General features: G+C 40.6%; 106 protein-coding genes, 1 rRNA gene and 1 pseudogene (1 of these 108 running past the window's edge). 39 read left to right on the plus strand and 69 right to left on the minus strand.

Annotation, left to right across the window (positions count from 1 at the left end; genetic code table 11):
* Positions 1–125 (minus strand): 16S ribosomal RNA (locus FTU34_RS04560); the annotation flags it as partial.
* Between the two features lie 536 nt (positions 126–661).
* Here FTU34_RS04560 and FTU34_RS04565 point away from each other — a divergent pair.
* From FTU34_RS04565 to FTU34_RS04595, 7 genes are all read left to right on the plus strand, one after another.
* On the plus strand, positions 662–1,618 hold the full coding sequence (locus tag FTU34_RS04565) for a VacJ family lipoprotein (RefSeq protein ID WP_180034855.1): 957 nt from the start codon (positions 662–664) through the stop codon (positions 1,616–1,618).
* A gap of 98 nt (positions 1,619–1,716) precedes the next feature.
* Entirely contained in the window at positions 1,717–2,685 is a 969-nt protein-coding gene (gigA, locus tag FTU34_RS04570; RefSeq protein ID WP_078192616.1) for an RsbU family protein phosphatase GigA, read from the plus strand.
* A gap of 112 nt (positions 2,686–2,797) precedes the next feature.
* A complete protein-coding gene (gigB, locus tag FTU34_RS04575) occupies positions 2,798–3,316 on the plus strand; it encodes an anti-anti-sigma factor GigB (RefSeq protein ID WP_180034856.1) in 519 nt (172 codons plus the stop codon).
* Between the two features lie 32 nt (positions 3,317–3,348).
* Positions 3,349–4,173, plus strand: a complete 825-nt coding sequence (locus tag FTU34_RS04580) for a carbon-nitrogen hydrolase family protein (RefSeq protein ID WP_180034857.1) — start codon at positions 3,349–3,351, stop codon at positions 4,171–4,173.
* A 95-nt stretch (positions 4,174–4,268) separates the two neighbouring features.
* Positions 4,269–4,694 carry an organic hydroperoxide resistance protein gene (locus FTU34_RS04585; protein ID WP_180034858.1) on the plus strand — a complete coding sequence of 142 codons (426 nt, stop codon included), beginning with the start codon at positions 4,269–4,271 and terminating at the stop codon, positions 4,692–4,694.
* 201 nt (positions 4,695–4,895) lie between these two features.
* Entirely contained in the window at positions 4,896–5,288 is a 393-nt protein-coding gene (locus FTU34_RS04590; RefSeq protein WP_180034859.1) for a DUF4951 domain-containing protein, read from the plus strand.
* Positions 5,289–5,460: 172 nt separating this feature from the next.
* On the plus strand, positions 5,461–5,811 hold the full coding sequence (locus tag FTU34_RS04595; protein WP_180007244.1) for a hypothetical protein: 351 nt from the start codon (positions 5,461–5,463) through the stop codon (positions 5,809–5,811).
* Positions 5,812–5,867: 56 nt separating this feature from the next.
* Here the strand turns inward: FTU34_RS04595 and gspE are convergent, their stop codons facing one another.
* Positions 5,868–7,355: a type II secretion system ATPase GspE gene (gene gspE / locus FTU34_RS04600; RefSeq protein WP_180034860.1), complete on the minus strand. Its 1,488-nt coding sequence runs from the start codon at positions 7,353–7,355 to the stop codon at positions 5,868–5,870.
* Between the two features lie 100 nt (positions 7,356–7,455).
* Here gspE and FTU34_RS04605 point away from each other — a divergent pair, with 100 nt between their 5' ends.
* Positions 7,456–8,277, plus strand: coding sequence for a hypothetical protein (locus FTU34_RS04605; protein WP_111884712.1), 822 nt, complete (start codon positions 7,456–7,458; stop codon positions 8,275–8,277).
* Positions 8,278–8,286: 9 nt separating this feature from the next.
* A complete protein-coding gene (locus tag FTU34_RS04610; protein ID WP_180007243.1) occupies positions 8,287–9,210 on the plus strand; it encodes a mechanosensitive ion channel family protein in 924 nt (307 codons plus the stop codon).
* A 121-nt stretch (positions 9,211–9,331) separates the two neighbouring features.
* On the opposite strand, the gene FTU34_RS04615 is transcribed toward FTU34_RS04610, so the two are convergent.
* Positions 9,332–12,118 carry a DUF2339 domain-containing protein gene (locus tag FTU34_RS04615; RefSeq protein ID WP_180035024.1) on the minus strand — a complete coding sequence of 929 codons (2,787 nt, stop codon included), beginning with the start codon at positions 12,116–12,118 and terminating at the stop codon, positions 9,332–9,334.
* 163 nt (positions 12,119–12,281) lie between these two features.
* On the opposite strand from FTU34_RS04615, the gene polA reads away from it, so the two are divergent.
* A complete protein-coding gene (gene polA / locus FTU34_RS04620; RefSeq protein ID WP_180034861.1) occupies positions 12,282–15,047 on the plus strand; it encodes a DNA polymerase I in 2,766 nt (921 codons plus the stop codon).
* A 161-nt stretch (positions 15,048–15,208) separates the two neighbouring features.
* Here polA and FTU34_RS04625 read toward each other — a convergent pair whose 3' ends face one another.
* From FTU34_RS04625 to ppx, 5 genes are read right to left on the minus strand one after another with little or no spacing between them, the layout of a single operon-like run.
* Complete coding sequence (locus tag FTU34_RS04625) at positions 15,209–15,772, minus strand: YggT family protein (protein ID WP_078189567.1); 564 nt, start codon at positions 15,770–15,772, stop codon at positions 15,209–15,211.
* 27 nt (positions 15,773–15,799) lie between these two features.
* Positions 15,800–16,630 carry a pyrroline-5-carboxylate reductase gene (gene proC / locus FTU34_RS04630; RefSeq protein ID WP_078192626.1) on the minus strand — a complete coding sequence of 277 codons (831 nt, stop codon included), beginning with the start codon at positions 16,628–16,630 and terminating at the stop codon, positions 15,800–15,802.
* Positions 16,627–18,003: a tRNA lysidine(34) synthetase TilS gene (gene tilS / locus FTU34_RS04635; protein WP_180034862.1), complete on the minus strand. Its 1,377-nt coding sequence runs from the start codon at positions 18,001–18,003 to the stop codon at positions 16,627–16,629. The genes proC and tilS overlap by 4 nt, the downstream gene beginning before the upstream one ends.
* Complete coding sequence (locus FTU34_RS04640) at positions 17,940–18,764, minus strand: acetyl-CoA carboxylase carboxyltransferase subunit alpha (protein WP_078189570.1); 825 nt, start codon at positions 18,762–18,764, stop codon at positions 17,940–17,942. The genes tilS and FTU34_RS04640 overlap by 64 nt, the downstream gene beginning before the upstream one ends.
* 33 nt (positions 18,765–18,797) lie before the next feature.
* Positions 18,798–20,318, minus strand: a complete 1,521-nt coding sequence (gene ppx / locus FTU34_RS04645; protein WP_168378483.1) for an exopolyphosphatase — start codon at positions 20,316–20,318, stop codon at positions 18,798–18,800.
* Positions 20,319–20,584: 266 nt separating this feature from the next.
* Here ppx and trxA point away from each other — a divergent pair, with 266 nt between their 5' ends.
* The 3 genes from trxA to FTU34_RS04660 all read left to right on the plus strand — a co-directional run bounded on the left by trxA (position 20,585) and on the right by FTU34_RS04660 (position 23,161).
* Positions 20,585–20,911 (plus strand): thioredoxin, encoded by a 327-nt coding sequence (trxA, locus tag FTU34_RS04650; RefSeq protein WP_078192629.1) that lies wholly within the window; start codon positions 20,585–20,587, stop codon positions 20,909–20,911.
* A gap of 323 nt (positions 20,912–21,234) precedes the next feature.
* Entirely contained in the window at positions 21,235–22,503 is a 1,269-nt protein-coding gene (gene rho, locus FTU34_RS04655; RefSeq protein ID WP_067731074.1) for a transcription termination factor Rho, read from the plus strand.
* 412 nt (positions 22,504–22,915) lie between these two features.
* On the plus strand, positions 22,916–23,161 hold the full coding sequence (locus FTU34_RS04660) for a hypothetical protein (protein ID WP_078192631.1): 246 nt from the start codon (positions 22,916–22,918) through the stop codon (positions 23,159–23,161).
* Between the two features lie 285 nt (positions 23,162–23,446).
* Here FTU34_RS04660 and FTU34_RS04665 read toward each other — a convergent pair whose 3' ends face one another.
* From FTU34_RS04665 to pheS, 3 genes are all read right to left on the minus strand, one after another.
* Positions 23,447–23,743: an integration host factor subunit alpha gene (locus FTU34_RS04665; protein ID WP_004783565.1), complete on the minus strand. Its 297-nt coding sequence runs from the start codon at positions 23,741–23,743 to the stop codon at positions 23,447–23,449.
* Positions 23,740–26,136, minus strand: coding sequence for a phenylalanine--tRNA ligase subunit beta (gene pheT, locus FTU34_RS04670; RefSeq protein WP_373686477.1), 2,397 nt, complete (start codon positions 26,134–26,136; stop codon positions 23,740–23,742). The genes FTU34_RS04665 and pheT overlap by 4 nt, the downstream gene beginning before the upstream one ends.
* A 115-nt stretch (positions 26,137–26,251) precedes the next feature.
* A complete protein-coding gene (pheS, locus tag FTU34_RS04675; RefSeq protein ID WP_180024390.1) occupies positions 26,252–27,232 on the minus strand; it encodes a phenylalanine--tRNA ligase subunit alpha in 981 nt (326 codons plus the stop codon).
* A 159-nt stretch (positions 27,233–27,391) separates the two neighbouring features.
* Here pheS and FTU34_RS04680 point away from each other — a divergent pair, with 159 nt between their 5' ends.
* Positions 27,392–28,420 (plus strand): hypothetical protein, encoded by a 1,029-nt coding sequence (locus tag FTU34_RS04680; RefSeq protein ID WP_180034864.1) that lies wholly within the window; start codon positions 27,392–27,394, stop codon positions 28,418–28,420.
* 84 nt (positions 28,421–28,504) lie between these two features.
* On the opposite strand, the gene FTU34_RS04685 is transcribed toward FTU34_RS04680, so the two are convergent.
* The 3 genes and pseudogenes from FTU34_RS04685 to FTU34_RS04695 form a co-directional block, all read right to left on the minus strand.
* A complete protein-coding gene (locus tag FTU34_RS04685; RefSeq protein ID WP_111884721.1) occupies positions 28,505–28,717 on the minus strand; it encodes a hypothetical protein in 213 nt (70 codons plus the stop codon).
* A 110-nt stretch (positions 28,718–28,827) separates the two neighbouring features.
* On the minus strand, positions 28,828–29,379 hold the full coding sequence (locus FTU34_RS04690) for an adenylate kinase (RefSeq protein ID WP_180034865.1): 552 nt from the start codon (positions 29,377–29,379) through the stop codon (positions 28,828–28,830).
* Between the two features lie 70 nt (positions 29,380–29,449).
* Positions 29,450–29,830 (minus strand): annotated as a pseudogene (locus tag FTU34_RS04695) (hypothetical protein).
* A gap of 257 nt (positions 29,831–30,087) precedes the next feature.
* On the opposite strand from FTU34_RS04695, the gene FTU34_RS04700 reads away from it, so the two are divergent.
* The gene (locus tag FTU34_RS04700; protein ID WP_180034866.1) at positions 30,088–31,053 is read left to right on the plus strand and encodes a hypothetical protein; all 966 of its coding nucleotides are present in this window, start codon (positions 30,088–30,090) and stop codon (positions 31,051–31,053) included.
* 67 nt (positions 31,054–31,120) lie between these two features.
* Here the strand turns inward: FTU34_RS04700 and rplT are convergent, their stop codons facing one another.
* Positions 31,121–31,480, minus strand: coding sequence for a 50S ribosomal protein L20 (gene rplT / locus FTU34_RS04705; RefSeq protein WP_004647525.1), 360 nt, complete (start codon positions 31,478–31,480; stop codon positions 31,121–31,123).
* Positions 31,481–31,491: 11 nt separating this feature from the next.
* Positions 31,492–31,686 carry a 50S ribosomal protein L35 gene (gene rpmI / locus FTU34_RS04710; protein WP_065994397.1) on the minus strand — a complete coding sequence of 65 codons (195 nt, stop codon included), beginning with the start codon at positions 31,684–31,686 and terminating at the stop codon, positions 31,492–31,494.
* A gap of 223 nt (positions 31,687–31,909) precedes the next feature.
* Here rpmI and FTU34_RS04715 point away from each other — a divergent pair, with 223 nt between their 5' ends.
* The 5 genes from FTU34_RS04715 to FTU34_RS04735 all read left to right on the plus strand — a co-directional run bounded on the left by FTU34_RS04715 (position 31,910) and on the right by FTU34_RS04735 (position 35,421).
* A complete protein-coding gene (locus FTU34_RS04715) occupies positions 31,910–33,172 on the plus strand; it encodes an MFS transporter (protein ID WP_180035025.1) in 1,263 nt (420 codons plus the stop codon).
* Positions 33,173–33,274: 102 nt separating this feature from the next.
* Positions 33,275–33,634, plus strand: a complete 360-nt coding sequence (locus FTU34_RS04720; protein WP_111884725.1) for a TonB family protein — start codon at positions 33,275–33,277, stop codon at positions 33,632–33,634.
* 246 nt (positions 33,635–33,880) lie between these two features.
* Positions 33,881–34,615: a TonB family protein gene (locus tag FTU34_RS04725; RefSeq protein ID WP_180034867.1), complete on the plus strand. Its 735-nt coding sequence runs from the start codon at positions 33,881–33,883 to the stop codon at positions 34,613–34,615.
* Positions 34,616–34,675: 60 nt separating this feature from the next.
* Positions 34,676–35,185 carry an energy transducer TonB gene (locus FTU34_RS04730; protein WP_180034868.1) on the plus strand — a complete coding sequence of 170 codons (510 nt, stop codon included), beginning with the start codon at positions 34,676–34,678 and terminating at the stop codon, positions 35,183–35,185.
* A gap of 8 nt (positions 35,186–35,193) precedes the next feature.
* A complete protein-coding gene (locus tag FTU34_RS04735) occupies positions 35,194–35,421 on the plus strand; it encodes a hypothetical protein (protein ID WP_180034869.1) in 228 nt (75 codons plus the stop codon).
* Here the strand turns inward: FTU34_RS04735 and FTU34_RS04740 are convergent.
* Both FTU34_RS04740 and FTU34_RS04745 read right to left on the minus strand, forming a co-directional pair.
* On the minus strand, positions 35,409–35,837 hold the full coding sequence (locus FTU34_RS04740; RefSeq protein WP_180034870.1) for a YqaA family protein: 429 nt from the start codon (positions 35,835–35,837) through the stop codon (positions 35,409–35,411). The two genes, FTU34_RS04735 and FTU34_RS04740, sit on opposite strands and share 13 nt — an antisense overlap.
* A 12-nt stretch (positions 35,838–35,849) precedes the next feature.
* Positions 35,850–36,134 carry a hypothetical protein gene (locus FTU34_RS04745; protein ID WP_078192639.1) on the minus strand — a complete coding sequence of 95 codons (285 nt, stop codon included), beginning with the start codon at positions 36,132–36,134 and terminating at the stop codon, positions 35,850–35,852.
* Between the two features lie 211 nt (positions 36,135–36,345).
* Here FTU34_RS04745 and FTU34_RS04750 point away from each other — a divergent pair, with 211 nt between their 5' ends.
* The gene (locus FTU34_RS04750) at positions 36,346–36,729 is read left to right on the plus strand and encodes an energy transducer TonB (RefSeq protein ID WP_180034871.1); all 384 of its coding nucleotides are present in this window, start codon (positions 36,346–36,348) and stop codon (positions 36,727–36,729) included.
* A gap of 30 nt (positions 36,730–36,759) precedes the next feature.
* On the opposite strand, the gene FTU34_RS04755 is transcribed toward FTU34_RS04750, so the two are convergent.
* Positions 36,760–37,377, minus strand: a complete 618-nt coding sequence (locus tag FTU34_RS04755) for a glutathione S-transferase N-terminal domain-containing protein (RefSeq protein WP_078192641.1) — start codon at positions 37,375–37,377, stop codon at positions 36,760–36,762.
* A gap of 315 nt (positions 37,378–37,692) precedes the next feature.
* On the opposite strand from FTU34_RS04755, the gene FTU34_RS04760 reads away from it, so the two are divergent.
* The gene (locus FTU34_RS04760) at positions 37,693–38,154 is read left to right on the plus strand and encodes an Hsp20 family protein (protein WP_078192642.1); all 462 of its coding nucleotides are present in this window, start codon (positions 37,693–37,695) and stop codon (positions 38,152–38,154) included.
* Between the two features lie 710 nt (positions 38,155–38,864).
* On the opposite strand, the gene infC is transcribed toward FTU34_RS04760, so the two are convergent.
* Both infC and thrS read right to left on the minus strand, forming a co-directional pair.
* Positions 38,865–39,413, minus strand: coding sequence for a translation initiation factor IF-3 (infC, locus tag FTU34_RS04765; RefSeq protein ID WP_078192643.1), 549 nt, complete (start codon positions 39,411–39,413; stop codon positions 38,865–38,867).
* A gap of 5 nt (positions 39,414–39,418) precedes the next feature.
* Positions 39,419–41,341 carry a threonine--tRNA ligase gene (gene thrS / locus FTU34_RS04770; protein ID WP_078189589.1) on the minus strand — a complete coding sequence of 641 codons (1,923 nt, stop codon included), beginning with the start codon at positions 41,339–41,341 and terminating at the stop codon, positions 39,419–39,421.
* Between the two features lie 319 nt (positions 41,342–41,660).
* Between thrS and FTU34_RS04775 the strand changes: the two genes are divergently transcribed.
* Entirely contained in the window at positions 41,661–43,280 is a 1,620-nt protein-coding gene (locus FTU34_RS04775; RefSeq protein WP_180034872.1) for a glutamate synthase-related protein, read from the plus strand.
* 64 nt (positions 43,281–43,344) lie between these two features.
* On the opposite strand, the gene FTU34_RS04780 is transcribed toward FTU34_RS04775, so the two are convergent.
* Both FTU34_RS04780 and FTU34_RS04785 read right to left on the minus strand, forming a co-directional pair.
* Positions 43,345–44,496, minus strand: coding sequence for an alanine racemase (locus tag FTU34_RS04780; protein ID WP_180034873.1), 1,152 nt, complete (start codon positions 44,494–44,496; stop codon positions 43,345–43,347).
* Positions 44,497–44,552: 56 nt separating this feature from the next.
* Positions 44,553–45,833, minus strand: a complete 1,281-nt coding sequence (locus FTU34_RS04785) for a D-arabinono-1,4-lactone oxidase (RefSeq protein ID WP_180035026.1) — start codon at positions 45,831–45,833, stop codon at positions 44,553–44,555.
* A gap of 535 nt (positions 45,834–46,368) precedes the next feature.
* Here FTU34_RS04785 and FTU34_RS04790 point away from each other — a divergent pair.
* Positions 46,369–48,009 carry an acyl-CoA synthetase gene (locus tag FTU34_RS04790; RefSeq protein ID WP_180034874.1) on the plus strand — a complete coding sequence of 547 codons (1,641 nt, stop codon included), beginning with the start codon at positions 46,369–46,371 and terminating at the stop codon, positions 48,007–48,009.
* A gap of 176 nt (positions 48,010–48,185) precedes the next feature.
* Here FTU34_RS04790 and yjgA read toward each other — a convergent pair whose 3' ends face one another.
* The 9 genes from yjgA to mazG all read right to left on the minus strand — a co-directional run bounded on the left by yjgA (position 48,186) and on the right by mazG (position 54,859).
* Positions 48,186–48,719 carry a ribosome biogenesis factor YjgA gene (yjgA, locus tag FTU34_RS04795; protein ID WP_180034875.1) on the minus strand — a complete coding sequence of 178 codons (534 nt, stop codon included), beginning with the start codon at positions 48,717–48,719 and terminating at the stop codon, positions 48,186–48,188.
* 2 nt (positions 48,720–48,721) lie between these two features.
* On the minus strand, positions 48,722–48,991 hold the full coding sequence (locus FTU34_RS04800) for an HPr family phosphocarrier protein (RefSeq protein ID WP_067763492.1): 270 nt from the start codon (positions 48,989–48,991) through the stop codon (positions 48,722–48,724).
* Positions 48,988–49,839 (minus strand): RNase adapter RapZ, encoded by an 852-nt coding sequence (gene rapZ, locus FTU34_RS04805; protein ID WP_180011688.1) that lies wholly within the window; start codon positions 49,837–49,839, stop codon positions 48,988–48,990. The genes FTU34_RS04800 and rapZ overlap by 4 nt, the downstream gene beginning before the upstream one ends.
* 22 nt (positions 49,840–49,861) lie before the next feature.
* The gene (panC, locus tag FTU34_RS04810) at positions 49,862–50,710 is read right to left on the minus strand and encodes a pantoate--beta-alanine ligase (protein ID WP_078192648.1); all 849 of its coding nucleotides are present in this window, start codon (positions 50,708–50,710) and stop codon (positions 49,862–49,864) included.
* 3 nt (positions 50,711–50,713) lie between these two features.
* Positions 50,714–51,523, minus strand: coding sequence for a 3-methyl-2-oxobutanoate hydroxymethyltransferase (panB, locus tag FTU34_RS04815; RefSeq protein ID WP_180034876.1), 810 nt, complete (start codon positions 51,521–51,523; stop codon positions 50,714–50,716).
* Between the two features lie 46 nt (positions 51,524–51,569).
* Entirely contained in the window at positions 51,570–52,055 is a 486-nt protein-coding gene (gene folK, locus FTU34_RS04820; RefSeq protein WP_078192650.1) for a 2-amino-4-hydroxy-6-hydroxymethyldihydropteridine diphosphokinase, read from the minus strand.
* Positions 52,052–53,521, minus strand: coding sequence for a polynucleotide adenylyltransferase PcnB (gene pcnB, locus FTU34_RS04825; protein WP_180034877.1), 1,470 nt, complete (start codon positions 53,519–53,521; stop codon positions 52,052–52,054). Before pcnB ends, folK begins: the two co-directional genes overlap by 4 nt.
* A 134-nt stretch (positions 53,522–53,655) precedes the next feature.
* Positions 53,656–54,087, minus strand: coding sequence for a ComEA family DNA-binding protein (locus tag FTU34_RS04830; protein WP_180034878.1), 432 nt, complete (start codon positions 54,085–54,087; stop codon positions 53,656–53,658).
* Positions 54,065–54,859 carry a nucleoside triphosphate pyrophosphohydrolase gene (gene mazG / locus FTU34_RS04835; protein ID WP_180034879.1) on the minus strand — a complete coding sequence of 265 codons (795 nt, stop codon included), beginning with the start codon at positions 54,857–54,859 and terminating at the stop codon, positions 54,065–54,067. The genes FTU34_RS04830 and mazG overlap by 23 nt, the downstream gene beginning before the upstream one ends.
* A 104-nt stretch (positions 54,860–54,963) precedes the next feature.
* On the opposite strand from mazG, the gene FTU34_RS04840 reads away from it, so the two are divergent.
* Both FTU34_RS04840 and FTU34_RS04845 read left to right on the plus strand, forming a co-directional pair.
* Entirely contained in the window at positions 54,964–55,740 is a 777-nt protein-coding gene (locus tag FTU34_RS04840; RefSeq protein ID WP_180034880.1) for an SDR family oxidoreductase, read from the plus strand.
* A 165-nt stretch (positions 55,741–55,905) separates the two neighbouring features.
* Positions 55,906–56,325 (plus strand): hypothetical protein, encoded by a 420-nt coding sequence (locus tag FTU34_RS04845; protein ID WP_078192655.1) that lies wholly within the window; start codon positions 55,906–55,908, stop codon positions 56,323–56,325.
* 85 nt (positions 56,326–56,410) lie between these two features.
* Here FTU34_RS04845 and FTU34_RS04850 read toward each other — a convergent pair whose 3' ends face one another.
* Positions 56,411–57,052: a 4'-phosphopantetheinyl transferase superfamily protein gene (locus FTU34_RS04850; RefSeq protein WP_180034881.1), complete on the minus strand. Its 642-nt coding sequence runs from the start codon at positions 57,050–57,052 to the stop codon at positions 56,411–56,413.
* Positions 57,053–57,329: 277 nt separating this feature from the next.
* Between FTU34_RS04850 and FTU34_RS04855 the strand changes: the two genes are divergently transcribed.
* Entirely contained in the window at positions 57,330–57,899 is a 570-nt protein-coding gene (locus tag FTU34_RS04855; RefSeq protein ID WP_168378459.1) for a hypothetical protein, read from the plus strand.
* Between the two features lie 77 nt (positions 57,900–57,976).
* On the opposite strand, the gene der is transcribed toward FTU34_RS04855, so the two are convergent.
* From der to FTU34_RS04965, 22 genes are all read right to left on the minus strand, one after another.
* On the minus strand, positions 57,977–59,386 hold the full coding sequence (gene der / locus FTU34_RS04860) for a ribosome biogenesis GTPase Der (RefSeq protein WP_078192658.1): 1,410 nt from the start codon (positions 59,384–59,386) through the stop codon (positions 57,977–57,979).
* Between the two features lie 173 nt (positions 59,387–59,559).
* Complete coding sequence (gene bamB, locus FTU34_RS04865) at positions 59,560–60,705, minus strand: outer membrane protein assembly factor BamB (RefSeq protein WP_078189607.1); 1,146 nt, start codon at positions 60,703–60,705, stop codon at positions 59,560–59,562.
* The gene (locus tag FTU34_RS04870; protein WP_078189608.1) at positions 60,702–61,400 is read right to left on the minus strand and encodes a tetratricopeptide repeat protein; all 699 of its coding nucleotides are present in this window, start codon (positions 61,398–61,400) and stop codon (positions 60,702–60,704) included. The genes bamB and FTU34_RS04870 overlap by 4 nt, the downstream gene beginning before the upstream one ends.
* 30 nt (positions 61,401–61,430) lie before the next feature.
* On the minus strand, positions 61,431–62,726 hold the full coding sequence (hisS, locus tag FTU34_RS04875) for a histidine--tRNA ligase (RefSeq protein WP_078189609.1): 1,296 nt from the start codon (positions 62,724–62,726) through the stop codon (positions 61,431–61,433).
* Between the two features lie 3 nt (positions 62,727–62,729).
* The gene (ispG, locus tag FTU34_RS04880) at positions 62,730–63,851 is read right to left on the minus strand and encodes a flavodoxin-dependent (E)-4-hydroxy-3-methylbut-2-enyl-diphosphate synthase (protein WP_180034882.1); all 1,122 of its coding nucleotides are present in this window, start codon (positions 63,849–63,851) and stop codon (positions 62,730–62,732) included.
* 23 nt (positions 63,852–63,874) lie between these two features.
* Positions 63,875–64,669, minus strand: coding sequence for a RodZ domain-containing protein (locus FTU34_RS04885; RefSeq protein ID WP_078192662.1), 795 nt, complete (start codon positions 64,667–64,669; stop codon positions 63,875–63,877).
* Positions 64,660–65,463, minus strand: coding sequence for a type IV pilus biogenesis/stability protein PilW (gene pilW, locus FTU34_RS04890; protein ID WP_078189612.1), 804 nt, complete (start codon positions 65,461–65,463; stop codon positions 64,660–64,662). Before pilW ends, FTU34_RS04885 begins: the two co-directional genes overlap by 10 nt.
* A gap of 15 nt (positions 65,464–65,478) precedes the next feature.
* Entirely contained in the window at positions 65,479–66,714 is a 1,236-nt protein-coding gene (gene rlmN, locus FTU34_RS04895) for a 23S rRNA (adenine(2503)-C(2))-methyltransferase RlmN (protein WP_180034883.1), read from the minus strand.
* A 123-nt stretch (positions 66,715–66,837) separates the two neighbouring features.
* On the minus strand, positions 66,838–67,269 hold the full coding sequence (gene ndk / locus FTU34_RS04900) for a nucleoside-diphosphate kinase (protein ID WP_078189614.1): 432 nt from the start codon (positions 67,267–67,269) through the stop codon (positions 66,838–66,840).
* Between the two features lie 109 nt (positions 67,270–67,378).
* Complete coding sequence (gene iscX / locus FTU34_RS04905) at positions 67,379–67,579, minus strand: Fe-S cluster assembly protein IscX (protein WP_078189615.1); 201 nt, start codon at positions 67,577–67,579, stop codon at positions 67,379–67,381.
* Positions 67,580–67,700: 121 nt separating this feature from the next.
* Entirely contained in the window at positions 67,701–68,252 is a 552-nt protein-coding gene (locus FTU34_RS04910) for a phosphatase PAP2 family protein (RefSeq protein ID WP_180034884.1), read from the minus strand.
* A gap of 192 nt (positions 68,253–68,444) precedes the next feature.
* Positions 68,445–69,722, minus strand: coding sequence for a glycosyltransferase family 4 protein (locus tag FTU34_RS04915; protein WP_373686478.1), 1,278 nt, complete (start codon positions 69,720–69,722; stop codon positions 68,445–68,447).
* Between the two features lie 119 nt (positions 69,723–69,841).
* The gene (locus FTU34_RS04920) at positions 69,842–70,141 is read right to left on the minus strand and encodes an ATP-binding protein (protein WP_180034886.1); all 300 of its coding nucleotides are present in this window, start codon (positions 70,139–70,141) and stop codon (positions 69,842–69,844) included.
* A gap of 649 nt (positions 70,142–70,790) precedes the next feature.
* Positions 70,791–71,201 (minus strand): hypothetical protein, encoded by a 411-nt coding sequence (locus FTU34_RS04925; protein WP_180007213.1) that lies wholly within the window; start codon positions 71,199–71,201, stop codon positions 70,791–70,793.
* A 13-nt stretch (positions 71,202–71,214) separates the two neighbouring features.
* Complete coding sequence (locus FTU34_RS04930; protein WP_180034887.1) at positions 71,215–73,524, minus strand: fimbria/pilus outer membrane usher protein; 2,310 nt, start codon at positions 73,522–73,524, stop codon at positions 71,215–71,217.
* Positions 73,525–73,529: 5 nt separating this feature from the next.
* On the minus strand, positions 73,530–74,258 hold the full coding sequence (locus FTU34_RS04935) for a molecular chaperone (protein ID WP_180034888.1): 729 nt from the start codon (positions 74,256–74,258) through the stop codon (positions 73,530–73,532).
* 91 nt (positions 74,259–74,349) lie between these two features.
* Complete coding sequence (locus FTU34_RS04940) at positions 74,350–74,850, minus strand: hypothetical protein (protein ID WP_180034889.1); 501 nt, start codon at positions 74,848–74,850, stop codon at positions 74,350–74,352.
* A gap of 834 nt (positions 74,851–75,684) precedes the next feature.
* A complete protein-coding gene (locus FTU34_RS04945; RefSeq protein ID WP_257226224.1) occupies positions 75,685–76,509 on the minus strand; it encodes a hypothetical protein in 825 nt (274 codons plus the stop codon).
* A gap of 321 nt (positions 76,510–76,830) precedes the next feature.
* A complete protein-coding gene (locus FTU34_RS04950; RefSeq protein WP_180034891.1) occupies positions 76,831–77,217 on the minus strand; it encodes a hypothetical protein in 387 nt (128 codons plus the stop codon).
* 675 nt (positions 77,218–77,892) lie between these two features.
* On the minus strand, positions 77,893–78,909 hold the full coding sequence (ilvC, locus tag FTU34_RS04955; RefSeq protein ID WP_078192867.1) for a ketol-acid reductoisomerase: 1,017 nt from the start codon (positions 78,907–78,909) through the stop codon (positions 77,893–77,895).
* Positions 78,910–79,018: 109 nt separating this feature from the next.
* Complete coding sequence (ilvN, locus tag FTU34_RS04960) at positions 79,019–79,510, minus strand: acetolactate synthase small subunit (protein ID WP_078189625.1); 492 nt, start codon at positions 79,508–79,510, stop codon at positions 79,019–79,021.
* Positions 79,507–81,234, minus strand: a complete 1,728-nt coding sequence (locus FTU34_RS04965) for an acetolactate synthase 3 large subunit (RefSeq protein ID WP_078192673.1) — start codon at positions 81,232–81,234, stop codon at positions 79,507–79,509. The genes ilvN and FTU34_RS04965 overlap by 4 nt, the downstream gene beginning before the upstream one ends.
* Positions 81,235–81,928: 694 nt before the next feature.
* Here FTU34_RS04965 and FTU34_RS04970 point away from each other — a divergent pair.
* From FTU34_RS04970 to FTU34_RS05000, 7 genes are all read left to right on the plus strand, one after another.
* Positions 81,929–82,270 (plus strand): DUF4124 domain-containing protein, encoded by a 342-nt coding sequence (locus FTU34_RS04970; protein ID WP_257226226.1) that lies wholly within the window; start codon positions 81,929–81,931, stop codon positions 82,268–82,270.
* Between the two features lie 127 nt (positions 82,271–82,397).
* Positions 82,398–85,019, plus strand: coding sequence for a leucine--tRNA ligase (gene leuS, locus FTU34_RS04975; protein WP_180034892.1), 2,622 nt, complete (start codon positions 82,398–82,400; stop codon positions 85,017–85,019).
* Between the two features lie 201 nt (positions 85,020–85,220).
* Complete coding sequence (gene lptE / locus FTU34_RS04980; protein ID WP_078192675.1) at positions 85,221–85,754, plus strand: LPS assembly lipoprotein LptE; 534 nt, start codon at positions 85,221–85,223, stop codon at positions 85,752–85,754.
* 9 nt (positions 85,755–85,763) lie between these two features.
* Positions 85,764–86,747, plus strand: a complete 984-nt coding sequence (holA, locus tag FTU34_RS04985; protein ID WP_180034893.1) for a DNA polymerase III subunit delta — start codon at positions 85,764–85,766, stop codon at positions 86,745–86,747.
* A gap of 136 nt (positions 86,748–86,883) precedes the next feature.
* Positions 86,884–88,236 carry a MacA family efflux pump subunit gene (locus FTU34_RS04990; protein ID WP_180034894.1) on the plus strand — a complete coding sequence of 451 codons (1,353 nt, stop codon included), beginning with the start codon at positions 86,884–86,886 and terminating at the stop codon, positions 88,234–88,236.
* 2 nt (positions 88,237–88,238) lie between these two features.
* On the plus strand, positions 88,239–90,218 hold the full coding sequence (locus FTU34_RS04995) for a MacB family efflux pump subunit (RefSeq protein ID WP_180034895.1): 1,980 nt from the start codon (positions 88,239–88,241) through the stop codon (positions 90,216–90,218).
* A gap of 10 nt (positions 90,219–90,228) precedes the next feature.
* Positions 90,229–91,632, plus strand: coding sequence for an efflux transporter outer membrane subunit (locus FTU34_RS05000; protein WP_180034896.1), 1,404 nt, complete (start codon positions 90,229–90,231; stop codon positions 91,630–91,632).
* Between the two features lie 71 nt (positions 91,633–91,703).
* Here FTU34_RS05000 and FTU34_RS05005 read toward each other — a convergent pair whose 3' ends face one another.
* The 6 genes from FTU34_RS05005 to FTU34_RS05030 all read right to left on the minus strand — a co-directional run bounded on the left by FTU34_RS05005 (position 91,704) and on the right by FTU34_RS05030 (position 101,798).
* Positions 91,704–92,795 (minus strand): DUF6708 domain-containing protein, encoded by a 1,092-nt coding sequence (locus tag FTU34_RS05005; RefSeq protein ID WP_180034897.1) that lies wholly within the window; start codon positions 92,793–92,795, stop codon positions 91,704–91,706.
* A gap of 1 nt (position 92,796) precedes the next feature.
* Complete coding sequence (locus FTU34_RS05010; RefSeq protein ID WP_180034898.1) at positions 92,797–95,568, minus strand: T6SS effector BTH_I2691 family protein; 2,772 nt, start codon at positions 95,566–95,568, stop codon at positions 92,797–92,799.
* A gap of 3 nt (positions 95,569–95,571) precedes the next feature.
* Positions 95,572–96,237, minus strand: coding sequence for a hypothetical protein (locus tag FTU34_RS05015; protein WP_180034899.1), 666 nt, complete (start codon positions 96,235–96,237; stop codon positions 95,572–95,574).
* Complete coding sequence (locus FTU34_RS05020) at positions 96,234–98,861, minus strand: type VI secretion system Vgr family protein (RefSeq protein ID WP_180034900.1); 2,628 nt, start codon at positions 98,859–98,861, stop codon at positions 96,234–96,236. Before FTU34_RS05020 ends, FTU34_RS05015 begins: the two co-directional genes overlap by 4 nt.
* Positions 98,862–99,097: 236 nt before the next feature.
* Positions 99,098–100,912 carry a tetratricopeptide repeat protein gene (locus FTU34_RS05025; RefSeq protein WP_180034901.1) on the minus strand — a complete coding sequence of 605 codons (1,815 nt, stop codon included), beginning with the start codon at positions 100,910–100,912 and terminating at the stop codon, positions 99,098–99,100.
* 115 nt (positions 100,913–101,027) lie between these two features.
* A complete protein-coding gene (locus FTU34_RS05030; RefSeq protein WP_078192686.1) occupies positions 101,028–101,798 on the minus strand; it encodes a ThiF family adenylyltransferase in 771 nt (256 codons plus the stop codon).
* A gap of 199 nt (positions 101,799–101,997) precedes the next feature.
* Between FTU34_RS05030 and FTU34_RS05035 the strand changes: the two genes are divergently transcribed.
* Entirely contained in the window at positions 101,998–102,438 is a 441-nt protein-coding gene (locus FTU34_RS05035) for a GNAT family N-acetyltransferase (RefSeq protein ID WP_180034902.1), read from the plus strand.
* A gap of 57 nt (positions 102,439–102,495) precedes the next feature.
* Here the strand turns inward: FTU34_RS05035 and orn are convergent, their stop codons facing one another.
* Positions 102,496–103,053 (minus strand): oligoribonuclease, encoded by a 558-nt coding sequence (orn, locus tag FTU34_RS05040; protein ID WP_067763591.1) that lies wholly within the window; start codon positions 103,051–103,053, stop codon positions 102,496–102,498.
* Between the two features lie 125 nt (positions 103,054–103,178).
* Here orn and rsgA point away from each other — a divergent pair, with 125 nt between their 5' ends.
* The 4 genes from rsgA to secB all read left to right on the plus strand — a co-directional run bounded on the left by rsgA (position 103,179) and on the right by secB (position 105,509).
* A complete protein-coding gene (gene rsgA / locus FTU34_RS05045; RefSeq protein ID WP_180034903.1) occupies positions 103,179–104,237 on the plus strand; it encodes a ribosome small subunit-dependent GTPase A in 1,059 nt (352 codons plus the stop codon).
* A 93-nt stretch (positions 104,238–104,330) separates the two neighbouring features.
* Positions 104,331–104,738: a rhodanese-like domain-containing protein gene (locus FTU34_RS05050; RefSeq protein WP_078189639.1), complete on the plus strand. Its 408-nt coding sequence runs from the start codon at positions 104,331–104,333 to the stop codon at positions 104,736–104,738.
* 20 nt (positions 104,739–104,758) lie between these two features.
* Entirely contained in the window at positions 104,759–105,013 is a 255-nt protein-coding gene (gene grxC / locus FTU34_RS05055) for a glutaredoxin 3 (protein ID WP_078189640.1), read from the plus strand.
* Positions 105,014–105,053: 40 nt separating this feature from the next.
* Positions 105,054–105,509, plus strand: coding sequence for a protein-export chaperone SecB (secB, locus tag FTU34_RS05060; protein WP_078189641.1), 456 nt, complete (start codon positions 105,054–105,056; stop codon positions 105,507–105,509).
* A gap of 161 nt (positions 105,510–105,670) precedes the next feature.
* Here the strand turns inward: secB and FTU34_RS05065 are convergent, their stop codons facing one another.
* From FTU34_RS05065 to FTU34_RS05095, 7 genes are all read right to left on the minus strand, one after another.
* Positions 105,671–106,477 carry an enoyl-ACP reductase gene (locus FTU34_RS05065; RefSeq protein WP_078189642.1) on the minus strand — a complete coding sequence of 269 codons (807 nt, stop codon included), beginning with the start codon at positions 106,475–106,477 and terminating at the stop codon, positions 105,671–105,673.
* A gap of 151 nt (positions 106,478–106,628) precedes the next feature.
* Positions 106,629–107,450, minus strand: a complete 822-nt coding sequence (locus tag FTU34_RS05070; protein ID WP_180034904.1) for a TatD family hydrolase — start codon at positions 107,448–107,450, stop codon at positions 106,629–106,631.
* An 8-nt stretch (positions 107,451–107,458) separates the two neighbouring features.
* Complete coding sequence (locus FTU34_RS05075; protein ID WP_180034905.1) at positions 107,459–108,415, minus strand: RsiV family protein; 957 nt, start codon at positions 108,413–108,415, stop codon at positions 107,459–107,461.
* A gap of 74 nt (positions 108,416–108,489) precedes the next feature.
* Entirely contained in the window at positions 108,490–109,317 is an 828-nt protein-coding gene (locus tag FTU34_RS05080) for a hypothetical protein (protein WP_180034906.1), read from the minus strand.
* A 106-nt stretch (positions 109,318–109,423) separates the two neighbouring features.
* Complete coding sequence (locus tag FTU34_RS05085) at positions 109,424–111,016, minus strand: peptide chain release factor 3 (protein ID WP_078192693.1); 1,593 nt, start codon at positions 111,014–111,016, stop codon at positions 109,424–109,426.
* A gap of 240 nt (positions 111,017–111,256) precedes the next feature.
* Positions 111,257–113,323, minus strand: a complete 2,067-nt coding sequence (locus tag FTU34_RS05090) for an EAL domain-containing protein (RefSeq protein ID WP_180034907.1) — start codon at positions 113,321–113,323, stop codon at positions 111,257–111,259.
* Positions 113,324–113,760: 437 nt separating this feature from the next.
* Positions 113,761–115,343, minus strand: the 3' portion of a protein-coding gene (locus tag FTU34_RS05095) for a carboxy terminal-processing peptidase (protein WP_180034908.1). The gene runs 628 nt beyond the window's last position; only the last 1,583 of its 2,211 coding nucleotides appear in the window; its start codon lies beyond the right edge, outside the window — the gene reads right to left on this strand; its stop codon occupies positions 113,761–113,763.

Below are 115,343 nucleotides of genomic sequence, written 5' to 3' on the forward strand. Positions count from 1 at the left end.
TTCCTAAGCATTACTCACCCGTCCGCCGCTAGAAATCGGTAGCAAGCTACCTATTCCCGCTCGACTTGCATGTGTTAAGCCTGCCGCCAGCGTTCAATCTGAGCCATGATCAAACTCTTCAGTTTAAAATCAATAGTACATATAGTGTACCAATCTTGGCTCATCAATTACTGACAAAAATTTGCTCAAATAAACTTCGAGTAATTTCTACCATCAATCAATGAAAATAATTTCGATCGATCAATCAGTAAAAATCCACACAAGTTGTTCTTCATAATCTCTTAATGATCTTCTTGTTGGTTCGTCACCAGCAAGCTAGGTCGGCTATATTACTCTTTATTTCTAAAGAGTCAACTGGTAATTCAAATTATTTTTAAACTTAAAAAATAAAACCCAACTTAATCAATTCAACCAAGTCATTGTTTTATCAGAAGTTTTAATCTTCATCACCGCCGATGGATGTGCATTCTACAGCATTTCACATCCGTTGCAACACCTTTTTTTAAATAATTATTTTGAGCGCACATTTTTCACTCAAATTACATTTTTTCATTCATATTTTGATCAAATTTGGTTTAATAGTAATAAATCAGGATTATTTGAACGTTTTTACTTATTATACGGCAAACATTTTGCCGCGCTAAAAGCGTCAGGACTATATATGCGCCAAACTTCTTTTTTATATGCAGGATTATTGTCACTTGTCGTAACAACACCTGTATTTGCAAATGACGAGGCTTCAGCACCTGTTGCTCAAGACTCAGAAGCTGCCAATAAATCAAAAACGCAACAACTTGCGCATGCTGCGATGGTCAAGTCATCTGAAGTTGCAAAAAAATTATCTGTAAATGCCAATGCAGCACAATCAGAAGAAGATAAAGACCCTTTCCAACCGATCAACCGGAAAGTTTACGCATTTAATGATTATTTAGATGTCCATATTGCCCGCCCTGCTGCTGTGCAATATGTAGCAAAAACCCCTAAGGATATTCGTGAATCTTATCGTTTATTCCGTAAAAATTTGGGCGAACCTTGGAATGCATTTAACCAACTCATTCAAGGACGACCGACACGTGCCGCAAAAAGTCTGGGGCGTTTTACTGTTAATACACTGACAACTTTAGGCTTTGCTGACCCTGCAAGCCGTCTAGGTCTAGAAACAGAAGATGAAAACTTTGGCGCGACTTTAGGTTATTACGGTATTCCTTCTGGTCCTTATATTGTTCTACCAGTGCTTGGTCCAAGCACATTGCGCCAAACGGTGGGGCTTGCTGTAGATAGTCAAGGACGTCTACAGAAATATATGCTTGATGGTCATGATGTGGCGTATTGGTCTGAGCAAACTTTACGTGGAATCGATACTCGCGCTCAATTACTGGATATCGAAGGTGTATTGCAAGGCGATAAATACGCTCAAATTCGTGATATTTATTTGCAACGCCTGAACTATTCTATTGCTGAGAAAAAAGGTATTGCTGAAGAAAACTTATTTATTGATGAAGAAGATGACGATATTGATGAATCTGAAGATAATTCAACAGACGTTTCATCTGATGATTCTACCGATTTCATTGATGATAGCAGTTCAGATGATACCGACACGGTAACAACTGAATAAATAAAATTTTTCAATTGGCTGGTGTGGTTTTTCCCTCCAGCCATCATTAGCTTGCTATAGTACACTTATTGTCTATCGAAGGATTCATCTAATTCTTTATGTATTTCATTCAACCTACTCGTGATATTCCATATTTAGATCAGGTACTTGATGCGCTTCCTAGCGTACAAATGATTAACATTGAAGATCTAGACTTGTATGATCCAACGATCATTGCAATTGCTGATGTTGCCGACTTTTTAAATCACCAATGGACACTTCCTACCATTGTGCTCGCTTTTGAGCATGAAGGTGCTGCACTGGCTCAAGCTTGGCAACAAGGCGCTTTAGCAGGATGGGTTTGGGATCATATTCCAACCAACCTTCAAGTGGCACTCACTAAAATTGACGCACAATACAAACGCAATCAAGATAGTCGTGACCTGCCTTCTGCTGCAGATTTGCAAAAACGTTTACTGCCCAACCCGATTGAACTCCACAACTATAAAATTGAAACATTCTTCCAGCCTTCAGCCTATTTATCCGGTGATTGGTACGATTACTGGAAAATCAGCGATAAAGAAATCATGTTTTATCTTGCAGATGTATCTGGTCATGGGGTGACGAGTAGTTTACTGACCTCTTGGATGGCTGCTTTCCACGGTCGTTCAAAAACCCCGAGAGAACTCATCAAAAAGCTCAATGGCATGTTGGTTCAAGAAAATATTGAAAAGCACATTACCATGATTGCGGGGATACTCAATCTCGATACGCATGTCTTGAAATGGTCTAGCGCAGGGCATTATCCGCCGGCCATTTTATTTGAACCTGGTCTTCCCGCACGAATTTTAAATACCAGCAGCTTCCCACTCGGCTTAACTGAAGACCTAGAAGTGGAAGAGTTTGAATTTACCTTAAATCGTTATTCGCGCTTTGTAATTTGCTCGGATGGCGCACTTGAACCTTTTGACGGTGGATTGAATGAACAGCTAGGTCAATTGGTTTATCACTTGCAAAATCAATCATTTCAAGCACCAGACCATGTTGCTGACGATATTGCCATCCTAAGTTTACGTCGAATCAATTAATCACGAAATCAATTACTTAAACCGAATACGACTTTCTGATCATACTCGGCTACTTGAGTAAGCTGTGCCCCTATGGGATAATTTACTATCCTTCTCTGCAAATGGCATTTATATGTCAACAGGTCATGTTGAATATGCAAGCTTGAACGGAACGCATATTTTTAAGCTTATTGGCGAAGTGCGTGCCCAATCTTGTATTAGTCTAGACAAGTTATTAAACAAAATTGAACAGCAACAAAATGTCGCCGGTGCAATCGTTGATTTAACCCAAACGACATTTATCGATAGTACTGTCCTTGGCATTTTGGCGAAACTGGGTTTGAAGCTCAAACAAGTTCACCATATCCAAGCGGTAATGTTGTCTACAAACTCTGATATCACAACGCTTGCCAATAGCATGGGTTTAGGTCAGGTGTTTGTTATTTTGAATTATTGTGGTGATCCAAGTGTATGCACTCGCGCACTTATGGAAGAACACATTACCCATAGCAATATGCTGAATACGGTTTTAGATGCACACAAAACGCTGATGAAACTAAATGATAGCAACCAAAATATGTTTGAGCCTTTGGTCAAACAACTGCAAAAAGAGCAGGACAATCTAGAGCAACCCAAGCAGCAAAATGTCTAATTTAGGTTAATCACAGCAGAGACCCTCTTCGCATGACTTTACTTTCCGTTGCACAAATGAATTCTCAAAATGACATTGAAGATAACTTCAAAGTGATCGAGTCATTGATGCAACAAAGTCAGGCTCAAGGTGCGAGTCTCATTGTATTTCCTGAAAATTTTGTCTGCTTTGCCGCAGGTAAACAGCGCGAAACCGCGGCGCAATTTGAAAGTATTCAGCAGCGACTAGAACAACTCGCACATCGTTATCAACTTTGGATTGTTGCGGGCACACTCCCATGCCCTTATCGTCCAGATGGTTCAATCATTCAAGATGGCCGTGTCCGTACTGTCAGCCTGTGTATCAGCCCTGAACGTACCGAAGCACGTTATGACAAAATTCATTTATTTGATGTGCAAGTTGGTGACGCTGTCGGTGGCTATCAAGAATCAAAATTCTTTGAACCTGGTACTGAAACCGTAGTTGCAACAACACCTTTTGGCAATATTGGCCTGATGGTGTGCTACGACTTGCGCTTTCCTGAACTGGCTTTGAAACTTCGTAGCCAAGATGCAAACATTTTAACGGCGCCTGCAGCTTTTACTTATACCACGGGTGAAATGCACTGGCAGTTGTTACTGCAAGCTCGTGCCATGGATAGCCAATGTGCTGTACTGGGTGCTGCACAACAAGGTTGGCATGGTGAAAAGCGTCAAACTTGGGGGCATGCTGGAGCAAGCAACAGCCGCGGTCAAATTTTAGCAATCACCGCAGAAGAAGGCGCTCAACTACTCACAGTTCCTTTCGACTTAGACGAGCAGCAACAGATTCGCGCATCAATGCCACTGATGCAGCACCGTGTTTTGGTTCAATATTGATTTTCACTCTGTATAAAATTACAAAAAAACTGAATATTATTTAAACAAAATCCCCCACGATATGATTTTAAACCATCATCTGAGGGATTAGAAAAATGACTTTAGAAAAAGCAGTTTATACAGCCCATGCAAAAGCCACTGGTGGTCGTGATGGTCGTGCAACGACATCCGATGGTCATTTAGATGTTCAATTGGCTGTGCCGAAAATTATGGGGGGTACAGGTAATGGTACGAATCCTGAACAACTCTTCGCCGCTGGTTATTCAGCCTGTTTTTTAGGTGCAATGAAATTTGTGTCTAACCGAGATAAAATTTTGATTACCCCTACTGCCTACGTCGAGGGTGATGTTGGTATCGGCCCTATTCCAACAGGATTTGGTATCGAAGTGACGCTTAATATTCATCTTGAGGGTATGGATGCAAGCGAGGCACAGAAATTGGTCGATGCTGCACATATTGTGTGCCCCTATTCAAATGCGACCCGAAACAATATTAATGTTACTTTAAATGTTTTGACTTAAATCCATTTGTACCTATCTATACAAAGCACTGTTTTAATTCTTATAAAATAGTGCTTTGAGCTTTTTTACTTCTACACATCTACAGCTGAGCTCAAAATAAAATCTTATCCATTTCCAATACATTTAAATATTCATATTCAGCTACCAAAACCTTGCTAAAATATATAACGATTCTTATTTACATTCATTTGTTGATCTATGATGCTTAAACCTCTCCTTATCAGTACATTGCTAATCAGCGCATCTACACTAAGTTTTGCCGAATTAACGCTGTCTGAAAAAGTCCGCCCTCAAATTAAATCCCTGGTCAATCCAGATATTCAACGTCTTGCGCTACCGCCAACACCGAACAACATGTCTTTACCTGCTTATGGCCAAGGCATCATTGGTTGGGGTACAGGCCCAGAAGGTGCAGCAGCGCGCTTAGCCAATATCAGTAAAGCCGACGTTGAAAAGCTTAAAACTCAAGATGTCACTTTAGAGATGGTTCAAACTTGGCAAAAGTTTTATGAAAATGAAACGCAGCGCAATGCAGGTAACCCAACCGCGCCCATTCGTGCTGAATTGATGAAGAAAGTTGTCAGTTTGTGGTAAGTGAAAGACCGTACAGCCCATATTTTTTGGGCTGTTTTTGTTCAAATTAAAATAAAAAATTATGAGACATTCGATAGAAAGAATAGTGAATAAAATTTAAAAAATGTTTAATATTCAAACTATAATTAACTATACATCCATAAAAAATTAAAATCATTTTCAGGACTTTACAATGAAAACATACTTTTCGATGCTTTTTCTAAGCTTGGCCTTAGCCGCATGTAGCCAAACACCTGCGCCTGATTTTTCAGGGGAATGGAAACAAACACCTGACACGGAGAGCCTACGCAAACTTTCCATTAGCAAACAAGGCGATGACTACCAAATTAAAGACGAATTTTGGCTCGATAAAAATAATACTGAGCGCACTTCTAGTGCTTCATCCGGTATGGCCGAAGTGAATAATGATGTTTTGAAATATAAAGAGAGCAATAGCATTGAAATGAAACTCAGTGATGCAACTCACCTCACTCTGACAGATAAAGCATACGATGCTGTTATTCATTTTGAAAAGATTAACTAAAGCAAAGCCCCGAGTCCTTGCACAGGCTTCGGGGCTTTTTTTATAATTCACACCGACTATTCAGCCGCTTCATTGGTTACACGTAAAACCTCTTCTATCGTGGTTTTACCTGCCAAAACTTTACGCAATCCATCATCACGAATTGAACCCGCATTTGCACGTACATGATTTTCTAACTCAAACTCAGCAGCATTACCATGGATGAGGCGACGTGTTTGCTCATCAATCGGGACGATTTCATAAATTGCGGTACGCCCTGTAAATCCAGTATGCGAGCATTGTTCGCAGCCTTTAGGTTGTGGCAATTTTAATTCGGTCGAGGCATCGAGATGCTTAAATAAGTCTTTTTCAAAATCATCGGCATCATGCCAAGTCGCACAATTACGGCACAAGGTTCGAACCAAACGCTGTGCCACAACACCGATCAGTGAGCTTGAAAGTAGAAAGGGTTCAATCCCCATGTCTTTAAGACGGGTCACAGCACCAATTGCTGTATTGGTATGCAGCGTTGAAAGTACCAAGTGGCCTGTTAATGACGCTTGTACTGCAATTTCAGCAGTTTCTAAATCACGAATCTCCCCGACCATCACCACATCTGGATCTTGGCGGAGCATGGCTTTTAATGCACGAGCAAAGGTCATATCCACTTTGGTATTGACCTGTGTCTGCCCGATCCCTTCAAGTTGATACTCAATTGGATCTTCCGCAGTCAAAATATTTTTTGAACCATCATTTAGATCAGACAATGCCGCATATAAGGTTGTGGTTTTACCCGAACCCGTTGGTCCCGTAACCAAAATAATGCCATGCGGACGATGTACCAGTTGTTTCAATCGATCATAGTCATGCTGCATCAACCCCAAATGGGTCATATTTAAACGCCCAGCTTGTTTATCGAGTAAACGCATCACTACACGCTCACCATACGAAGACGGTAAGGTTGATACACGAACATCGACTTCACGGCCCGCCAAACGCAGTGAAATACGACCATCTTGTGGAATTCGCTTTTCCGCAATATCGAGTTTTGCCATGACTTTGATCCGTGACACCAACAATGGAGCAAGCTCGCGACGTGGCTGCACAATTTCACGTAACTGACCATCGACACGTAAGCGGACAGACAGCTTTTTTTCAAAAGATTCGATATGAATATCGGAGGCTCCAACACGAATTGCTTCCGACAATAAGGCATTGATTAAGCGTACAATCGGTGCATCATCCTCCTGATCCATCAAATCTTCAGCTTCTGGCACAGAGTCTGCAAGGCTGAGTAAATCAGGATGATCTTCCAGACCCGCTGCAACTTGTTGAGACTCACCGGTGTCTCCGGCAAAGCTTGCACTGAGTAATTGATTAAACTCTTGCTCACTACATAATTGATATTGTGCAGGATGCCCTAAATAGCGACGTGCTTCCTGTAAAGCCAACAGTGGCGTGCTGTCACGACGTACAATAAAAGCTTGATCACCCTCATATCGAAGCAATACGCCATGACGTTTGGCAAAACTATATGGTATTTGTAATTGTTTAAGTACTTGCATCACGCATTATAATGATGAAAAAAGTTGTTTTGAGTGTACTCTAAGCATCTGACAGCGTGAAGTCTGTTTTTAGGATTTATCAGGACAAGGGATATACGCATTGCCATTAGAAAATGATTTGACTGAAAAGGAATCCCCAAAACGTAAATGGTGGGGGGAATATCAATTTGAACTGAATCACCCGCGCAGTTGGCAGTTTGGGTCTTTATTGTTCCGTGTGACGCGCGGCATGCAAGAGTGGCGTATGGAATACCATCGCCCAACCTTTCAGTTTGACTATGAGCAACAATGGCATCCGATACAAGACCCTGAATTTGGTTTTCCACAGCCCATTAAAATGGAACGCTATATGTTCCGCCAAACACATGACAAAATTCAAATCATGCCACGTTTGGCAGATCGGTCTGTGGTGATTAAACCGGTCGATCCGATTTATATTCCAGCCGGACAGCGCGGAACGCTATATATCAGCACACCGCTTTGGATTGCTGGTTTTGTCGAAGGTCTTAGAGAACCCTTGTTTGATATACCTGTTATTCTACCAAAAGATACCTGGTTTGGTCCGAATCATCGAATGGGCGAAATTTGCTATGCCACAGCAGTTGATGGTCGTACAGAACTCAAACAACTCAAACCTCGCGCTTTTCGTGCAGTAACTCCTATTGAGTTTCATAACGTGAGTAATCAACAGATTCGTTTTGACCGTATGAATGTCCCTGTACCGGCTTTGCCATTATTTTATAGTGAAAGTACGGGACGTTTATGGACTTCACAAATTCGGGTCGTCCATGAAGGTCATGACAAACCGCCGCGGGTCAAAATTGAAAACCGTACACCACCACAAGCGGGTGACGTTGTTTATCTACATCCGCCACGCGAGTCAGCCAATGTGCTGTTCAATATGTTTGATTCATTTTTCTAAGGGCGAGCCATGGCAGATTTAAATATTTCGACAGAAATCACCAGCAGCCTAAAAGGAATGGTCGCCAATCTCAATACCGATCGGCTGACAGAATTATTGGTGGCTGTTTTATTGGCAGTCATCGGCTTTCTGATTGCCCGTTTTATCTCAAACACCTTTATCCGCACTGTAGGTATGCGTTTCAATGCTCATCAGCAGTTGGTTTGGCGTCGCGGGATTTTCTATTTCATCTTTTTAATCTTTGTGATGGCAAGTTTAAAAGAAGCCGGCTTTAAACTCAGCGTCTTCTTGGGTGCAGCGGGTATTTTAACGGTCGCACTGGGTTTTGCCTCGCAAACGTCCGCATCCAACCTGATCAGCGGGATGTTCTTGATCGGTGAAGGTTCTTTTGAAGTTGGTGATACCATTCAATTGACACTGATTCGTGGGCATACCATTGAAGGTGAAGTGATCTCGATTGATTTACTGTCGGTCAAATTACTCACGCAAGACAATGTCTATGTCCGTTTGCCGAATGAACAACTGATTCGGGCACCTGTACATAACTTGTCTAAGTTTCCAATACGGCGCATTCCAATTACCCTTGCGATTAACTTTCATGAAGACATCATCAAAGTCCGTGAAGTTTTATTAGATGCCGTTAGTAAATATCCATTGGTCTTGGCCGATCCTAAACCTGCCGTGACCGTCACTGCCTTTCGAGAATCTTCCATTGAGCTGCTTTTTGCCATTTGGTGCCAAAGAGAGAATTTCCTGAAAGTTCGCGATGAGATGCAAGAACGGATTCGAAATGCCTTTGTAGAAAATAAAATTGAAATCCCTGTCCCGAAAATGGGTTTTGTTGACCACCCACTTTCTACACAAGCAAGCGATGCTAACGTCGATCAATATGCCAATGCGCAAGAAATTCAACGAGAACCTCAACTCAAATAATGGTCTATCGACTTGATATGAAAGGCCCTGCATATCTTCAAATGTGCAGGTTTTTTTTATCATGTACTTTTATAGCCATCGACCTGTACAGCTTAGTGATCTCGTACCTTTAAGAACTTCATCATGGCTCAATCTTGTCATTCGGCATGGGGGCAATATAGGCAATCAAAAGCATGGCAAAACCTGCCGCCATAAATGAAATCACTCGCATGAGTGTGCCGACATGAGATAAATCCAGCAAGACCAATTTCAACGTCACCAAGACCAAAATACTGCCGCCGAGCAGCCAAACTGAACGTAATTGACGCTGAGTGGCAAAGCGCATACTCACTAAAGCCAATAACACCCACAGCACGGTAAAACTTAGTTGAACGGTCGCATCACTCCAAATATCTAAACTGTTATAAGGCGTATCCAGATACATATGTAAGGCACGGAGCACAACATAACTACTTAACCAAAGTAGCCCTAGGACACTCAACACGGCAGCCAAGCTACGATCTAAACCAGCTTTTAACTGTTGATTCAACATCCATAAAAAAGCCGCTAACAACAGCAAACTCACAGCATCAAAAGGATTCAGTATCGGCAAGATATATCCCACAAAGGCCTGCTGACTAAATAATTGCGAACTGATGATCCAACTTAAAGCCAAAAACAAACTGCTACGCGCTTGCCAAAACATTTTCCAGACCGGTTGCTGCGCTTGCCAATAACACCATGCACAAAATATCAGCGGCAAAATTACCACACTGATATACGGCATACTGGGTATCAGCGTCAGACTGGTCCACGCCAAGCTACTCAAAATTCCGAGACTGACCCATTCTTTTTCTTCACGCACACCGAGTAATGGTCGTAGCCAAAGCAGCGTCAAGCTCAGCCCAGCGAATGCAAAATAAATCTGCTCCATCGTTGAATGCCAAATTAACTGACCGTTCTCACTCACTGAAATAACTTGGTACAGCCCCATCACATAAACAGGCACTAGACCGGTCCACTTAATGATGGACCAACTCCACGAAGCTTTTCGTTTTAACAAGCCTTCATTCACCAACAGATAGGCCACACTGACAATCAATAGACTCAAGGCCAATTGATGACTACTCTGCAGCCAATCTAAGAGCAACATGATGAACATAGTAGTTGCTGAGAGCATTTGCACACATTGAAAGGCAATACTCGAACTTGAAAGCTGTTTATGAAATGCAGGAACAGCGTGCGTCACGATAATGGCCGCCAAATAGCTCAAACACACGCCCCAATACATCTGTGCAGGGAAATGTGGCAGTTGAACCAAATAATACAGACTTGAACAACCCGCCATCACCAAGAGCGCCATGCCTAAATAACGGCTGATATTGGACTGCTTGTATAAGGCATATATAAATATCAACGCACCTTCTACTGCCCAACCGACCACACTCCACTGCTCTTTCAATACTATCGGTGGAATCAGTGCCAAGAAAATTAAGGTCAAACTCAAATAACTTTGTGCAATCAGTGGGATCACAGCACTACGTTTACTGATGCTATACAGTGCGGCAAAAAGTGCTGCAAATAGCAAGCTATACCCCGCCTGCCATACGGTTTCCTCAAAATACATCAAATACAATGCCAGATAAGCAAGCACTGGCGAAGCAAATATCAGTGCAATATCCAAGGCAGGTTTGAGTTGAAAGTGCGCAAGATCCTGTTTCGCCAATAACTGGCTAAAACGAAAACCGAGCCAAATAAAAATCGCAGCGTGGGCTAAAACCAGCACGCTCATCATCTGACGTTCGGTGGTGTATCCGTGGTAAAAGGCATATCCACCACCCATAATCACCGTCATCAAAAATGCAATTTGATTCAGATATTTCCATGGTCTTACAGTACTCATGACCGCAACAGCAATATTAATCACAAGATAATAGGCGATGAATTCCGTTGCTGTTGCATCACGAACAGGTAAGGTAAATGGCGCAAGATAGGCAATCAGCATTGCCATGATTGCCAGTTCTACCGACTGTTGTTTCAAACTGAGCCAAATCGTCAATGCCATAAGTGCAGCATACAGTAGACAAGCTATGCCAAAGCCCGGAATCACGGCATTGTAACAGGCAAAAAATAAAGTCAAAAACAGTGCTGCAAGACCTAGACCTTCAAGCGCCAAGGCAAAACTGCGGTTTTTGGTTTGCAGCCAAAAACCCAGTCCGACAACACCAGCACTGATCAAACTCACGATCAGCAGTTTCATGGCCAAGCTTAGTTGCCAATGCTCTGTGGCAAATCTAAGTAAGAGCACCACGCCAATCACCAAGACCAGTACCGCCACTTTTAACACGGGATTGCCTTGGAAAAGCCATTGCTGAATTTGACTAGATAGATTAGGCGCAGACTTGGATGGTGTATTAGAAGGCGTTGAATTGAATGATGCCTGATGTCTAGCTGTACCAACTGCCGTCGCGGGATGCACAGATGGTGTATCGTTAGAATCAAAATTTTCAGGACGGTCTATTGTCGACGCTGATATTGAAGTAGCCGTTTGGCTGGATTGCGAATGAAGCACCTGTCCTTGCAATAGATGCAGTTGACGTTCTAATCGTTTCAGCCAACGCAGAAAAAAATAGACCCACAGGCTAATCCCAATCGCAACCAAGTATCCCAGTTCTGTTAACACTCCAACGACCGTTAATAACGATGCAATATATAACGGAACCTTTGATGCCACTTGAAATGATTGTTTTGATGAGCTCAGTGCATCAGCGCCGTGCTGTAAATCATCGACATAATTCATCACACTGAGCATAAAACCAATGCCGCTGATATAACTCAGGATACGGAGGTCTAAGTACCATGCCCCGATCCCCACCATAATCAGCGACATCAACCAAATCATCTTGATTTCATTATTCTGTTTCAGCATACCTGCTTCGTCATTTTCCTGAATGTTTTGATGATACATGAGCCCGACGGATGGATTAAAACTATTCATCAGTGATTCGGTAAGTTACATATACAATCTAGACTCAGCGTACGGGCAAAAAATCACGTACAATAAAACCGTTTTTAGGATTAGGAAATTATCAATGCCACCATTTGTCTTGGTCGATGGCTCATACTTTTTATTTCGTGCTTACCATGCACTGCCACCATTAACCACTTCAACCGGTTTGCATACCAATGCAATCCGAGGTGCCATTTCTGCCATCCAAAAATTAATGCGTCGTATCCAACCGACGCACATGGCCGTTATTTTCGATACACCTGAACCAACCTTCCGTCATGAATTGTCCCCAATTTATAAGGGTGACCGTCCAAGCATGCCTGAAGAATTATCACAACAAATTCCATATCTTCATGCGTTAATTCGTGCTCTAGGGATTCCACTACATATGTTGCCAGGCGCTGAAGCCGATGACATTATCGGAACTTTAGCCAAACGCGCTGAAGCAGCCGGTCATCAAGTTTTGATCTCCACTGGTGACAAAGACATGGCACAGCTCGTTACTGAGCGTGTCACTTTAGAAGACAGCTTCAAAGACAAACCGATGGACGTTCAAGGCGTTTTTGAAAAATTTGGGGTGTGGCCGAATCAAATCATTGACTACCTCACGCTGATGGGCGATGCCTCTGACGGCATCCGTGGTGTACCCGGTGTTGGCGCAAAAACAGCAGCGAAACTTTTAACCGAGTACGGCTCGATTGGCGGCATTTTAGAAAATGTCGACAGCATTAAAGGTAAAGTCGGTCAAAACATTAAAGACAATGTTGAAGGAATTGCTCTTGACCACCAACTGGCGAGTATTGTTTGTGACCTCGACATGGGCCTTAAATACGAAGATTTGAAACTTGCCGATCCAAATATTCCAGCACTGCGTGATTTATATACGGAACTAGAATTCCGTAACCAACTGCAGTCATTAGATCATCCGAACAACCCCAATGGCGCAACTTACAAACAAGCAGCCAAAGCCATCAACACCACGGCGACTGTAGCCAATGCACCTGAAGTTGAAGATCAAGCGGACAAAACTAGTGTTGATGATTTACTCGGTGAAGCTCGTTATCACACAGTATTGACCCAAGAAGATTGGGATGTGTTATTCAAGCGTCTAAGTACTGAAAAGCGTTTTGCCTTTGATACCGAAACCACTAGCCTTGACTACCGCGTGGCGCAGATTGTAGGTTTCTCGGTGGCTTTAGATGCACATGATGCCTATTACGTGCCGCTTGCGCATGATTATGAAGGTGCGCCGCAACAACTTGATCGTGACACAATTCTGAATCAACTCAAACCTTTACTTGAAGATAATGACGTACAAAAAATTGGTCATCATCTCAAATATGATGCACATGTCTTAGAAAATCATGGCATTCATTTGGCAGGTTGGTATTTCGATACCATGTTGGCCTCTTATGTCCTTAACTCTGTGGCTACACGTCATGGGATGGATGACGTCGCACGTTTGTATTTAAGTCATCTCACAACGACGTTCGAACAAGTGGCTGGCAAAGGTGCAAAACAAAAGACCTTTAACCAAATTGAGCTTGAAACTGCAGCTCATTATGCCGCAGAAGATGCCCATGTGACCTATCGTCTATATGAAGTACTCGATAAGAAGTTACAAGCTCACCCGGAGCTGATCAATATTTTGCACGATATTGAAATGCCTGTTGCCCGTGTTCTAACCTCTATGGAAGAAAACGGCATTGAACTAGATATGAACTTCCTCGACCAACTTGGTGTGGAATTTGCCAATACCATTCAAAATTTAGAAACCGAAATTACCGATCTTGCGGGTCAAAGCTTCAATGTCAGCTCACCAAAACAAGTGGGTGAGATTCTGTTTGATAAATTAGGTTTAAAAGGCGGTAAGAAAACTTCTACAGGTCAGTACAGTACCAGTGAAAGTGTGTTAGAAAAAATCGATCATCCGATTACTGATTTAATTTTGGAATATCGTGGTCTTTCTAAACTGAAAAGCACCTATACCGACGGTCTATTAAAGCAAGTGAATGATGACACACATCGTGTGCATACCAGTTACCACCAAGCTTTAACGGCTACAGGTCGTTTGTCATCTACCGATCCAAACTTACAGAACATTCCTGTCCGTGAAGATATTGGACGTCAAATCCGTAAAGCTTTTATTGCACCTGAAGGTCGCATTTTATTGGCAGCCGATTATTCGCAAATCGAATTACGTTTAATGGCGCATTTCTCGCAAGATCATGCCTTGGTCGATGCTTTCAATCATGGGCAAGATGTACATAAACGTACTGCAGCAGAAGTTTTGGGCATTCCACTCGATGAAGTGACCAGCAACCAACGTCGTCAAGCCAAAGCGGTGAACTTCGGTCTGCTCTACGGCATGTCAGAATTCGGTTTGACCCGTCAACTGGGTTTCACTCGAGAAGAGTCGCGTAACTATATTGGTAAATACTTCCAACGCTACCCTGGTGTTTTAGAATATATGGAACGTACTCGCCAAGTCGCACGTGAACAAGGTTTTGTGGAAACTATTTTAGGTCGTCGGCTGTATACACCGGACATTATGGCGAGCAACAAAATGGTGAAACAAGGCGCTGAACGTGCAGCGATTAATGCGCCGCTACAAGGTTCTGCGGCGGATATCATTAAACTGGCCATGATTGCAGTCGATAAAATCTTACCGAAAGATCAAGCCAAAATGTTACTGCAAGTACACGATGAATTGGTATTTGAAGTTGATGCTGCAATTGCCGATGAACTCTCTGCCCAACTGACTGAAGTGATGCAATCTGTGTTGAAAATTTCCGTTCCACTGATTGTGGAAGTCGGTCAAGGTAATAACTGGGACGAAGCACACTAATTCATTCACGTTCATTCACACCTTTCTCCTTCTAGGAGGAAGGTTGGGATAGAGGTGAGATGTTTCTTAGTTAGTAAAAATATCTTGTTTTACACCTCATATTAAATCCACAAAAAAGGACGCCTCGGCGTCCTTTTTAATTTAACTCATCTTAGCTCAGATTAAAGACCAGTCAATAATGCAATTGCGACTTGCTTCATAATGGTTTCCGCAACCAACAATGCCAAAATCGCAAAAATTGGTGACAAGTCAATCATCCCCATATTTGGAAGAATACGGCGGAATGGCGCAAGTAGCGGTTCTGCCAATTCTTGAACCACTTCAATATAAGGCGAACGTGACTGACTAAACATCACGACCCAACTCAAAATAATCGATGCAAAAATTAAGTAACGACAGAAACGGATTAAATCCTGAATCATGGTCACAAAGGTCATAATAATCAGATGGAATGGACTATTCACCGCCACGCCAGACAAATACATCAAACCAAACATTTTTAACAAATACAGAATCACCACCAACACCAATGCTGCGGTATTCACTCGACCTTTGGCCAAAGTAGGGAAAATTCGGCTAAAGATATCGACAATTTTTGTTGCTTTTGCTGTTGCCAAAACCACAGGGTTATATGGACTCACGGCAGCAAGCTGCATTAAAAAACGGAAAAATACGAGCAAAATTGCAACGTTAATAATGATTCCAAAAATTTGAGCAGAGCCCATACTTGAACTTTCCTAAATCAAATCGAATTATTTGGTGCTTTCGCTTAACTCTTGTGCCAACTCTTGGCTACGCTTTTGCGCTGCGGCTAAAGCGGCCTGAATATTTTGTGAAATTTGAGCATGATCAAATACTTCAATCGCAGCTTGTGTTGTACCGTTTGGAGAGGTTACATTTTTACGCAACTCCGCAGGACTGTTGGCACTGGTAATCGCCATTTGTGCAGCGCCCAATGCAGTTTGCAAGGTTAGCGCTGTAGCTACCTTTTCATCCAAGCCCATGTTTTTACCTGCACGGATCATACTTTCCATCATATAGAAAAAGTATGCAGGACCTGAGCCAGAAACTGCTGTTACCGCATCAATTTGCGCTTCTGAGTTTACCCAAAGTGTTAAACCCGTTGAAGCCAAAACTTGACTTGCAAGATCACGATCTTCAGCTGAAACCGCTTCACCTGCATATAAGCCATGCGCACCGGTTTGAACTAAAGCCGGTGTATTTGGCATGACACGAACAATACGCTCTGTGCCTAATAATTTTGAAATCGTTGCAATTTCTGCACCTGCAACAATTGAAATCACTAACTTCCCTTCTAGCAACCCTTGTAATGGTGCCAAAACTTTTGCTAACACCTGAGGTTTAACGGCAAAAAGAACAATGTCAGCTTCTCGAATTGCTGCAACATTATCATCGGTCACATGCAAATCTTTTTCAGCCAAAAGCTCACGTACTTTTTCTACGGGATCTGAAACTGTAATACGTGTAGTCGGGACACCACGTGCAATCAGGCCACCAATTAAAGCCTGTGCCATGTTGCCGCCACCAATGAAACTGATATTACAATTTAAAATTGCGCTCATGATTGAAGATCCGATATTGCAGATTTAGCGTTAAGAGATAATGTCGGTTGCCAGCCAGCTTGAGTACAAAATTCAGACTGCGCCAACCAAAAGCCCTGAGGCGTAAAGACGCCTAGCATAACATTATCTCGGCTTAATATTTGAATAGTATGACGCTGCCATGGAAAAATTTGCGCCTGCTGAATGGCTTTTTTCAAAGGCCAACTTCCGACACGACCATATAAATGAATTTTTTCGCCGCCAAGGCGTGGGCGTATCTGCAGTTGCTGCCCCAATAATTCAGGTGATAAGCCAACCTCTGAGGGTTGAATCACGAAATGTCCTGCAGGCAACTTGAGGCACTGACCTGCAACACAAGTTACAACCTCAACCTCTTGAATGGGTTCAGTTGGCAGATACTCCGCTTTGGCAATCCGATGAAGTTGCTGTTGAAAGCGCAGATAATAAAATCCATTCCAGTGTAATGCCGCTTGCGAGTCTTCGCGTGAGCCAATCACTTCTGAAACTAAACGCTGTACCATTTCAAAACTTGGACGATATTGCCCCTCACCTTTCATCCAGTGCGATAACAACTGACGCTGACGTGCCTGACTGAGCTGTTGTAAAGCAGCCAAAGATAACATTTGCGATGAACCACAGGCCGCTAAATCTTGCTGCAACACCTCATATAAAATTTCATCAGCATCTTGCATCAAGTAACTGGTTCGACTCAGAGCTTGCTGCATTTTAGGAAATCGATCGCTGAGTAACGGCCACAAAATCTCACGACTCCACGCGCGGTCATAGTCGGTATCAAAATTGGTGAGATCTTGAATATTTTGCACATGCAGCTGTGCTGCCCATTGGCAAATTTGCTCACGTGAAAGATCCAATAGCGGACGCCATAATGTAAAATCTTCACGTACATCGAATTTTTTCATGGCAGCAAGGCCATGGACACCGGCACCTGAAAGTAGCCGCAATATCAGTGTCTCGGCTTGATCTTGCTGATGATGCGCGAGTACTAATATTTCATCTGCTTGTAAATGTTGGGCAAAGGCTTGATAGCGGGCTGAGCGGGCTTGGTTTTCAAGGTTACCTTGCGCAACCTGGACTTTCTGTATAATGAATGGGAGATTTAACGCTGCACACTGAGCGTGTACAAACTCGCCCCAAGCATGACTACAGGCTTGTAGTTGGTGATCAATATAAATCACCCGTATTTTTTCAGGGCACAAAAACGACATAAGATGCAGCAGCAACATGGAATCCATGCCACCACTACATCCTATTAAAAATCGGCTTTGTTCAGGCAGCGCCTGAATTTGACTTAAGCAGTCAGCCCTAAATTGTCGCTGCCAAACTTCATTAAACGCTGATAACGCGCTTCGCATCGTTCGTTTGCATCCATTGGTTGCAGTTCTTCTAAAGCTTGCTTCAAGACCACTTTCAAATCCTGCATGACTTTTTCAGGGTTTAAATGTGCGCCCTCCGCTTCGTCCACCACGTATTCCACAATGCCCATCTTCTGCAATTTATCTGCCGTCAATGCCAATGCTTCACTTGCTTGTTCTGCTTTTTCTGCAGTTTTCCACAAAATAGATGCACAGCCTTCAGGTGAAATTACTGAATAAATACTGTGAGATAGCATAATCACACGGTCAGCTACGCCAATACCCAGCGCACCACCCGAACCACCTTCACCCAATACCGTTGCCACTACAGGCACTTTGAGTGAAGAAAGCTGAGCTAAGCTGGTTGCAATCGCTTCAGCCTGACCACGTTCTTCTGCACCCACACCTGGGTAGGCACCCATGGTATCAATAAAGGTAAAGACAGGCAGATTAAAACGCTCCGCCATATCCAATAAACGCTGCGCTTTACGATAACCTTCTGGGTTACTCATACCAAAATTATGCTGTAATTTTTCACGTGTACTACGACCACGGTGCTGACCTACGATCATCACAGGCTGACCATCTAAACGAGCCAAACCACCAATCATCGCCCCGTCATCACCAAATAGGCGGTCACCGTGCAAAGCATCGAACTCTGTAAAAATTTCGCCAACATAATCCAAAAACTGCGGACGTTCAGGATGACGTGCGATCTGAACCGTAGTCCAGGCTTTAGATTGAGCTGCTTTATTTTTCATAGGTCGATCATTATCCCTAACTTAACTGGTCTGTTAATTGATAAATTGTTCCGACTGGATATTCAGTTCAATATCCCAATGCTTAAATTGCACCTGCTCATCATGCAAGTCTGCAACCAACAAAGGCCACTGTTTGGCATCACCAGAAACACTAAGTTGCCATTGTTGCGCATTGTCCACGCTTAATTCAATGGCAGGAAGCATCTCATCGCTGCGACTATGATTTAATAAAACTGCTAAACGAAGCAATAGACATAAGTAAACAAGTTTGTTACCACCGACTTTCATCACATCAACACGTGCATCACTGCGTAACTTACGACGATGATGCGCCACTAAATGCGACAAATGGTTTTGATCAATTTGTGAGAAACCCGGAATATCCGAATGTTGCAGTAAATAAGCACCATGACGATGGTAACCACTATGACTGATCGCTAAGCCAATTTCATGCAAATACGCTGCACGACGCAGTAAATCACTGTCATCACTGGTCAAATTCAGTGCGGTCGCCACACCATTAAACAGTTGTTGAGCGGTATTTACCACACGTTCAGCTTGTTTCATATCTGCGTTGTAGCGACCCATCAACGCATGTACAGAACGGTCACGAACATCTTCATGTTGGAAACGTCCCAATAGGTCGTACATCACGCCTTCACGTAACGCGCCATCAGAATAAACCAATTTATCGATATTCAGCACATCAAAGACGGCATACAAAATGGCAATGCCGGCTGGCAAAACTGCTCGACGGTCTTCTTTTAGACCATCAAATTCCATTTCATTGACATGCTTATATTTAAGCAATTTATCTTTGAGTTTAAATAAACCGTCACGTGTCAGTTCTTCCTGATCGTTGCTCCAGCCCATATTGACACAAATCTGACGACACGCTTTGATCGTGCCACTTGAACCGACAACAGTATCCCAGCCTGCAGCTTTATAAGTGTTGGCAATGCCTGCGATTTCCTTGCGAGCAGCATTTACCGCTTTATCAAAACTTTTCAGATTAATTTCACCATCAGCAAAAAACGCTTTGGTAAAAGCGACACAGCCCATTTGCACAGATTCTGTATGAATCGGTTCAAACTCTTCACCAATAATCAACTCTGTTGAGCCCCCACCGATATCAATCACAAGGCGGCGACCACTATTTGCCATAGTATGTGAAACCCCTAAATAAATGAGACGGGCTTCTTCACGACCAGCAATGATTTCAATTGGTTTTGGTAAAATTTCAGCGGCTTTTTGAATAAATTCATGACCATTTTTTGCTTGACGCAAGGCATTAGTCGCCACAATACGTAAACGGTTGGCTTGTACAGGATTTAAACGCCCCACAAAACGTGCTAGGCAGGCTAATCCTCGTTGCTGTGCGGCTTCAGTCAAATTTTTATTTTCGTCTAGACCTGCGGCAAGCTGTACTTTTTCTGACATTGATGCAACTTTTTTCACTTCACCATGGTCTACGCGTGCGATAGCCAAGTGGAAGCTGTTCGATCCCATATCGATAGCAGCAAGTAATTCTTCATCAATCAAAAAATCAGACATTATTCAAAAAAACCTGTTCAGAATTGTGCTTAGATTAATTCACATACATGTAATTTAAAAGCCATTTATGAGTAGTTCGGGCGGAACTTATCGATTTTTTATCTGAAGCAATGATAGCCATACACGATCATCGGCATCGTGATCATCCATTAGACAAACTCGCCATTCAGGTCGAAAATTTACATAACCCCCTACATTGTTATAGTTGGCTATGTAATACTTATAAACATAGAGTCAACTTAAAAATTAATTCCGGAGCAAAATCCATGTCTGGCAATATCGTAAATACAACTGATGAAAACTTCCAAGCCGATGTACTAGAGTCTGATACTCCTGTACTTGTAGATTTCTGGGCAGGTTGGTGTGCTCCTTGTAAAGCCATTGCACCTGTACTTGAAGTACTTTCAACTGAGTTTGAAGGCAAAGTTAAAATCGTTAAAGTAGACGTTACTTCTTGCGAACAAACAGCTGTAAACTACAACATCCGTAACATTCCTGCATTATTAATGTTTAAAAACGGCGAAGTTGTAGCAACCCAAGTCGGTGCAGCACCAAAATCTAAATTGACAGCTTTCATCGAAGAAAACATCTAATATTTTTTCGATAAAAACACTCGAAAATACGCTGTTTTACACAGCGTATTTTTTTGGTTGATAAATTGACAAATGCTGTGTTCTCTCTTATATTGTTTACTCAAGAAATTAAGGATCTCAAATCCTGTCATTTTCTTACAACACAACACATAAAATGCCGCTCGGCAACAGAATTGTTTTTCACATCTCTCTTCATATAACGAATCAGATCTCTGAATTGTTTTGTGCGAACCAATTGCTATCGTTTCTTGCATGATCGCGGCACATTTGTTGCTCCCTTTTCCAACCTGTACCTCAGAATTTTAGATTCTATCTGACCACCTATGAACTTAACCGAACTCAAGAAAAAACCGATTGGCGAACTCATCAAGATTGCCGAGTTTATGGGCCTCGAAGGAATGGCTCGTAACCGTAAGCAAGATATTATTTTTGCCATCTTAAAGCGCCACGCAATGAACGGCGAAGAGATTTTTGGTGATGGCGTTCTAGAAATTCTGTCGGACGGCTTTGGTTTCTTACGCTCTGCAGCGGGTTCTTACCTAGCCGGCCCTGACGATATCTATGTGAGCCCATCACAAATCCGTCGCTTCAACCTTCGTACTGGTGACACTATTACAGGTACAATTCGTCCACCTAAAGAAGGCGAACGTTACTTTGCATTATTAAAAGTTAATCAAATTAACTACGACACACCCGAAAACTCACGTAATAAGATTCTTTTCGAAAACTTAACACCTTTATTTCCAACCGAACAATTGGTAATGGAATTAGGTAATGGTACAACAGAAGACTTAACTGCGCGTGTGGTTGACTTGGTTGCTCCGATTGGTAAAGGTCAACGTTCAATTATCGTTGCACCGCCAAAAGCGGGTAAAACCATGTTGTTACAAAACATCGCTCAGTCGATTGTTCGTAACAATCCTGAATGTTTCTTGATTGTCCTTCTAATTGACGAACGTCCTGAAGAAGTAACAGAAATGGAACGTACTGTTCGTGGTGAAGTAGTTGCTTCAACATTCGATGAATCACCAGCTCGTCACGTACAAGTTGCAGAGATGGTAATTGAAAAAGCGAAACGTCTTGTAGAACACAAAAAAGATGTAGTGATTTTGCTTGACTCAATTACTCGTTTAGCCCGTGCTTACAACACCGTGATTCCGTCATCTGGTAAAGTTCTTACTGGGGGTGTGGATGCCCATGCTTTAGAACGTCCAAAACGTTTCTTCGGTGCAGCACGTAATATCGAAGAAGGTGGTTCACTGACAATTATCTCAACTGCCTTGATTGAAACTGGCAGTAAGATGGATGAAGTGATCTACGAAGAATTCAAAGGTACAGGTAACCAAGAAATTACCCTAGACCGTCGTATTGCTGAAAAACGCGTGTTCCCTGCGATGAACATCAAAAAATCAGGTACACGTCGTGAAGAGCGTTTGATGTCTGAAGATAACCTACGTAAAGTTTGGATTTTACGTAAATTGCTTCATACACAAGACGAACTTGCAGCGATGGAATTCTTGCTTGATCGCATGAAAGAAACCAAAACCAATGATGATTTCTTCGATCAAATGAAACGTAAAGCATCCAACTAAGTTGAATGTTTGACTGAAAAGGCCATCTATAACGATGGCCTTTTTATTTGGTTGACTTTAGTTACACAAAGAAACATTTGATAGATCTCCATGTAAACTTATTTTCAAGTTTATGATTATAAAAAATATATGTTAAAAAACCCTATTCTTTTTAGTAGTTTATTTGCTATTTCGCCAATATAAAACTTTCTCTTAATTGTTATTTTCTGTTAAAAAATGGCCGTTTTTCACCTATTTTTAACGGTTTTTTCAAAGTCACTAGTAGCATTTCAAAATACTCAGTGATAGCATACACGCAGACCAGTTAGACTGCTCTATGCATTTTTAATACCTATTCAAATTAGGCATAATAAAAGCACACAACAGACTAACGCAGGTTATTTTTTAATCTCATATTTTAGAGAGTGATGCCATGTTATTCAAAAAAATCGCTATTGCTGCTGCAGTTGCTACTACTTTAGCTTTCGTTGGTTGTGCTAAAAAAACTGAAGAAGCTGCTCCTGCTGCTGCATCTGAAGCTGCTGCTTCTGAAGTAGTTGCTGCGTCTGACGCTGCTGCTGTTGAAGCTTCTGCTGCTGCATCTGAAGCTACTGCTGCTGCTTCTGAAGCTACTGCTGCTGCATCTGAAGCTACTGCTGCTGCTTCTGAAGCTCAATAATCTAACCGATTATTCAGCACAAAAAGAGAGCCCTATGGCTCTCTTTTTTATTGCCTCAAACTTTAAACCCTAGTTCATAAAAAGAGCTAAAATTCAAAATACTAAGCCCATGGTTATTGAAAAATAAAAACTGACAATTTAGCTAAAGGAAAGCCACAATCAAGCTCTAAGACAACTCAACTCAACTCAAGTATATCGTCTTTTTTAAAACGAATATTCTTCAACATGAATTGTGCGATAGATGATGAGCACTGCGCCTCCTAAATCAAAGGAAAAAAAAGCAGATCAATTGATCTGCTCATTTCCAACACGTTGACGGAATTTTTGTCCCGCACGGAAGGTCACTACACGACGGGCAGAAATCGGAATTTCTTCACCCGTTTTCGGGTTACGGCCTGGGCGTTGACGTTTATCACGCAACTCGAAGTTACCGAAACCTGAGAGTTTAACTTGTTCCCCAGAGATTAGCGCTTGGCTAATCTCATCGAAGAATAACTCGACCATTTGTTTTGCTTCACGACGGTTTAAACTCGTGAGCTCACTTAAATGATCAGCCATTTCTGCTTTTGTTAATGCTGTCATGAAGCCCTCAATGTCGCCTGGTAAGTGTTTTCCAACACCTGAAGTATGTTATCCATACCGGTTTTGATTTCAGCATCTTCTAATGTACGTGTTGGATGTTGCCATTGAATTGCAAATGCCAATGAGCGCTTGCCTTCTTCGACACCTTGACCAGTGTACACATCGAATAACCAAACTGCGTCTAAAAGCTCACCGCCGGTTTTTTCGATAAGTTGCTGAATTTCACTAACATTAATCTTATCACTAATTAAAAGCGCAATATCACGTCGAACCGACGGAAAACGTGATAATTCTGTAAAATTAGATACATAAGTTTGCAAAACAGCCGATTGATCCAATTCAGCTACCCAAGTAATCGCCAAATCCAACTCATCTTCTAAAGATGGGTGTAAACGACCGAAGTAACCAATTGATTGACCATTGACTAAGATTTCAGCAGATTGACCTGGATGTAACCACGTACGCTCTGAACGTACATATTCAACATTTAAACGTGCAGAATTTAAAATCTCCTCTACATCGCCTTTAAAGTCAAAGAAATCCATAGGCTGTGCTTTACCATGCCAAGATTCAGTCGTACGTGAACCTGTTGCAACCAGTGCAAAGGTTGGTATCTGTTTGAGATCATGAATGCTGTTCGCACCTTGATAATCAAAACGTAGACCAAGCTCATAGAAACGCACACGGTTTTGCTGACGGTTCACGTTGTATTGCACACATGGGATCAAACTTGATAATAAGGTTGAACGCATCACTGCAAGATCACTAGAAATCGGATTTGCAAGCGCTAGTGGTTGAACCTGTGGATTCAATTGTTTCTCAAGTTTCGCATCAGCAAAGCTAAAGCTAATTGCTTCTTGATAACCCAAAGCCACTGCAGTTTGACGTAACTGAACCAATTCAAATTGGTCTTGGTATTTCGCCAGTTTGACATCAATCACCGGCAAGCTAATTTGAATATTGTCGTAACCGTGAATACGTGCCACTTCTTCAATCAAGTCTTGATAAATTGCCATGTCAAAACGGTGTGATGGCGGTACAACTGTCCACTCACCTTCTGCTTTCACAGTGACATTACAACCCAAACGCGTTAAAGCATCCGTAATAAATGCAGATTCAACTTTATAACCGAGTAGTTGATCAACTTGTGCTTGATTTAGTTCAATGGCTTCACGTTTTGGTAATAACTCTACTTTTTCAGCAACAGTAATTGGACCAAACTCACCACCAGCTAAATCAGCGATAAGTTGAGAAGCACGGTGCATTGCCGTCATCGGCAATTCAAAGTCTACACCGCGTTCATAACGCTGAGATGCATCAGTATGCAAACCAAAACTACGTGCACGACCTGCGATATAGAGTTGATCAAAGAACGCCGACTCAAGGAAAATTTCAGTGGTATCATCAGAAACCGCTGAACTTAGGCCACCCATGATTCCTGCAATCGCCAAAGCTTTTTGATCATCCGCAATCACCATCACGTTTTCAGATAATTCAACTTCTTGTTCATTCAACAACGTTAATTTTTCTGCTGCTGTTGCTTGGCGTACACGAACAGAACCTTCAACTTTACCGCCATCGAATGCATGTAAAGGTTGACCCAATTCCATTAAAACGTAGTTGGTAATATCGACCAAAATACTGTGCTGACGAATGCCTGCACGAGCTAATGCACGCTCCATCCACTCAGGAGTTGGTGCTTTGGTATTAACGTTTTTGATCACTCGACCTAAATAGCGTGGGCAACCATCAGTTTCAACAACAACTTTCTTCTCATCAGTAATTGTTGCAGCAACTTCTTTAATTTCAGGGGCAGTCACAGGGAGTTGGTTAATCACACCAATTTCACGTGCAATACCACGAATACTGAAGCAGTCACCACGGTTTGGCGTGATGCTGATATCAATCACATTGTCATCAAGATCTAAATATTCACGCACATTTACACCAACAGGTGCATCGGCAGGAAGCTCTAATAGACCGTCGATTTTATCTTCAAGATCAATTTCAGACGCACCGCACAGCATGCCTTGTGATTCAACACCACGAAGCTTGCCTTTTTTAATTTTGAAATCGCCCGGAAGTACTGCACCAATGGTTGCTACAGGAGCTTTCATGCCTACACGTACGTTTGGAGCACCACAAACGATTTGTAACGGCTCGCCTGAACCGATGTTTACAGTAGTGACACGTAAACGGTCAGCATCGGGATGTTGAACCACTGTTAAAACTTCACCGACTACTACACCAGTAAATGGTTTTGCAGCAGGAGATAAATCATCAACTTCTAAACCTAACATGGTCAGTTGGTCAGAAAGTGTATCGCTATCAATGGCTGGGTTAACCCATGTACGCAACCAATTTTCGCTAATTTTCATTGTATAAAAACCTATTAATTCTAAATTTCTAATCCTCTCTAGCGTCCCTTTAAAGAAAGAGGACGAACCCTAAGTCATGATGGACAACCCCTCTCCTTTTAGGAGAGGTTAGGGAGAGGTATAAAACTGTTTAAGCAAATTGGCGTAAGAAACGCACATCATTTTGGTAGAACATACGCAGGTCATTAATGCCATAACGCAACATTGCAAAACGCTCTACACCTAAACCGAAGGCAAAGCCTTTGTATTTTTCTGGGTCAATGCCAGCGGCTTGTAAAACGTTTGGATGCACCATACCGCAGCCCAAAACTTCCAACCATTTACCACGTTCATCCATGATATCCACTTCCGCACTTGGCTCTGTAAATGGGAAATAAGATGGACGGAAACGCACTTTCAAATCTTTTTCAAAGAATTCATTTAACAAGTTCACCAACAAACCTTTAAGTTCTGCAAAGCTGGTGTTTTCAGCCACATACAAACCTTCGATTTGATGGAACATTGGCGAATGCGTTTGATCTGAGTCACAGCGATAAACACGACCAGGACACACAATACGGATTGGAGGCTGCTGAGTTTCCATCGTACGAATTTGCACGCCTGAGGTATGCGTACGAAGTAAATGATTCGCATCAAAATAGAAAGTGTCGTGCATCGCACGTGCAGGATGATGACCCGGAATGTTCAATGCTTCAAAGTTGTGATAATCATCTTCAACTTCTGGACCAGTCGCAACAGTAAAGCCAGCTTTGGTAAAGAATTGGCAAATACGTTCTTGAACTTGAGTCACAGGGTGAATACTACCCACCGTTTGACCACGGCCGGGTAAAGTAATATCAATCGTTTCGCTAGCAAGCTTTTGTTCTAATGCAGCTTTTTGTAATTCAGCTTGACGAGCAGTCAGTGCGCCAGTAATCGATTCACGAACGGCATGAATTTGAGCACCAAAAACTTTACGTTCTTCTGGGTCCATTTTACCGAGCGACTTCGATTGTTCAGCGAGCTGGCTTTTCTTCCCTGTAAATTGCACTCGCACTTGGTCGAGTGTAGCAAGGTCCTCTGCTGCTGCAATCGCAGCGAGCGCTTCAGTGGTCAGGGCTTCCAGTGACATAGTAACTCTCAAAGCAACAATTTAAAAAAATAATATAAACCCCTTATTCTAACAGTTTTTAGCCGTTATGATGAAGCGCATTCACAAGTTAAAATTGCATTAGCATCAAGTTTTAAAAAAAGTATAAGATAAACACAATATCAATGGGATCCAATCTTTATGGCACTCGATCCAATCTGGAAACAACAGCTCACACTCGTCACTTATGGCAATGAATTTCTCAACCAAGGTTTGAGTTTTCATCGTTGGTTGAATCACCACATTTTTGATCAGCACAGTTTCCATTTTCGTGATTTGCTTTCACAGCATTTATTGGCTCAACATTTCCAAATTTGGCTAGAGGGCTTAAAAAAACAAGGGGTACAACGCTTAAGTTTACATAGCTCTAGCTTGCTGAATGATGAACAAAATCCGAATGCTAACGTTGAACTTCTTCCCTTTGCCCATTTTATTGTAAGCCACGAAAAAAATAAAAAGCAGGCATGGATTTTTGGTAAAGAACTTGCCGAGTGGTATAACGCAGAAAATGACTATGAAGCACCGGCATCCCAACAACTGCAAATTCGTCGAGAAACCTTTTGGCGCTATGAGCTGAACCATAAACTCATTAAACGCATCGAAGCAGATATGCAGTTACCAAAATGGGATGACATTCATAACTTCACTGAAGCAGAATTATTTTTACAAAAACCTGCGGAAGGTTTTATTGAGCCGGAGGTGTTAGGCACACCTTATTATGGTACGCAGCCCGATCTAAGCAGCGAATCGAATGAATCCGCAAAACTCGCACTCTTGCCAACGGATGCACAAGCGGATTTTGCACATGACAGCTTACATCGCTTAGATGCATTAAACCGCCATATACAGTCTAAAATTCAGCATCCCTATCATGCAGATGGCAGCATCTATACACCTGAAGAACAGTTAAATTTGCGCCATTTTGCTCAAAAAACTGAAGATTTAACGGCTAAATTTATTGTGAAAGTCGCTAATCACTATAAAACTGCACGTTTAACTCCTATGGTCGAAAGCTCTCCTCTGGATGGATTTAAAACTGAGCAAAGAAAATCAAATCCTCAGCATGCACACACGCCAAATCCAACCCATAAACCCGGTGCAGGTGGAGTGATTACCTTAATTATTATTACGGTAGTGATTTGCTTATTGGCTTATTACTTCGGACTTTAACTGTATAAATGTGATCAACACTAAAAAGCCCTTCTCATGGAAGGGCTTTTTTATGAACATGCTTATGTATGAAAGACCTCAAAATTATGAGGTCGTTAAATAATTAAACGGACGAATTTCTAATCGAACGCGATGCTGATCGGCATGTTGATTAATATAATGACTGACAGAGACTACTTCCCCCTCAAGCTCTGCGTCTGCACCATACATGATTTTGACTGCCTCACCTTTGCGGGGAATCATTTCGAGCTCTACAGTAATGCTACCTTGACCCATACCAACTATTTCAGCCAACATTTTATTTTCCTTTTGTTCTTTTCTATCCATACATTAGGCATGTCGCAAAGCGCGGTATAAAGATTATTTCTGTAACTTAACTGCACTTTTTATTGATAAAACATCAAAACTTAAACATCAAAAACATAAGAGTCCAATTGTTCTAAAAATGCATCAACTGCATTTGCAGACTTTAAACGAATCCATTGAATATGTTGATATTCAGGTGCATTCATCATCTGTAGATATTTTTCACGATTCTTTTTATGGGTCTTAATCATCCACCAGACAATGGAATCTCGACCAAACATCCACCACAAACTTTCCTGATTATTTGAATCTGGCCAAAGATCTTGTTTGGACTTAGCCCGAGAAAATGCGCGCTTTACAGAGCGGTATAAATTGACTGGAAACGGAAGGTCTAACCATATCACCGTATCTATTTCAGACCATTTAACAGGAATCGTTCGAGTATAGTTGCCATCAATAACATAACCATTTTTCGCTTTAGCAATTTCAGCTCCGATACGTGCAAAAAAGATCTCATCAGGACATTCTTGCCAATCATCTAGCCAAAACAAGTTATCTAATTCAATGTAATGCAAACCAAGCTTTGTTGCCAATGCCCTAGAAAATGTTGATTTTCCTGTAGCAGATGTACCGACTACATTTATTCTTTTCATTGTCATGATGATCTACTTGAGTCTGGTGAATCTACTTCAAGATAGCAGCATTGGATCTGTAGGTTAACTTTTATTCTTCACGATAATCCAAAAGATCTGCATCGATATTGATAAAGTCAGGCTTTGGGGTTTGTTCAAATTGAACGGCTAATATATCTGACTGATTAGCAATGCATGCTTTCGCGACTCGATGCATACCATCCATCACTCGACCACTGGCACATAAAATAATGGGATAACTTAAGTCCGCAGCATTTACCAATTCCAGATGTTCAATAATTTGCTATGTGGTCGGAGCAGATTTTGGAAACCAATAAGCTTCGTTCAACTCTTGAATGTCACTTACAGGAATTTGCTGAACCTTGAAATTTTGACTGAGTTTTACTAAGTGATGTACATCCCAAATATACGTATCGTCGCCTACTTGGCGGAAGTGATACTGTTTGCGCATCAAGCAGTTACCTTTTAAGTCAAATTAAAGCTAAGATAGCTAACAATTGAAAAATAAAAAAATGCTTCATTATGATAGATCATTACGAGCAATTTATTCTTGGTTTGCAATATAACGCTCAACGCTTTTTTAACCAGAAAATTTACTATGACGAGATTTTGCACCCATGGTGCGGCCAAGCTTGTGACATTTTCTTGATTCGCGATTTTAAAACCAATGCATTACTACATGACTCAGTTGATCATTTGATCATGTATATGGCTGAAAAGTGGATTAGAAAATGCTCACTTTATCCATTTGATCTTCTTTTTGAGCATGCAAAACTTAATCAACATCCTCATTTTTACTTTGTAAAAACCAACTATCCTCTTGCTGTTTTCCACAACAATTTAAATCAAGCCTTTGCACTGGTTCAAATCCAATCTGAAACGAAAATTTTAGATATCAGCCCTATTGGTGATCCTCGGGAGTTTTGGGGTGCAAGTTCCACACAATTTCATGACGCATTCGGGCTGTTTACATTAATTGAGCTCAATCAACAACAGCGGAACGAATGCTTTTGCTTTGATAAAAATTCGAGTTGGAGCAGTTTAGTAAATAGCATTCAACTGGATTTATTTGAACATCCGTTTTCTACCCACATTCAGCCTCAATTTAAACTAATCCATAATTTGTATTATTATGGCCTTCTGGATGACTCACTCCCTCTTTTGGAGAATCCTCAAGCTTCACCTCAAGTTGGATTAAGTCTGCTTGAAATGCTCAATTCAATCGAAGCTGCTATCCAAAATTTAAAACATGTAAAAAACGAAAGCTCACCGATCCATTTATTTACAACCGAAGAATATGCACAACTATTGGATTATGAGTACAAACTGTCAGAACACCATGTAGATGTCACGTGCTATACAGCCAATCATTTCAACCGCGAAAATTTAGTCAATGATGAAGAGAAAGCTTTACTCAAACAACTACAGAAAAAATACCCCAAAGTTAATTATTTCAAGTCAACATCTGATCAAGCTCTTTCCGCCACCAACACTTCAACAGATAAAGAGCCTGAAAAACCATGGGTTGTATTTTTTTCTTTAGTTTTAATTTTTGCCATGCTATTCGCTTTACTTTATGGCTTTTATTTACTTTTTAAACAATTTGAGTTTATAAAATTTGCCGCAATCACAATTGGCATCATTGTGTTTTTAGCCATATGGTCGAAAAAATAAGATGTCTAATCAAATTCGTCCATAAAAAAAGACCGCTAAAAGCGGTCCCTTTTTAAGTCATAAAGACTTATGCAGCTAATGCATCTTTAGCTTTAGAAGCTAAAGCAGCAAATGCAACTGCGTCATGCATAGCGATGTCAGCAAGTACGCGACGGTCGATAATCACTTGAGCTTTTTTCAAGCCAGCGATCATACGGCTGTACGACAAACCATTTTGACGAGCACCAGCATTGATACGCGCAATCCATAGAGCACGGAATTGACGTTTCTTTTGACGACGGTCACGGTAAGCATATTGACCTGCTTTGATTACTGCTTGGAACGCTACGCGATATACGCGTGAACGAGCGCCGTAGTAACCTTTAGCACGAGCAAGAATTTTTTTATGACGGCGATGAGCCTGTACACCACGTTTAACACGAGCCATTTATAATCTCCTTAGATGTATGGGCACATACGGCGAACTGAAGCAACGTCACTTACGTGAACCATTACACAGCCGCGTAATTGACGGATACGCTTAGCAGATTTTTTGGTCAAAATGTGTCGTTTGAACGCTTGGTGACGTTTAAAACCGTTTGCAGTTGGCTTGAAGCGTTTAGCTGCACCACGGCGAGTTTTCATCTTAGGCATAAGAACCTCTTTTGAACACCTGTTCGGCACGTCTGCACCATTGCAAAGACGCCCTGCAGGTAAGGGAGCGAGTATTCTAAAGCATCTTTGCTCAAAACAAAAGCGAATCTTTCTACCGAATATCGAACTTAATTAATTTTCTGATATAGATTTTCCGATGATTTTATAAGCGATGCCCAATAAGGCTTATATAATGTCGGCACGCCAACTATTAATGTCCATTATGAAACCTGCACAGGATGCTTTTGCAGCCCTACGTTATCGGGATTTCTCGATTGTTACGCTTAATCAATTTTGTCTGACCTTAGCCATTTTGATTCAAGAAATTATTGTTGCTTACTCACTGTATCAAATCACTAAAGACCCGCTAACACTGGGCTTAATTGGTTTAGCCGAAGCAATTCCTTTTATTGCTCTCTCTTTGTGGGGAGGATACTTTGCAGATCGTTTCAATAAACAGACCATTATGAAAATTTGTCTGTTTTTTTCTGTACCTATGCCACTTACTCTTTGGGGGTTATTTCACCAATATGGTCTCGGCCAAATTGATGTCCCCCAACTGTCTTGGGGGATTTATGCAGTCATTTTTGGGCTTGGAACGATCCGTGGTTTCTATAATCCCTCGGCAACGTCGCTTAAACCTTTTTTAATCCCGCGGGAGCTCTATGCCAATGGTGCAACATGGACAACGATTGGTTGGCAAAGTGGGGTGATTATTGGGCCAATGCTTGGCGGTTTTATGTTGGCATTTTTAGGCCGTGAAACCAGCTTACTCAGTGTTGCGGCGCTACTAACGGTCTGCTTCATTCTCATTAACCTACTCAATAAACGCAGTTTCCCTAAAATTGAATCTGCAAATTTAAAAGATAGTTTAAGTGAAGGTTTTCGTTTTATCTGGAAAACCAAAATTGTCCTTTGGGCGATTTCACTCGATTTGGTTTCTGTGCTTTTTGGTGGCGTGATTGCCCTCTTACCGATTTTTGCCGAAGATATTTTAAAAGTGGGGCCTGAAGGTTTAGGCTATTTACGTGCAGCGCCGTCTATTGGCGCCCTGATCACCATGATTGCATTGACCAAATTCCCTCCAACTCATCATGCATGGCGTAATATGTTATTGGCTGTAGCGGGTTTTGGTGTATTTACCATTTTATTCGCATTTTCAAGCCATCTTTGGTTATCACTCTTTGCACTGGCAATGACTGGTGCATGTGACAGCATCTCTGTGGTGGTTCGCCAAACCATTTTACAGCTCTACCCGCCCGAAAATATGCGTGGCCGTGTAGCCGCGGTCAATGGCATGTTTGTCTCCAGTAGTAATGAACTTGGAGCTTTTGAATCGGGACTTGCTGCAAAATATATGGGCACGATCATGGCGACAATCTTTGGTGGCTGTATGACCATGGCTGTAGTTGCGATCAGTTGGGCAAAAACCCGTGATTTGTTTAAAGTAGATATCACCCAAAGTCATGATGATTTAAAAAAATAAATTTACCGATCATATTAAGGGCAAATATTCATTTTGCCCTTTTTTTTATGGATGATTTATACTCATTTTCCTCCTTTATTTTAATAATTTAAGATTTATTTTATGAAAATTAAAACATTGATTTTACTGAGCAGTATTTTATGTGGCTATTCTTATGCCGAAACAGATATAAATAACAGCCCTAAAGAGCTTAAATTACAATCTAGTGGTGTTAGTTTTCTTAGAACACCAAAAATTGACGTTAATGAAAATGATCTAAAAGGTAAATCTCATCAATTTCTTGCACGTTTATATGTAAATGAGATAGGTAAAGTGACTCAAGTCGAAACTCTCAAAAGTACAGGCTTAGATGCTTTGGATCGAAAAATCAGCGCATCCTTAAGAGGTGCAAGATTTAAGCCGTATATAGAGAATGGTCAAGCCACTTCATTTATTATTCAACTACCTATTAAACTAAATTAGGGAACAAAATACTGATTCCGCAAGTCGTATTCCACCTAAATGCAAAATAGAACTTCATTCAAATGTTTATGATGCTGAACGCAAAAGCGCAAAAACCCGTGACTTATTTGGAATCGACATTACCCATCAGTCAAAAAAATAATGGCATATTTTCCATTTAAACCTTGCCAGTATTTCCAATACAGGAAATACTGCGCAGCAATATCGACGCATTCATCACTCACTTTGTGATCTTAGAATAGACTTATGAAACAATATCTGTGCTTAACCCTTTTGGCCTGCGCTCCATTTTCTACAGCGTTTAGTGCTTCAACCAAAACCCATCAACTTCCGGCACAGAATATTGAAGTTGCTCCTGCGCATTTAACCACGCGTTTAAATTGGTCGGTTTTTCCAAAACCAGTATATGCCAATGAAGACCTCAAGCAACGTGACCGCGCGGCCATTATTCGTGTCACAGCGAATGCAAAAGGTACAATTACCGATGCAAGTGTTGAAGAAAGTACAGGGGTCGATCAACTCGACCGAATCTTAATTTCTGCTGTCAAAAAAGCTAAAGTCAAACCACATTTAGAAAATGGTGAAGCCAAAGCCATTATTGGCTATCAAGCGTTTAATTTGAGAGTTAAAGGCAATACGCCTGAATGTGATTTCAACTTTGATTCAAAAGTTTGGAATGCACAAAGTGCAGATAAGAAAACGCCATTCCAATATGTATCTCAACCAAAATTAGATCTCACTAGTCATGAATTGAAACAGCACGATCGTAAAGTCAAATTTAACTTAAAAGTGGATAAACACGGACAAGTAAAAAAGGTCAAGATCAAGCAAGGCTCTGGCATATATGTACTCGATCAGAAAGTCGTTGAAGCACTAAGAAATAGTCAGATCTCGGTTAAACGTACTGCGAGCACCCTTTGGATCTATAAAAAGTCGAACTTTAAAGATGAAATTCAATTTAAAGTGAATGGCTGCTCATAATCTCAATTTTTAGCGGCATTAAAATAATGAATTGGCGTGCCGCGCACTGATGGAATGACTATGTTGAAACAATATACAGCAATAGGTCTAATGCTCTGTGCAAGCACAGTGATGTGCACGCAGTATGCTGCCGCTGAGACTGCGCCCGCCAGCGAAGTAAAAATATTGCAAGACAGACCTGTCAGCTGGATGCGCGCACCCAAAGTTAAATTTGAGCCAGGAGATCTGGAAGGACGCCCTAGATTTGTCAATGTCGCAATTGATGCAGACAACTCGGGCAACATTACCGCAGTCAAAATCATCACCAGTTCAGGCTTGCCAGATTTGGATGATATGGTCATTAACGCGGTAAAAAAGGCACGCTTCAGGCCTTATATAGAATCGGGCATCAGCTATCCCTTCCGAGCGACGCAGCCATTTGAATTTAATGCTGATGACTATTCATCGACACGTAAAACACCAAAAAGAAAGCCCATCAAAACCTGCTGGGCTGATTTTGAGCCCGAGGGCTTGCAGCTCCAACAGTCTGGCAACATAGAACATTTCAATACAAAGACGTCCCCGCAATGAAGCTGCCGATGACGGAATCTGAAGCAAAACAATTCAGCATAGATTTTAGTTTTAGCGTAGATCGTAAGAACCAAATTTCCGATATTCGTTTAATACAAAGTCCAAGTGATCCAATTGCCCGCTTGCTATTAAAGAAATTTGAACTGGCAAAAATCGAAGCGCCACGTAAGTTTTATCAGATCTTTAAAATTCAACTTAAAGAGCGCATTCAGCTGAAAAATATTCAATGTAATTGAAAAAATAGCCCGTAGATAAACAGATAACGTCCAATTTTGGCGATACTGACCAGTGTGAAAAATCGCCAGAAGTTTTCTTTCATTAAACCCGCGATTAAAGTAATTGGGTCTCCAATAATCGGCAGCCAACTCAGTAGCAAAGACCAATAACCATATTTGTGATAAATACCCTGTGCCTGCTGCATTTTCAGCTCTGACACGGGAAACCATGTTTTATTTTTATAATGTTCTACTTTTAAACCGAGCCACCAATTCACACAAGAACCGAGGATATTTCCGATACTGGCCACCAAAATCAGTAGCCATGGATTGTGTTGACCATAGCTCAACAATCCGAGCAATACGGCTTCGGACTGTAAAGGAAGTAAGGTCGCAGCCCCAAATGCCGCGAAGAATAAAACTAAAAACGACCACATCGAAACGAATGCTTAGAGACCTAATTTTTTCTTCGACTTCAAATATTCAAAATTTGACCAAAGCACTGCTGCAACAATTACAACGATTCTCGACCATTTATATTGTGAAGAAATCGGTTCAATCGCAGCCCGCATCAAGTTTTGATCTTTGGTATGTAAATCTGCAAGAATATTTTGAACATGCACAATTTCAGCGACAAATAGCACTAAGCAGCCTGCAATACCAAAAATAATACTCCAATAGATTCTTGGGTTATTTTCAACAATACGGGTAAAATTTAAGAAAAAGTCTTTCATCGCAAAATCGTCCAACTAAGCCGTCAACAACGCGTTCTTTTCGGCAGCGCCGCATTCTAACACAGCGTTAGAATTTTCTTCCGTCCTATCTAAAATCTTAAGGTGAGTCTTTCCGCACTTTACTTTTATACATGAGACTTCTAATCTGCCACGCAAATATTGAATAATTTTAACTCACTTTATGAAAAAAATTCTTTGCTTAAGTTTTATCGTGTTATTACAAATTTTGACCGCTTTATATGCACAAAGTCCTTCTGAAGTTGCCAAACAACACGTGATTACACAAGATCAAATGATTTGGAAAAAGCGACCTATTTTTAACTTCAACAATGACGATCTTGGCAATCAAAATCGTGACCTTAGTTTTAAATTGTATGTTTTAGCCACCGGCGAAGTTCAAAAAGCTGAATTAATCAAAAGCTCTGGACTCACGCACATTGATAAGCGGGTTGAGCAGTCACTTTTACGTGCCAAGTTCAAACCTTATATCAAAAATGGTGTCGCTTACCCCTTTGTTGCCGTACAGCCCTTTTCACTCAAGACACTGAAAGAAAACCAAAGACCTTGGTGGAAAAAGCTTCTATTCATTCCATAAAAAAAAGAGCATGTTTCCATGCTCTTTTTTTTAAACCTGTATCGCTAAGGCTTTTTGTACCGCTGGACGGGCCGTCAGTCGATCAATATAGTCTTTCACGTATGGATAATCTTCCAACTGAATTTGCTGCCATTCATGACGCAGTGCCCAAGGCAGAATAGCCATATCTGCAATCGAATACTCTCCAGCCACAAATTTTTGACCAATCAACTGATGGTTCAAAACTTTATATAAGCGTTTAGATTCATTTACATAACGTTCAGTTGCATACGGAATACGTTCAGGTGCAAAACGACTAAAATGATGATTTTGTCCTAACATGGGCCCAAAACCACCCATTTGCCACATCAACCATTGTTCAACTTCAACGCGCTCAAACTCATCTTCTGGATAAAACAAACCTGTTTTACGTCCAAGATATTGCAGAATCGCACCAGACTCAAAAACTGAAATTGACTCTCCTCGTGGGCCATTCTGATCCACGATTGCAGGGATTTTATTGTTCGGAGAAATTCTCAAAAAGTCTGGCTGAAATTGATCATTTTCCAAGATATTAATCGGAAAAATTTGGTATTCCAAACCCATTTCTTCTAAAGCGATGGTAATTTTATGTCCATTGGGTGTACCCCAATAGTAGAGATCAATCATCTATATTCCTTTTTAATTTTCAGTAAGGCAATCTCATTTTGCTTTATGTATAACATGTTTAATCCAGTGAAAGCTTGTCAGTTTTTCTGAAAAGTAACGTTAAAATGTGAATTATCACTTTGCTTTTAAAATCACTTAAGGTACAAAAATTCAAAAAATATAATTTTTTTATAAAAATCCCTTGAAAAAAATCAGCACAGACCGATATTGATACATGTACAAGGATCAAACGATCTTGTTAGTGAACAGTGGATGCCAAGCATCACTGAACATTTCTTATTGTTACAACTTTGCTTATTAAAGAGAGTTCTAATTATGAGTAGTTTAAATCTTAACCCACTTTTCCGTCGTAGCATTGGTTTTGATCGTTTCAACGATTTATTTGATTATGCCATGCAAAGCGACACACCAAATTACCCGCCATACAATATTGAAAAAACGGCTGAAAATAGCTATCGCATTGTGGTGGCAACCGCAGGTTTTACAGAAGATGAACTTTCGCTAAACTTAGAAAATCAAGTGCTAAGCATTTCAGGTAAACCAACTGAAGCGCAAGATACAACTGTGGAATTCCTGCATAAAGGCATTGCTCGTCGTACATTTAAACTGTCTTTACGCTTAGATGAACATATAGAAGTGCAACAAGCCCTATATGAAAATGGTTTATTGACAGTGGACTTACAGCGTATTATTCCTGAAGAAAAACTACCACGCCAAATTCCAATTGGCAAAAAGGCATTGATAGAAAGTCCTGTCCAAGAAAATATCGCTGAGTAAACCCTCATAAAAAAAAGACCCTTCGGGGTCTTTTTTATATTAAGAAAATTAGTTAGATTCCAAACATGACAAACAAGAATAAAAAATCATGCCATCTCAAGAATATAGTGTCTAGATTGCAAATTTTATGTTTCGTTTTTTATCTATTCTCAACTTAATCTTACCCATAGGTGTTTTTAATGAATCCTTGGTGGGTCTGGCTTACAAGCTGTTCATCTACTCTTTTTAAATTTTGGCGTATCTTGCAAAAAATAATCCTACTTTGTATTACTATCTATTTCTATGAAATGTACTTTGTTCTGATTGCTTTTATGACATGGAATATACAACCTAATATTACCAAGATGAAAATCTATTGGAGGGTACTGAAAATCCCCATCTCACTGCCGGTGTTATGTAAATAGATCTCACATAGTTAGCTCAATAAAAAGCTTTGCTCACTTTATACCTACATTAAAACTAAATTAAAGCATTTCAAAACGTCTGAATCGAAACAACGATTGAATATCAATTAGAATATAATCAAATTTGTCTTTCTTAAAGAAACTTACTTAATACCCTCAGACCTAAGTTCGCATTCATGAATTTTGCTCTATTTTCCAATCAATACGCAGCAAAAATTATTGGTACCCTTGAACATCATTGAGATTAAAAAACCCAAATATAGGCAAAAAAAAGCACTGCAAATGCAGTGCTTTTTTAATGGATACTTACTTTTTCTTTTTAGGACCAAGCAGCATACCCATTTGACGGCCTTCCATTTTTGGTGTTTGTTCAACAACACCATAGTCAACCACGTCAGCTTCAATTTTTTGCAATTGAGCCAAACCTAACTGTTGGTGTGCCATTTCACGACCACGGAAACGAAGCGTGATTTTTACCTTATTGCCTTCTTCAAGGAACTTGATAATGGCACGTAGTTTAACGTTGTAGTCACCAACATCAGTACCAGGGCGTAGCTTGATTTCTTTCACCTGTACTTGATGTTGTTTTTTCTTCGCTTCTTTTTGCTTTTGTTTTAGATCAAACAAATGCTTGTTAAAATCCATGATTTTGCAGACTGGTGGCTCAGCATTAGCAACAATCTCAACAAGGTCAAGATCTACTGCTTCTGCAGCACGCAAAGCGTCAGCAAGAGATACAATCCCTTTTTGCTCGCCATTTTCGTCTACTAGACGGACTTCTTTTGCACGAATTTCATCATTCAAGGCAGGACGGTTTGATTTTCCGCCCTGTTGATTACGGTCAGGCTGTTTAATCGCTTTTACTCCACAATGTACCGGCCGCGTTCGGCTACGGCTGCTTTTACTAGGTCAACGAATGCATCAATTGACATAGTACCCAAATTTTTTCCAGAGCGAGTACGGACGTTTACAGTACCTTCCTCAACTTCACGGTCCCCAAGAACCAATAAGTAAGGAATACGCTCTAAAGTACGTTCACGAATCTTAAAGCCGATTTTCTCATTTCTCAAGTCTGAAATCGCGCGGATACCGCTTTCTTTAAGTTTAGCGACGACTGACTCACATGCTTCAGCTTGTGAATCGGTAATGTTCATCACACATGCTTGAATTGGAGACAACCAAGGTGGCATGAAACCAGCATAGTGTTCAATAAGTATACCAATAAAACGCTCGAAACTGCCAAGTATTGCGCGGTGCAACATTACAGGCTGATCACGGTCGTTATCTTCAGTCACATAAGATGCGTCAAGACGTTCTGGTAAGTTAAAGTCACATTGAATTGTACCGCACTGCCATACACGACCTAAGCAGTCTTTCAATGAGAATTCAATTTTCGGACCGTAGAATGCGCCTTCACCCGGTTGAAGTTCCCACTCTAGGCCAGCAGCATCTAAAGCATCTGCTAAAGATTTTTCTGCCATGTCCCAAAGTTTGTCATCACCCACACGTTTTTCTGGACGTGTCGACAACTTCATTTGTACTTCTTCAAAGCCGAAGTCTTTATAAACATCTAATGTCAGTTTAATAAAGTCTGCAACTTCAGTACCGATTTGTTCTTTTGTACAGAAGATATGCGCATCATCTTGTGTAAAGCCACGTACACGCATAATGCCGTGTAATGAACCCGATGGTTCGTTACGGTGACATGAACCAAACTCAGCCAAACGAATTGGAAGATCACGGTAAGATTTCAAACCTTGGTTGAAGACTTGCACGTGACATGGGCAGTTCATTGGTTTTACTGCATAGTTACGGTTCTCTGAGTGAGTCGTAAACATGTTTTCAGCATAGTTTGCTGCGTGACCTGATTTTTCCCAAAGCGTGAAATCAACCACTTGCGGTGTACGGATTTCTTGGTAACCATTGGCTTGTTGAACTTTACGCATGTATTGTTCAAGCACTTGGTAAATCGTCCAGCCGTTTGGATGCCAGAACACCATACCCGGCGCTTCTTCTTGCATATGGAACAAGTCTAACGCTTTACCAATTTTACGGTGATCGCGTTTTTCAGCTTCTTCAATACGTTTGATATACGCAGCTAACTGTTTTTTGTCAGCCCAAGCTGTACCGTAAATACGTTGCAGCTGTTCGTTTTTCGCATCACCGCGCCAGTAAGCACCAGAGATTTTAGTCAGTTTGAACGATTTTAGGAATTTAGTATTTGGAACGTGCGGACCACGACACATGTCCAAGTAGTCTTGATGGTAGTACAAGCCCATTTCAGTTTCTTCAGGCATGTCTTCGATCAGACGCAGTTTGTATTCTTCGCCGCGTGCAGTGAACTCTTTGATCACTTCATCACGTGGAGTCATTTTTTTGATGACATCATAGTCTTGGTCGATGAGCTTTTTCATGCGCTCTTCGATTGCTGCCATGTCGTCTAAAGTAAAGGGACGTGGCATCCAGATGTCATAGTAGAAACCTTCTTCAATGACAGGACCAATGACCATCTTTGCTTCTGGAAACAATTGCTTAACTGCATGACCCACCAAGTGAGCACAAGAGTGACGAATGATGTGAATACCATCTTCATCTTTAGGCGTGATAATTTGTAGGCTAGCATCTTCTGTAATTAAATCAGACGCATCAACTAAACGATCGTTTACACGACCCGCAACTGTATTTTTTGCTAGACCAGGACCGATGCTTTGAGCAACTTCCATCACAGACACGGCATGATCAAATTCTTTTTGATCGCCATTTGGCAAAGTGATAATTGGCATATAAAAATCCTTAAGGAGTGATGCCCCGTACAATGGAGCATGTCACCGCGAGATTATGATCGAGGGAGACCCTCAAAAGATAAAAACGGTGGATAAATAAAATTCGACCTAAATTTTACACGCCCTGCCAACTTTAATAAACCTCTAATCCCATGGAAGTTGATTTTTCTGCTGCCTTTTACAAGACTCCTGATAATTCAAGCAGATTTCAGCCGAAATACGCTTTATGCTGTCAACATAATAATCACGTTCTAATTCATAAAATTATTCCGAATTTCGAACACCTATACCCACTGAAATCTTTATGTAGGCAGGTATCATGCAAGCACATTCACTTATATCTTGGTCTAGTTTAAAACCGCTCCAACCCGCTTATGCCCTTGCAGCCAATGTCGATCTTGTGGTCTTACGGCTCGAAGATGATGATGTAGAAAAAGTCGTGGTCATGTATGGTCGCTGTCAGCATCGCGGCGCACTCATGGCCGATGCCCATATTCAAGGAGATAAAATCGTCTGTGGGCTGCATGGTTCTCACTATATTTATAAAACTGGCATCAATCCACGTTATCTGAATAAAAATCTGCAAAAGTTTAAAGCGTGGGTGGAAGGCGATCAGGTGTATGTCGATCTTGAAGAAATTCAAGCGTGGGAAAATAGAAATCCACAGCAGTATAAACGCGATCAATACCAAGGTTTATATGCGGATTCGGCACCCGCACCTGAAGAACCACATAATAAATTGATCTTGGAACTTGCACGCAATGGTTTAAGTAAATTTGGACATCATGGCCCGACAGCTGCCATGGGCGTGCCTTTCAATCAACTCCCGAAATGGGATGACATTCAACTGATCACCGCACAACTGTGGAAAATCCCATTATTAGATGATGCACCCGTAGCAACCGAAGTGGTAATTGGCCCAAATGCTAAAAAACCCTTAAGACTCAAAATCCCCCTGTTTGTGTCAGATATGAGTTTTGGTGCGTTATCTCAAGAAGCCAAAGTTGCCCTTGCAACAGGTGCTGAAATTGCGGGTACAGGGATTTGCTCAGGTGAAGGTGGAATGCTTGCAGAGGAACAAGCGGCCAATTCACGTTATTTTTATGAACTTGCATCGGGTCGTTTTGGCTATGACATCGAAAAAGTTAAAAAGTGTCAGGCCTTTCATTTTAAAGGCGGTCAAGCTGCAAAAACAGGTACGGGAGGGCATCTTCCAGGCCATAAAGTGGTTGGTAAGATTGCAGAAGTGCGCAAATTACCAGAAGGCACCGCAGCCGTTTCCCCTGCGACCTTCCCTGATTGGACGCATCTTTCACAATATCGTGAATTTGCAGAATATGTCCGAGCCGAGACCGGCGGCATCCCAATCGGCTACAAGCTCTCCGCACAGCATATTGAACGTGATATCGACGCAGCACTCAGCATTGGTGTGGACTATATTATTTTAGATGGACGTGGCGGTGGTACAGGTGCAGCCCCAACCTTATTCCGTGACAATATCTCTGTACCGACCATTCCTGCGCTTGCACGAGCACGTCGTCATTTAGACCGTCTAGGACGGTCAGATATTAGTTTAGTAATCACAGGTGGACTCCGTGTACCCGCTGACTTTATTAAGGCACTAGCTTTAGGTGCAGATGCCATCGCGATTTCAAACTCTGCCATGCAAGCCATTGGCTGTTTAGCTATGCGTGCCTGTCAGACCAATGATTGTTCTGTCGGCATTGCCACACAACAAGATCATTTACGTCGTCGTTTAGAAATAGACAAATCGGCACAACAACTGGCGAATTTTCTAAATGCATCCGTTGAACTGATGCAAGTCATGGCTCGTGCCTGCGGACATCATCATCTGAATCAATTCTGTAAAGATGACCTGACCACATGGAAAAAAGAAATGTCGAACCTCACGGGTATTCACTACAGTGGATTTGAGTAAGCTTCAAATCATGAGCTTTTTTCAAAACAATTGAACCTAAAAAGAGTCCATACGGGCTCTTTTTTTATTCTCTGAAGGTCTCAAAGGCCATGAATTGATCGGATTGGTACAACCAAAGCTGTGCAAATTGAGGGATGATCATTTCACTCTGGGTAGGGCGTAAAAAAATATAATCATCTACGTTTATGCTGCTTGTCTGTGGAATTTGCACAAGCTCCTGATTACTACTGCGACCATATAACGCATGGGGCTGACTGCCTTGAGGATAAACATAGTCCCCTCGCCAATAGCCTCCATAAATAAATACAGCCTGATATTTTGCCCAACGACTGAGCCATTCTAACTGTGGTAATTCAGTCCGCGGCAACACTTTTAACACAGGCGTGGCGATCCACAAGGCACTTTGGAAAGCTTGTAAATTTTTCAGTTCAAAATCTGCAGGTTTTAATAACATCGAGCCAAACGAGACTTCGTTACAGACACTCTGCTGACAATGAAAACTAAAGCTAGGACTACCACCACCATTCCAACAGGTGTGTTCATCACATAAGGTTGGGTAGCGCTGTTGTACATAAGCTTTGAATTGTTGATAACTTTGCTGGGACTGTTGATAAGTCTGTTCAGCAGATTGGATCAGCCGTGGAATCTTCGCCACATGTGCGTCGTAGCCCATCAATCCTGAAAATTTTAAATGTTGAGGATGTCGAACGATTACATCCAAAACAGCCTTTAGCTCATTGATCGTTTTTAGACCACCACGATGTAGCCCAACATCGATTTCAATATTGATGCGTAGACACAGTTGATGCTGCTCAGCAAATTTGAGGTATTGGGCTAAACGCTGTTCACTATCAATAAGCCATTGCACTTGCGATTGCGTTGCCTGCAAAAACGCCTTGTCTGCATGGTTCAAGGCCTGAATCGGCATCGGTTTTCCAAACAACACATCGGCTTGCGGTATCGATTCGAAAAGTGTTTTCAGATGTGCAAAATGAAATAGCATGAAACGCTGTGTCTGAAGCTGTGTAGCACAGTGTTGAAGCAATGCCATGCAGGCCAAGGATTTCACCACCAAGCGCGGATGCAGCCCTTTTGGCATTTGCTGCTGAGTGACCACCAAGTTGTGATTTAATGCATCAACATCCACGATTAACTGAGGCATCCCCGTACCATTTTGTTTTAACAGTGAATTCAACTTTTGAAAATATGCATCCATTCCATCCCCTTTTTCATATCGTTCAATTGGTCTTCAATGTTTAACTTCCACGATGCTTAATCAATCAGTAACTGCTGTAGCTCGGGACTGAGCCACTTTTGCTGAGGATCTAATTCTTGTCGAATATTCAAAAAATCTTGCCACTTGGGGTACACATTTTGAAGCTGCCGCGCATTTAGGCTATGCAATTTCCCCCAATGCGGACGCCCGCCATATTTTAAAAAAATCGGCTCCACGAGCTTAAAGATGACTTGATAATCTTGCTTATAGAACTGATGCACCGAAATTGAGGCCGAATCTTGCTGATAAAACGGACTGAGCCAAATATCATCTCCACGTACAAGTCGATATTCTAGCGGAAAAAACATCGGAACCTTATGTCGTCGAAGGGTATGCAAAATTTCTTCTAAACAATTCATCCCGTGTTGCAGCGGAATCTGGTATTCCATCTCATTAAATTTGGTATTTCGAGCAGAAGGAAAAATTCGACTTGACCAGTCTACGCTGATCGAAGGTTTGACAAAAACACCTAATAAATTTTGTAGCCATGGATTCAGTGGTGGAAAGAATCGCGTCAATTCTGCACAAAATTTGAGTAAAACGTCGTCATCTAACCACTGTTCTTTCCGCGGTTGAAGGTTATCTTCCGTCTCATCTAAGGTTTTTAAAATAACCTGATCGGCATGACTAAATGCCCAGAACTCAATATGTCGATGTTCATATTGCCATTGCTGCATATTCTGCAAGACATCTTTCAGCGGACATAATCGCGTTTGTTCTTTGAGTTTATACATCGGTCGGTTTTGCAGCTGTACATGCGTCAGCACGCCTAAACTCCCGAGTGAAACACGCCCTGCTTGGAAAATTTCGCTGTTCTGTTCAGCACTGCATTGTATTAATTCGCCCTGCGCGGTTAATAATTCGAAACCCGTAACCAGCGCCGATAAACACGGTAATTCGACTCCGGTACCATGTGTTCCTGTTGCGATAGCCCCAGCCAAACTTTGATGATCAATATCTCCTTGATTAATCAGTGCCTGATCAAAAGACGCGAGCTTCTCCCCCAAATCAAATAATCGTGTACCAGCTTGGACGGTGCTTTGGCAGCGTTCAGCATCGATATCTAGAATGCCTTTGAGATGATCTAAACGTACTAAGGTATCTGTGGTTTTTGCCAAAGGGCTAAATGAGTGCCCTGCACCGACCATACGAATCTTAGGATGGGATTGCACCACATCCATTAATTGCTCAAGATTTTGCGGTTGTATAAATGACTTCGGGATCGACTTCTGAGCACCTGACCAATTTTCCCATGCAATGTCGTGTTGAATTGTCATATTCATCCTTGTCGCCATACTTTTTATTGTATTTAGCCGTATTGTTTTATTTTTGATTTCCGCTTTTGCAATGTTAATGCACAAGCCATCTTGATTTTTTACTTAGATTATACGAAGTTTCGCATCTTCTCAAATTTAAGTTTATTGTTAAAAAACAGCAAATAAGCCACGATCAATTAAAGAAAATATCATTCGTTTATATCCCCACAAAGACTATTCAAGGCGCTCTACATTATTCGTTAAGCATCATTCAAACCGAATCAATAAAAAAGATCACACACGGAAATATCTGCCAAATTAGTATAAAAAACCAACAAACCCTGTATATTTTTCAACTAAATTATTTATGCTAAAAAATCAATTTTGAGAACCACAGGGTTCATTTTCGTCACCTCATTGTTTTTATTGTGTTAAATTTCAATCACTTAAAAATTTAGTGTAAATACTCGACTAAAGCATAAATGCAGAGAAGCTACGGACTGAATTATTGTTAAGTCAGATTTAAAACAAATAGACATGGACTTGGAGTACCACGATGGTTAGCGCATACGATGAATTGCCACGGACCCCGGCAAATTTTGTGGCACTTTCGCCTCTACGTTATTTAGAGCGTGCAGCTTATATTTATCCTGATCAGGATGCCATTATCCATGGCAATCGTCATATTTCATGGCGCCAAACATATAACCGCTGTCGTCAATTTGCAAATCAGTTGCAACAATTAGGCATTGGCAAAAACGACACCGTGTCTGTGTTATTACCGAACGTTCCGGCTATGGTTGAAGCACACTTTGCCGTACCGATGGCGGGTGCTGTACTAAATACGCTAAATACACGCCTTGATGCGAAAACCATTGCCTTCATGCTGGAACATGCAGAAACCAAAGTCCTGTTGGTTGACCCTGAATTTGCTCAAGTTGCCACCGAAGCTTTGGCTTTGATCGATCAAGACATTTATGTCATTGATGTTGCAGATGCTGAATTTGAAGGCACAGCACAACCGATTGGACAAATTGAATTTGAAGACTGGTTGGCGCAAGGCGATGCCAACTTTGAGTGGCACTTACCTCAAGATGAATGGGATGCAATTAGCTTAAGCTATACCTCGGGTACCACAGGGAATCCCAAAGGCGTGGTGTATCATCACCGCGGCGCATATATCAATGCAGCGAGTAACATCATTGCTTGCGGCATGACGCCACGTGCAACGTATCTCTGGACGCTTCCTCTATTCCACTGTAATGGCTGGTGCTTTGCTTGGACAATGGCAGCCAATGGCGGAACCAATATTTGTCTACGTAAAATCGACCCTGAACTGATTTTCAAACTGATTGCTGAACACAAAGTAGATTATTTCTGCGGTGCGCCAATCGTACTTTCAATGATGATCAATACGCCTGAAGAGAAAAAAGCACAATTTGACCATCGCGTTGAAGTGATGGTTGCTGGTGCAGCGCCACCTGCAGCGATTATTGAAGGGATGCGTAATATTGGCATCAATGTTACACATGTTTATGGTTTGACTGAAACATATGGTCCATCGGCACTTTGCGCATCGCAAGCTGGTTGGTCTGATCTTTCCATTCAAGAACAAGCACAGTTGCATTCTCGCCAAGGTGTACCATACCCGCTTCAAGACGGCATGAAAGTCATTGACCCTGAGACCATGTTACCTGTTCCGCATGATGGCCAGACCATGGGTGAAATCATGTTCCGTGGCAACATCGTAATGAAAGGCTATTTGAAAAACCCAGAAGCAACGGCTGAAGCCTTTGCCGGTGGCTGGTTCCATACCGGCGACTTAGCAGTCTGCCAACCTGACGGTTACGCCAAAATTACTGACCGCTCTAAAGATGTGATCATTTCAGGGGGTGAAAACATTTCATCGCTCGAAGTAGAAGAAATTCTATATCAACACCCTGCTGTACTGACCGCTGCAGTGGTTGCAAAACCTGACCCTCGTTGGCAAGAAGTGCCTTGTGCCTTTATTGAATTAAAAGCAGGTAAAGAAGCAACGCCTGAAGAACTGATCGAATTCTGTAAGCAGCACCTTGCACGTTTCAAAGTACCTAAAGATGTAGTGATTACCGAAATTCCAAAAACCTCGACAGGTAAACTTCAGAAGTTCGTTCTCCGTGAATGGGCTAAAGAGCGCGCTGTTGGTGAATTTGGTTAATATTAAAACTCAAAAGCCAAGCATGATTTTTTCAATCATTTAAGCAAAAAAAGCGACCTAATCAGGTCGCTTTTTTTGATGTGAAGTCTATAACTTCACGTTTTGCTTCAATGATCAGATCATGTTGAATTCTCTGATCATTGAGCTATCTAAGTACTTGGCTATCTAATCATGCATTAGTTATCAGATAATAAAGCCACTTGTTGAATGTAGTTAAACAATTTCAACTTTGACGCAGTCAGTTCTTCTTCGCTTACATTTTTTGCTATATCACGTTGAATACGCAAAATATGCTGACGAATAGGATGATGTTCAGCAGCATTATGTGCTTTCATGAACTCTTTAATGACGGGATCACCTTGGGCAATCATACGTTCAGTCCAGCGTTGAAGCTGCGCTGTTTTTTTCGCACCTTGCTGCGGGGTTAAGTAAGATAAAATCATGGTTTCATCTTCATTACGCAGCAATTTACCTACACGTTGAAACTGACGGCGTCGCGCTTCATGTGAAGTAATTGTTTGTGCCTCTAGTAGTGCTTCGATCAGACGCTCTTCAACAGGAAGATTTTTAATCTGTTTAGGATTCAGTTTTGCAAGTTCCTCGCCCAAAGCAGCCATACGTTGTACAGCTTTCTTTTGCTCAGTTTTACTTGCACGTCCTTCTAAGGATTCAAAGTCTTCTTCGGTATAGCGGTTCGGTCGACGTGCCACGTTTAATCTGCCTCGTAAAATTTTGCCGCAAACAGTGCTTGAATTTCAGATAAAGCTTTTTCTTCATCTGCACCTTCAATCACTAAGCGTAAAGTTGTGCCCTTGCCTGCGCCAAGCATCAGCAAAGACATAATATTTTTGGCATCTACTAATTTTCCACCCTTACCAATTTGAATCGACGAGCGAAATTTGGTCGTGACTTCGATTAGCTTGCCAGATGCACGCGCATGTAAACCCAGTTTATTAATTACGTCAACAGTTGTGTCGATCATGACCAGTGCTTCATTTCTCTATGTAGAACCTGAATAGACCATTTTGCCTCAAGTGCTTTTTTTAGTCTATCTACGATATATACCGAACGGTGTTGCCCACCTGTACAACCGATCGACACTGTCATGTAATGACGATGCCCTTCGGCAAATGCCGGCAGCCATTTATCCAAGAAATGATAAATATCTTGGAACATTTCATTGGTTTGTTCACTTTGCTGTAAAAATTGACGAACTGGCTCATCTAATCCTGAATACTTACGTAATTCCATATCCCAGTGCGGATTAGGCAAATGACGGACGTCAAAAACATAATCTGCATCGAGTGGAATACCATGCTTATAGCCAAAAGACTGTAAGATCAAAATTAAATTATCTGCCTGTCCAAGTTTAGACAGCAAGGTATGTTTTAAATCATGTACGCTCTTGTCTGTAGTATCAATATGTACTGTCGAGCGTAATTGAATCGGCAACAGTAAAGATTTTTCTTCCTGTATGCACTCATTTAAACTTTTGAAACGACTTGCCAACGGATGGGGACGTCGAGATGAACTGAATCGCGCAATCAATTCCTGATCACGCGTGGTCAAATAAATAATATCGACTGAGCCATGGCGTTGTAGCTGTTGAAAAACCAAATCGAACTCTTGTAAATCTGCACGTGTACTGCGGACATCCACACCCAGTGCCAATTGTTCAAGATTATTTTCTGAATCGAGTTTTTCAACAATTTCGGGGAGTAAGGCCAATGGCAAATTATCGATACAGTAATAGCCCAAATCCTCAAGTATCTGTAATGCAGATGACTTTCCAGATCCAGATTGTCCTGTAACAATTAAAATGCGCTTCATCGCTTGCTACCCCATAGCCGTTTTAAACTGCAGTATATTTAACCTGCATATTATCAATAAGACGTGTTGCGCCTAATTTAGCCGCAATAAACAACACCACGTCTTGATCAAATTCTTCAATTTTCTGTAATTCAGGTGTACGTGCTTCAACATAGTCCACAACAAAACCCGCCGCTGTCAATGTTGCTTTAATATTCGCTAACACATCTGCAAGCTGAGTTCCAGCATGTAATTCTGCCTCAGCCGTTTTCAAGCTTTGGTAAATCGTTGGTGCAATCGCACGATTTTCCGCACTTAAATAACCATTGCGTGAACTCAATGCCAAACCATCTTCAGCACGAGTAATCGGCACACCAATCACTTCTAGTGGAATATTTAAGTCACGTACAAACTGACGAATCACTGCAAGTTGCTGGTAATCTTTTTGCCCAAAGAATGCAAAATTCGGTTGAACAATATTAAAGAGTTTTGTCACAACAACAGCAACACCGTCAAAATGACCCGGACGCTGTTCGCCACACAAATCATTGGTAATGCCGCCCACGCTAATATTGGTTAAGCGCGGTTTGTTGCCATACATTTGTTCAACAGTCGGTGCAAACACGATGTCACAACCCACTTCAGCCAATAAGTGCTGATCTTGTTCCAAAGTACGTGGATAGTTGTCAAAGTCTTCATTTGGACCAAACTGAATTGGGTTAACGAAAATACTCACCACCACGACATCACACAGTTTACGTGCTTCACGAACTAAATTAAGGTGACCTTCATGCAAGTTCCCCATCGTTGGTACAAAACCAATGATTTTGCGCGCAGCACGTGCTGGATTTAGCGATGCACTTAAACCTTGAATCGTTGTTTCAGTTTTCATGTCTTACAGCTCAATTTGGAATGTATGTTCTTTGGCAGGGAAACTACCATCAAGTACGGCAGTATGATACGCCTTAAACGCATCCACAATTGCTGTTTCCCCTGCTTGCTCTTTCATAAAGTTGCGAACAAATTTCGCCACGTGACTAAACGTCAGTCCCAACATATCTTGTTGAACCAAGACTTGAGCATCCGTTTCTGCACCGGCACCGATCCCAATCACAGGTGTATTTGGGAATAATTCACTAATTTCTTTACCCACTTGGGCAGGAACACATTCCAAAAGTAAAATTGCTGCACCTGCATCAACCACAGCTTTACAATCTGCAATGAGTTGATCCGCGGTTTCACGTGTACGTGCTTGCACTTTATAACCGCCAAACACATGAACCGATTGCGGAGTTAACCCTAAATGCACACACACTGGAATACCATTACGGGTCAATACTTCAACTGTTTCTGACAACCATGCGCCACCTTCCAATTTGACCATCTGTGCGCCTGCTTGCATCACGATCTTTGAATTCACCAAAGCGTCATTCAAAGTGGCATAGGTCATAAATGGCAAATCAGTCAAAATAAACGCATGTTTATTGCCACGGCGCACTGCTGCAGTGTGATATACCATATCTTCAACAGTGACAGGTAAAGTTGAGTCATTCCCTTGAATGGTCATCCCCAATGAATCACCAATCAGAATACTATCGACTTCAGCAACTTCCATTGCTTTTGCCATGCTCGCATCATAGCAAGTCAGGCAGGAGAATTTGCGGCCTTCCGCTTTAAATTTTTTCAAGTCACTTAGACTAATCATTTCAATATTCCTCAGATGACGGCTTTCTCAAGTGGTCATACAAAAATTAAAGATGGGCCCAGTTTCCTGCATCCAATACAGTTAAATTTGGATTATTCAAAATAGGTAAATCTTTTAATGGCTGTCCTTTAATCTGTAGATTCTCATCTAAATCCAACAAAGGTTTCAACACAAAATCACGTTCTAAAACACCAACATGAGGCACCGTCAAACGTTCATTTTGAATGTGCTGTTCACCATAAATCAGTAAATCTAAATCCAGTGTACGCTCCCCCCAATGACGTAGGCGTACACGCCCCGACTCTTGTTCAAAGCGTTGCAATTCATCCAACAAGGCCAAAGGTGCTAGATCAGTTTCTAATGCAACCGCTGCATTTAAATAATTCGGCTGATCTTGTGGCCCCATTGGCGGGCTTTGATACAGTTTTGAGACTTTCACTTTTCCGAGTGTTGCAAGTTTATGCACCGCTTCACTAAGGATCTGTAGAGAATCACCTAAATTACTGCCTAAACCAATATATGTCAGCGTCATTGTGTTGGCCCAAAAATAACCTGAGTCAAATCTCGTTTCACACGTTTACGTTTTAAAATCGGATGATCTGCACCAATTTCACCACTGGCTGACGCTGCAACGATTGACACTGTCTCTAGACTATTGGCATGTGATTTAGGCTTACGTTGACGGCGACTTCTGCTTTCTGGTTCATTCACCAGCGGTTCAATTTCAACTTGCTGATAAGTAGAAGTTTTGGCTTCCACATCTTCATGCGCCGCTTTACGACGACTCTTGGCACGTTGACGATTGTATTGGCTAATTGCCAGTTCTTTTTCGTCAGTGCTCATCTGCTGATAAGCATCCCACCACTGCCCCATGCCTTGCGTGCTTATATCGCCCGATTTTTCACGCAGCAGCAGAAAGTCAAAGCCTGCACGGAAACGTGCATGACCTGAAAGTGCTTCAATTTGCTGTGGTTTTGGATTCAGCAAACGGGTTTGCATTTCCCAAACTTCACGAATAAATGTTTCGGCAAAGCGTGGAATAATGGTTCGTGTAGCCTGACGTTTCAATACATCCAAGCCTGCTTGAGCACGTGCTTCAGCAGGAACTACACCTTTGTTTAGATAGAACGTACAACGTTCTTGGAACGGAATCCACAATAACACGGCATAGAAAAATGCAGGGTTAATGGTTTTCCCAATCGAAATACGTTGATCGGTATTTTTTGCAGCCAACTCAATAAATGGGGTTACGACTGGTTTGATATCTGCAAATAACTGATACCAAATACCAAAATCGATCAGCATCGGTAAGACGCGATTGAGATGCCCCATAGTAAAGAGTTTTTGTGACTCGTCGTATAAGCGATGTGGAGACACATCACGCAGCAATTGAGTAAGTTCTAGGGTAAAGACATCCAGAATTTTTTCATCAATATTAAAGTTTAATTTGGCTGCAAAACGTAAAGTCCGAAGCATCCGCACAGGATCTTCTTCAAAACGTAGTTGTGGATCACCCAATAAACGCAACATTTTATGTTTTATGTCATCTACTGCATGACAAAAATCTAGCACTTCGCCTTTGCGTGGTTGGTAATACATTGCATTGATCGAGAAGTCACGACGTGCAAAGTCTTGCTCAATCGTACCCCAATTATTATCACGTAAAATCATGCCCGCAGCAGAAGTCACGGCTTTTTTAGGCGGCGCACGGAAGGTCGCAACTTCGATCAGTTCACGTCCTGAGTAGACATGCGCCAGCTCAAAACGACGACCAATAATTCGGCAACGTCGCCCGAAGACTTCTTTCACCTGAGCTGGTGTCGCATTAGTTACGGCATCAAAATCTTTAGGTGCATGACCCAACATTAGGTCGCGGACACTGCCACCCACGATATAAGCTTCATAGCCTGCCTTAGTTAAGGCATCAATCACATCTAAAATGGAAGAAGGTAATTGTGTGGTTGATAAACCACATTTGGACGCGCGCAAAGTTTGCAAAAGACGCTGTCTCCTACGTCTGAACGTAAAATTCTTAAGATGTCGCTAATGATATCTCTAACACAATCAAAGGGCAATTTGATTATCTCGATGCTCAAGCTGAGCTTAACCTAATTCTTTTTTTTACACTTCACTTAAAGTGCCAATTTTGCTTTATTTTTAGCAAACAGCGCAGGACCGATTCCCTTAACCTGTTGAATATCATCAATGCTTTTAAATAAGCCATTACTTTTGCGATATTGCACAATTGCTTCTGCTTTTTTCTGACCAATTCCATGCAATGTCTGCAGTTCATCGACTGAGGCTGTATTTAAACGTACCTGATCTGTTCGACTATTTTGTTGGGTGCTGGGTCGTGACAAATAATAGTTGGCATTGCTCGGTGCAGTTGCCACTTTGGACTTCGAGGCCTCAGATTGCTTTTTTAATTGCTGATCTTGAGCTTGCTGCATGGCTTTCCATTCCGCGTAGCCCGAAGGGCTTTGAGCAAAAGTTAAATCTGCCATTAAACCCAAAACCAAGACAAGTAGTTGCGTAAAGTATTTATTCTTTAGGATGTGGTACATATTTAGCCTGTTGTTTTAATTGTTGTTTTGCCTGTTCCCACAACTGATCCATTTCAGTCAGAGACAGGTCTTCTACATGTTTTTGTTGTAATGTGGCCTGTGCTTCAATATAAGCAAAGCGGCTTCTAAATTTATGAATGGTACTTAAAAGTGCCATCTCACTTGAGATGCCAATCTTACGTCCAACATTCACCAGAGAAAATAAGCAATCACCAAATTCATCAAATATTTCGTCGGATTTTTTGCCTGCCAAAGCCTCTTTTAATTCCCCCAGCTCTTCCTCAAGCTTGCCATAAGCCCCTTCCATATCTGGAAAATCAAAGCCAATTTTCGCCACATTTTTTTGAATTTCATCTGCTTGGCTTAATGCAGGTGCATGTTTAACTTCATCTAATCTTGATGCTGATTTCCCTGCTTTTTCTTGTTGTTTAATCTGTTTCCATAGTGTTGCCACATCATCCGCATTAAGTGCTGAGAATTGCTCTGCCTGAAACACATGGGGATGACGGCGAATTAATTTATCTGTAATCGCTTGCACCACATCTTGAAAATCAAATGCGCCTTGTTCGCTATACATCTGCGACTGAAATACCACTTGCAGCAACAAATCCCCCAGTTCATCTCGTACTTCGTCAATCTGACCTGAACGAACCGCCGCTTCAACTTCATAGGCCTCTTCTATAGCATAACGAGTCAGACTTTCAGGGGTTTGCTTTTGATCCCATGGACATTTTTCACGTAATTCTTTCATCACTGCTAATAATTGTTCCATGTGAACTCCAGCTATTTACTCATCAGTACATTGTTTCGATTACAGAATTTGATATGCTCAAAATTCACTCAGGGAATGAGCAACTCAATTTAAGGAAGCATAACATGCAAAGTATTTTTATTAGTGGTGCAGGACAAGGGATTGGCGCAGCAATTGCACGACTATTCATACAACAAGGCTATAAAGTTGGGCTTTACGACATTAACCAATCTCAAGTCACCTCCTTAGCTGCTGAACTCGGTAGCCATGCCAAAGCTGGGCTTTTAGATGTGACACAACCAGAGCAATGGCAAAGCGCTTTAGCTGAATTTGTTGCTTGGGCAGGTCAGCTGAATATCTTAGTCAATAATGCCGGAATTCTGTATTCAGGCAGCTTTGAACATACGAAATTGTCTGCACACCACCGTACGATTGATATCAATGTCAAAGGGGTGATAAACGGTTGCTATGCGGCATTCCCCTATTTACAGCAAAGCAATTTTGCTCGTGTGATTAACCTCTCTTCGGCTTCAGCAATTTATGGACAAGCGGATTTAGCCAGTTATGCCACATCTAAATTTGCTGTACGTGGGTTCACTGAAAGTTTGGATATTGAATGGCAAAAATACAATATTCGCGTTTTAGATGTGATGCCTTTATTTGTTCAAACCGCGATGGTGCAAGACATGGATGCACAAAGTATTAAGAAAATGGGCGTCAATCTTCAACCGAGCGATGTCGCTCAGCAAATTTATACCTTGGTACAAAAAAAGGATACGGTTTTAATGGCCACACATACACCTGTGGGGATGAAAGCTAAATTTTTATTTAATTTATCGAAGTTTAGCCCGCAATTTGTCAACCGCTTAAGTAATATTTGGATTGCACAAAAACCCAAATAGCAACGTGTTACTAATCATTTAATTTTGCAATCATATTTGTACGCAAATTACACAAAGTTACACAATTGTCACATTTTAACAGGACAAAATTCCTTTTTTTGAATAATATTCACCCGCCCATTACTTTCGGGCGTTTATTTTCTAACAATAAAAGTGAATTATTTCATGAAAAAATTACTTGTTCTTGCAACTGTTACTTCTATTTCAATTTCTGCTTTTGCTACAACTCAATTCGCATCTTCAGAATTAAAAGCGATGGATTGTGCAACTCTTGCTGTTGAAAAAGCGAATGCTAAGCGCTCTTTAGAAGCTGCTGACAAAAACATTGCAAACATCCAAGCATCTGCTCAAGCGCCAGGCAAATCATTGAGCAAATTTGCTGGTTTAGCGGGTGGCGCTCTTGCTGCTTTCGGTGGTAACTCTGAAAAAGCTGCTCGTGCAGGCAACATTGCAAACAGCTTGGCTGGTGAGCAAGATACTTCTGATGCAGGCAACCTTGAACTTCAACAAGCGAACAAATCAGCTGCTCAAGCAAACATCGACAACATTGGTATCTATCAAGGTTCTAAAAAATGCAAAATCTAATCTAAAGCCAGTTTAGATTGATTTAAAAAAAGCCCTGTTCAGCCAGAACAGGGCTTTTTTTATAGTTATTTTATTTCATACCGATTTATAAGACATTCAACTCAATTTTCGGCAAATGAAAGCCTCGGCAAGATTGTTCACTTTGCCATGCCACCGTCAACATGACATGCGGCAGTTGAATATTCTGATAAGCAAAAGTGCCAATTGCGGGATGACTACACATCCCACCATTCTGCTCAGGATGACACTGTGTATTCAGTTCATTCAGGTGCACTCGAATCCCTAAACCTGATGCTTTAAGTACCGCCTCTTTGGTGGTCCAAACTTTAAACCAAAAATCAGGATCATGCTCAAAGTTCTCCCAATTGAGCAATTCTTCGGGATGAAAGCTATGTTGAGCCATCGCATCAAAACGAACTTTTCGATTTAAATCTTCAATATCCACACCAATATTGGCGATTTTTTCACTGCTGGCCAATACATAATGCTGCTGGCTATGACTATGATTAAAATGAAAATGTGGCAAATCCGGAAGAAAAGGCTTACCAAACGCAGACTTTGAAAAATCTGAATTTTCAACTGACCTATTTAGCCGCTGCCCGAGTAATTGATTTCGATATTGGTAAATGGCTTGTTTACGCACGGCAATTACCTCTTGACGACTCAAGCCATGCGGCTCCACAAAGAAGTCAGTAATTTCACTATATTCAAGCTGAATTTTCGCCATAAGTTATTGATCCAATATCTTTTACACTACGTTCATGACGCTATATTTTATGCGACTCTCCGACACAAAATACACCACAATACAGATGAGCGCATCGGTCCTTTGACTCATAGAGATTTTAAAACTCAGTTTAAAAATATTTCAAACCACTTAAGAAATACTTAATATTATAAATATATTCAAATACTTAAGTATAATAAATATTTCAAATACATCTTTAATTAGATAAAATACTCTAGATTCTTATAACTTTAATTTAAAACTCGGGGTAAATCAGATGCTAAGAAAAATCACGTTAATCAGTTCACTTTGTGTCCTACCATGTTTCGCTCAAGCAGGCTTATTGGATGCAGCTGTTGCAGTAATGGGTGCCAAAAATGGCGCGATCATGGACCAAGCTGAAGCTCGTATGAATCAAAGCCGTCAAGAAGCTGCCAATGCCGTGGCTCAAGCAGACCGTGGCTATGCCTCAAATTTCAATCAAGCTAGTCAAACCAACAATAGTGTTTATAGCACCAGTTATTTAAAAACCTTAGATTGCACTGACCTAAGCGTTGAGCGTAAGACCTTTGAACGTACATTGGAAGCATCTCAACTGGCATTAAGCCAAGCGTCAGCACAGCAAAATAATCAAGTTTCAAAATGGGCTGGTCTTGCTGGCAACGCGCTATCCGCATTTTCAGGTCAATCTGAAACAGCCGCGCGTATGGGACAATTTGCTACGGCTTTTTCTGGCAATAAAAATACACAACAGGATAGCAGCAGCGCACAGCAAGCCATGGAAATTGCTCAAGCTAACCTAGATAATATTGATATTTACCGCCAAGCTAAAAAGTGCAAAAACTAATTTTCACATCTTTTTAGATAAATAAAGTGAAATAAAAAAGCCTGCATATCTGCAGGCTTTTTTTTTCTTATCCAAACTTAGCGTTTGAATTTCTTTTCCGCTTTTTTGAACTTCTGAACATAACGACGTTTACGTGCAGCCGTACGCTCATCGATTTGCGACTTACGACCTTCAAATGGGTTATCAGAGGTTTTAAATTCAATTTTGACTGGCGTACCTTCAAGTTTATAAACTTTACGGAACACGTTTTCTAGGTAACGACGATAGTCATTTGGCGTTTTATCGACCTTGTTACCATGAATCACAATCGTCGGTGGATTTTGTCCGCCAATATGCGCATAACGCATTTTGATACGACGACCTTGAACCATTGGTGGTTGGTGCGCATCAGTTGCATCATTCAAGATCTGAGTGATTTTCGCAGGTGATACTTTCAAATGCGAAGAATCATAAGCACGGTGGATCGATGGATAAAGATCACCAACACCTGTACCGTGAAGTGCAGAAATTAAGTGAATTTTTGCCCATGGAATAAAGTCAAAACGACGTTCAACATCTAATTTACACTGTTTACGGTCATAGTCAGACATGTTGTCCCATTTGTTGATGGCAATCACCATCGCACGGCCTGCTTCAAGCGCATAACCAATCAAATGCAAGTCTTGCTCAACGATCCCTTCACGTGCATCGACAACAATAACCACAACATGCGCATCTTTCATCGCTTGTAAAGTTTTCACAATCGAGAATTTCTCGATCATTTCGTCCACTTTACCTTTACGACGTACACCCGCAGTATCGATTAATGTGTATTTACGACCGTCACGTTCAAATGGAATATAAATTGAGTCACGTGTAGTACCCGGCTGGTCAAATGCAACCACACGGTCTTCACCCAACAAACGGTTCACTAAAGTCGATTTACCCACGTTTGGACGACCAATAATCGCTAAACGTAAGCCTGTGTCTTTATCGTGTTGTTCTTCACTTTCATCTTCAGGCACTTCAGCTAACACTTCTTCAAGCATTTGCTGAACACCACGACCATGGCTGGCAGCCACTTGAAGTGGTTCACCCATACCCAATTTAAAGAATTCAACTAAAGCTGCTTCGGCATGTACACCATCAACTTTGTTGGCAACAAGATAAACTTTTTTACCCAGCGTACGTAAGTCACGTGCAATTTGCTCATCAGATGCCAATAAGCCTGCGCGCGCATCGACCACGAAGACAATAATATCTGCTTCATTGATGGCAGTTTTTGACTGTTCTGCCATGTACGAGTCGATACCGCCTTCAGTTTCGCCAATACCCCCAGTATCAACGACGATGAAGGATTTATTTTGATAAGTCGCGTCACCATACTTACGGTCACGAGTCAGACCGGCAAAGTCAGCAACGAGAGCATCACGGCTCTTGGTTATCTGGTTAAACAACGTTGATTTTCCGACGTTCGGACGACCAATGAGCGCAATTACGGGTTTCATAGATTAACCTTTATTCCAGATCAGCCAGTTTGGTCTGGTCTGAACATCAGAAAGCTTAGGAAGAATGGAAATAGGATAAATGCCTAAAATAAATAAAAACACGGGGCATTGATGATTCAATCCCCCGCGTTAAAAATACGGTTTGGCTTATTTTAACATAAGCCGCAGAAAAATTAACGGTTCTGCCAAATGCTTAATGCACCCTTACGTGTCGACACATATAATTGGTTGTCAATTACACGTAGTGAACGTACTTCACCACTGGTTTTAGAACGACCAACCAACTCACCTGTCGCTGGGTTGATTAAGTGAAGTACACCATCCAGATCACCAACCACAAGGTCTTGACCTAACATCACTGGGTTACTCAAATTACGATTAAGCAATTGGTCATTTTCCCACAATGTTTGACCAGTGGTAATTTCATAAGCCACAATTTTACCATCAGTTTGTGTCACAAAAACACCATTGCCCGCAACTTCAGGACGCTGAATGCTGCTCGCATCATTGCTCCAGATCACTTGTTGTGAGGCAAGATCAAGCGCTGTCACTTGGCCTTGGTAACTGGTGGTAATTAAAAATTGACCTGCTACAGTCGGTTCACCGTCAATATCAATGAGACGTTGTACATCTGAACGACCGTCTGACACTGCAACACGACGCTGCATTTTCGGAATACCGCTCAATGCATCAATCACATAGATATAGGCATTTGAAGAAGCGATGAGAACATGACGCGCATCGAGTGATACCGGTGCTGCCATACCACGTAAACTAAACTGCACATTTGGCAAGTTATAGGTCCAAGTTTGTTGGCCCGTTGCCACATCGTTTGCGTATACCGTACCATCATTGGTAACTGAAATAACGCGACCTGCTTGAATCAACGACGGTGAAAGTAACGCGCCGGTTAATTGCGCAGTCCACTTTTGTTCACCTGTTGCCTGATCTAATGCAAATAATTGACCTTTTGCATTACCAACAACCACAATTCCGTCAGCTGCTTCTACACCTGCAGTCAAACCTTGTTTAGAGATTTTCTTCTGCCATAAACGCTCTTTGCCTTTGTAGGCTTGAACTTCACCATTAGGATTTACGCTAAAAACAACGCCATTATCTGCATCCATACGTAAACGCAGTGGATCTGCTTCTTCAGTTGAAGCCACACTGTTTGAAAATACAGGTGCTAAAGTTTTTGCCTGTTCCAATTTTGGTAAAGGATTTGGTTTTACTTTTTCTACTTTTCCTTTATTTGCACAACCAGCCAAAGCAAGTGTTAAAACTGTCAGCGCACAGGTAATTTTGTATTTTCTATTCATTCAGTTGCTTCCACTTGTGTATCTATAATCGGACGTTCAATTTCAGGATCATCAACTAAAACGCCTACACTTTCGAGTTTAATTTGTAAAATTTGACGTTCTTCTTGTCGCTCAACCAAAGCATCCCATGCACTTTGATAAACTTTCTTTGCATTTTCGATATCATTTTTTGCAACATAGACATCGCCACGGGCTTCATCTGCAGTCGCTTGAAAAGCAGGTTCTTTAACCGCTTCTAAAGTTTTTAATGCTTCATCAAATTTCTTTTGTGCCAATTGTGCATACGCTAAACGTAATTTCACCAATTGAACTAAGCCCGCATCGTCAACTTTTGAATTTTCAACTTTTTTCAAAGCTTTTTCAGCGTTGGCATAATCCGCTTTATCATATGCCAATTTTGCCATAAGCAACTGAGTTTGAATGGCTTGTGGCGAATCTGGTGCTTCTTTTACAATTTTATCTGCAGTCGCAGAAAGTTGTGTAAAAGCGTCACCCGTCGCCGACTGAGCATCATCCATTAACTGCTGGACTTTGGCTGTTTGCATTTGTGATTCAGCCAAAGTTTTCTTCTGCCAGTATTCCCATCCGAAAAAGGCAATCAACGCAATTAAAATGCCGCTAACAATGGCAGAACCATATTTTTTAGCAAACGATTTTAAATTATCAAGTTGTTCTTCTTCACTCAATGCGCTCATGAAATTACCTTTTTCCTTATGTTATAGGGATTATTTTGAAGAAATTTTTTCGATAATGAAGGCAACAAAGTCTGCCACATTCACTTCGTGTTGTTCTGCAATGGCTAGCTCTTTTACCAGCACTTGCCCAGCTGCTTGCTCACGTTCACCGTAAATCACAGCAAATAAAGCACCCGATTGGTCGGCTTTTTTCATTTGCGATTTCATTGAACCTTGTGAACCAACTTTTAAGCGAATGTTGCTACCCGCTGCTTCAAGTTGATCACGAATTTGTTCAGCAAGTACCAATGCTTTACCTTGAGTTGCAGGATCTGAAACCAAGAATAGCTCACAGTCACGCACTGGGGTATTGTCTTCCACTTGTTCAAGTAGAAGAAGCAAACGCTCCATACCCATTGCAAAACCAACAGCAGGCACAGACTGATCTGCTTTACCTTTAAGCTGACCGACTAAACCGTCATAACGACCACCAGCACATACCGTTCCTTGAGAACCTAAGTGCGTGGTTGTCCATTCAAAGACCGTTTTATTGTAGTAGTCGAGACCACGAACCAATTTTTGATTGATCACAAAACCAATACCAGCGTCAGTCAAATACTGCTGCAATTGAGCAAAGTGAGCCAACGTTTCTTCACCCATAAAGTCGTGAAGTTTTGGCGCATTTTCCAAAATGCTTTGTGTTTTTGCATCTTTAGAATCCAAAATACGCAGTGGATTCGTGGTTAGACGACGCTGTGAATCTTCATCTAAGTCATTTTTATGTGACTCTAGGAATTCAACCAATGCTGCACGATAAGCTGCACGTTCATCAGACTCACCTAAAGTATTGAGTTCTAATTGAACTTTATCTGCAACGCCCATGCGTTTCCACAAACGCGCAGTCATTAAAATCAATTCTGCATCTTGATCTGGTGTTGCAACACCAAAAGTTTCTACGCCAAATTGATGGAACTGACGGTAGCGACCTTTTTGTGGTTTTTCATAGCGAAACATTGGGCCAACATACCATACACGCGGTGTAGCACCACGAAGTAAGTTATGTTCAAGCATTGCACGCACACACCCTGCTGTTCCTTCTGGACGCAAAGTCAAAGACTCAGGCGGATTACCTTTGTCTAAGAATGTGTACATTTCTTTTTCAACGATATCCGTTGCATCACCAATAGAACGTTTGAACAGATGAGTCTGCTCCACAATCGGCAAGCGAATTTGCTGATAACCATAAGCATCCATCAAGCTAGATAAATGCTGTTCTAGACGTCTCCATGCAGGACTTTGCGTAGGGAGAATGTCATTAAAACCTTTGATTGCGACGATTGAACTCATGATCTACTCAGAAAAACTTGTGCGAATAATCTCTTTAGCTTTAGCGTCTTCAAGATCGCTAACACGTTGACGAACCATCGCTTCGATTTCGTCAACCAACTGATTTGTGTCAATTAAATGGCTCTTTTCGCCATTACGATACACCAGTGAACGCGGACTTGCACCTACCACACCAATATCGGCTTCTTTGGCTTCACCCGGACCATTCACTTTACAACCAATCACCGATACATCCATTGGGGTACGAATATCTTCTAAACGCTCTTCCAATGTTTGCATGACTTTGATGACATTAAACTCTTGGCGTGAACAACTTGGGCATGCAATAAAGTTAATGCCGTTTGAACGTAAGCCCAATGATTTTAAAATATCAAAGCCAATTTTGATTTCTTCTTCAGGCTCTGCTGCCAATGAAATACGCATGGTGTCACCAATGCCTTCCATTAACAAACCACCTAAAGCGATAGCAGATTTGACTGAACCCGTGCGGTAGACACCTGCTTCAGTCACACCTAGGTGTAATGGGTTATCAATTTGTTTAGACAACAAACGGTAAGCATCCATAGTCAGAAAGACATTGGATGCTTTGACTGACACTTTAAATTCCTGGAAATTTAAACGGTCTAAAATATCAATATGGCGCATTGCAGATTCAAGCAAAGCCTGACCTGTAGGCTCACCATATTTCTTTTGAATATCTTTTTCCAGTGAACCTGCATTGACACCAATACGCATAGAGATGTCATTATGTTGTGCAGCAGCTACCACTTCACGGATTTTGGCTTCAGAACCAATATTACCTGGGTTAATACGCAAACAATCTGCACCAAGGTCTGCAACACGTAAAGCAATTTTATAATCAAAGTGAATATCGGCAACCAGTGGCACTTGCACACGTTTACGAATTTCACCAAAAGCTTCAGCAGCTTCCATACTCGGTACAGAAACACGCATGATGTCTGCGCCTACATCAACGCAGCGCTGAATCTGTGCCACGGTCGCTTCGACATCACAGGTTTCAGTATTGGTCATACTTTGGATGCTGATCGGCGCATCACCACCGACATACACCGAACCTACTTTAATTTTACGCGTTGGACGGCGCTTAATGGGATTTTCAATCATTGTTCAGTCTGCTCTGTTGTCCCTTAACGTGATAAACGGAAATCTGCTTTGCCGTTTACGGTATATGGTGACAATGAAATATTTTCATTATTTAAGCTTAATGACACTGCTGTTGCATCATCCAAACGAATTTGGAATGGTGTTTCACCGTTTAAGTTGAGCGTCGATGCTTGACGACCTGTCGCCAAAACTTTACCCGTCGAATCAACAATATGTACTGAAGTCGGGCTACTAAAGGTCAATGTCAATTGATCGCCACTAACCGCTGCATTTCCGCCATTCATGTCGAGGACTTGAACTTCTGAAGCGACATCATTGGTCACAGCGTCTTCATTATCGCTGCCCGAGGTCATGCCCTGAATCGCCGCCACGATCGCACCAATGACCAACAACACCGCCAATGCAATCAGACCACGTTTGATCCATTTACGATTACGGTCACGGTTAGAACCGGGTAATTTACCCATAATTTTAATCGGTGAATTGTTTAACGCGTGATTTGGCAACAAACCCGTATCGTTAGCATAAATATCATCAAAACGTTGAATGATATTGGTTGCATCAACTTTTAAATATTTGGCATAAGTGCGGTAGTAACCTTTAATAAAGGTCGCTTCAGGCAATGACTTATAATCATCTTGCTCAAGTGCAGTCAGTGTTTTTAATGGAATATTGAGTTCTGATGCGACAGCTTCAAGTTCCAGTTTTTGCGTAATACGTACTTGACGTAAATACTCACCTGGGCGTTGTACATTTCCTAATGCATTTGGAGCTACGCTCGAACCATTCGATTGCGGTGAATTAGGATTTACTTCCATACGGCCTCAGTACTGTACTGTAATTGCAAATAGCGTTGGTATTCAGGACTTTCTGGGAACAAAGCACGTAACTGGTTGACCAGTACTTGCATACCCAAATTGTCGCCATTGGCACGCGCTGTTCGAATGCCAATCCAGAGTGCACGCGCACCCTGATTTTTTTGTCCTACTGCACGTACAAATTGTTCATACATTTGTGTAGCAGCAGGGAACTGCTGATTCAAATAAAAGATTTCAGACAACTCTAACATTGAAACATAAGAATCACGATTAGCCTGCAAAGCTTGTTTGAATGATTTTTCAGCATTCGCCACATCACCCACTTTCAGGTAAATTCGACCTAAATTTTCCAATGCTTTGAAACGTTGATCATAACCTAAAGTTGAACCTGCGATGCTGAACTGTTCAATCGCATCATTATAGCGCTCAACTTGATATAAATACGTACCGTAGTTGTTACGTGCTTGAGAATTTTTTGAGTCTGCTGAAATTGCACGCTTAAAATAACTATCTGCTTTTTCTAAGTTGGCTGGACTGCCTTCTCGTTGTAGTAAGACACCCATCATCATATTGGCTTGGGAATCTCGAGAATCCACCTCTAAAGCCTGATCTAATGCACGTTTAGCAGAGTCCAAATCCCCTGCTTTCAGGTGTTCAACAGCCAATTGCGTTCTGATTTTTACGGCTTTCTCTGGGTCTTTTTTCCCAATCTCAGGCGTTTGACATGCTGTTAATGCCAAAACCGATGCACATAAAGCTGAAACGAAAGTGAACTTATACGTTAACTTTTTCAATTGGCTGCCTCTTTATTATCCTTGTGAGCGCAGTATCTCATTTTGCTGCGCAACTTTCTTTTTCCATTGCTCCGCACGACGAGTACGGTCAGCAACTTGCCCCACGAGTTGTCCACACGCAGCGTCGATATCATCACCACGTGTCTGACGAATCGTACACACAAAACCGGCATCAGACAAAGTTTTTTGGAAAGAAATAATACGGTTACGGCTTGAACGACCGTATGGCGCATGCGGGAACGGGTTAAACGGAATTAAATTAATTTTGCTTGGTAGGTTTTTCAACAGCTTTAACATTTGCTGTGCATGTTCAGGATGGTCATTTACACCATCTAACATCACGTATTCGATGGTCACGTGTTTACGTGAACTTTCATTACCATCTTTGGCGATATAACGCTGACACGCTGCAATCAACTGTTCCAACGGATATTTTTTATTGATCGGAACTAGTTCGTTGCGTAATTCATCATTTGGCGCATGGAGTGAAATTGCCAAGGCTACATCAATGTCTTGTGCCAATTGGTCAATTTTAGGCACCACACCTGATGTTGATAAAGTCACACGACGCTTCGACATACCATACGCAAAGTCATCCAACATGATACGCATTGAATTCAATACAGCATCATAGTTCAACAACGGCTCACCCATGCCCATCATCACCACGTTGGTCACTGAACGCTCACGATCCGCAACTGGCACATCTTCCATATAAGAGAAGTTCGCCATCCAAAGCTGTCCAATAATTTCAGCTTGGCTCAAATCACGTTGGAAACCTTGTTTCCCGGTTGAACAGAATGAACAGTCCAGAGCACAGCCCACTTGTGATGAAATACACAAGGTCTTACGTGCGCCGGTTTTATCTTCCGCAGGAATCAGCACAGTTTCAACCAATGAACCTGCACCTTCACCTACACGGAACACCCATTTACGAGTACCGTCTTTTGAGTAATTTTTATGCACCACTTCAGGCGCTTTAATTTCACAAATCTTTTCTAGTTTTTCACGCAATTTGCCAGAAATATTGGTCATTTCAGCAAAATCAGTCACGAAGAACTGATGAATCCATTTCATCACCTGCCCAGCACGGAACTTTTTCTCCCCCATATCTTCGAAGAATTTTTCCATTTGCGGACGTGACATGCCCAGTAAATTCACTTTCTCTACAGTATTTTGCTGCGTCGGAGCGGATGGAGATTGTTGCTGTGCATCAGAAACAGCTGATGTAGCGACTACTTCAGTACTCATGTGTAATTACCTAAACCATGTCTAAAGATCAAAGGAGAAGCTCAGTTATTGAGCAAAGAATTATTCAGAGAATAAAAAAACCAGACAAGCAGTATACCACTTATCTGGTTTGAATACTTCGAATTAACGAGTACGTGGAGCGATCTCAGTTTGAGCGAAGAAGTAGTTAACTTCACGATCAGCAGATGCTACAGAGTCAGAACCGTGAGCAGCGTTTTCGTCGATGCTTACAGCGAAGTCTGCACGGATAGTACCAGGAGCAGCTTCTTTAGGGTTAGTTGCGCCAAGGATTTCACGGTGAGCAAGAACTGCGTTTTCGCCTTCAAGAACTGAAACTACAACTGGACCAGAAGTCATGAATGCAACTAGGTCACCAAAGAAACCACGTTCTTTGTGCTCAGCGTAGAAGCCTTCAGCTTCAGCTTGAGTCAAGTGTTTCATTTTAGTTGCAACGATTTGAAGACCAGCTTTTTCGAAACGAGCAAAGATGTCGCCGATGTGGTTTTTAGCAACTGCGTCTGGTTTAACGATAGATAAAGTACGTTCAATAGCCATGAGAGGCTCCTTAAGTCAATTTGACGTGAAAAATTTGCCGCATTATACCGAATAATGCGCTATTTTCTGCTTTTGCTATACAAAAAAATTGCTTTTTTCGATGTAGGGATTAACTTGCCTCATCAATCCAGGCCATCTGAATTCCCTCAAGCAGACCTTCAGTCGACTTTTCTGGGTCATCAGTGAAATTTGGCAATGCACATACCCATGCATGTAGGTCAGTAAAGCGAATCCATTGCGGATCAACATCAGGGTGAGCTTCATACAGCTCAATTGCGATATCAATGGTATCTGTCCAGCGTAAACCCATGGGTCTTCCTAACATCGTCTATAGAATGATGGCTTACTTTAACAAATTTCAGCAATTGGACGTGATAAACCCTTTTAATTTTTTTATTACCAGATTTTGCAATTGTGATGTCCACATCAAACTATAAAACAAAACCCAAAAGAGGTGCACAGAGAATAATCGCCGCACCCACTGCAGCACCTATAGCAGCACCGACAGCAACATCACTCGGGTAATGCAAACCTAAGATCATGCGAGATAATGCCACTAATAAGCTAAAGGGCAACATTAAGACCAACAACATGGGTTGAATATAGCCCAGCACTGTTGTTGCCATGACCGCATGTAGAGTATGCCCCGATGGAAAACTAAAATGATCTAGAGGGCGTTCACCTAAGCGAATCACTTGATGCACTTGATAAGGTCTTGGACGCACAGTTTTCTTTTTGAGGAGTTTATAGATCGAGGTGCCGACTGAACCACCCAGTAATACATAGATGATTTGTACACTGTAGGAGATACCCTGCACGATCCAAACCGTCGCCAACATGACATACCAAAACACACCATCACCAAGTCGACTCACCATTTTAAATATGTCAGCGACAACTTGTTGATGCGAAAAATGATTGAGATAAATACAGCCTTTTAAATCGAGATGCAGCATTCTTGTTTTTGCATTTTTAAAATTCATCGCTAATCTCCTATCTACAGTCAAAGCCTGACTGTGTTGGGGTTGAGCTAGATTTGTGTTGTTATTTTTACAAGTTGAGATCTGTATTTGACTCAGCTTAAGTTATATTTTTGACAGTGCAATGATGCTTTGATGACAGTTCAATGAATATTGGTTATGAGGATTCACAACTACTCTATATAACCAATAGCGCTAGCTCCATTGGCTCATCATGGCTTGATCCACCACGCAATATAGCGCTTGCTCAAATTGCTGTACGGGATATTGCCAACCAATTTTAGCTGCGTCGTTTGCCGCCTCGATGCCCATGGTTTTTAATTTAGCGCGTTGCGGTAATTGCTGCATGAGGCGAATAAATTCATCAGTTCGAGATAAATGACATAACCATCCCGTTTGCTGATTTCTCACGTGCAGTTGGGCACATGCAGCATTATATGCAATCACCGGCAATCCGCTGGCCATTGCCTCCAAAACCACATTACCAAAAGTCTCAACCTGACTTGCGAAAACAAAAACATCCGCACTGGCGTAGGCTTCCGATAAAGCCTGACCACTTAAACTTCCCATAAAAATAACACCTAGTGATTTTGCCAGTTGCATTAATCGTTCACGATCTGGCCCATCACCCACAATGACCAATTTCGTTCGTGCATCCATGGCCAACATCGAACAATAGGCTGAAATTAAAACATCCACCTCTTTTTCAGGAGATAGCCGACCGACATAGAGCATCACGCGGGTATGTTCATCTGCTTGCCACTGTTGTCTCAGTTCTGCTCGATAATGTGAGGGAGAAAATCGACTATGGTCCACACCTCGCCCCACCACCACCAATGGACAACTAAAACCTAATCGATGCAAGGCATCCGCAGTATCTTGGCTCGGGACACAGGTGAGTTGAGTATTGTTATGAAACCATCGTAAATAATGTTGTACAGGCTTCATTAAAAACGCTAAATCAAAGAAACGACTAAAATCATGAAAGGCCGAATGAAAACCACTGGACACAGGAATCTGTAAAGAACGCGCCAGTTGAAGCATAGCAAATCCCAAAGGTCCTTCAGTGACTATATGCACAATGTCGACTTGGGCTTTTTTTAAAGCTTTACTGAGTTTGATCAATTGCGGCCAGCCAAATTGTAAACCTGAATATTTAGGAATCGACTGCGCTCGAACCAAACACTCTTGATCAGGTCTGAAATCATGACAACTTTCGGACTGTTCAGGACGTATTAAAAAAATTGAGTTGCCTTGTTGCTGCAAGCCTTTACACAACTGCAATAAAGAATGTGCAACACCATTAATTTCTGGCGCCCACGTATCTGTAACAATGGCGATTTTTAGACCTGGACGGATTAAAGTTGAGACCGTTTGCACATCCATTCGTGATTGCAAATGCTTAAATTGGAACTGAAAGCGTGCAGGTTCATCCTGCATACGCCCTAAATTGATAGCCGATTCTGTCATGATCTTACATGCTTCTTATAAATGTATATCCACAGTTTAAGCAGCAGTTTTTTGCATTTTGATGATTATTTGATGACAGTTTATTGAAAGAAATTATCTTATTTCATCTACAAAATCATGATTTATCCGTAATTTTTAATCAGTTTTAAAATCGCCTGACCCGCATTAGAAGTGATTTGCATATCTGCGTTCATCCGTTCTAAACACCCACTCATACTACGAAGCCCCACACTCAAACCGGCTTGATTGACCAGATCCACATCAAACCCCACGCCATTGTCTTCAACTTCCATTATTAACGCCGAGTTTTCGTAATAAATTCGGATCTGCACCACGGTCGCATGACTATGCTTCACAATATTGGTAGATGCTTCTTCGGCTACACGCTGTAAGGTTAAACATTCCAATGGGGTAACATCCACTTCCCATTTCGCAGGAACTGATCATTTAGCGTGTATATCAAGCTCATCAAATAACTGATTAAAACGGTGCCTAAAGAGTGCCATCTATAACAAAAGGGTTTCAGGCAGTTTGGTGCCTAAACTTGAACCGCTATCAATGATCTGTCGTAAATCATCTCTTAAAATTTTCAACATCGATAAAAATTGTGGATTGGTCAGATCTTTGGCGCTCTGCTCAGCCTATGCCATTAATCGCAATGATCGAGCTGAGCCATCATGTAGGTCATGTGCTATTTGAATACGCTCTTGCAAGCGAGTATTTTCCATTTCTAACTGATAATGATTGTGTAAAATGTGTATTTACTCTCATTTGCTTGCGTGACCAGTGTGGCCAAAGTGCCATTAAATTTTTCAATTCGTCTTACACTTTTAGTCAAGCCTAGTGCAAAAATAATCGCCACACCCAAAGTAGTTTTCGGGGAAGCATATGCTGAAATCAAATTTCCTTCATTACTGACTTTATACGCATAACATAAAATTAAGCTCCTTAGATTGAAGCCCAAGATTCACCTAAATTTCTTTCCTCAAGCTTCAATCTAGCAACATGAACGAAATCAGCACTCTGCATATCATCACCTTGGCCTTGAAATAAATTTTGTCGCTAAGCAACTCAAAACACCATATTTACAAAGACTGTATCGCGGTAGATTCCTGCAGGTGTCGTTGCATTCACTCGTTCTACCAAACGCACAGCAATCACATAGTTATTTTTGCCAGCGCCTTGCTCGGTAGAAACATTCCACAGATTTTCCATCGCACCTGAAACAGTCATCCGTGTTTTGAGCTTAATCGGGCCATTCGTCACAAAACTACTGCCCGAAGTATCCTGCAAATTACGGCTATTAAAGCGTATGCGGTATTTACCTGAACAATCGACACTAAATGAACTCGCCGCTTGACTATTATAGTAATTTGCCAAGCGCATATTGGTTTCACTGATTCGTCCCATTTCACAGCGACTCGGTGCTGCAAATGTCATTGAACTAAATAACGCTGCTGAGATGAGTAAAATACTTTTCATTGGAAATACTCCTTTATTTACACTGCAATGTAATTAATTCAGGAGTTTGGTTTTCTACCTTTTTCGGCACTGTTAATGCTGTTTGGCAAGATCGACCACCACTGGTCCTCACCGTCAACTTGTAGTAGCCTTCAACCAAACCATATAACATCACCGTGCCATCTGAACCCACTGGATAAACATCAGCTTCTGGGTTATCAATTGCAACTTCACTTCCTGCAACAAATTGATGACCTTGTTCATCCAATATTTTGACCAATATTTGTTGTGTATCAAATACTGAAAAATTAATGTTATAACCACGCTGTCTTAATGCGACTAAACGATGTGCAGCATTTGGAACTTTACTTTCGATCGGCAATTGATTTTCATCAAATGAAATATCGTAATTAATATAAGGAACGATATCGTGTACAAAGGCATAGCCTTTTTTATTGGTTTTCGCGACTGGAGACATTGATCGCATGACATCAATATCTTCACGACCACCAACATTCACTAAAGCAAAGGCATTATCGACAAAACTGGTCAATGCGTATTGACCGCCCAACCACACCATAGCACCACGGTAGCCAACCTGGGTTGTTGAATCATTTTCACTATAGAGATAACTTAGGGTTAAATCACCTACATCAGTGGACAAACCACCATAGGCATTTAATACCGTTTCATCATTACGATAATCCACACCGAGCGCATAATTTGCACCATATTCACCAAATGCATTTTGGATGAAACGTACACCGCCGGATTTATTGGTACCTGCATCAGCCTGAATACGCTTACCACCACCAAAATTATAAGAAAATGTAATAAAAGCACCTGAGTCATCGCTATCACCAAATTCTTTAAAATAATTGGCGGTATACATTAAATTCTGTGTAATTTCGCGACTCACACCCACTGTGAGCATTTTGCGATCCTCTAATTCAAATAAAGGATCATTAGATTCATACTGGGTTTGTTCGATATAATTCAGGTTTAAATTTTGAAAAAATGGAAAATTAGCAAAACTTAAATACGCCATATTTTCAAATTTTGGAAAAATATGATTATCTTCATAACCCAATGCCCGATAATCATTTGTAGCATAGCGTGAACTCACACCAAAATTGAGTTTACCGAAATTACGACTGATAGCCAAACCTGCAGAATAGCCATCGTCGTCATCGGTTTTACTGCCTAAAAAAATACTGTCTAAAACAAACCATCGATTGACCGCTTGCGTCCATAGCAGTCCTGCATTTTTTACTTTGTCACTATAGGTAGCACTTGCACCTAAAGTGGTACGACTGGTGACACCTCTACGCCAATAGGCTGAACTAAAAAAATCGCGATAATCGCTATTTTCTTCGTCATAACTGAAGCGTAGTTTCCCTAATGATATGTTGTAATCATTTAAATCTTCTTTAAGCAATTTACTACTAATTAATACCGGGAAGCTTCGAACAGTGGTATTCCCCAATACATCTTGTACAACCATTTGCGCTGTACCGGCACTTTCAATATTGGCACCTGTTTGTAAGTTATAATCTCCAGGTGAAATCTTTTTCTGATAAATATTTACGCCATCAATATATAAATCAACAGTCGAAGGTAAAACCGCACTGCCTTTTAGACTTGGAATATTCCAATACACAAAATCTGGGCGTGACATATAGTCTGTACCAAAACTCAAACCACCAAATCGCACACCATGAATTAATGCACTATATGCAGAGGTCGTATCACCAATAACCAGTTTGGTCGCACTTTTAGAAAAATCAAACTCAAGACTACTATTTAACCTGACGAATTTTTCTTCACGATAATCATCACCTTTATTATTTCGATAAAAGGCATTATTTCTTAAAATCCAATTGTCTTTAAACACGCCCAGTTCAGGTAGCACACCAAAATTATTATGTTGAGTATTATTTTCAAAATGCATTTCATAATTAAGAAATGCACCAAAATTTGCAGGCATCGGCTGGCTGATTAAGGTATCAGTTTCTAGCCCAAAGAAATATTTTGATGGAAGATTAATTTTGACGGCTTGCAATTGAGGATCAAATCCAGACTGAATATCTTGATCCGTTACCAAACAAAATGAATTTTTAGTTGCATGTCGTTTCAGAATTTCTACTTTGATTTGCAGCTTATCAAGATCTGCGCACTCTATATAAAACTTGTTATTTTCAGTCAGTAATAATACTTCGCTCTTGCGGTCTACTTCGTTTACCCAAATACTGGTTGGAAACAAATCATCAGGCATATCAAAGGCTTCTGCATGAGCAGAATTAGCACATAAAATACAATATAGAAGCAATGTAATTCTATTCATAGCCACTACTCAACTAAATTAAACTCCAAAGGAGTGTCACCTTTATCTGTTTCCACAACGACTTTATAATTACTAGCACCTTGTAAAGAAACATTCCCGATGTCGTATTGGTTTTTACCTAATGCCAATAAATATTTCATATCGGAAGATTCAGCGACTGTTTTCTTGCTTTTATCGATGACATAAAGTTTTTGGATTTGAATGTGTGATTTTGCTAAATTTTCAACCTGAATAATGGTGCGACCATTCGATTTTTTGGCAATAAATTTCAAATAAGCGGGTTCTTGTTTACCGACAAAAAATGGCACATTAATACTTAATAACAGTGCAATTTTCGATTCAGAGTTCGTCACTTGTGGTAGCTCAGTATAAAGAATACGCCATGCTTCTTCTTGTTGTAGATTCATACTTTCTACAGATTGAGTAAATCCCACACGAACCATTTGTTTTGAATTTGGTTTTAAAATAAAGTTTTTCGGATTGATAATAATATTGGATTCAGGTGAAAGAATATCTTCGCCTGCAGCATTTTGAGTCCATTTAAATGCTTGAGCTTCAAATATACGTGGTGTCTCATCATCCCCTTTCGATTCCAAAGTAAATGTCGCACTGCGTTGTTTAGATTTATCGGTTAAATATAACTGCACAGGGCTAATTGAAATTCCTGCAAATATTTGAGGACTCAATAAGCAAGCCATTAAACTTAATGAAACGACTTTAAATAAACTTTTCATATACCCACCCCAGTACATTTAAATATTATTATCAATTCAAAATAAAAAGAAGTTGACCCTAACTATGTAGAATCAACTCCCTAAATTTGGATTAGTAAGCTACTTTGATATATAAAGTATCTTTGTATGTACCAGCACGTTGAGTCGCTGAAATTGCAGATTTTGGAGCAACAGATACTGTGAAGTTATCAACACTCATACCAGCTACAGGTGTAGAGCCGATTGGATAATTCACACCACCTTTTGAAGTCGTGATTTTTGTAGCTACTTTATCAGTAGTCGTTTCATGTTTTACAAAAGTATCTGCACTTGTACCTGCATTCAGTGTAGATAAATTCAGTGTATATGGGGTGTTTGTTGTAACTTGAAAGCTACTAGCACCTGTATAACTGTCTTCAACGAGTTTGATGTCTTTACCCACCAAAAGCTCACATGCTTTCAGAATCTGTAACTCGATGTCGATTTCGCCTTCACACGGCGCACCGCCACATTGTTTAGATTCTTTTTTACCACCAGCGATTGCAGATGTTGCTGGAAGTGCTACGAACAATGTTGCAGATAGTACTGCGGTTAAAATTTTAGATGTAGACATTTCACTTCTCCATTCTCATATGAGATTTATTAGTATGTGCATCAAAGGATATTTATTAAGAAAAACTAATTAATATTACTTTCCCTAGGTGCTGATTCATTCTTAATCATGTTGAGAAAAAAAGAACCTAATATGGAAATTTCACACGAATATTCATGTAATATTATTTTTTACAAATATTTAAATTATGTGTTTGTAATATATTAAATATTTTTAATTTTTATATTTTCATTTAATTTTTCTCTTTATCCCAAATTTTGGGGATTTTTTTCATATCCCTATTTTTTGGTATATTATATCTTATTGTTTTTATTAAATTTAGCAACATTAAAAATAATATAGGCTGTTACATATTTCACCAAATATTTGTGAAATAGTTCAAAATAATTTTCAAACAAACCAATACTACGTGAATATTCAACTATATTAATAGTAAAGACCGATTAAATTTAAATTTTAAATAGAATCTCAAATGTATAATCACCACTTTCAGGTATGTCTTTTGAAACGCAATACAAGAATTACGTCACCAAATACTGAGCCTTTGTATTAAATTACAGGTTTTGAAACACGTCTTAGTTTCCAATGTTAAGCTTTTGTAAATCATATTTTCTTTCTTTAAATTTCAGTTTTTTGTTTTTCAAATTTTTAGAATCTCATTTATTACATGAAATATCATGTATGTTAAAATTCAGTCCCTCTCTTTCAACCCTCTTTTTACTTTGATTTTTTATTCAAAATACTGACTACCTCATTTAAAAGTATCTACATTCATCTTTAGAAAATTCTATAAATAAAAAAAGCCCCAAGTTATGGGGCTTTTTAAAATTTAACTTACTCACTGACTGGATAAAGCAATCCTTGATCGACTCGAAAGATTTGACCTGATCCAAAGTCGATCTGCTGCAACTCTCCTTTTAATTTTGGGAAGCCAGCAATTTTTTCCAATTGTGGTGAGCGTTGAAAATTCTTCGTTTTAGGATTGTACATCCAATAAATAAATCGCTTATCTTCTATTTTTCGACCATCAGAGGTATCTGAAAGTACAACATCATAGTATCCATCAAAGTTTACATCTAAGAATCCCATACTATTCCCAAAAGCATTAAAGCCTTGTAATGACTGTAGTACTTTGCCATTTGATTTATTAATCACATCTACGCGTTTTAGAGACTTCCCATAAGGTTGGTCTGCGGATTGCACCCCATAAAACTTAAACAGCAGGATAGGTTTATCTGCAGCTTTAAACGCAGGTTCAAACTGTAGATAACTTGTAGATGGTGGTGCCGTTTGTTCCGTCAGTTCAGCTTTAAACGAGCCTGTATTTGCATTCAATGTACCTGCCAATCGATAAGCTGTTGCAGCACTTTGTTCAGTCACAACATTGACTGAGTTCAAGTCAATAAAATCAACTTTTTGAGTCCCTTTAAAGTTAATTTGTTTGGGCTCTTGTAGATCAGTTAAAGTCCCGTGCGGATTCCATATGCCAGCATACAAATCTAAGAAATAGCGCCCTTCAGTAGAGCGAAGCATCCGCTGCATGGATATCCGGACATCAGGTAAAGGCTTTAACTCAGGCTGTGCTATATCTGCATCTTGTGCAAAACCCACCACAGGTAGACAAAGAGCGAGTAAAAGAGAGAGTTTTGATATTTTCATTGCAATTACACACTCCATACAGCATGAATAATGCCTACTCTATCACAACCTAAATTCAACACAGATGACACAAATATAGGAATTTTGAAACCACCTACAACTCAAATCATCAGATTAAATTGGAGTCGCTTTTAAAGCCCATGTTTCCAAATCTAATAAAATGCATTTCAAACTAATATTAGATTCAACACATAGATCTTTCAGCAATTCAAACTGATCTCTTATGATCAATTACTGGTTTCACAAGCTCTTGCTTTCTTCTAAGATCAATATATGCATTTTTCCTAACATATACTTCAACAAAGGCTTCTTCAGGCAATTTTAATGTATAAATATTGGACGTGTTTGCAATTGGACTCTTTGCCAAAGTTGGTCATTGATATATGCATGTGTTTTTGTAGAAAAGTGATACCCGAATTGAGCATCGCTAATATTTTTTACAATACGTACTTCCTCTTTGTATGCCCATTCCTGCATTTTATAAAGCAAACCATGCTTTATTAAAACTTCTTCATTATCCCAATTTAAAATATTTGAATTTCCTACCGACATTAATTTTTCAACACTTGCCACATTGGCCTGCTTCGGCGCTGTTTTTAAATATCTCAACTCCCCTTTTGTTGAAGGAATAATAAATTGATCACCATCTTCAAGGCCTGCTTTGCATGTGTCTATTCCGATCACGACACCTTTTTTAACTATCCCCATAATGTGGCCAGATGAGTAGATTTAAAGCAGTTCTAGTCAAACTTAAAATCACATATTTTCTAGAAAACTGATTTCGGAATGCCCTACTGCTACCGATGTCGGTACATCCAAATCATAAAAACCAAAACCAGTGCATTCAAATGGGTCATTAAAATTTTCTAAATGTGAAAACCTAGAGATTTTGTTTTTAAAATCGTTAAAGCAGCTTCAAAACTCACATATTTATATAAAATCATTATTCTAACCCACGCTAATATTGGGTTCCTTGTAGCATAAAACTCAAAAGATAATTAAATAAATTCTTTTCTTTGCTTACGATTTTGTTCGCTTTGATCCAAAGTATGAACGAGTACAAAACATTGTTTTGTACGAAGTACAACGAGGCAGCACACTGTTCTGAGTGACGCGTAAGGAATGAAAGTACTACTTTTCTATTTTTAAGGCACGTAACTTTAGATATTAAAAAACCCACTCAAAATGAGTGGGTCTTCGTATTCAAATCAATTGATTCAAGAAATTAGTTTTTCTCTTTATCAACGATTTTGTTCGCTTGGATCCAAGGTACGCAAAAATAGAAAAGTATGCTTTTCTATTTTTAAGGCACGTAACTTTAGATATTAAAAAACCCACTCAAAATGAGTGGGTCTTCATATTCAAATCAATTGATTCAAGAAATTAGTTTTTCTCTTTATCAACGATTTTGTTCGCTTGGATCCAAGGCATCATCGCACGTAACTTGTTACCAGTTACTTCGATACCATGCGCCGCGTTTTGACGACGACGAGCAGTCATAGAAGGATAGTTCAACGCACCTTCTTGGATGAACATCTTCGCGTATTCACCAGATTGAATACGTTTAAGCGCATTACGCATAGCTTCACGAGACTGTTCGTTGATTACTTCAACACCAGTTACGTATTCGCCATATTCAGCATTGTTTGATACTGAGTAGTTCATGTCCGCGATACCGCCTTCGAACATTAAGTCAACGATCAATTTAAGTTCGTGTAGACATTCGAAGTAAGCCATTTCTGGTGCATAACCAGCTTCAACAAGAGTTTCGAAGCCCATTTTAACCAATTCAACAGCACCACCACAAAGAACTGCTTGCTCACCGAAAAGGTCAGTTTCAGTTTCTTCACGGAATGAAGTTTCGATAATACCAGTACGGCCACCACCAACACCTGAAGCGTAAGAAAGCGCAACGTTACGTGCATTACCAGAAGCATCTTGGTGAACAGCGATAAGATCAGGTACACCTGAACCACGTTGGAATTCTGAACGTACAGTATGACCAGGCGCTTTTGGAGCAACCATGATTACGTCAAGGTCAGCACGTGGAACAACTTGGTTATAAAGAACAGAGAAACCATGAGCAAATGCTAGCGTTGCACCTTGCTTGATGTTTGGCTCAATTACGTCACGGTATAGTTGTGATTGGAACTCATCTGGAGTCAAAATCATAACTAAGTCAGCTTGAGCTACAGCAGCAGGAACTTCTGAAACTTTAAGACCAGCATTTTCAGCTTTTTTCCAAGAAGTAGAACCAGCACGTAGACCTACAGTTACATCAACGCCTGAATCCTTAAGGTTAAGCGCATGAGCATGGCCTTGTGAACCATAACCAATGATTGCTACTTTTTTGCCTTGGATGATAGATAAGTCTGTGTCTTTATCGTAAAAAATTTGCATTGCTGTCTCCGCTAAAATGCTTTTGTTTCCTTTAACTTGATAACGTGATTCTGTTTGATTATTCACGTTTCAAGTACCTCACCCATAGGAGTGAGGTGAAAATATAAAATTAGATAGTTAAAACTTTTTCGCCACGTGCGATACCTGAAACACCTGAACGTACAACTTCTAGAATTGTATTTTCAGCTAAGGCATCAATAAAACCATCTATCTTTTCAGTTGTACCTGCGATTTGAATGGTATATGTCGTTGGTGTTACGTCTACGATTTGTCCACGGAAAATATCCGCAGTACGTTTAATTTCTGCGCGCGCTGAACCAAGTGCTTTGACTTTAATTAACATCAATTCACGTTCAATATGAGCACCTTCAGACAAATCAACAACTTTAACAACTTCGACAAGCTTGTTGAGTTGTTTGGTGATTTGTTCAATTTTATGCTCATCGCCATACGTGGTTAAAGTCAAACGCGAAAGCGTCGGATCTTCTGTTGGCGCTACGTTTAATGTCTCAATGTTATAACCACGCTGAGAGAATAAACCTACCAAACGTGAAAGCGCACCTGCTTCGTTTTCTACAAGTACAGAGATAATATGTCTCATTGTGTGCGCTCTCCTTTGCCTAACCACATATCTTTCATTGACTGGCCAGCAACCAACATTGGATATACATGCTCTGAACGGTCAACCATCACGTTAATAAACACGCACTTGTCATTGATCGCCATCGCTTCAGCAAGCTTTGACTCGAGTTCATCTGCATGGTCAATTTGAATACCTACATGACCATACGCCTCCATTAATTTAGGGAAGTCTGGAAGTGACTCAACATACGAGCTTGAGTGACGACCTTCGTAGTTCATGTCTTGCCATTGCTTAACCATACCTAATGCACGGTTATTCAAGCATAGAATTTTTACATTCAAGCCATATTGCTTACATGTAGATAGTTCTTGGATACACATCTGAATCGATGCTTCGCCAGTAATACACACTACTTGTTGATCTGGGAAGGCAAGTTTAGCTGCCATAGCATATGGCAAACCTACACCCATGGTTCCTAGACCACCTGAGTTGATCCATTGACGTGGACGTGTGTATTTGTAGTAAAGCGCACCAAACATTTGGTGTTGACCAACGTCTGAAGTAATGATGGCTTGACTATTGGTAATTTTATCCAACGCTTCAACAACTTGCTGTGGCTTCATCGAACCATCAGTTGGTTTGTCATAGTTCAAACCATGAACTTGGCGCCATTCATTGATTTGTTTCCACCAAGCCCCGATATCTTCAGGATTTGGTTTCGACACATTCAATTGTTTTAATTGCGCCAACATTTCAGTCAATACAGGCTCTACTGCACCCACAATTGGGATGTGCGCCATAATTGTTTTTGAAATCGTTGCTGGGTCAATATCAATATGAATGACTTTTGCATTTGGACAGAATTTCGCTGGATTATTGGTTACACGGTCATCGAAGCGCGCGCCTACACACAGAATCACATCTGCATTGTGCATGGTCATATTGGCTTCATAAGTACCATGCATACCCAACATACCAATGAACTGTTCATCATTGCCTGGATACGCACCAAGACCCATTAAGGTACTGGTTACTGGATAACCCAATAAATGTGCAAGTTCTGTCAACTGTGCAGAAGCGTTGCCTTGAACCACACCACCGCCTGAATAAATAATTGGGCGTTTAGCATGAATCAATTCATCAATTGCTTTACGAATTTGACCAGAGTGACCACGATGCGGCGGTTGATACGAACGCATTTTCACTTTTTCAGGATATTCGTAAGCAAATTTCTCTGCAGGATTCGTCGCATCCTTTGGAATATCAACAACAACAGGACCGGGACGGCCACTTGAAGCGATATAAAATGCCTTCTTAATAATCGAAGGGATTTCGCTTGCATGACGTACTTGGAAGCTGTGTTTTACGATTGGGCGCGAAATACCGACCATATCCGTTTCTTGGAACGCATCCTCACCGATAAGATGGCTTGCAACCTGACCTGACAAAATCACCATTGGGATTGAGTCCATATAGGCAGTTGCAATTGGAGTTACGGTATTTGTTGCACCAGGACCAGATGTCACCAATACGACACCTGTTTTACCTGTGACACGTGAGTAAGCATCAGCCATATGACCAGCAGCTTGCTCGTGGCGCACTAGGTAATGATTGATTTTTTCTTGTTGAAATAGCGCATCATAAATATGCAGTACTGCGCCGCCTGGGTATCCAAAAACATGTTCAACGCCTTCGTCCGCTAAAGCGCGAACAAGCATTTCACCACCAGATAAAAGTTCCAACGTGATTCACCCTAATCTTTTTTCACGCACAAATGGAGGGCATTTGTCGTGGTTAATTCATTAACTGTGTGCTCTGTTATAGCACACAAATTTCATAGTTTTCATAGCAATAAGAAAAAAATCTGACCTGCTTGCTGTTTGAGCAATATGGGGTCTAAAACATGTTGGGATAAACATATTTTGTTGGCTTTGTTCAACCTCTCGGCTAGAGAAGAAGTCCATTGCTAAAATGCACTCATTCGAAGGGTGATCGATCTAAGGCATATAAAACTAAAGACAGCATTTTTGTAGTTTCAACCATTAAAGTCAAGTTTAAAAATGGGCTTTTTTCTGATTACTTACAGACCGTTTGTTTTTTAAGCACACTCCCGTTCTTTGCATTCTTTGTAGTTTGTTTATTTATAACCAGTTAGCATGTATTTAATAAAATACTTTTATAAATCTAATAAATAAATTAAATGAATGTGAGTTTTTAATTCAATTGCCTTCATTGAAGTTGCTGCATAGGTTAAATGATAAGAATCCAATATTTTTATTGCTTATAAATCCCCCAATTCATCATTCACAAAGTTATTCATCCCACCCGATGCCCCTTTTATCCTTTGTGCTAAAAAATGCATAGATTCTACTGTCAAAAAAGCGCAAAATTTTCAGCATAATTTTGCATGATCACTATAACTTTGGGACTGAATTTATGATGAAGACGATGATTGCACGAACTGCATGTATTTTATCTAGCATGGCGTTTTGCCTGACCAGTTTGGACCTTTCAGCGAAAGAATATTACAAGTGGGTGGATGCAAAAGGTTCAACGCATTACACCACCACGCCACCGCCAAAAAATGCGCAGCGTAAAGGTAAAGTGTATACCTATGGTGCAACAACGACTACGCAATCAACTCCAGCAAAAAACCAAGAAGAGGTTTCACGTGAAGCCGAACAGTCGAATGAACAAAATGAGCAACTAGCGGAACAACAACGCGAAGCCAATGCAGCGCTCCGCCAAGGTCAAGCCGTAGCCTCCGCACCACAATAATTTACGCCAAAGCCTTCAATTTTGACTTAAATTATTTACATCTACACAGCATCGCAAAATTCACTCTAGGCGTATTTTGCGCTATGCTGTAGCACAAACTTTTTAACCGTTATTTCTATTTACGTTTATGACTACTCACATTGACCCTGAATATCAAGCCAGTGCGATTGAACCTACAGTCCAACAAGACTGGGAAAATCGCAAAGCCTTTAAAGTTGCCGACCAAGTAGAAGGACCACGTCGTTATATCCTCTCTATGTTCCCTTATCCAAGTGGCAAACTGCATATGGGTCATGTGCGTAACTATACGATTGGTGACGTGATCAGCCGTTTCCACCGCTTACAAGGTGAAACTGTGCTACAGCCCATGGGTTGGGATGCTTTCGGTTTGCCTGCTGAAAACGCGGCAATTGCCCATCAAGTCGCTCCTGCAAAATGGACTTTTGAAAACATTGATTACATGCGTAATCAGCTTAAAAAGTTAGGTCTTTCTGTAGATTGGGATCGTGAATTTGCAACTTGCACACCTGAATACTACCGCTGGGAACAATGGTTATTCGTACAGCTTTATAAAAAAGGTTTAATTTACCGTAAGCTTTCAACAGTGAACTGGGACCCAGTAGACCAAACTGTTTTAGCAAACGAACAAGTTGAAAATGGTCGTGGCTGGCGTTCTGGTGCATTGGTCGAAAAACGTGATATTCCAATGTACTACTTCCGCATCACTGACTATGCGCAAGAATTACTTGACGATTTAGAAACATTAAAAGACGGCTGGCCACAGCAAGTTTTAACCATGCAACGTAACTGGATTGGTCGCTCACAGGGTATGGAAATTACCTTCCCTTCAGCGAATCCAAATGTTTATGCAGATGGTTTAACTGTATTTACCACTCGTGCTGACACACTCATGGGTGTGACTTATGTTGCGGTTGCAGCAGAACATCCGATGGCACTTAAAGCTGCGGAAAGCAATCCTGAGCTTGCTGCATTTATCGAAGAGTGCCGTATGGGTTCTGTTGCTGAAGCAGACCTTGCGACTGCTGAAAAGAAAGGCATGGCAACAGGTTTGTCAGTTAAGCACCCAGTTACAGGTGAAGAAGTTCCTGTTTGGATCGCAAACTACGTCTTGATGTCTTACGGTTCAGGTGCGGTGATGGCAGTGCCTTCACACGATGAACGTGACTTCGAATTTGCCAACAAATATGGCTTAACCATCAAGCAAGTGATTGATGCCAAAGGTGCAGACGATGCAGACTTTGACGCAACCACTTGGCAAGAATGGTACGGTTCTAAAGAAGGCAAACTGGTGAATTCAGGCGAATTTGACGGTTTAGATTTCCAAGGCGCATTCGATGCATTCCTTGCAAAACTTGAGCCTCAAAAGCTTGCAAATGTAAAAGTTCAATTCCGTTTACGTGACTGGGGTGTTTCTCGTCAGCGTTATTGGGGTTGTCCAATTCCTATGATCAACTGTGAAAAATGTGGTCAGGTTCCAGTACCTGAAGAACAACTTCCAGTTGTATTGCCAACGGACGTGGTTCCAGACGGTTCAGGCAATCCACTCAACAAAATGCCTGAGTTCTATGAAACCACTTGCCCATGCTGTGGTGGCGATGCTCGTCGTGAAACAGATACTTTGGATACCTTTGTAGAATCATCTTGGTACTATGCACGCTATGCATCTCCAGATTTCACTGACGGTATGGTGAAACCTGAAGCGGGTCAAACTTGGTTACCTGTGAACCAATACATCGGTGGTGTTGAACACGCAATTCTTCATTTACTTTATGCACGCTTCTTCCACAAATTGATGCGTGATGAAGGTGTGGTACAAGGCAACGAACCATTCACTAACTTGCTTACTCAAGGTATGGTGCTTGCGGATACTTACTACCGTGAAGCTGATTCAGGTAAGAAGACTTGGTTTAACCCTGCTGACATCGATTTAGAACGTGATGAAAAAGGCCGTATCATTTCTGCGAAATATCAAGGTGATGGTCAAGATGTCGTGGTTGGCGGTCAAGAAAAAATGTCGAAATCGAAAAACAACGGTATCGACCCGCAAGCGATTATTGATCAATACGGCGCAGATACTGCACGTGTATTCATGATGTTCGCAGCTCCACCAGATCAATCACTAGAATGGTCTGACGCAGGTGTTGAAGGTGCAAACCGTTTCTTAAAACGTGTATGGCGCCTAGCATCTGGTTTCCTTGAACAAGGCAACTCTGCTGCAAACATCGACAAAGCGACACTATCTACCGCTGCACAAGACTTGCGTCGTAAAACACACGAAACCATTCAAAAAGTGGGTGATGACATTGCACGTCGTCACGCCTTCAACACCGCAATTGCTGCGATGATGGAACTTTTGAATGCAAACAATAAGTTTGAAGCCAAAGATGACAATGACGTTGCCGTTGCACGTGAATCAATCATTACCCTTCTAACTTTACTTGCTCCTTTTGCACCACATTTAAGCCAAACCTTATTGGCTGAGTTTGGTATCGAATTAACATCAGCACGCTTCCCTGCGGTAGATGAATCTGCGCTGACTCGCAATACACAAACGATTGTAGTGCAAGTGAACGGCAAACTTCGTGGCAAATTAGAAGTGTCTGTCGATGCCTCTAAAGATGACATTTTGGCACAAGCAAAAGCATTACCTGAAGTTCAACAATTCTTGACTGGTCCAACCAAGAAAGAAATTGTTGTGCCAAATAAACTTGTGAACTTGGTGGTTTAATTTAATCCCCCTAAATCCCCCTTTATAAAAGGGGGACTTCCCGCTCCCAACAAAAAATCGGATCTCCTCCCTTTTTTAAAGGGAGGTCGGGAGGGATTAAAAAACAATTCCCAAACAAAGCCCGTTGCGAGTCAACGGGCTTTGACTTTACAATCCACACAGGATTTCAACATTATCCCTTCGGGAAACAGAGGACACTTTATGCACTTGGTTCAACGTGTTGCTGCAATTGTATTAACTATGGGCCTGAGCGCAGGCATGGTCGGTTGTGGTTTTCATTTAAAAGGCACCAACCCTGCTGCTGTACCTGTAGCCTATTCCAATATGCGATTGGCACTTCCTGAAGATACGGATGACTTACATGAAAAGTTAGCGATTTATTTAGGTTCTGCAGGCGTGCAATTGAGCAATAATCAAAATGCCTATGTCTTACATGTGTTGGATTACACTCCACGACGTTTAGAACTCAATGGTAAATTGGTTGAAACTTTACTGCGCTTGAATGTGACGTTCCAAATTGAAGATGCTCAAGGTAACCCTGTGACAGAACCACGTACATTGATGGCAACACGTAGCTACCAATACGACGTAGCAACCGTGAACACCGATGACCAAGAAGAAAAATATTTAAAACAAGTGATTATTGATGACATTGCACAACAGATCGTGCGCCAAATTTCATCAAACCGCTTACCGAAAGCAAACCCACTAACTGCACCGACCAAAGCTGAGTAATTTTGATTTATGAAACTTGACTATCTTCAGGCATTAAAACGTGTAGATGAAGCGCAAGGTGCCTGGGTGCTGCATGGTCAAGAGCCATTACTTGAACAAAATCTCCTCGATGCATTTCGTAAGAGTTGGAACACTCGAGAAGTCGAGCGTCAACGGTATGACATTAGCTCTGCTGCTGATTGGAAAAATGTCTTTAATGCTTTAAATAGCTTGTCATTATTTTCCAGTCAACTGGCAATTGAGGCACATGGCAGCATTAAACCCGATGCCAATGGACTAAAATTGTTAAAAAGCTATTTGCAGCAAAATGAAAGTAACTTGCTGCTCGTGGTCATGCCGAAGCAAGACAGTGCGAGTTTAAAGACCAGTTTTTTCCAAACCATTGATGCCAATGGAGTCAATGTTGCACTGACTGCAAACTACCCTAAAGATCGTCAGCAAATTTTGGCCGTTGAAGCACAAAAGCTTGGCATTCAACTCGCCAATGATGCTTGGCAATGGCTAGAACAGCATCATGAGCACAATTTACTGGCGGCAAAAAATAGTTTAATGCGTGTCGCAGATACTTTTCCTGAAGCAGAGATGATCCAGATAGATCATCTGTACTCTTGCTTACAAGATCAGTCACGCTACACCACCTATGATTTAAATGATGCCATGCTGCAAGGCAATTTGGCGCAATCAATTAAAATTTTTCAATACTTAATCGCTTCAGGCGAGCCGATGTCGCTGATTTTATGGAGTATCAGTAAGGAAATGCGTTTGCTGATGCAACTGTTTGAGCAGCCACAAAATGCCTTGCAAATCGGTATTTGGAAAACCAAAGTCGGGCTGTATCAACAAGCGTTACGCCGTTTAAATGCGAACGATTTTTTGACTTGGCCTGCCCTATTACTTCGTTTAGACGCGTCAATAAAAGGTTTAGGTCATGAAAATCCTGAGCACTTGGTACAACAAGCTATTGCCAGCTTGTGTGGGCGCAGACTCTTCTAGTCTAATAAAATGCTGTAATAACTTGCATTCCAGTATAAAAGAATAATTATCATTACTATTTGTTCAAAAAGTTCACAATTTATCCGTATTTAAATCTTATAATTCATTCATCTTTATAAACTTTTAACTGCCAATCATGCCAAAAATAAAACCAGCAAAATTGATCGTAGCCATCATCGTTGCTTTGGCAATCGCTGTCACTGCATGGCATTTCCTAAAACCTAAAGAAACTCAGCCGCAATATATTACTGCTGAAGTGAGTCGTGGTGACATTGAAAACTCTGTGCTTGCAACAGGTGTACTTGAAGCAACCAAAATGGTGAGTGTTGGTGCACAGGTTTCTGGTCAGGTGAAAAAGATGTATGTGCAACTCGGTGATGAAGTGAAACAAGGTCAGCTGATTGCCCGTATTGACTCGGTACGTCAGGAAAATGATTTAAAAACTGCAGAAGCCAGCATCAAAAACCAACAAGCGCAATTGGCAGTTAAACAAGCAAATCTTGCAAAAGTCCAAGCTGAATATAATCGTCAACAAGCAATGTACGCTCAAGACGCGACTAGTCGTGCAGAACTTGAATCTGCGCTAGCAAGTTATAAAACTGCGCAAGCTGATATTGCAGCCATTAATGCACAAATCGAACAATCACGTTTAACTTTAGCGACTGCAAAAGAAGACTTAGGCTATACACAAATTGTTGCACCTATGGATGGAACCATCGTGGCGATTGTGACTGAAGAAGGTCAAACCGTAAATGCCAACCAAAGTGCGCCAACCATTGTGAAATTGGCAAAACTCGACACCATGACCATTAAGGCGGAAATTTCTGAAGCCGATGTGATGAAAGTCCAAGAAGGTCAAAACGTCTATTTTACAACCTTGGGCGACAGTGAAACAAAACACTATGCTACCCTGCGCCAAGTTGAACCTGCGCCAAACTCAATTAACACCGAAAGTAACAACAACACCTCTTCGTCTTCAAGTACTGCGGTTTACTACAATGCGTTATTTGATGTCCCAAATGAAGACGGTAAATTGCGTATTGATATGACTGCTCAGGTGTATATCATTTTAGATGAAGCCAAGAATGTCTTGACTGTACCTGCCGCAGCCGTTCAAACCTCGAACCGCCCACAACGTAGCCGTAATAATGCATCTGCAAATGGTCAATCTGCTGATAAAAATGCCATCGCAGAAGGTAGATCGAACAAAGACAATCCAAACCGTCCTAAACGTTTAGAACTGACTGAAGCTGAAAAAGCATTGGTCAAACAAGGTAAAGCCAGCGTTGCGATGGTTCGTGTACTACAAGCCGATGGTTCAGCTCAACCACAACAGGTATTACTCGGTTTAAATAACCGTGTGACCGCACAAGTGATCCGTGGCTTAAAACAAGGTGACAAAGTCGTGATTGCCGACGGTTCAGATACCTCTAATGATTCAGCGAAACGCAGCAACCGTGGTGGTGCTGGCGGCCCAATGAGAATGTAATGATGAGTCAAAATCAGACGCCTCTACTTGAGGTCAAGAATCTGACTCGTGAATTCCCTGCTGGTGAAAGCACAGTCCAGATTCTAAAAGGGGTCAATCTTGAGATTTACCCAGGTGAACTGGTGGCGATTGTAGGTCAGTCCGGTTCTGGTAAATCTACCCTCATGAACATTTTAGGTTGCCTAGATAAACCCACAAATGGCAGCTACAAAGTCAAAGGGCGTGAAACTCGTGAACTTGAACCAGATGAACTGGCACAGTTACGCCGTGAATATTTTGGCTTTATTTTCCAGCGCTATCACTTACTCGGTGATTTGAATGCTGCAGGTAACGTTGAAGTTCCCGCAATCTATGCCGGTGCAGATGCAACCGAACGCAATGCACGTGCCAAGCAACTACTAACCGATCTTGGACTGGGTGAAAAAACCCAAAACCGTCCGAGCCAACTCTCGGGTGGTCAGCAACAACGTGTATCGATTGCGCGTGCCCTCATGAATGGTGGCGATGTTATTCTTGCCGATGAACCCACCGGTGCATTGGATAAGAATAGTGGTATTGAAGTGATGCGGATTTTGCGCGAACTCAATGCCAAAGGTCATACCATTATTTTGGTCACGCACGACCATAATGTTGCAAAAAATGCGACTCGAATTATTGAAATTTCTGACGGTAATATCATCTCAGATCAGCCCAATGTACCTGAAACAGATGATGAACCTTTAGAAAAACAACAACTCGTTCCAAACACACAGAAAAAAACCTCGAGCTGGCGCTCAGCCGTTGACCGTTTAGGTGAAGCTTTCCGTATGGCGATTTTAGCCATGAATGCTCACCGTATGCGAACATTTTTAACCATGCTCGGGATCATTATTGGTATCGCTTCTGTGGTTTCTGTTGTGGCTCTTGGGAATGGTTCGCAAAAGCAGATTTTAGAAAATATCAGTAGTTTAGGTACCAATACCATCACGGTGTATCAAGGTCGTGGATTTGGTGATAACTCAAGATCATCGCAAGTAAAAACATTGGTTCCAGCCGATGCGACGGCCCTTGCGGAACAACCTTATGTCGATGGCGTTAGTCCTTCAGTCAATTCATCTGTTACAGCACGTTTTAAAGACATAGAAGCGTCAACCACAGTAAATGGCGTGAGTGAAGATTTCTTCTATGTCAAAGGAATGAACTTCGCTTCGGGTCAACCTTTTGATAAAGAAAGCGTGACTGAGCAAGCGCAAGATGTGGTGATTGATAGTAATACTAAAAATACCTTCTTTGCAGATGGCACCAACCCTGTGGGTCAAGTGATTTTATTAGGCAGTGTGCCGAGCCGTATCATTGGCGTGATCGAAGAACAAAAAAGCATGATGGGTAACTCAGATAGCCTGAATGTGTATTTGCCCTATTCAACGGTTATGAGTCGTATGCTGGGGCAGTCGAACGTACGTAGCATCATTGTTCGAGTAAAAGATGAATACCCAAGTGCTGCGGCTGAGAACGCCATATTAAACTTGTTAGTGCAACGTCATGGCGCGCAAGATGTCTTTACACAAAACTCCGATAGTATCCGTGAAACCATTCAACAAACTACTCAAACGATGACCTTGTTAGTTTCTGCAATTGCGGTGATTTCATTGATCGTCGGTGGTATTGGGGTCATGAACATTATGTTGGTTTCTGTGACGGAGCGTACTCAAGAAATTGGTGTACGTATGGCTGTGGGTGCCCGTCAAAGTGACATTTTACAGCAGTTCCTGATTGAGGCGGTGTTGGTATGTATCTTAGGCGGGGTGCTTGGGGTTTTATTATCTTTAGGTATTGGACAATTGATTAGTCATTTTGCCGGTGGAACATTCCAAATGGCCTATTCAACGACGTCTATCGTAGCTGCATTTGTCTGCTCAAGTATGATTGGTATTGTGTTTGGCTTTATTCCTGCACGTAATGCCGCACAGCTTAACCCTGTCGATGCGCTTTCTCGCGAATAAGGAAATAATGATGCAAATGACCTTAAGTAAACTTGCAAGTGCCTTCATTCTCGGAAGTAGCTTAGTCGGCTGTGCCGCTGTGGTTAAGACGCCGTATGAAGCCCCTGCAACACAAATCCCGACGCAATTTCAAAATGCGAAAGCCATGAGTCAGCAAGTTCATGCAGATACTTATGCTGACCAATGGTGGACATTGTTTAATGATGCTGAATTGAACCAGTTGGTGAATCAAGTTTTAGCTGCCAATACAGACCTTGCTGTTGCAGGTATTAATTTACAGCAAGCTCGACTAAAAGCTGGTTTGGCTGAGAATCAGCAAGGGCCACGCGTGAGTTCAAGTGTTTCAACTGGGCATAACTTTAACCTTAACTCAGGTGATGACTCATCAAAAGGTGTATCACTCAGTGGTGGCGTCAGTTATGAAGTAGATTTATTTGGTCGTTTGGCTAGCCAGACTGAGGCCGCAAAATGGGAAGCTTTAGCAACTGAACAAGACCTGCAAGCCACTGCCCAAAGTTTGATTGCAACAACAGCAAACCTATATTGGCAACTTGGCTATTTAAATGAGCGCTACAGTATTGCGCAGCAAAATTTGGCCAGTACGCAAAAAACCTATGACTTGGTCAAGGTGCAATATAAAGCCGGTGCTGTGTCAGGTTTAGATCTAACGCAAGCCGAGCAATCGGTGCAAAGTCAAAAAGCGACCTTAAGCCAAATTGCCCAACAAAAAGTAGAAACTCGGACTGCATTGGCTGTGTTATTGCATCAACCTGTGCAACAACTGAATATTTCAGAGCCGCAGCGTTTACCTCGAATTGCATTACCGACGATTGCAGCAGGTTTACCTGCCGAGTTGTTGTCTCGCCGTCCAGATTTACAAGCGAGCGAATTAAGATTGCGTAAAGCTTTGGCAAATAAAGATGCAACGAAAGCGAGTTACTACCCTTCGATTAGTTTGACTGGCAGTTTAGGCTCGAGTAGTACCTCTTTGAGTAATTTATTGCAAAATCCTGCTTTGGCATTGGGTGCAAGTTTAAGTTTACCGTTCTTGCAATATAACGATATGAAAAAGGACTTGGCGATTAGTGACTTAGACTATGAAAAAGCCATTATTCAATATCGTCAGACCTTGTATCAGGCTTTTGCCGATGTGGAAAATGCACTATCCAATCGTACTGAGTTAAGCCAACAAGTTGCATTACAAGAACGTAATTTACAGCTTGCAGAAAAGACCGAGCGTTTGACTGAAGTGCGTTATCGTCATGGTGCGATTGCCTTAAAAAACTTGCTTGATGCACAGGAGACCACGCGTAATGCACGACTGTCTTTGGTTCAAACTAAGCAGAGTCAATACAATGCTTATGTAACTTTGATGCAGGCGTTGGGTGGTAGTCCGATTAAGCAATTACCTTAAGTTATAGATAAAAAGCCCTGAAGGGCTTTTTATTTCAATATTTATTTAAACTAATTATACTTTTCAAAATATTATCTATGCAAACCCCAATAAGCCACAGCATAAAAAAATAATCCCGCCAAACTCATCATCACAATACATCCCACACTTAGAAGTATAATTTCAACTAAGGTAAATTGTATTGGTGGCAGTTTACGTTTATTTTTCATCGAATCATAAGGGTCATTTTCAGCAACAGCACACTCTTGTTCTATATATTCAGGCCAAATAGGAACTTTTGAAAAGATTAAACCCAACCGTCTTAGAAAGAATAACGGGAAAGCGAATAGCATTTCGTAAAACAACACTACTAAATCCTTCTTATTATTACGCTGATTCGTCTCCCATTCCTCATGGTTAAAAGCCAAATATAAACGTTCTAATGTTTCTTTTGCTGTTTCCTTTCTATTATAAATATCGAAGTATTCTGAAATCTCATGATCTACAGTCTTTAAGTCATCTGTATCCATATAGATTTTTAAAAATGCCAACTTATTCTCAGCGATATCATTAATATAAGATCTATATCGAAATAAAATAATTTCTTCTTGAACTATACCCTTTTCATCGACAACACTTGCTCGAATTTCCCTTTCAAAGCCTATATGGAACCCCATTTCTGAAAATCTTAAAGTATCCCAATCGAGCTCAATAATTTTTCCCCTATAAGGAGAAAAAGCATAAACTTTTCGATTTTTTCTATTCAAGCGGATAGGATAATATGTTTTTCCAAATAAATCGGTTTTACCACCCATCGTATAAAAATTATAAATTAAATAAGAAAAAAAAATAGATAAAAGACAAAATGCTATTGCTATTGCATATTCTTTATCTATTATTGTTAAAAACAAAGTATAAAGAGTACCTACAAAACCAAATAAAAGTACAAAAAATGCAGGTAAAAATAATGCCGTTGGCATACCTCGAATATCATCCCAACTATCAAGCAATTCAAGATAAGTTGAATTTATACGTATGATATTACGATGAGCAAAAGGTTGAATATTTTCCGAATTCTCTAATTTAAATTCTCTTATTCTCGTTTGAAAATTCTTATTTCGCACATTAATTTCAAAAGGTTTACCTATAGTATTTAAAGCACATTGATAATCATTTTTTAGCATTTTAACTACCTACTGAGTTTTTAAAGGCTTGCTCATCACCACCTAGCGACCAACCTGCACTTTCAACTCCCCACAATGATTTTGCAATGTACTCTTTCATCACATTATTTTTTTGAAACTCAATCCATTGTGAAATACCATATAAAATCGGTAAAGTAATTAACCCCCACCATCCCCCAGTTAAACCTAACCGCAAATAGTTTGCTCCACGAACAAATAAGCTTGTACTCCAAAAAATCATACTAGCATTACCCAAATAACTAAAAGCTAACACATAATTATTATGTTTGCTTGCATTGATCCCTTTATAAACTTCAATCCCACTTAGAATTAATGCTGCTCCATAAAGACCGTATCTCATGATACGCTGTTGTACTTCAAGCAGTCTTTTTGATCTCGCATCACTACCTATAAGTTTTATTTTTGCATCTAATTTACGACTAAACACATCTGCAATGTTACCTACAGTAGCACTTAATGCAGCAGCTAATTCAAATTGTGTTTGTGCACTTCCTGTTGTTTTTTCTATTGCTCCAAGAAGGGTTACAAATTGTAAATTAAAAGCAAATACACCAAAACCAAAACCTGTACCCGTTCTTGCATAAACTGCCTTTTTAGTAGCTTCTCCCTTATTAATATCATCTTGCGCTTTTATAATTTCTCCTTGAGTATTTCGAACCACATCATCACCTGTGATTAAACTCCCTGATCGATCTTTAAATAATACCACTTTTATTCTAACATTTTTTTCTCCATATTTATAAAAATCTGTATTTGAAATAAAAATACCCTGAATCAAGTTTTGTATATTCGCTATATATGACAAATTTAATGCTTTCTTAGCATTTCTTTTACTTTGATTATTTTTAGAGACTAAATCAGAATAATCAATATTAAAATCTTTGATAATTTTCTGTGTTACTTGTTTGAGCGTACCTTCATACTCACTACCTATGAGCAACTTATCTGAGAATGTTTCAAGTGATTTCATTGCAACTGTTTTATTAAATGTTCTTTTTGCCTGCCCATTAATTACTCTTGATGCACACCCTCCAATTTGCTCACTTAGTAAATTATTTAGGCTATTTAATCTTTCTGACAAATGATTAAGTTGAGTATTAGCACCATTTAATATTTTCAAACCAGATTCATCAATCAATTGAGATGTCGCAAATGCCACACCTGTCATTTGATAAGTATTTAATGTCCCTGAAGCCGCTATAACCTTTGATTGAATATTCTTAGAATCATAGGTCATTAGACGAAATAGATAGTTTTTTCCATTACTGAAATCACTTTCATCTAGCAATTTAGAATAATACTCTGAAACAATTTTAAAAGTATCAGACTCACCTATTATTCGAGAACAAATTTCTAAAAAATTAGTCGCAGAAAATTTAGTTTCATGATCAAAACTGTATTCCATATATTTAAATAAAATATCGGACTTTAAAAAACTTAAATATTTCTCAATTAATGGCAATAAATTATTATTAACATAATTTTCATTTTGCATATTTAATAATTCAAGCCACTGAATCATTTCCTCTTCTTTATAATAACTAGAAAATGATTTACTAAAAAAACCATTCTTGTACCAAGCATCTTCAAATTCTTTCTTGACATTTTTATTAAGATTTTCGATTTCTTTTAACGTATAATCATAGTATCTATTTTCATATTGAATCGTAATTTGTCTATTAACTTCATAACCTTCTTGCTCAAGAGACGAAAGTCTACCCATTTCCTCAGAAATTACTTTTCTGTCATACTGAGTTTTTATATCACTTAGTTCCTCAGTAAATATTTTTCCCTGTACATTAGCTTTCAAGGTTAAAATATTCGTCATAGCTTGAAACTTTTTTTTATCTAGATCTGAAGTAAATAAATTTTTCTTATATTCAATTATATTTAACAGATCCTCAATCATTCCGATTGGATCATTCAAAACAATTAGTCGATCTTCTTTAATTATGTCATACAACTCCTCTGTTCCTTCAATTGGAATGGGATTATCATCTTTATCAAATATTACTTTCCCTTTCTCATCCCTTTGATATGCTTGTAGATATATAGGATTATTTGCATAATGTGGATGCGAATATTTAATTTTAGAAAATTTATTAACAAAATCTTTCTCCCACGCAACTAATTTGGAAGAGTCTTTTAAATTCTCTACATTCTCTAATATATCCCACTCTTTTATATTCAAAAAATTATTTGAACCCTTTTTTATATCTATTAATGGCATTATAATATCACGATTATTTTTTTCTTTTTTTATATTTTCAAGTGTTTTAGGTGAAAGTTGATGCCTAGCAAACATCATATTAATTTTACTATTTTCTTCTATATTAACAAAAAGATCCAACCCTAATGCATTAGTAATATTTATTTCCTTAGTAGTTTTTTCACTTTGAAAACATTGATATGTAGATGGTTTAAATTCATTTATTTCATCTTTATCGACAGCTGTAATAAAACCTGTTTCATTAACTTGATATACATGAAAATCAACATCATTATAATGATCAAACTTCCATGAATCTGAATAGGCGTAAACATATCCTTCACTTAAACGCCTCAAAATATAAGTAAGTCCATTTGGTAACTGAGGTAAAGACTTTATAAGATAATCTGGTGGTCCAAAAGGATTGTCAACAGTTTGATCATCTATAGCTATTGCTATACGTACAGGGACAAACATACTTGTTCTTTGACATGTAGCACAATTAGGATTATCTTTTAAATCTTTACTATAAATATTATCCATTAACTAATCCTTCACCACTAATCGTTTATAGTTTTCTTTGAGAAATATTTCTATTTCTTGTGTACTTTCAAAATCATGCTTTTTAAATTTTTGATTAATTTTATCAATTTGGTGTATTGAAAAATTAATTTTTTCATCATTTTTAGATTCTTGGCTTATGAATCCAAAATAACAACCAAAAGTACAAATACACCACTCATCAAATATACTATTAAACTTTCTCAACCAAATTCTCATTTCTAAATTTAAATTGGAATATTGATTTATATTTAATAAATGTATATTTACTCTAGGATCATAAAATCTTATTATATTTTCCGAGTTATACATCAATAGACTTGTAATAATTTTCGAAAAATCATCAAATTCTAACTTTGATTTTACTAGATTACTTACCAACCCCATGTTTTGAAACAAACTCAAGCCAGTAGAAAACTCTTTCAAAAAAATATTATTATAAAAGTCTTCTAATGCATCAGCATTCATTGACTTAAGATCAACTAAAATTGGAGCTTTTTCTCTTTTTTTAAATAAGTTTATTGCGATAATTTTGTAATTAACTTTATTTTCTTGATAAACACTTAAAAGATTCCTAAAATGAGTTTGCTCATATAAAATATAGTTATATCTTTTAAAACTTTCAAAATCTAATCTTTTAAAATTATTCATACTATTTTAATACCTGAATTTCCTGAGTTAGATGCATTCTCCATTTTATATTCACACTCTTCTAACAAAGGTAAATCTAATATTGTTTCATCTGCATTATGTCCTTTAATAAACTTATGCTGCCCCGCTTTCGCCTCAAATTTTCCACCTGTAGTTGGAAACACACCTGAAGCATTTATTTTGATCTGTGAACCACCCGCCGTTAAATTAATCTCTTTAGGGCTGGTGATATATACCGTATCTTCGGTTGAAATAATCTGAATGCCTTTACGTGCAATGAGGTCTGCCCCATCACCTTGCGCCTGAATCTCAACCTTTCCCTTCCCTGCAAATGCTCTCAATCCTTCTTGTACTGCAAATAAACTGATTTTTTTACCGGCATGGCCAATTAAGGATTTTTGCGTGGAAATGTTCATACTCTCGCCTGCAGTTTGGCTGATCCGGCCATTTGCAGATACATGGATATCTTCATTACTGCTTAAAGCAATCGAATTGGGTGAAGCCAACACCATGACAGCAGACTTAAATTCTGCTGCCTTTTTCTCATCTTTTTGACTTAAAACTTCGATAAATGCTTGAAGCCCTTCCAAAACGTCCAGTGGGTCTGTCTGCTGATTCTTAGCAACTTCACTTAAAGCCTTAGAGTTCTTTAAGGAACTTTCAATTTGGCTCTTGGCTTCATTTGCATCTAAATGCTCACCTTTGGCCCCATCTTGTTTATAAGTCGAAACCAATAAACCTTGTCCTGCTCGTACTGCACCCCATTGGTCGGTTCTAAGTTCGAAGCCTTCGCCTCGATCTTCACTTTCTGCTTTATCTTTTGGATGACTGAGCTTACCGAGGTTCAGTTGGCTCGCACCATGACTACTTTGTAGCTGGGTACTAATTTGCCCCGTGGTGTCATCAAAGCGTAATTGACCAAAACCCTCTCCCGCCACTTCTTTAGAACGAATTCCCGCAAGTTTTTTGGTATCGGGTAATTGTCCTTTATTGTCAAATTTAGTGGGACTACGCTGCGCTTCATGAATACGACCCACGACAAAAGGTCGGTCAATGTTGCCATCAAAGAAATCAACGACAACTATTTCACCAACTCGAGGTAAGAAACGCGCTCCATAACCTTCGCCGGCCCAAGGGGTCACCACATCAACCCAAGCCGAGTCTGTGTCATTATTATTCGCACCTGCACCGCCATCATGGCCATGATCATCAGAACGGGTAAACAGAAAACGAACTTTTATCCGCCCCCATTCATCAACATGGATTTCTTCACCAGCAGGACCCACAACTTTGGCACGCTGTGGATGTGTTACTGGTCGATGTGTAAGTGGATTAAATTCAGGAACTGTCGTAATATTTCGACGTTGCAAAGCCAAGGTATTGGCTTGGCGTTCATCCGCGTCGCTTTGTTTGACTTGCCACTGACTTTGATGGATCAGTTGTGTAACTTGATCGGTTAAGTCTTTGGGTAAATTATTTTGGTTATAAAAAGACTTGGATAAAATCAAAAACTCTTGATCGGCCCCACGATGCTGGTCAATCTCTGGATGCTCATCCAATTTAAACCAATAACCGACTTGTGTATCACGCACGGTACTTTTGGCAATAAATTGTTTGGCTTGAGCCGCATAATAATCACTAAAATTTTGATTGAGACGTTCAACTTGAGCACTATTAGAGGCAGTTGCAGCATCTTCACCATTCAGATCTTGCATCCATGCAGGGCTCACATGCCATGCCTGCTCTAAGCTTAAGCTCGCATTATCTTGATTTTGACTATGTAGGTGCTTGCTTTGTACTGCACCACCACCCTCGTCCTGTTCAAGCACATCTGCCTGCCACCGCTGCACATGCACCGACGTCGGTTGCAGACTACGCTGACCGATAAAACTGGTCATACTGTCATTTTTTTCAGTCGCACTACTACGATGAAAACGAATATTACGTCGCTCCAAAGCTTGATATTGACTATTATCATCAATCAAACGTAGCTTTTGGGCTGCGATGGGTGTCGCAGACGATGTTACAAAAGATTGAGCCTCATCAACCAACCAATGAATGCCTTCACTGCGTAGTAAGCGGGTAATAAAATCATAGTCGGTTTCATTACTTTGCATCATGAATGGTCGAACGTCATACTCTTTTTTTAAGCCACTTAAGTCCAAACTTAAGCTCGCTGCAAAAAGTGGGCTCTTTTTTTGCCATTCTTTAAAAATAATTTCGACTACATCTTTGACCGATTTATTCATAAACACGCGGCTATTACGACGCTTATGCCATAGTGCTGTTGCATCTTCTAAGGTCAACTTATATAGCGTTAATGCACCATCACTTTGGCCTTGAAATGCTTCAGTAATGATCCCGGTAATACGGAAAAGTTGTCCAGCATCGGTCACCTGATCGATTGCGACTTGTGTACCAATAAATTGTTTGAGTTCTAAGGTGGCAGAAGTAGACAGACAAATCAGTTGTACATTTAAACCCGTACTAAGCGCATGTTCCCCATCAATACGTTGTAAAAATACCGCCTGATTTAATGTCGAATTTGAAAATTGAATATGCAAGGCACGTTTTTGTGGACTAATGCCCAATTTTTCAATTGCAGAATATATATTGTTCAGCATCGTTATTATCTAAAATCAGATTTTTATAAAATATGCGGGGTATTTAATCAAAAAAACTCATATTTTTCTAGGCATAAACTGCCTGCTTTGTTGGGTTTTATGTAAGTAAAAATTCAAATTTTCACATCAATTCTTTATGTTATTTTTACTCTATTTATTTCTGCATTAAAAAAATATAGAGACCATCAAACTAAACTTCAGGTCTCTTCATACCACCTTACTGCCTTGCATCACGATTAATTAGCATTTAAAAATGCGTGAATATTCTCCAATTGTTCTTGTGCTTCGACATAGCCTTGCAAGGCCGCTTTTTCCAAATATTGCTGTGCAATTTTAAGATCACGCTCTACGCCCATGCCATGAATATATAAATAGCCCAATCGCGTTAACGCCGCAGCATTCATCCCCTGAGCCGCTTGTGCATAATAGCTATGTGCTTGGGTTAAATCTTGCTGTACACCTAAACCATGTTCTGACATTTCACCAAGCTGGTACAAGGCAGTCACATTTCCTAATCCCGCCGCTTGCGACAAATACTGCAACGCTTGTTGGAAATCTTGTGTTCCCCATTGTCCTTTTAAATTAACTAGACCTAGTTGCGTAAGTGCATCAGGATGGCCTAATTTCGCCGCCTTCAACAATGCTCGCTGGGTTTGAGCTTCATCAAACTGTACATCAGGCAAGATATTGTCCACGGCTAAACGGTAGAGATACCAAGCAGCATCCTGCGAACCTTGTTCTGCGGCTTTTTCCAGATAACTCAGACACTGATCACGATGTGCTAATGGATACTCAGGCAATGCATAAAAACGTCCAATCAGATAATTTTGATCCGCGACACAAGTAATGGACATATCATTTAAGTGTCTTGCCGCTTCAACTAAAAGTTGCTGCGCTTGCTTGATATTTCGCTCAACACCGACCCCATGTAGGTAGCATAGTGCTAAACCGACTTGGTTAATGAATAAGGGTTTGAATTGATACGCTGTTTGATATAACTCAAATGCTTTTTGCGGATCATCACGAACCAAATACTTTTCAAAATACAGTGCGGCAATAAGACTAATTGCATCAGCATCTTTAAGTTGAGCAGCTTCGGTCAGAAAGCGAAAACCTAAAGTTTCCTGCTTCTCCAAGTACCAACCATGAAAATGTGCAATGCCTAATAATCGGCTGGCTGCTGCAACTTTGTGCTCTTTGACCTGCTGCAAAAGATCATGATAAACCCGCTGACGCTGATCGACATCGATCTTACCCATCAATACTGCTTGATAATACTCATACAACTGCTGCTGGTGCCCGAGTAGCAATCCTCGCTTTAAATATTGCAATGACTTTTCATCATTTTGTGCAAGATACTTTCCTTGAGCATAGAACTGCTGCAATTGCTGAATAGCCGCCATATGGTCTTGTTGAGCAGCTTTCAGTAAATATTCCAATCCTAGAGCAATATTTGGCGTGGCTTGGTTTAAATAGAACTGTGCCAATTGATACTGTGAATTGGCATGTCCATTGTCCGCATTTTTTTGCAACAAATCTAAATGTTGTTGCTCGGCATGTGTCTGATCTTCTGGGTTTAATTCGGCGAGTCGATATTGTGCATCCAAATGACCGCGTGAAATCGCATGTCGATACCAATACTGCGCTTTTTCAAGATTGGGTACACCGCCATAGATACCTTCTTCAACTTGCCCCAATACATATGCAGCATCATCGCTGCCTAAACTATTGGCTTTTTCCAATAAAGCCAGCGCATTTTCCACACTGACTTCTCGGCCTAAACCTTGTAAATGCATCTGTCCCATAGCGACATAGGCCTGTGGAATTTCATGCTGTTTGGCCAAATTTTGATACAACTCATAGGCACGCGCATAGTCGGTTGGTGCATCAAGCATTAAGCGTTCTGCAAATTTCAGCTGCGCATCTAATTGGTCTATCCACAAGTCATGCCCAACCGCTTTAGCCTGATCGCGTTTTACTGGATCGGGTCTTTTCCACATCCAAAACGCAAGTGCTCCCATCCCCAAAATTAGTATCAGTAAAAACCACATACTCGCCCCAAAAAAATCAATATTTTAATTATTCCAACATTGTGTCTGATTTTAATTCTATATACAAAAAAAGCACCGAATTCGGTGCTTTATTTTTTTCAAAATGCGATAGCAGTCATGCTTTTGCTCGTTTTGCATCAAGTTTTTTGAGCACCTCTGACACAGCCACCATCGCAAAGCTGGACGTCACCACTACTGCTGAACCATATCCACCACAACGTAAGCCTGCACTTGGACAAACATCAGCACTGGAAAATGGATTATCAATTGAATAAACACAGGTAATCCCAAACTTTTCTTTCGGCTTTTTACAAATGCCTTTGCCGCGTAATTGTGTACGCAATTTCGCTAACATCGGGTCTTGCTCAGTTTTAGATAAATCCGCCACACGAATTTTTAATGGATCGAGTTTACCGCCTGCACCACCCGAGACAATCAACGGAATTTTATTAAAACGACAATGTAACATGAGGGCGAATTTCGCTTTCACGTCATCAATACAATCTAAAATTAAATCGGGATTGCCGGCTAATATTTCTTTCACATTTTCAGGTGTGAGATAATCATCAATCAAATTTATTTTGATTCGGGGATTGATCGCACGGCATCGCTCTGCCATCACTTCAATTTTTTCATGTCCCAATGTCGTGCTCATGGCAGGCAATTGTCGATTAATATTCGATGCAGCAACCACATCCATATCGACCAAGGTCAGCTCACCAATACCAGTACGCGCTAAAGCTTCGACCGCCCATGAGCCTACACCACCAATCCCAATCACCATGACATGACTTTTTTCATAATGATGAAAACTTTCATCACTATAAATTTTGGCTACGCCAGCAAAACGGCGGTCATATTCATCATCTTGGAGCAGTTCAGTCATAGGTTAGGAGGCTGTGTTAAATGAGCCGCCATTTTAGCAAATTCGCTACTTATTTTCTTTGATAAAACGCAATTCAGCAGACAGCACAACAGAGAGGCATTCGCATCAGGTCTAAATCCATCAAAATAAACATTTACAGTGAACGGAGGTCTGCTTTAAAAAGTATAACCATAGATCAAAAAATCAAGTGTGTATTGCCATGAACATCCATCCTCTGCCAAATAATTTAAAAATTACCGATGACAAAAATGAAATGGATTTAGACACCGTGCATCGCTTTTTAAGCCATACCTATTGGTCAAAAGATATTCCAAAACATGTGGTGAAAAAAGCGATTGAAAACTCTTTGGCCGTGGCCTTACTCCTCGATGATGAACTCATTGGTTTTGGTCGTGCTATTACGGATTATGCAACTTTTGCTTATTTAGCCGATATTTATGTCGCCGATGCGCATCGAGGCAAAGGCTATTCAAAATTAATTGTGAGTACTTTATTTGAAAAATGTGGCTCCTCAGATCTAAGACGCATGTTGCTTGCAACGGCAGATGCACATGGTTTATATCGTCAATTTGGCTTTACCGATTTGGCTCAACCTGCAAGTTTTCTAGAGATTCATCAAGCCAACATCTATCAACGATAGAGAAAATATCTCGGATAAAAAAAAAGAGGCTTTCGCCTCTTTTTCGATCTTACAACCTTAGTCTTTATTCATAATAAAGAAATATTCACGGTAGTATTTGAGCTCTGCAATCGAGTCTCGGATATCATCCATCGCTAAATGTGAAGCATTCTTTTTCAAGCCACCCATGATCTCTGGACGCCAGCGTTTCGCCAATTCTTTCACTGATGATACATCGAGATTACGGTAGTGGAAGTATTGTTCCATTTCAGGCATTAAACGATGCAAGAAACGACGATCTTGGCAAATTGAGTTACCGCACATCGGTGATGATTTTGGATTTACCCATTTTTTCAAAAATTCTAAAGTTTGCTGTTCAGCATCTTGTGCTGTCAATTTACTACGACGTACACGTTCGATCAGACCTGATTGACCATGTTGGCGAGTGTTCCACTCATCCATTGCATTGAGCACACGGTCAGACTGATGTACCGCAAGCACAGGCCCTTCCGCCAGAATATTTAAATTATCATCCGTCACAATTGTTGCAACTTCAATAATCTGGTCGTTATCTGTATCTAGACCTGTCATTTCAAGGTCAATCCAAATCAGGCGTGTATCAGGTGTGCTGCTCATAAATGTGCAATCTTATTAGGCTGTAAAAATGCACATAGTAGCAAATTTATTGGGCTTGCGCTGTAAATAGACCCTGCTTTCATGCTATTTTTGCCATCTAGTTTTCACGGTTTTTTAGGATATGAATGGCTTTAATTCGTAAGCGCCGACTGACTGAACAGCAGCAACGTCGCATTCAGAAGCAACATAAATCTCGTCAGGAAGAAATCGATACTTCTGCAGATTTGGAAGGCTTGATCGTCCAACATTATGGTCGTCAACTTGAAGTTCAAGCGCTGTCTACACCCGACCAACATCCTGAAAAACCTATTGTGCAAGCTGGTGAACCTGAACCACATTGGAAACCCATCGAATTAGGCAGTGTTTGGCGCTGCCATACCCGTACCAATCTCGAATTATTGGTGACGGGTGACCGTGTCAAATGGCAAGCTGACCCGATCACAGGTTTAGGGATTATTACCGCGATTCATCCACGCCAATCTTTACTGACACGCCCTGACCGTTATCACAAAGTGAAACCTGTCGCAGCCAATGTCAGCCTGATTGTGATTGTATTTGCACCACTTCCTGAGCCAGCGCCAGGCCTGATTGACCGCTATTTGGTGGCCTGCGCAGATGCCGATATTCCAGCATTATTGGTCTTAAATAAATCCGATTTGCTTAAAGACAATGACCCGATTTTAACGCTATTACAAGAATATCGTGACTTGGGCTATGAGGTCATGCAAACTCAATCTGATGGTGACTTAAGCGCACTTTCTGCTCGCCTTTCAGGTGAAACTGTCGCATTTGTAGGTCAGTCTGGGGTTGGTAAGAGCACTTTAATTAATGCCATTGTTCCGGATGCCGCGCAAAAAACCAATATTATTTCCGAAAACTCCGCGCTCGGTCAGCACACCACCACCTCTACGCGTTTAATTGCGTTTGGTGAAGGTTCTGCATTGATTGATTCACCAGGAATCCGTGAATTTGGTTTATGGCACCTAGAATTGGAAAAAGTTCAGCAAGGTTTCCCTGAGATTGAGTCACATTTGGGCTATTGCCAGTTCCGTAACTGTACGCATAAACATGAAAAGCAATGTGCGCTTAGAATGGCGGCTCAAAATGGCGAAATTTTACCGCGCCGATTAGACAGTTATTTACGTCTGATCGACGAAATCACGGAAGCGCAGCAAAAAAATTAATTTTTATTCTGTTCATGCCCTTGAAGGGGTGATTTTGATCACCATATTTATGGGCTATACTCTTGGCAATTTAAAATTGTAGTTAGGTGAATTGTGGAACGTTGGTTCGAATTTATGGGGAATCACCCCTTCTTATTTGGAACGCTGGCTGTATTGGTCGTGCTGTTCTTTATTCTTGAAGGCCAGCGTAATGGTCGCAAAATTTCACCTCAATCTTTAGGGATTTTAGTTAAAGCTAAAAATGCTCAATTGATTGACTTACGTGATGCGAAAGACTTCCGCGAAGGTCATATTAGCGGTAGCCGTAATATTCCATATAGCCAAATTACAAAACACATTGAAGAGTTAAAAACTTCTGATCGCCCGTTGGTTTTTGTATGTAACCTTGGTCAAGTGGCAGGTTCTGCATTGCAACAAGTCGGTCATGCAGATGCATACCGTTTAGACGGCGGCATTAGCAACTGGAAAGCTCAAGGCTTACCTCTAGTTAAAAGCAAATAAGCGCTTCTTAGGAGATTAACATGGCTGAAGTTACGATTTATTCAACAACTGTATGTCCTTACTGCATTCGTGCAAAACAGCTCCTAGAGCGTAAAGGCGTGGCTTATAAAGAAATTAATTTATCAAATGAAGCGCCTGAAGTACGTGTTGAATTGATGCAACGCACCAACCACCGTACCGTTCCTCAAATTTTTATTAATGATCAGTTTATTGGCGGTTTTGACCAACTTTATGCTTTAGAGCGTGAAGGCAAACTCGACGGCATGCTATCTTAATTTTAAACATAAATCGTCACCTCATATTAAGGAATAAACAATGAGTGAAGAACAACAAGCTCAACCACAATTGGCATTAGAGCGTATTTATACTAAAGATATTTCTTTCGAAGTACCTGGGGCTCAAGTATTTACTAAAGAATGGCAGCCTGAACTAAATATCAACCTTTCTTCTTCTGCAGAAAAAGTTGATCCAACACACTTCGAAGTTTCACTGAAAGTTGTCGTTCAAGCGAACAATGCGGGTGACACTGCATTTATCGTTGACGTTACTCAAGCAGGTATCTTCCTGATCGATAGCGTTGAAGAAGAACGTCTTCCGTACATTCTTGGTGCTTACTGCCCAAATATCTTGTTCCCATTCCTACGTGAAGCAGTGAACGATATGGTTACTAAAGGCAGCTTCCCACAATTATTGCTTACACCAATTAACTTCGATGCTGAATTCGAAGCGAATTTGCAACGTGCGCAAACTGCTGCTGAAGGCCAAGCTTAATTACTTGATCTCAGATATAAAAAAGACCGCTTTTAGCGGTCTTTTTTATGCTTTATTTATTCCCTCTCCTTCCAGGAGATGAGAAACACTGTTTCCAAGGGGAGAGGTTTTTATTCCCTCAACCTCGCCCTCTCCCAAAGGGAGAGGGAACTTAAAGAGAATTACTCAGCATCTGCCATTAGATCAGCGCTCATACCTACAGTATTAAAGCCTGCATCAACATACAGAATTTCACCTGTAATACCATTTGCCCAAGGTGAGCAAAGGAACAATGCTGCATTACCTACATCTTCAATAGTTACATTGCGTTTAAGCGGTGCAACTTTTTCATTTAGATCTAACATTTTACGGAAAGATTTAATCCCTGAAGCCGCTAAGGTACGAATCGGACCTGCTGAAATCGCATTTACACGAATACCTTCAGCACCAAGACTTGTTGCCAAATAACGTACGCCTGCTTCTAGTGACGCTTTTGCCATACCCATAACGTTATAGTTTGGCATTACGCGTTCAGAACCTTGGTAAGTCAGCGTCAATAAACAACCTTGACGTGCAGCCAATAAAGGTTTTGCCGCACGAGCCATCGCAATAAAGCTATATGCGCTGATGTCGTGAGCAATTTTAAAACCTTCACGGTCGGTAATATCAGTGAAATCGCCATCTAAAGTATGTGCCGGTGCAAAACCAATTGAATGCACAACACCATCTAGACCATCCCAATGTTTAGCAAGTTCAGCAAAAGCGGTATCAATTTCAGCGTCCACTGCGACATCACATGGGAAAACTAAAGTTGAACCAAATTGTTCAGCAAAATCATCTACACGTTTTTTTAATTTTTCGTTTGGATAAGTAAAAGCCAGTTCTGCACCTTCGCGATGTAAAGCTTGCGCAATACCAAATGCGATTGATAACTTACTTGCAATACCCGCGATTAAAAAGCGTTTGCCAGCCAATAGTCCTTGTGCCATGTGAAACTCACTCAAAATAATTTAACAGCATAATGCCAAGTCTAAAGCATTTTAGAAATTGCATAATGCGCCTTTTTTTAGAAAACCATCATTGCACGCACGATGCGAATGAAACTAGATTCAATCAAGCAGCATCAATATTTATTGGCCCTTAAGCGTCCAGATGCAATGCTTGTAATGAATTAGTCCATAAGATCTGTGCAATCTCAGATTCAGTACGGTTTAAGCTCTGAGCTAGCCCCTGCAAGACATAGGGCAAATTGACCGGCGTATTGCGAGTACGCCCTTCTGTCGAATGCTGACAACATAAAGGTGTCATATCTGGACAGTCGGTTTCTAAGACCAAATGATCTACACCCAAAGTCTGAACCACTTGATGTAATTTTTTTGCATTAGGATTGGTGATTTGCCCTGTTACACCAATTTTAAAACCTAGCTTGGTAAATGCCTTCGCTTCTTCAACACCACCACTAAATGCATGTGCAATACCACCGAGCTTAAATTGATGCTTTTTCAACATCGAAAGCACCTCCGCATGGGATTTGCGAATATGCAGCAAAATGGGTTTATCAAACTGCTGTGCTAATTCAAGCTGTGCGGAAAAATACTGCTGCTGCTTTTGAAAAAGTTCGGGCTGTTTATGCTGTTTCAAAAAGGTATCTAAACCTATTTCACCGATAGCGACACAATCATGCTGTTTTAGCAGCTGTTCCACATCGAACAAATGTTCTGTACGATGTTGCTCAATATAAAACGGATGTAAGCCGGGGGCTAAATAGCTTTTGGGAGCATTGGATAAACGAGCTAAAAACTCTTGGGTTTGCAGCAAATTGTGAAAACGTGACTGTACAAAACCAATTAATACCAAAGCATCGACACCCGCTTGTTTGGCAGCATACGCCAACTGTTCCCGATCAGCGTCAAAATCGGGAACATCAAAATGCGTATGCGTATCAAACAGTGAGTAAGTCATTGAACTAATTAATTTGCTTTTGCGGCTGAGGCTTCAACAGCTTCAACTGGAGGTAGATATTGCTTTTTCAATACACTTTGCAATTGATCATACGGAATGGTCAAACGTGGTAAACCCACCACATACGGCCCAATTTCATATTCGGCATATTGCAAAATTAAACCTTGCTGACTCAGATAAAAATTATCAGACAGTTTAAATTTCCAAATCTGTTCGTATTCTTGAATATTGTCTGCCAACTTGGCATCTTTCACCCAAGTTTTAAAGACTTCATAGCCCCGCTTTTCAAGCTCAGCACGTTGATTTGGCAATAATATGTCGTTGAGCTGCACCAATTTTTGAGTGCTTAAATCAAAGTTATAATATTGCTGTGCAGAAGAACCATGCGCTCCACCTAAATATGAACTGGTATTTAAAACCACTGTTGCCAAGGGTTTTTCAGCATTCAATATTTTAGGTTTAATCATCAAACTGATTTGCTGATTGGCACTTAAAGATTTCAATTCTTTATCTAAATTTAAAAACGCTTGCATATAAGGCTGCGTGGCTTTTTCCAATTTTAATTTGGGCGTTTCAACCTTTGCCAAAGCAGATTTTGCTTCAGACGCTGCAGGAACTTCACTTGCAGCGGGAGCCTCAGTACTCAGCGTTTTATCTTCTAAAGGCGATACAGATAGAATTTCACCTAACTGTTTTAGAATTTCCGCATCAATAAAGTCATCAATAAAGGCTTGATTACTGTTTAAGCGTTCAACTGAAATTTCAGGACAAACCCCGCCATCACATTCAGGTAAATTCAGTTGTAATTTTTCCGCATCACCAATCAGTTTTGCACTCAAATCTGGCTGTTCAGTTTTTGCTTGATCTGGCTTTTTTTCAGGTTCAGCTTGTTGTGGCTGACACGCCGTGAATGCAACAGAAACTGCCAATATTGAGCTTGCCCAAATTTTATTTTTTTGCACCATTGCTTCAACCTTTCATTTCGAATAATTGCTATTTATTTTGGTAAATATCTTATCAAATTAAGTACTTTCGTTGATTAGAACATATGCTGATAAACGTCAGCTTTCAATACTTGTTGTGTTTGCGCTTTGCTGAGATAAATATCCAATTGTTTACCATCTTTGACAATTTCATCTGTACGGTAATGCAAACCAACGCCTTCTTGATCAAAGAACCAATCTGCTTGGCCCCAATAGAGTTTTTTCGGTGCCGATTTTTTGACATCCACCTCTTGTTCATCTAACCATTTGCTATAGGCTTGTTGCACAATAGCATCCATATTTTGCTGTTGCTTTGCATCAATAATATCTAAAGGTTTAAGATTCTTTTTCGCACGGCGGTCTGCCACAAAAAAATAATAACGCTCTTTGACCGTGATATTTTCCTGTTTGGTATCAACACCGATTTGCAGCAACACATATTGATTCCGTTGATATGGAACTCGTGTGTACATGGCCAATTCATAGGCTTTATTGGTTTTAAACTCTGCCTGCCAAGCATCTGATTTTTTCACATACGCATCGACGGCTTGTTGGAGATTCATATTTTGCTTTAATGCAATCTGATCTTGTACGACGCTGGCCTGATTTTTTTCAATCCAGCCATTCAACCATGTATCTACGGTCTGAATGGTTTGTATCTCTAAATCAATACAACTTTTATTTTCACAAAACGGTTTGGCAATTTTTGCGGCTTGCTCTCGAATATTTAAATAGGGCAAAACATCTGGATTGATCACGACCGCTTCAGAAGCGCCATCATCGGCCGGCTTTGTCGCTTTGTTTTCTTTTCCTGAATCACATGCACTGAGCAGCAAAACACTCCCCAAAAGTGCAAAAACTGTAGCATCCTTGAATATTTTCATGATGTCCTAAACGACCAAATGATTGCGTAATGTATGGATTTAAAAACTCTACCACAAAATAAAACAGCTTCACGAAGAAGCTGTTTTATTTCTGTAAAAGAACAACTTAGTGTTCACGTGTATTGCTGAACACGATATCCGGATAACGTTCTTGCATTAACTGTAAATTCACACGACTTGGTGCAAGATAAGTTAAATGACCACCGCCATCGACAGACAATTGGTCGTGTGCTTTTTTCTTAAATTCGTTGAATTTTTTCTCGTCATCACACGATACCCAACGTACGGTATTGATACTTACAGGCTCATAAATACAATCAACTTTGTATTCTTCTTTCAGACGATAAGCCACAACTTCAAACTGAAGTACACCCACAGCACCCACGATTAAATCGTTACTGTTTTGCGGCATAAAGACCTGAGTTGCACCTTCTTCTGAAAGTTCTTTTAAGCCTTTTTGTAGCTGTTTTGACTTCAACGGATCTTTTAAACGCACGCGACGAAACATTTCAGGGGCGAAGTGAGGAATCCCGGTAAAATGTAAATCTTCACCCGAAGTGAAGGTATCGCCGATTTGAATCGTACCATGGTTATGCAAACCGATAATGTCACCCGGCCATGCTTCTTCAAGGTGTTGACGGTCACCGGCAAGGAACGTTAAGGCATCACTAATACGCACATCTTTACCTAGACGCACATGTTTCATTTTTAAGCCTTTTTCATACTTACCTGAACAGATACGCATGAATGCAATACGGTCACGGTGTTTTGGATCCATATTGGCTTGAATTTTAAAGACGAAACCAGTGAAGCCTTCTTCAGTCGCTTCAACTTTGCGGTCTTGCGTCGGATGTGCTTTAGGTTCAGGTGCATATTGACTAAATGCATCCAACACGTGGTCTACACCAAAGTTACCGAGTGCCGTACCAAACAAGACTGGCGTTTGACGGCCTGCCAAAAATTCATCACGGTCTAAAGGTTCATTGGCCATTTGAACCAATTCCAATGATTCTTCAAATGCAGCCCAAGCGAGATCACCGACTTTTTCACGCAAATCTGCATAGTCATAGCCATCACGGACTTCAATATCCGTAATGGTTGAACCGAAACCTGCCTTATAAACGTAGAATTTTTCTTCGAGTAGGTTAAATACACCGGCAAAGTCACGACCTGTGCCTAATGGCCAAGTAATCGGAACACATTTAATTTTTAAAACGTTTTCGATTTCATCAAGTAGTTCTAATGGCTCACGAATTTCACGGTCCATTTTGTTGACGAATGAAATAATCGGCGTGTCGCGCATACGACACACTTCCATCAATTTGATCGTACGGTCTTCGACACCTTTTGCACCATCAATCACCATAAGCGCAGAGTCAACAGCGGTTAATGTACGGTAGGTATCTTCAGAAAAGTCTTCATGCCCTGGGGTGTCGAGCAAGTTAATCATCTTGTCTTTAAACGGGAACTGCATAACAGAAGTGGTGATCGAAATACCACGTTCTTTTTCCATTTCCATCCAGTCAGACGTTGCCGCACGATCAGATTTACGGCTTTTTACCATACCTGCAACCTGAATCGCCTGTCCCCATAACAACAGTTTTTCTGTCATTGTGGTTTTACCGGCATCGGGGTGGGAAATAATAGCGAAAGTACGTCGCTGAGCGACCTGTGTCGCTAATTCTTCTTTAAAACTCATGAAAGACACCTACTGCAAAACTCGCAGTGCAAAAGATCAGATCTGATCAATATGGAAAATTGGCGATATTGTATCAGATTGACCATTAAAAATAATCAACCACATCGGGTTGAGTCAAAATCTTAGCGTGGTGTGTCTTGATGTTTTACATTGGATGACGACCTGTTTTTATCGACGATATAAAGCATTTCTCTGTCTTTTTTTCTCACTCATTGGCAATGCGATCAGACTACGAGGACTTTATTCAACTTTCATTTTCATGCGTTCTTCAAGCTGTGCCACTGGCATCGGCATTCCTAACAAATATCCCTGCAACTGTTGGCAACCTAAACGTTTTAAAATTTCTGCTTGTTGTTCTGTCTCTACACCTTCTGCAGTGACCGTTAAACCCAGTCGAATTGCCAAGTGAATAATACTTTCTAAAATAATTTCTTCTTTAGAGCCGACGCTCAAATTGCGGATAAACTCACGGTCAATTTTCAGTTCATCTACAGGCAGTTCTTTTAAATACAAGAAACTTGAATGTCCCGTACCAAAGTCATCAATCGCAACTTTAATTCCCATCTTTCTCAAATGTTCAAAAGTCAAGATACTGGCATCGATATGATGCATAGCTGTTGACTCGGTAATTTCAATAATTAAATTTGATGGGTTAATTTCATACCTTGCAAAAAGCGACTCTAAGGTACTAAATAAATGTTTATGCTCAAACTGAATCGCTGATAAATTGACCGCAATCGGATACAGCGGCATATTCAGCTTTTCCCAGTGCTGAATTTGCTTACAGGCTTCTTCAAGCGCCCAATAGCCCATGGCAATAATCAGTCCAGTTTTTTCTGCACCATTGATAAACTTATTTGGCGTCAGCATACCTAGAGTTGGATGATTCCAACGAATTAAGGCCTCAACCCCACAAATTTCACGATCAACGGCATTAAATTTTGGCTGATAAAATAAAATAAATTGCTGTTCTTCTACCGCTTTATATAAATCATTGATCAGTTTCGTCTGACTTTTTTCTTCAAATTGGTCGGCAGTATAATTAAAAAATGAATAGGTATTACGCCCCTGATACTTCGAACTCAGCATTGCGGTGTCTGCATTGATCAGTAGGTCTTGTAAGTTCGCACCATGTTCAGGGTACATCGCAATACCAATACTGCCTGAAATGTTAATTTCCTTACCTGCAATCAAAAAGCTTTCTTGCATCAATTCCAATATTTTTTCAGACATTGCTGTGGCAGAGTCATTGCTTGCCGACTCAAGCACAATCAGAAACTCGTCCCCACCGATTCGTAGCAATTTGGCTTTATCATTAATTAAACGGTGAATGCGTGTGGCAATTTGAATTAGTAGTTGATCACCCACATGGTGTCCAAACACATCATTGACCGCTTTAAAACGGTCGATATCAATATAAATAAAAGCAATTTTATCTTGTCTTAAGCGATGCTCTGTAAATAGAAAATGTGCATATTCAGCCAAAAATAGTCGATTAGGTAAACGGGTCAAATTGTCCTGTACCGCTTGATTGGCCAGTTCTCGATTTGCGCGCATCAACTGCAAACTGCGATGTTCTAAACGTTGCTCAAGTACTGCAACGCTAAAGGCCGCCATCAACAATAAACTGGTGACAAATAAGACAATAAATAGCAATAAATTATGGTTAATTTGAGCCGCAACCAATATATCCATCGAGTTTAGCGGTACAAAATCAACAGCCGCCATACCAATATAATGCATAGCAACAATGCTAAAAGTCAGCATGACCGCAACAAAGGCATTCATGATGTTACGTTTTGGCGAGTATTTATTTTTAAACGTTAGCCAAAATGCCAAACATGAGCCACAGATCGCAACTAAAATTGAACAGATAACAATTAAAGGTTCGTATCGTTGCTCATAACCCTGAACGTCTAAACTCAGCATCCCCGTGTAATGCATTCCGGAAATGCCTAGCCCCATTAAAACTGAGCCTAAAATTAAACGAGGAAATGGTAGCGTCAGTCGTGTGGTTAACCACACGGCAAAAGTGGACGCGACAAAGGCAATAAAATAGGATGTCAGAGTAAGACTGGTATCAAAACTATGATTTGAAGGTAAATGGCTGGCCATCATGCCTACAAAATGCATGCACCAAATCGCAGCACCTAAAATTGCACCGCTGAATAATAAAATGACATTTTCATATCTTGGTCGTGTTCCACGGAACAACATTTGTTCGAGTGAAACCGCTAAGTAACAACTTAATAATGCAACTACGATTGAACCAACGACCAGATTGTAATCATAATGAATATGGGTCATATCAAGCGTTCCGCTTAGGTTATCGTGGCACTTTCTTTAACCGAATTACCCAATCTATCTCTTCCCTTTAACTTGTTACATTTTCAATTACTTACTTATTTTCTCTTAGAATCTATTAGTCTACGGTAATGGTCAAGTCTTTCTTTCAAGATTTTAAGCAACTGATTAATTTAAAAAAATAAAGCTTGATGAAGTTCACTAAAACTTAAACTTTTGATAAAAATTGCATCAGGTATTTATTATTTTAGAACAGTTTCTAATCATAATAAAATGAATAAGTTAGAATCATTTCTAGATTGCTTTTTAGATTTAAATCTAACACCACTCTACACACAAAAAAAATAGCGAGCCGTAGCTCGCTATTTCTCAATGGATAAATTCATCTTTTCTGTCAAAAACTCAAGCAATCATCTCAATGTTATTTATGGATGAATTACTTACTTTTTGGCTGTTGTTGTATGCGTTTTGCCTTGTAATTTGGCATAGTCCATTAGCACGTTTGCTGCCTCCGTCACAAAGACTTCTTCTTCAGGCAGTGCTGGACGTTGGTTTGCCTTCATTTTTGCACGTGCCTCCACCAATGCATCCATAGACGCTTGGTAGCTTTCCCAGTTGGCATAAGGTTTTTGACCCACCACTTTACGACGCTGATTTTCAGCATCCAAAGACTTTTGCTCTAGTGCCAACAGCTCGGCTTTACGCTTCGCTAAGTCAAGCACCACACGCTTTTGCTCTTCTGTCTTTTTCGCAATCGCAGTACGTTGCTCTAAATATTTAAATTGCGGATCAATGCTGACACGTTGCTGAGATGACTTAATCAAATCGGGAACATAGGCTTGGATCGAGCCTTCACGTTTAAACGGTGCTGTAGGAATGGTATCCCACTGTAAAGCATTTTTCGCTTTACGTTCACCAAACTCTTCATTGTAAATATCAACCAACTTAATATCAGGCACGACCCCTTTATTTTGGGTACTGCCGCCAGTCACGCGGTAAAATTTACGTTGCGTTAAGGTTGCTTGACCATAGGCTAAAGAGTCAAGTTGTACCTGCGCTGTTCCTTTACCCGTTGTGGTGCTACCAATCACCACACCACGTTCATAGTCTTGAATCGCAGCAGAATAAATTTCACTCGCAGACGCCGAAGCCAAGTTAATCAATACTGCCAATGGACCTGCATAAGTTTGCGCGCCCCCATCATCATCTTCAAACACGCTGACATTGCCATTGCCATCACGGATTTGCACCACTGGACCTGATTTAATCACTTGACCAAGCATACGTGCCACTTCTTCAAGTGAGCCACCAGGGTTGTTACGCAAGTCAATGATGATACCTTCAACATTTTGAGCATCTAAAGTTTTTAAGGCTTTATTGGTATCTTCTGACACAGAACGGTAGTCTGTACCTGCACGACGTGCACGATAGTTCAAGTAAAACGATGGAATTTCAATTACACCGAACTTATGCTTTTTGCCATCACGCTCAATTTCAACGGTACGTGAACGCACGCCTGCATCTTCTTCTTGAATCACATCACGTACAATTGTGACATTTCGCGCTTGATTCATGGACGCACCAGCACCCAATAAACGTAGAGTCACTTTGGTGCCACGTTTACCACGAATCAGTCCGACAATTTCATTGCTCGGCCAACCGATCACATCCACCATTTTGTCGCCATCTTGGGCAACACCAACAATGCGATCACCTGACTTGACTTGTCCTGATTTGCTGGCTGGACCACCTTCTACAATCGTTTCAATTTTAGTGTAGTCTTCGTTGCCACGTTCAGGACGAATCGACACCCCAATCCCTTCCAATTGCAGCGTGGTTTGACGGTTCAATTCCATCGCATCTACAGGTGGGAAATAGTTACTGTGCGGATCATACGTCAGCATCATGGCATTCAGAGTTTTATCAAGCACATCATCGCTTTTTAAACGACTAATCCGCTCTAACTGACGTGTATAACGCTTGGTTAAAGTCTGTTCAGGTGTTAAATCTTCAGGACCAGTTA

Source organism: Acinetobacter sp. YH12094, assembly GCF_013419295.1.
Classification (GTDB): Bacteria; Pseudomonadota; Gammaproteobacteria; order Pseudomonadales; family Moraxellaceae; genus Acinetobacter; species Acinetobacter amyesii.

What these genes read in the sequence shown, in the direction of transcription:
- FTU34_RS04565 (WP_180034855.1), top strand. Translation starts at nt 662, where the DNA reads ATGCGCCAAACTTCTTTTTTATATGCAGGATTATTGTCACTTGTCGTA.
- gigA (WP_078192616.1), top strand. Translation starts at nt 1,717, where the DNA reads ATGTATTTCATTCAACCTACTCGTGATATTCCATATTTAGATCAGGTA.
- gigB (WP_180034856.1), top strand. Translation starts at nt 2,798, where the DNA reads ATGTCAACAGGTCATGTTGAATATGCAAGCTTGAACGGAACGCATATT.
- FTU34_RS04580 (WP_180034857.1), top strand. Translation starts at nt 3,349, where the DNA reads ATGACTTTACTTTCCGTTGCACAAATGAATTCTCAAAATGACATTGAA.
- FTU34_RS04585 (WP_180034858.1), top strand. Translation starts at nt 4,269, where the DNA reads ATGACTTTAGAAAAAGCAGTTTATACAGCCCATGCAAAAGCCACTGGT.
- FTU34_RS04590 (WP_180034859.1), top strand. Translation starts at nt 4,896, where the DNA reads ATGCTTAAACCTCTCCTTATCAGTACATTGCTAATCAGCGCATCTACA.
- FTU34_RS04595 (WP_180007244.1), top strand. Translation starts at nt 5,461, where the DNA reads ATGAAAACATACTTTTCGATGCTTTTTCTAAGCTTGGCCTTAGCCGCA.
- gspE (WP_180034860.1), bottom strand. Translation starts at nt 7,355, where the DNA reads ATGCAAGTACTTAAACAATTACAAATACCATATAGTTTTGCCAAACGT.
- FTU34_RS04610 (WP_180007243.1), top strand. Translation starts at nt 8,287, where the DNA reads ATGGCAGATTTAAATATTTCGACAGAAATCACCAGCAGCCTAAAAGGA.
- FTU34_RS04615 (WP_180035024.1), bottom strand. Translation starts at nt 12,118, where the DNA reads ATGCTGAAACAGAATAATGAAATCAAGATGATTTGGTTGATGTCGCTG.
- polA (WP_180034861.1), top strand. Translation starts at nt 12,282, where the DNA reads ATGCCACCATTTGTCTTGGTCGATGGCTCATACTTTTTATTTCGTGCT.
- FTU34_RS04625 (WP_078189567.1), bottom strand. Translation starts at nt 15,772, where the DNA reads ATGGGCTCTGCTCAAATTTTTGGAATCATTATTAACGTTGCAATTTTG.
- proC (WP_078192626.1), bottom strand. Translation starts at nt 16,630, where the DNA reads ATGAGCGCAATTTTAAATTGTAATATCAGTTTCATTGGTGGCGGCAAC.
- tilS (WP_180034862.1), bottom strand. Translation starts at nt 18,003, where the DNA reads ATGCGAAGCGCGTTATCAGCGTTTAATGAAGTTTGGCAGCGACAATTT.
- FTU34_RS04640 (WP_078189570.1), bottom strand. Translation starts at nt 18,764, where the DNA reads ATGAAAAATAAAGCAGCTCAATCTAAAGCCTGGACTACGGTTCAGATC.
- ppx (WP_168378483.1), bottom strand. Translation starts at nt 20,318, where the DNA reads ATGTCTGATTTTTTGATTGATGAAGAATTACTTGCTGCTATCGATATG.
- trxA (WP_078192629.1), top strand. Translation starts at nt 20,585, where the DNA reads ATGTCTGGCAATATCGTAAATACAACTGATGAAAACTTCCAAGCCGAT.
- rho (WP_067731074.1), top strand. Translation starts at nt 21,235, where the DNA reads ATGAACTTAACCGAACTCAAGAAAAAACCGATTGGCGAACTCATCAAG.
- FTU34_RS04660 (WP_078192631.1), top strand. Translation starts at nt 22,916, where the DNA reads ATGTTATTCAAAAAAATCGCTATTGCTGCTGCAGTTGCTACTACTTTA.
- FTU34_RS04665 (WP_004783565.1), bottom strand. Translation starts at nt 23,743, where the DNA reads ATGACAGCATTAACAAAAGCAGAAATGGCTGATCATTTAAGTGAGCTC.
- pheS (WP_180024390.1), bottom strand. Translation starts at nt 27,232, where the DNA reads ATGTCACTGGAAGCCCTGACCACTGAAGCGCTCGCTGCGATTGCAGCA.
- FTU34_RS04680 (WP_180034864.1), top strand. Translation starts at nt 27,392, where the DNA reads ATGGCACTCGATCCAATCTGGAAACAACAGCTCACACTCGTCACTTAT.
- FTU34_RS04685 (WP_111884721.1), bottom strand. Translation starts at nt 28,717, where the DNA reads ATGTTGGCTGAAATAGTTGGTATGGGTCAAGGTAGCATTACTGTAGAG.
- FTU34_RS04690 (WP_180034865.1), bottom strand. Translation starts at nt 29,379, where the DNA reads ATGAAAAGAATAAATGTAGTCGGTACATCTGCTACAGGAAAATCAACA.
- FTU34_RS04700 (WP_180034866.1), top strand. Translation starts at nt 30,088, where the DNA reads ATGGCTGAAAAGTGGATTAGAAAATGCTCACTTTATCCATTTGATCTT.
- rplT (WP_004647525.1), bottom strand. Translation starts at nt 31,480, where the DNA reads ATGGCTCGTGTTAAACGTGGTGTACAGGCTCATCGCCGTCATAAAAAA.
- rpmI (WP_065994397.1), bottom strand. Translation starts at nt 31,686, where the DNA reads ATGCCTAAGATGAAAACTCGCCGTGGTGCAGCTAAACGCTTCAAGCCA.
- FTU34_RS04715 (WP_180035025.1), top strand. Translation starts at nt 31,910, where the DNA reads ATGAAACCTGCACAGGATGCTTTTGCAGCCCTACGTTATCGGGATTTC.
- FTU34_RS04720 (WP_111884725.1), top strand. Translation starts at nt 33,275, where the DNA reads ATGAAAATTAAAACATTGATTTTACTGAGCAGTATTTTATGTGGCTAT.
- FTU34_RS04725 (WP_180034867.1), top strand. Translation starts at nt 33,881, where the DNA reads ATGAAACAATATCTGTGCTTAACCCTTTTGGCCTGCGCTCCATTTTCT.
- FTU34_RS04730 (WP_180034868.1), top strand. Translation starts at nt 34,676, where the DNA reads ATGTTGAAACAATATACAGCAATAGGTCTAATGCTCTGTGCAAGCACA.
- FTU34_RS04735 (WP_180034869.1), top strand. Translation starts at nt 35,194, where the DNA reads ATGACGGAATCTGAAGCAAAACAATTCAGCATAGATTTTAGTTTTAGC.
- FTU34_RS04740 (WP_180034870.1), bottom strand. Translation starts at nt 35,837, where the DNA reads ATGTGGTCGTTTTTAGTTTTATTCTTCGCGGCATTTGGGGCTGCGACC.
- FTU34_RS04745 (WP_078192639.1), bottom strand. Translation starts at nt 36,134, where the DNA reads ATGAAAGACTTTTTCTTAAATTTTACCCGTATTGTTGAAAATAACCCA.
- FTU34_RS04755 (WP_078192641.1), bottom strand. Translation starts at nt 37,377, where the DNA reads ATGATTGATCTCTACTATTGGGGTACACCCAATGGACATAAAATTACC.
- FTU34_RS04760 (WP_078192642.1), top strand. Translation starts at nt 37,693, where the DNA reads ATGAGTAGTTTAAATCTTAACCCACTTTTCCGTCGTAGCATTGGTTTT.
- thrS (WP_078189589.1), bottom strand. Translation starts at nt 41,341, where the DNA reads ATGCCAATTATCACTTTGCCAAATGGCGATCAAAAAGAATTTGATCAT.
- FTU34_RS04775 (WP_180034872.1), top strand. Translation starts at nt 41,661, where the DNA reads ATGCAAGCACATTCACTTATATCTTGGTCTAGTTTAAAACCGCTCCAA.
- FTU34_RS04780 (WP_180034873.1), bottom strand. Translation starts at nt 44,496, where the DNA reads ATGGATGCATATTTTCAAAAGTTGAATTCACTGTTAAAACAAAATGGT.
- FTU34_RS04785 (WP_180035026.1), bottom strand. Translation starts at nt 45,833, where the DNA reads ATGACAATTCAACACGACATTGCATGGGAAAATTGGTCAGGTGCTCAG.
- FTU34_RS04790 (WP_180034874.1), top strand. Translation starts at nt 46,369, where the DNA reads ATGGTTAGCGCATACGATGAATTGCCACGGACCCCGGCAAATTTTGTG.
- FTU34_RS04800 (WP_067763492.1), bottom strand. Translation starts at nt 48,991, where the DNA reads ATGATCGACACAACTGTTGACGTAATTAATAAACTGGGTTTACATGCG.
- rapZ (WP_180011688.1), bottom strand. Translation starts at nt 49,839, where the DNA reads ATGAAGCGCATTTTAATTGTTACAGGACAATCTGGATCTGGAAAGTCA.
- panC (WP_078192648.1), bottom strand. Translation starts at nt 50,710, where the DNA reads ATGAAAACTGAAACAACGATTCAAGGTTTAAGTGCATCGCTAAATCCA.
- panB (WP_180034876.1), bottom strand. Translation starts at nt 51,523, where the DNA reads ATGATTAGTCTAAGTGACTTGAAAAAATTTAAAGCGGAAGGCCGCAAA.
- folK (WP_078192650.1), bottom strand. Translation starts at nt 52,055, where the DNA reads ATGACGCTGACATATATTGGTTTAGGCAGTAATTTAGGTGATTCTCTA.
- FTU34_RS04830 (WP_180034878.1), bottom strand. Translation starts at nt 54,087, where the DNA reads ATGTACCACATCCTAAAGAATAAATACTTTACGCAACTACTTGTCTTG.
- mazG (WP_180034879.1), bottom strand. Translation starts at nt 54,859, where the DNA reads ATGGAACAATTATTAGCAGTGATGAAAGAATTACGTGAAAAATGTCCA.
- FTU34_RS04840 (WP_180034880.1), top strand. Translation starts at nt 54,964, where the DNA reads ATGCAAAGTATTTTTATTAGTGGTGCAGGACAAGGGATTGGCGCAGCA.
- FTU34_RS04845 (WP_078192655.1), top strand. Translation starts at nt 55,906, where the DNA reads ATGAAAAAATTACTTGTTCTTGCAACTGTTACTTCTATTTCAATTTCT.
- FTU34_RS04850 (WP_180034881.1), bottom strand. Translation starts at nt 57,052, where the DNA reads ATGGCGAAAATTCAGCTTGAATATAGTGAAATTACTGACTTCTTTGTG.
- FTU34_RS04855 (WP_168378459.1), top strand. Translation starts at nt 57,330, where the DNA reads ATGCTAAGAAAAATCACGTTAATCAGTTCACTTTGTGTCCTACCATGT.
- der (WP_078192658.1), bottom strand. Translation starts at nt 59,386, where the DNA reads ATGAAACCCGTAATTGCGCTCATTGGTCGTCCGAACGTCGGAAAATCA.
- bamB (WP_078189607.1), bottom strand. Translation starts at nt 60,705, where the DNA reads ATGAATAGAAAATACAAAATTACCTGTGCGCTGACAGTTTTAACACTT.
- FTU34_RS04870 (WP_078189608.1), bottom strand. Translation starts at nt 61,400, where the DNA reads ATGAGCGCATTGAGTGAAGAAGAACAACTTGATAATTTAAAATCGTTT.
- hisS (WP_078189609.1), bottom strand. Translation starts at nt 62,726, where the DNA reads ATGAGTTCAATCGTCGCAATCAAAGGTTTTAATGACATTCTCCCTACG.
- ispG (WP_180034882.1), bottom strand. Translation starts at nt 63,851, where the DNA reads ATGATTGAAAATCCCATTAAGCGCCGTCCAACGCGTAAAATTAAAGTA.
- FTU34_RS04885 (WP_078192662.1), bottom strand. Translation starts at nt 64,669, where the DNA reads ATGGAAGTAAATCCTAATTCACCGCAATCGAATGGTTCGAGCGTAGCT.
- rlmN (WP_180034883.1), bottom strand. Translation starts at nt 66,714, where the DNA reads ATGAGTACTGAAGTAGTCGCTACATCAGCTGTTTCTGATGCACAGCAA.
- ndk (WP_078189614.1), bottom strand. Translation starts at nt 67,269, where the DNA reads ATGGCTATTGAACGTACTTTATCTATCGTTAAACCAGACGCAGTTGCT.
- iscX (WP_078189615.1), bottom strand. Translation starts at nt 67,579, where the DNA reads ATGGGTTTACGCTGGACAGATACCATTGATATCGCAATTGAGCTGTAT.
- FTU34_RS04910 (WP_180034884.1), bottom strand. Translation starts at nt 68,252, where the DNA reads ATGAATTTTAAAAATGCAAAAACAAGAATGCTGCATCTCGATTTAAAA.
- FTU34_RS04925 (WP_180007213.1), bottom strand. Translation starts at nt 71,201, where the DNA reads ATGAAAAGTATTTTACTCATCTCAGCAGCGTTATTTAGTTCAATGACA.
- FTU34_RS04930 (WP_180034887.1), bottom strand. Translation starts at nt 73,524, where the DNA reads ATGAATAGAATTACATTGCTTCTATATTGTATTTTATGTGCTAATTCT.
- FTU34_RS04935 (WP_180034888.1), bottom strand. Translation starts at nt 74,258, where the DNA reads ATGAAAAGTTTATTTAAAGTCGTTTCATTAAGTTTAATGGCTTGCTTA.
- FTU34_RS04940 (WP_180034889.1), bottom strand. Translation starts at nt 74,850, where the DNA reads ATGTCTACATCTAAAATTTTAACCGCAGTACTATCTGCAACATTGTTC.
- FTU34_RS04945 (WP_257226224.1), bottom strand. Translation starts at nt 76,509, where the DNA reads ATGAAAATATCAAAACTCTCTCTTTTACTCGCTCTTTGTCTACCTGTG.
- FTU34_RS04950 (WP_180034891.1), bottom strand. Translation starts at nt 77,217, where the DNA reads ATGGGGATAGTTAAAAAAGGTGTCGTGATCGGAATAGACACATGCAAA.
- ilvC (WP_078192867.1), bottom strand. Translation starts at nt 78,909, where the DNA reads ATGCAAATTTTTTACGATAAAGACACAGACTTATCTATCATCCAAGGC.
- ilvN (WP_078189625.1), bottom strand. Translation starts at nt 79,510, where the DNA reads ATGAGACATATTATCTCTGTACTTGTAGAAAACGAAGCAGGTGCGCTT.
- FTU34_RS04970 (WP_257226226.1), top strand. Translation starts at nt 81,929, where the DNA reads ATGATGAAGACGATGATTGCACGAACTGCATGTATTTTATCTAGCATG.
- leuS (WP_180034892.1), top strand. Translation starts at nt 82,398, where the DNA reads ATGACTACTCACATTGACCCTGAATATCAAGCCAGTGCGATTGAACCT.
- lptE (WP_078192675.1), top strand. Translation starts at nt 85,221, where the DNA reads ATGCACTTGGTTCAACGTGTTGCTGCAATTGTATTAACTATGGGCCTG.
- holA (WP_180034893.1), top strand. Translation starts at nt 85,764, where the DNA reads ATGAAACTTGACTATCTTCAGGCATTAAAACGTGTAGATGAAGCGCAA.
- FTU34_RS04990 (WP_180034894.1), top strand. Translation starts at nt 86,884, where the DNA reads ATGCCAAAAATAAAACCAGCAAAATTGATCGTAGCCATCATCGTTGCT.
- FTU34_RS04995 (WP_180034895.1), top strand. Translation starts at nt 88,239, where the DNA reads ATGAGTCAAAATCAGACGCCTCTACTTGAGGTCAAGAATCTGACTCGT.
- FTU34_RS05000 (WP_180034896.1), top strand. Translation starts at nt 90,229, where the DNA reads ATGCAAATGACCTTAAGTAAACTTGCAAGTGCCTTCATTCTCGGAAGT.
- FTU34_RS05005 (WP_180034897.1), bottom strand. Translation starts at nt 92,795, where the DNA reads ATGCTAAAAAATGATTATCAATGTGCTTTAAATACTATAGGTAAACCT.
- FTU34_RS05010 (WP_180034898.1), bottom strand. Translation starts at nt 95,568, where the DNA reads ATGGATAATATTTATAGTAAAGATTTAAAAGATAATCCTAATTGTGCT.
- FTU34_RS05015 (WP_180034899.1), bottom strand. Translation starts at nt 96,237, where the DNA reads ATGAATAATTTTAAAAGATTAGATTTTGAAAGTTTTAAAAGATATAAC.
- FTU34_RS05020 (WP_180034900.1), bottom strand. Translation starts at nt 98,861, where the DNA reads ATGCTGAACAATATATATTCTGCAATTGAAAAATTGGGCATTAGTCCA.
- FTU34_RS05025 (WP_180034901.1), bottom strand. Translation starts at nt 100,912, where the DNA reads ATGTGGTTTTTACTGATACTAATTTTGGGGATGGGAGCACTTGCGTTT.
- FTU34_RS05030 (WP_078192686.1), bottom strand. Translation starts at nt 101,798, where the DNA reads ATGACTGAACTGCTCCAAGATGATGAATATGACCGCCGTTTTGCTGGC.
- FTU34_RS05035 (WP_180034902.1), top strand. Translation starts at nt 101,998, where the DNA reads ATGAACATCCATCCTCTGCCAAATAATTTAAAAATTACCGATGACAAA.
- orn (WP_067763591.1), bottom strand. Translation starts at nt 103,053, where the DNA reads ATGAGCAGCACACCTGATACACGCCTGATTTGGATTGACCTTGAAATG.
- rsgA (WP_180034903.1), top strand. Translation starts at nt 103,179, where the DNA reads ATGGCTTTAATTCGTAAGCGCCGACTGACTGAACAGCAGCAACGTCGC.
- grxC (WP_078189640.1), top strand. Translation starts at nt 104,759, where the DNA reads ATGGCTGAAGTTACGATTTATTCAACAACTGTATGTCCTTACTGCATT.
- secB (WP_078189641.1), top strand. Translation starts at nt 105,054, where the DNA reads ATGAGTGAAGAACAACAAGCTCAACCACAATTGGCATTAGAGCGTATT.
- FTU34_RS05065 (WP_078189642.1), bottom strand. Translation starts at nt 106,477, where the DNA reads ATGGCACAAGGACTATTGGCTGGCAAACGCTTTTTAATCGCGGGTATT.
- FTU34_RS05070 (WP_180034904.1), bottom strand. Translation starts at nt 107,450, where the DNA reads ATGACTTACTCACTGTTTGATACGCATACGCATTTTGATGTTCCCGAT.
- FTU34_RS05075 (WP_180034905.1), bottom strand. Translation starts at nt 108,415, where the DNA reads ATGGTGCAAAAAAATAAAATTTGGGCAAGCTCAATATTGGCAGTTTCT.
- FTU34_RS05080 (WP_180034906.1), bottom strand. Translation starts at nt 109,317, where the DNA reads ATGAAAATATTCAAGGATGCTACAGTTTTTGCACTTTTGGGGAGTGTT.
- FTU34_RS05085 (WP_078192693.1), bottom strand. Translation starts at nt 111,016, where the DNA reads ATGAGTTTTAAAGAAGAATTAGCGACACAGGTCGCTCAGCGACGTACT.
- FTU34_RS05090 (WP_180034907.1), bottom strand. Translation starts at nt 113,323, where the DNA reads ATGACCCATATTCATTATGATTACAATCTGGTCGTTGGTTCAATCGTA.